Below are 115343 nucleotides of genomic sequence, written 5' to 3' on the forward strand. Positions count from 1 at the left end.
CCACCGCAAAACCTCTACCTGCCTCTCCTGCTCTGGCCGCCTCAATGGCAGCATTAAGAGCAAGTAAGTTGGTTTGAGCCGCGATATCTGTGATTACACCTAGTGATTTCGATATCTCCTGAGAACGCGTACTTAATACTTCAATCGTCTTAGCAGTAAGAGCAGCTGAACTGGAAATTTCTTCCATGTTCTTTACCACTTCTGCTACAGTTTTAAGACCAAGCTGGGAAGTTTCCTCACCTAGTAATGCCGATTTGTTCACTACTTCAGCACGATTAGCGGTTTCCTTCGTCGCCTTCATGATCTCTTCGATCAGTTTAAATGCCTGGTCAGTCTTGAGGGCCTGGTTCTGAGCACCTTCTGCCATCTGCTGCATTGCAAGCGCAACATCCAGCGTAACGCGGTTCATTTCTAAACCTTTACCAGCCATTTCTTCAGAAGAAGTACCTACTACAAGTGAAGAATCGTTGATTTCGCCAAGTAGTGAGTTCAGGTTGTCTACCGCAAGGTTAAGGGCCATTGCCATATCAAGTATATCACCTGCTGTTGGAGCCTCTACTTTTTGGGTAAGATCACCTTCAGAGATGGCACGTACCACACGTGATACATCCAGCATCGGAGCAACTATAGACTCAAGCAGATCATTCAAGGTATCTACCAGTTCTTTCCAGCTACCACCAACACCCTGCAAAGTCGCACGCTCGGTCAGTTTACCTTCCACACCGGCTACTCTTGCCACACGGCTAACCTCACCGGCAAGTCTGTTCAGGTCATCCACCATCGAGTTGATAGTTTCAGCCAGATCAGCAACCTCGCCACGAGCTTCAAGTCTCAGTTTCTGCGTTAAGTCTCCTTTAGATACTGCAGTTACTACTTTTACTATACCTCGTACCTGAGTTGTCAGGTTCGAAGCCATTGTATTTACATTATCAGTAAGGTCTTTCCAAACACCGGCAACATTCGGCACATTCGCCTGTCCGCCTAGTTTACCTTCTGTACCCACTTCAAGCGCCACACGGGTTACCTCACCTGCAAATATGTTTAGTGAATCCACCATTCGGTTGATGTTTTCCTTCAACTCGCCTAATTCACCTTTCACATCCACCGATACTTTCTGTGTTAAGTCACCTTTCGCAACAGCGGTAGCAACTTTAGCGATGTTACGCACCTGAGAGGTCAGGTTGCTCGCCATGGTGTTTACATTGTCGGTAAGCTCTTTCCAGGTACCACGTACTTTCGGTACGTTGGCTTGTCCACCCAACTTACCTTCCGTTCCCACTTCACGAGCTACACGGGTTACCTCGTCAGCGAAGATGTTAAGTGAGTCCACCATCTGGTTTAAGTTCTCCTTCAGGTCCAGGATCTCACCGCGGGCTTCCACTGTGATTTTCTGGCTCAGGTCACCTTTCGCAACAGCGGTAGCAACTTTAGCAATATCACGCACCTGAGAAGTCAGGTTAGAAGCCATATAGTTTACGTTGTCAGTCAGGTCTTTCCAGGTTCCACCAACGTTCGGCACGTTTGCCTGTCCGCCCAGTTTACCTTCAGTACCTACCTCGCGCGCCACTCTGGTTACTTCATCACCAAATATATTAAGTGAGTCCACCATCTGGTTTAAGTTCTCCTTCAGGTCCAGGATCTCACCACGGGCTTCCACTGTGATTTTCTGGCTCAGGTCACCTTTCGCAACAGCTGTGGCTACTTTAGCAATGTCTCTTACCTGTGAGGTAAGGTTAGATGCCATGTAGTTTACATTATCGGTCAGGTCTTTCCAAACGCCACCTACATTAGGAACTGCAGCTTGTCCGCCCAGTTTACCTTCCGTACCTACTTCAAGCGCCACACGAGTTACCTCATCAGCAAAAATGTTAAGCGAGTCCACCATCTGGTTAATGTTAACCTTCAGTTCGGCCATCTCTCCTTTTACATCCACCGATACTTTCTGGCGAAGGTCGCCCATTGCCACCGCAGTTGCTACGTTGGCGATGTCACGCACCTGTGAGGTTAAGTTTGCCGCCATCGTGTTCACGTTGTCGGTCAGGTCTTTCCAAACACCACCTACATTAGGTACAGATGCCTGGCCACCCAGCTTACCTTCAGTTCCCACTTCACGTGCCACACGGGTTACCTCGTCAGCGAAGATGTTCAGCGAGTCCACCATCTGGTTGATGTTCTCTTTCAGCTCGGCTAATTCGCCGCGTACATTTACTGTGATTTTTTGTGTTAAGTCGCCTTTCGCAACGGCAGTTGCTACGTTGGCAATGTCACGCACCTGAGAAGTCAGGTTCGAAGCCATGTAGTTTACGTTGTCAGTCAGGTCTTTCCATACACCGGCAACATTCGGCACGTTGGCCTGGCCACCTAATATACCCTCAGTACCTACCTCACGTGCCACGCGGCTTACTTCCGCGCCAAACACATTCAGTCGGTCCACCATTTCATTCAGAATGTCTTTCAGTTCACCCAGCTCGCCTTTCACATCAACAGATACTTTCTGTGCCAGGTCGCCTTTCGCCACCGCAGTTGCTACATTGGCAATATCTCGCACTTGAGAGGTCAGGTTACTGGTCATCAGGTTCACATTGTCTGTGAGTTCCTTCCAGGTACCTTCTACTCTTGGTACATTAGCTTGTCCGCCCAGTTTACCTTCTGTTCCTACCTCTCTGGCAACACGGGTTACCTCACCAGCAAATACATTAAGAGAATCCACCATCTGGTTGATGTTCTCTTTCAGCTCGGCTAATTCGCCGCGTACATTTACTGTGATTTTTTGTGTTAAGTCGCCTTTCGCAACGGCAGTTGCTACGTTGGCAATGTCACGCACCTGAGAAGTCAGGTTCGAAGCCATGTAGTTTACGTTGTCAGTCAGGTCTTTCCATACACCGGCAACATTCGGCACATTGGCCTGGCCACCCAGCTTACCCTCTGTACCTACTTCACGTGCCACGCGGGTTACCTCGTCAGCGAAGATGTTCAGCGAGTCCACCATTTGGTTGATGTTCTCTTTCAGCTCCGCTAATTCGCCGCGTACATTTACTGTGATCTTCTGAGTCAGATTACCTTTTGCTACCGCAGTTGCTACGTTGGCAATGTCACGCACCTGAGAGGTCAGGTTCGAGGCCATGTAGTTTACGTTGTCGGTCAGGTCTTTCCATACACCGGCAACGTTTGGCACTGATGCCTGGCCACCCAGTTTACCTTCCGTACCCACTTCAAGTGCCACACGGGTTACCTCACCTGCAAAAAGGTTAAGGTTATCAATCGTACGGTTGATAGTTTCCGCCATGATCTTAAAGTCACCGGAAACAGGGATCTGGAATGTTTCGTCCAGGTTACCACGCGATATATTCTTAAGTACTTTGCCTACCTCTAGTACCGGAACTGCGATAGAATCAACAAGACCATTGATATTGTTGATCATGTCTTTCCAGAAACCGGATGCATTCTCAGCCGAAGCACGGGCTTTCAGGTTACCCTCAACTCCCGCTACTTTCGAAATTCTCGATACCTCACCACCTACACCACCGATCATTTCCACCATCGAGTTATAGGCTTCCGCTATCTCCGCAAAAATATCGTTGTTCTGCTTTGTCAGTCGAACAGAAATATCACCCTTTTTAAAAGCATCGAGGGCATACAACACTTTGTTCAACTGTTCGCTGATGTATTCCGGCTCCTGTGGCAATACCTGGCTTTTAGTAGCCTTGCCATTTTTGCCGGGTGCAACTGTAGTTGTTACAGAGCTTTGAGCTACTGGTTTTTCCGAAGCAGCTTTTTTACGCGATGTAGCTGCCATAGCATCTGCAGATACTTCACCAATGGATGCAGTAGCAGCCGGGGTTTCTTGCTTAGCATTAGGGGCAGGTGTACTTTCGGATTTGGCTTCCACGTCACTGATGAGCTTGTCTTTGCTCAACTTCAAATTTTTACCTAAGGCCATATTGAGTTTAGTTGCGTTGGGTATCGTAAATGCACTAAAATAAACTAGAGGTTAAATATAAGTCTTTATATATATACTCAGCTACCTCAGCCATTAATTCTTATGCAAATTAGTTAAATTATTTATAGTACTTCTGAAAGGCACTTTTATGCTTTTAAAAATTCTTCCGCAAGTGCTTTGTAGTCTTTAGCACCGTTAGATGAACTATCATAATCAAGTATACTTCTTCCGAATGATGGTGCCTCGGCCAACTTTACATTAAGCCGTATCTGGCTGTCAAAAATTTTCTCCTTCACATTTTCACGTAGGTACTCCAAAACTTCCTGGCTTAATTTACGCCTGATATCAAACATCACGACTACGATGCCTTTTATTTTAAGTTTCGGATTGAAGGCTTTTTTTACCTTATTCACGGTATTCATGATCTGGTCCAGACCTTGTAAGGTCAGCACTTCCATTTGCAAAGGTATAAGTACTTCCTGAGCTGCCGTAAGTGCATTTAGTGTCAAAACAGATAAAGACGGAGGACAATCAATCAGCACATAATCAAAACCTTTCAGTTGAGACAGGAGCGATTTGAGAAATTTTTCACGCTCCGGCTGAGATACTAACGATATCTCTACATCAACAAGTTCATTAGAGCCGGGAGCAATGTATAACCCATCTTTCTCAACTATAATATCAGCTATTGACTTAGTGCCTAATAAGGCTTCTGCCAGGGTGGCATCAGGGCTGGCAACATCCAATGAATAAGATAAATTACTCTGAGGGTCAAGATCTACAAGGAGAACTTTTTTACCTAATTTACTGAGTGAGCTACCCAAGTTTATAGTTGTAGTGGTTTTGCCAGTGCCGCCTTTCTGGTTAATTACGGCCACAACAGTTGTCTTCATAAAGGTATAGCGGTTCTTACTTTTAACAGCCTAGTTTGCTGGTAAGTTGGCTAAAGCTATTAAAAATATAGTAAACCCGAAAGTATAAATTTTGCTTTTACAGGTTTGTTTAATGTATCTGCTTTGTATTCAGGCTATGAATTATACCTGTAGTATAGTTTATTTCCTCCCATTTTTCGAGATCGAGTTCAATGGCTAATACCTGTGCGGGCTCTAAATAAGCGATGTGTTTAGCTGTGAGGGAGCGGGCCAGTTGGGTAACACCAGGATTGTGACCAACAAGCAGCACAGTTTTGATATTATCAGCCAATTTACTTAATTGTTGAACCAGTTGGGTCTCCCGTGCATTATATAACTCCGGTTCAAAAGCAATTTCATCTTCGCTAAAGTATAACTTATTAGCCATAATGGTGGCAGTAGTACTGGTTCTGCGTGCCGGACTTGCAATAAGCGCATCTACTTTATGAAAATGGTCGCGTAGCCATTGAGCCGTGTTCCGGGCATTTTGTATTCCCTCTTTTGTAAGCTCTCGCTCAAAGTCTGGTTGCAGCGGAAATGGTTCAATAGCATCGGCGTGTCGGCAAATGAGTATAAGTCTTTGCATATAATTAGCAGATGTGTTCGTATAGAAGCATGAAGTTTTATTGTATAACTGAGTAGCAGGCGTTTACCCCTTATTAAACCGATGTTATACGTAAGAGATTATAATTGTTAAAAAAAATATTTGAACTTTGGGCAAATTTGAGCCTTGCTCGCCTGTAAATATAAAGGATGATAAAAAATTTAGTTATAGTTGAGTCGCCTGCCAAGGCCAAAACAATCGAAGGGTACCTAGGCAAAGATTTTATTGTAAAATCAAGCTTCGGGCACGTACGCGATCTTCCGAAAGATAATAATGCTATAGATATTGCACACGGTTTTAAGCCAACCTATGTTATCAGCAACGATAAAAAGGATGTGGTAGCCCAGTTGCGCAAACTTGCAAAAGAAGCAGAAGTAGTTTGGCTGGCATCAGACGACGACCGTGAAGGAGAAGCTATTTCGTGGCACCTGACTGAGGCACTTAACCTGAACGATAGCAAAACGCGCCGAATTGTTTTCCGTGAGATAACCAAGAACGCTATACTTAATGCCATTAACACGCCACGAAGTATAGACATGGACCTGGTGAATGCACAACAGGCACGCCGCGTACTCGACCGTCTAGTAGGCTTTGAGCTTTCTCCTGTTCTCTGGAAGAAGATTAAAGCAGGGCTTTCTGCCGGACGGGTACAATCTGTAGCAGTGCGCCTGGTAGTAGAGCGTGAGCGTGAAATAGAGCGTTTTAAATCAGAGGCATCTTTTAGAATTACAGCTGTTTTTGATGTGCAGGGTAAAACACTGGAAGCTGAATTACCTACCAAGTATAAAACCGAAGAAGAAGCACATGCTTTTTTACAGCGCTGCCTCGGAGCTAATTATACTATAGAGAACCTGGAGACAAAGCCATTAAAACGTAGCCCCGCCCCTCCATTTACAACTTCTACACTACAGCAGGAAGCCAGTCGCAAGTTATACTTCTCGGTTGCTCAAACTATGAGCATTGCCCAGAAGTTATATGAAGCCGGTAAGATTTCTTACATGCGTACCGACTCGCTTAATTTATCGGAAGAAGCGATCCAGGGTGCATCAACAGCTATAGAAAAGTCTTTTGGTGAACGTTTTGTAAAAACCCGCCGCTTTAAAACAAAATCGCAAGGTGCGCAGGAAGCTCACGAAGCCATTCGCCCAACTGATTTTGGCGCTTTAACAGCAAGCTCAGACCGTAACGAACAACGCCTTTACGAACTGATCTGGAAACGTGCCATTGCCTCACAGATGGCTGATGCTGAGATTGAGAAAACAACAGCTACTATCGGCATTTCATCTCAGCCAGAGAAATTAATAGCTACCGGCGAAGTAATTAAATTCGAGGGTTTCCTGAAAGTATACATCGAATCTAAAGATGACGAGGAAGGAAGCGACGAAGATGTAAAAGGAATGTTGCCGCCATTAAGTATAGGTCAGCAGCTTATCCTGCGCCAGATGTTGGCAACACAGCGTTACTCCCGCCCTGCCCCACGCTACACGGAAGCCAGCCTTGTTAAAAAACTGGAAGAAATGGGCATTGGCCGACCATCTACTTACGCTCCTACTATCTCTACCATACAGAAACGTGGTTATGTAGAGAAAGATAGCCGCGAAGGTAAGGAGCGCCCATACCAGGTGCTTACGCTGATGAACAATGAGATCACAAAACAGACCAAAACAGAACTGACCGGTGCCGAGAAGGCTAAGCTCTTCCCTACTGACATGGCTATGGTTGTGAACGATTTTCTGGTAGAGCACTTCCCTAATGTAATCGACTATTCTTTTACAGCACGTGTGGAGGCTGAATTTGATGAAATTGCACAAGGCCAGAAAGAGTGGGAAAATATGCTGGAGAATTTCTACAAGAAGTTTCACCAGAATATCGAATCAAGCGAAAGCATAAACCGCGCTGACGTATCAGGTGCGCGTGAAATTGGCACTGACCCCGCTACAGGTAAAAAAGTAATCGCAAAGCTTGGCCGCTTTGGCCCATATGTGCAGTTAGGCGAAGAAAACGAAGAAACAGGCGAAAAGCCAGTTTATGCAAGTCTGCGCAAAGGTCAGTTTCTGGAGAGCCTGGCAATAGAAGATGCGCTGGAGCTCTTTAAACTGCCTCGCATAGTTGGTATGTATGAAGACAAGGAAATGAAAGCTGCTATAGGCAGGTTCGGTCCTTATATCAGCCACAACAGCAAATTTTACTCGTTGCCAAAAACCATAGACCCGCACACAATAACTGCTGAAGAAGCTATAACACTTATCGAAGCGAAGCGTAAAGCCGATGCCGAAAAGTTAATCAAGTCTTTCCCTGAGAATCCTGATATACAGGTGCTGAATGGCCGTTTCGGACCTTACATTGTTGCAGGTAAAAAGAACGTTAAAATCCCGAAAGGAAAAGAGCCTGCAGAGCTTACCCTGCAAGAGTGCCTTGACCTGGCAGAAGCAACTCCAGAGAAAAAAGGACGGGGTGGCTTTAAGAAGAAAGCGGAGCCTACTGCAGAAAAGAAACCAACTGCTAAAAAAGCGGCAGCAACTAAAAAACCAGCTGCTAAAAAAACCGCAACAGGTACTGCGAAGAAGCCTGGCGCAGCAAAGAAGAAATAAAACAATAAAAAAAAACCGCTCTGATAAGGGCGGTTTTTTTATGGCATAAACTGCTGTTTATACTTTAAACTTTAAGCCCACGTACATTTACTTGCTATTTATACTTTCATTTTTACTTCAGTTTTTAACAGGAAAGCTGCTATGGTTCAAAAGAAAAAGCTGGTAGTATTAACAGGAGCCGGCATCAGCGCAGAAAGTGGAATTGCTACATTTCGAGATGCGGATGGGCTCTGGGAAGGACACGATGTGATGGAAGTGGCTTCGCCGCAGGGTTGGCGCAAAAATCCGGAACTGGTGCTCGACTTTTACAACCAGCGCCGCAAAAATGCGATGGAAGCAAAGCCAAATCAAGGGCATTTTATACTTGCAGAACTGGAGCAGGATTTTGATGTTCGGATTATTACGCAGAATGTAGATAATTTGCATGAGCGGGCCGGCTCAACCAATGTGCTGCATCTGCATGGTAAATTATTCGAAAGCCGCAGCACATTAGATCCTTCCTTAATTTATGAAATGAAGAGCTGGGAGCTTAACTTAGGTGATAAGTGTGCACGAGGCTCTCAGCTTAGGCCAAATATTGTCTGGTTTGGCGAACCAGTTCCAATGATGGAAAAAGCAGTAGAAGAAGCTATACGGGCTGATATTTTCCTGGTAGTAGGTACATCGCTTGTGGTTTACCCTGCTGCAAGTTTACTTGATTTCATTTCTGAAGAATCGGCGCTGCTGGTGGTTGATCCTAAATTACCTGCTATTCGCAAGCGGCCAAACCTGCACTTGTTTGAAGAGAAAGCCAGTACCGGCATGAAAAAAGTAGCAGAGTTGCTGCTTAGTAAGTATAAATAGCGCTTTTTATACTTATACTTCCCTTTCCTAAAACCTCTTTATATTTTTTGGTAATATCTTTTTTGCCAAAACAGGCCATTCTACTTCCCCAAAATTTAAAAGTTTACACTTCAGCAAATCTTAATCTATAAAATCTGGCCTTTTATAGACAATCTGCTATACTTGGTAGAGTAAATTTTAATTGCCATTAAACCTTCTGTTATAACTTTGTTCTAAGCATTCAGAAACGCAAAATCTATCTTTTACCTTTGCATTTCTCTTGGTCCAGTTATATACACCAAGCTATTTTAAATCCTAATCTACTATACTATTACCCATTCATGAAAAAACTATTACTATTGCTGACTTTTCTGGTTGGCTTTAATTATGCTTATGCGCAAAGTATAGCAGTATTTGGTACAGTGCAAAGCAGTACAGATAATAGTGGCCTGCCAGGTGCCAGCGTTATTTTAAAACGTACTCCCAGCGGAGCTATGCTTACAACTGTTACTGACGGCGAAGGCAAATTCCGTTTCGAGCGTGTGCAGGCAGGTGCCTATACATTAGAGGCCAGGTTTCTTGGTTTTAGCGTGCTTACCAAAACTGTTCAGGTAGGACAGGCTTCTTTAAATCTGGGTGTAATAGCGCTTCAGGAAGAGAACAACAAGTTAAGTGAAGTACAGGTAGTTGGCCGTGCGCCACTAGGCGAACAAAAAGGCGATACAACCCAACTTAATGCAAAAGCTTTTAAAACAGCTCCTGATGCCAGTGCCGAAGATCTGGTAACTAAAATGCCAGGTATAACTGTAAACAACGGCACAATTCAGGCGCAGGGCGAGGATGTGAAGCAGGTAATGATAGATGGAAAGCGTTATACAGGCGAAGATGTAAATTCAGCAATGCGTAATCTTTCTTCTGATATGATCGAGAACGTGCAGGTTTTTGACGGCCAGAGCGATCAGGCTGCTTTCAGCGGATTTGAAGATGGCAACCGCGTTAAAACGATCAATTTCATAACCAAGAAAGAGCGCCGCCAGGGATATGTAGGTAAAGCATCTGCCGGTTACGGCACTGACGATCGTTACATGGTTGGAGCAAGCCTTAACTATTTCAATAACAGCAGAAGAATAACAGTTACCGGCCTTACAAATAACATAAACATGTTTGATTTTTCAGTTGGCGAGACTCCGGGTGGCGGCATGCGTGGCCGCAGAATGTGGGGTGGTGGCTCTCCTAACGGCATCATTAACACAAACACTTTCGGCCTTAACTATAATGATATGTGGGGCAAGAAAATGGAAGTTAGCGCCAACTATAACTATACAAACCGTGATATTGTAAACAACCAGTTTCGTTACCGCGAGAATATTTCAGGTGTAAATGAAGGGCAGGAATACAACGAGAACAGCCTAAACGAAAACAACGAAGACAGCCACCGTTTCAATTTCCGGTTGCAGTACAACATCAATTCGAACAACCGCTTACTCATCACGCCTAATATCTCGTTCCAGCAAAACAACAATTTAATAAACCGTACGGCCAATACAATTGCAGGAAATGGCGATGCGTTAAGTCAGTCGTTGAGTAAAATTAACAGCGATAATATCAACCTGAATTTTAACAACACTATCCTGTATTCGCACCGTTTCGGAAGTTCAGGGCGTATTTTAACAGCTAACTTTAATACCAACTACAGTAATACCGATGGCGATAACTATCAGTTGGAAGACGTTGTTAACTATAGCGATGAAACCAGGAACTTCTACCGTAACCAATACAGCAGCATAGACCGTTCGTTTTTATCCTGGAATGGTAATGCCAATTACTCACAGAAGCTGGGACAGAATTCACGCCTTCAACTGGAGTATAGTATAGGCAACCAAAAGAACGACTCCGACAGACGCACTTTTGATTTTGTAGAAACGGATGGAGCATATTCGAGCTTTAACACTCCGCTGAGCAGCACGTTTAAAAGCGATTACCTGTCTCAGAGCTTCGGGCCAAGTTACCAATACCGTACTGAAAAAGTACGCTTCCAGGCAAATGCCCGCTACCAGTATGCAACTTTGGAAAGTAAAAGAGTATATCCAACGGTATATCCTCTTAACCGCGACTTCACCAACATATTGCCATCGGCAGAGTATGAGTATAAATTCTCTAACTCCCGTAACCTGAACATTAATTACCGCAGCAGCACCAATGTGCCATCTGTAGAGCAGCTTCAGGATGTTCTGGACATTTCGAACTCACTGCAGTTGAGAAGAGGAAATGCTGCACTTGAACAGGATTTCCAGAACAGAATAAATGTTCGTTACCGTGACTTTAACCCGGAAACTAACCGTGTTTTCTTCATTGGTATGTTCGCTACCAAAACAGATAATTATATAGCCAATAGCGTTTATACTCAGAATATCCCGGCAGAATTTACAGAAGGATATGAGGCACAGCCGGGCGCACGCTTTTCGCGCCCTGTAAACATGGATGGTTACTGGAACGTGCGCTCATTCTTTAACTATGGCCAGCCGGTAAACTTTATCAGTTCTAACTTTAACCTGAACGGTTGGTTGGGTTATACTAAAACACCGGGTATGATAGATGGAAATATCAACTTCTCTAAAACATCGAATTTTGGCCTAGGCATTAACCTAAGCAGCAATATCAGCGAGAAAATTGATTTCAACGTTTCTACCAACTCTACTTACAACATTGTAAAGAATACGTTCAACACACGCCAGAACAATAACTACTTTAACCAGAGCTCCAGCCTGCGTTATAACTGGATCTTATGGAAAGACCTAGTATACCGTACCGAATTGAACCACCAGTATAACTCAGGGCTTTCGGCAGGTGTAGATAAGAGCTACCTGCTTTGGAACATGAGCCTGGGCAAGAAAGTGTTTAAAAACAAGCAAGGGGAAGTAAGCCTTAGCGTAAATGACTTACTAAAGCAAAACGTAAGTATACAGCGTAATGTGCAGCCAGATTATGTAGAAGATGTACAGTCGACTGTATTGCAGCGCTTCTTTATGCTTACATTTAGTTATAACATCCGCAGTTTTGGTGCTCCAAATCCGGACAGCAACCAGAATATGCGCCAGGGCCCTCCGGGCATGCGCGGTGGCGGTTTCCAACATTAATAAAACAAAAAGGCCTGCAGTTTTGCAGGCCTTTTTGTTTATCAACTCATTTTATACTTAGCCTCAACAGAGAGGGAATCTCTTTAAGCGGAGCATTATACTTTCTGGGTTAATACGCTTGCCTAACAGGAATCGCTAATTTATACTTCCCCAATCCATTTGCTTACTGTACCAAAGTTTCCCCTTTTCAATCAGTAACGGCGATGGAATATTGTTGTGGTATAGCTGCCCGGTACCCAAGCCTTGCGGCATCGTGATAGTATAGTTTGAGGTAAATTGGCTGATGGCATTCAACCCGATGTTTGATTCGAGCGCTGAAGTCATCCACCAACCAATATTTCGTTCTTCTGCCAATTTTATCCATTCGGCGCTGGCAGCCATACCACCTACCAGCGTTGGCTTCAGTATGATATAATGAGGCATGATTTTTTCGAGTATGTCTGTTTTTGCAGTAGTTCCCAGAACTCCGATCAATTCTTCGTCTAAGGCAATTGGAATTGGCGAAAAATTGCAAAGTTGGGCCATTTCCTGAACCTGCCCTTGCCGGATGGGCTGCTCTATCGAATGGATGCCATAATGTGCCAGGCGCTCCAATTTACGAAAGGCCTCTTCGGATTTGAAGGCTCCGTTTGCATCAACGCGTATAGTTAACTCATCAGGCCCAGCTGCTTCGCGTACACTTTGTAATATCTCAAGTTCAGAGGCAAAATCCAGACCTCCAATCTTCAGCTTAAGGCAATTGTAGCCTTCAGCAAGTTTCTTACGGATCTGATCCTGCATAAAGTCGGGCTCTCCCATCCAGATAAGTCCGTTTATAGGTATACCTGCTTCGCCACGGCTAAAACCATTATCAAACAGCTGTTTGGCACCGCCACTTTTCAGATCAAGTATGGCAGTTTCAAGAGCAAAAAGTATAGCAGGCCAATCTGTAAGTGCCAGTTCCTCCTTCCATACTTCCAGCGGATTTTCTAACCAATCAATGTTATAGGAACTTACTTGCCGGCATACATCACGCAATTTAGCTTCCAGGTCTGGGCGGTAATCTACACTTAAGCCAGCCAGTGGCGCACATTCCCCCACCCCAGTAATTTCAGGCTCATTTTCTTTACAAAGCTGCAGGTAAAAGACTTTATGCTCAGAAATGGATCCCCGCGAGGTGCGGGCATCAAATTTAAAATGCAGCGTATGCGGTACATAGTTGAGTTTCAGTTTCATCTTGACAGTGTCTGATAACAGGGCAATTTACGGAGTAGAGGCCTAAATAAGATAAGAAGTTTGAGTAAAAACAATAAAGCCATTTCTATAGTACATACTCCACACGTATAAGTATAAACCGTTTCATCACCCAAAACCGAACTCTATTACACCGGATGGTCTACTTTAAGCTTTTGCCAACCCCAATTACCTCTTTATGAGTACCCTCACCGCCACTATAAATGCAACGTTTTTACAGCGTTTTGAAAAAATAAGGAATCAGACTGAATACATCTGTGCGCCTTTGGAGCCTGAAGATACCGTAGTGCAACCCATGATAGATGTGAGTCCGCCGAAGTGGCACATGGCGCATACTACGTGGTTTTTTGAAGAATTTGTGCTTAAACCATACTTAACCGGCTATAAGGTATTTCACCCGGACTACAGCTTTTTATTTAACTCCTACTATAACAGCGTTGGCAACCGGGTGCAGCGGGCACAACGCAGCACCCTTACAAGGCCACCTTTGCGCGATATTTATACTTACCGCCAACACGTGAACGAACATATTCAGAAGCTGCTGCAAAGTATAAATGAAGCTCAGGCAAGCGAAATACTACCTGTGCTGGAACTAGGCCTGCAGCACGAACAACAGCACCAGGAACTCCTGATAACCGACATAAAGTATATCCTGAGCACCAATCCATTACTCCCCAAGTATAAACAGGCTAAACTTTCTGAAACATCAGCTACTACTGTTCCAGCCGAATTTCTGGAAGTGCCAGGCGGAATTTATACTATTGGCTACAAGGGAGAAGACTTTTGCTTTGACAATGAACTGGGTGTGCACCAGGTTTTACTGCCTGATTTTACAGTAATGAACCGGCTTGTAACAAATGGCGAGTACCTTGATTTTATGCAGGCTGGAGGCTATAAAGATTTTCGCTTTTGGCTGGATGAAGGTTTAACATTCATAAAAACAAACGACCTGAAAGCCCCGCTTTACTGGTTAGAGCAGGATGGCGAGTGGCACCGATTTACGATGCATGGCTTGCAGAAATTGAACATGCAGGAGCCAGTTACGCACATTAGTTTTTACGAGGCCGATGCCTTTGCCAACTGGGCCGGTAAACGATTGCTCACCGAGTTTGAATGGGAAGCCGCTTCACAGGTATATCAGCCATCTATCGGAAACTTTGTAGAATCTGAAATACTGGAGCCAACTGCAGCCCAAGCAGGTATAAAAGGCATGCAACAGCTTTATGGCGATACCTGGGAATGGACCTATAGTGCCTACCACCCTTACCCGGGTTTCTCAAAAGCGCCTGGAGCATTAGGCGAGTATAACGGCAAATTCATGATCAACCAGATGGTGCTTCGTGGTGGCTCATGCGCTACGCCACAAAACCATATCCGTACCACATACCGTAATTTTTTCCATCCTGATAAGCGCTGGCAGTATACTGGCATCAGGTTAGCAAATTAAACTATGCAATTAAACCATACTTTACATCCATTAACTATAGTAAGCCAGCAATCAGATGCTGCTACTACTTATGCTGATTTTGCAAAAGATATAACAAACGGGCTGAACCAGACACCAAAAAAATTATCGTCGCGCTGGTTTTACGATGCCAAAGGCAGCAAGCTTTTTCAGCAGATAATGGATATGCCCGAATACTACCTGACACGCTGTGAATTTGACCTGCTAAACGAGCATAAACAGGCAATGGCGAGCCAGTTTGGTAAGGAAGGATTCTTCCATCTTATTGACCTGGGCGCAGGCGATGCCATGAAAACCAAAGTGCTGATTCGGGAACTTACTGCCACAGGGCAGAACTTCGAATATGTACCAGTAGATATTTCAGTAGATGCCATGCAGGAACTGACTGAAGACCTGCACGAAGAAATGCCAGCTGTACTTGCGCAAGCCGTGGTGGGCGAATATTTTGATGCGCTGAAATGGCTCCAGGAAAATAAATCCGCACGGAAAGTAGTCTTGTTTCTGGGTTCTAACGTCGGCAATTTTGAAACACAGGAAAGTATAAACTTCCTGAAAAGTATAAGAAGCTACCTGCAACCCGGCGATAAACTGCTCTTAGGGGCCGATTTGCGTAAAGATCCCGAAACTATAATTGATGCCTACAACGATGCTGCAGGTATAACAGCCGAATTTAACCTGAATCTGCTGGAGCGAATGAATCGAGAGCTTGGAGCCAATTTTAATTTGCAGGCCTTCCAGCATTATGCACTCTACGACCCGCAGGAAGGCGTTATGAAAAGCTACCTGGTAAGCCGCACCGACCAGCAGGTAGACATACACGCTACCGGGCAAAGCTATACTTTTAAGGCATGGGAAGCTATACATACTGAAAGCTCACATAAATATACTTTGCAGCAAATACAGGAACTTGGGAAAGTATGTGGTTTTAATACCGAAACTGTGTTTATGGAAAAGAATCAGTATTTTGCCGATGTCTTATTCACGGTAGATTGATACATGGATTATATAAAACTTGCTTCGGGTGCCAGCTATTTCCAAAGCCCTGAACCTGCAATTGAAGCTGCTATAAAGGCACTCCGTAATGGCGCTACCTCGTATGGCCCTACAGAAGGAATTCCGGAACTACGCCAGGCCATCGCTGAACGGTACCAGGAGGAAAATATAGCGCTAACGCCTGAGCAGGTACTGGTAACGCCAGGCAGCAAACAGGCGCTTTTTAATGTACTTTCTGTGCTGCTGAATGAGGGGGATGAAGTAATTGTGCCTGTACCTGCCTGGTTCGGATTTCATGAGTTGCTGAAGTATAGTAAAGGTGTTGGGGTTGCTTTAAATACCTCGCCTGAGGATAATTACACCATTACTCCTGAAGCTCTGAAACAAGTACTGAACGAGCGAAGCCGCTTGCTTATACTTACAAATCCCGGCAACCCGATGGGGCGTTTATACAGTAAAAAAGAACTGGAGGCTATACTTAAAGTTACAGCTGCCTACCCAGATTTATATGTGCTTAACGATGAAATTTACGACTGTATTACTTACGATAGGCCTTTTACTTCTATCCTTTCCTGCGAAGGGGCAAACGAAAAAACGATTGTCATAAACGGTTTTTCAAAATCGTTTGCCATGTCGGGCTGGCGCATTGGCTACATTGCCGGAGCTACTGACCTGATTAAAAAATGTATCGCATTTCAGGCAAGTACTATGTCAGGAATCAGTTTGTTTTCACAGCAGGCCGCAGTTGCTACGCTGCTGAACAGGCAGTCTGCCCTCGCTCCTATTCTCAAAATTCTGAAGGAAAACCGTGCGCTTATGCAGCAGGCACTCGAAGAGCTACCTCATGTAAATTATACTTTGCCAGAAGGTGCCTATTACTTTTTCCCTGACTTTACATATTATATCAACTCTAAAACCCCGGCAGGCCAAAGTATAAAAAACGGTATAGCGCTGTGTAACTACTTCCGCGATTACTACAGCCTCGAGTTAGCTCCCGGAGATAATTTCGGCGCTGTGGGTTTTGCCCGCATGTCTTTTGCCGTTGAAAAAGATAAATTGAAAGAAGCTTCGAAACGTTTAAAACTGGCCTTGAGTACACTTCAACACTAAACTTATACTTCATAGCTTCAGGTTTATTTAAAGGCGGGCTGTCTCTTACCATTAAAAATAGCTAATTTTGCAGCATTTTCTTTAAAGACAGCCTCCCGCATGAATACTTCAGAATATAAAGAACACTTTTCCAAGAACTTCTCGCTGGCTTACCCGGTTGTGCTGAGCCAGTTAGGGCATATCCTGGTTAGTGTTTTCGATAGTCTGATGGTAGGCCAGATTGGTACGCTGCCACTAGCAGCCGCATCATTAGGCAATAGTATCTTCATGATCGTGATGGTATTCGGACTGGGTGTGTCGTTCAGTATAACGCCGCTGATAGCTGCAGCCGAAGGCCGTCGCAACTATACCCGTATTTCATTGCTATTGCTGAACGGGTTGTTCTCTAATTTTATTTTAGGGATTTTGCTCTTTCTGGCCGGATACTTTTTCTCTCCTTTTATTACGCACCTCAATCAGCCAGCCGATGTGGTAAAACTGGCTATACCTTATGTAAATGTGCTTTTCCTTTCCATGGTGCCGCTTATGATATTCCAGGCTTTCAAGCAGTTTGCCGAAGGGCTTTCGTTCACCAAGCAATCCATGTACATCACCATTTTCGCAAACACACTAAATATAATACTTAACTATCTCCTGATCTGGGGTAAGCTGGGATTTCCGGCACTGGGTATGGTGGGTGCAGCCTGGGCTACCCTTATATCCCGCATTATAATGGCGCTAATGATGGGTGCATTTGTATTATACACCAAACGCTTCGAAATTTTCAGGCGTTTTATGACCTACAGGCATCTCTCCTTCATCCACATGTACCGCATCTTTAAACTGGGCTTGCCAATTTCCGGCCAAATGCTGTTTGAGATGGGCGCTTTTAGTTTTTCGGCTATCATGATTGGCTGGCTTGGCGCAAAAGAATTGGCAGCACACCAGATAGCCATAAACGTAGCATCGGTTACCTATATGATGGCAAGCGGTATTGCGGCGGCGGCAACTATACGGGTGGGTAACCAAAAGGGACTTGGCAACTATAGAGCAATGCGCATTGCGGGTTTAAGCAGCTTTGCCATGGGCGCTATCTTTATGACAGCCAGCGGCTTACTCATGGTTTTATTCAATAAAGTTATACCTGGTCTTTACATCGATGATCCGGAGGTAATGCAAATTGCATCGGTTCTACTTATAATAGCTGCCTTGTTCCAGATATCGGATGGCGTTCAGGTGGTTGGGCTTGGTGCCCTGCGCGGACTGGAAGATGTGCGCATTCCGGGCATTATCTCGCTAATAGCGTACTGGGTTATTGGTTTGCCGGTGGGCTACCTGCTTTGCTTTAAGTTGGGCTTTGGTGTAAATGGCATCTGGACAGGCCTTTTGGTTGGCTTATCTGTGGCTGCTGTGCTTTTATTTATGCGCTTCAAAATGTTGAGCTTACGCTTTAGCCAAAAGTAAAAAGTACAAATACGGCACTAAATTTATTTTACCTGCGTTCGGGGATTACGAATATATTTTACCTTTTAGCCAATGGTAATTTTTACCTTACTTTTCACGTTGTTAACAGGCATTTTTGCGCCTGCACCAACCACAGTTCTTTTACCTGCAAAAGCAGCGAAAGACAATAACAGCCATAAAGTTGGTCACAAGAATAACGGAACACTGGCCTGGTCGCCATCGCGCAGACTTAGCTGGGAAGATTTTAAAGGAAACCCCGACGATGGGAATCCGCACCATGCGTTAACGGCTGCTAACCTGGCTGTAGATGCTAAATGCAAAAACGACCGTTTCGAATATAATGTAACCTGCGTTTTCCTGCCAACTGAATCCTGGTCGAAGAACAAAAAATCAGATAAATTACTGTTCCACGAGCAGTTGCATTTTGATTTGACTGAAGTACACGCCCGCCTGCTGCGTAAGAAACTACAGAAAATAGGAAGCAGTTGCAGCAACGTAAAAACCACGATGACCCCGGCTGTAAACCAGGTTTTTAAAGAATGGAAAGCCGAGCAGGATCTGTTTGATAAAAAATCTAATCACGGCCTGAATAGCGATGTACAGCAGGAATGGGCTGCCAATATCGAAAAAAGACTGCAGGAGCTCGAAGCCTATAAATAAAGTAAAAAGCGCTGGCCATACTTTGCAAAGTATGGCCAGCGCTTTTTACATAACCTGAAGTATAAATTACTCAGCCGGGCCGAGGTTTTTTAATGCAGGGCCATTGATTACGTTGCCAAAAGGATCGAAGCGTGACCCATGGCATGGGCAATCCCAGGAGCTTTCTACGTTATTCCAGCTAACCACGCAGCCTAAGTGCGGGCAAATGGCAGAACATTCGTGGCGTTTTCCATCCTGGTCGCAATACACAGCTACTTTGGTCATTCCTTTTCGCATAATGGCGCCAGTGCCTGGCATTACCTGCATTGGGTCATCAACATCACCACCTGTAACGTAATCTTTAAACTGAGCTGCCACATTCAGGTTCTCTTTCATGAACTCGCCCGAAGACTTAAGGCTTACCCGCCCCGGATCGTAAAGTTTTTCGTATAAATTGGGCCTTCCCATTATAAGATCTGTAATCAGCATACCTGCAATGGTGCCGTGTGTCATGCCATGCCCCGAATCACCTGTGGCAATGTATACTTCAGCATCTCCCGGGTTTCGGCCTATAAATGCCAGCGCATCAACCGGCTCATATACCTGCCCCGACCAACGGTAAGTCACCTCCCCTGCCATCGGGAGTTTCAGGCGCATCCAACGCTCTAATTCTGCAAAATGTTTTTCCGGGTGATGGTCCTGGCCAGTTTTATGATCTCCACCACCAACTATAAGCAAATCCGATCCTGCATGTTCTGTGTTTACTCCTTCTGCTTTTCCTTTCAGTAAGCGGATGTAATGGTACGAGTCGTCCATATCCCAATACAGGGCATCGGGCACTTCGCCGGCATTCACTTTGGCTGCTATAGCATAGGTTCTGTAGGGAGCTTGTTTTGTATGGATTGTAACCCAATCGTTTACCGGTGTGTTAGTTGCCACTACCAAATGGTTTGCAGAAACTGCATGCCCATCTGTACAGATAACAGTATTTATAGCGCCGGTCTCAAATCGCTCGGCACGGGTTTCTGTATAAATTCTGCCGCCTTTATCTATAATGGCCCGGCTAACCGCCTCCAGGTATTTAAGCACATGGAAGTGTGCCTGGTTCGGAAACTGCAGACAGGATAAGCCAGTAAGGGTTGGCACCGGGCATTCTTTGCGTAACACCACATCGCGCCAGCCAATCTGTTGCACTGCCTCCAGTTCCTTCATTAAGTCTTCGCCTTGCTCGCGGTTATTGGCAAAAAGGTAACCATCTACACGAACAAAGTCGCAGTCTATTTTAAGGTCCTTGATGATCTCTTCTATTTTATCGATTGCATCGCCATGGCTTTGCGCTGCTTTTCGGGCACCTTCAATACCAAAAAGCTTGATGAGTTCTGTAAAACGATCATCGAGGGCATTGGCAAGATGTGCTGTTGTGCGGCCGGTTTCGCCTCCTCCTATATGCTTCGCCTCCAGCACAATTACCCGTTTTCCTTCTTTGGCAAGCAGGTAGGCTGTAGTAATGCCAGCAATACCGGCACCGACAACACATACATCGCAGGTCAGGTTTTCAGAAAGCTTTTGGGTGGCAGGCATCACCACATCGTCCATCCAGGCAGAGCGGCTTGCTCCGGATTCTCTTTTCATAGTTTCTAGTTTTATGGCAGGTATAAAGGCAAGTATGATCTTGTTAAAGTATACTAAACCAATTGCATAGGATTACGATGTGCGGTGCCTTATGTTGCTGTAAGGCTTTCAGGAAGGAAATTGAAGTATAATTTATACTTGCTATACTTTTAGTATAATGATTTAACTATATTTATACTTTAAGCTAAAACTTGAAAGAGAGTTGTAATTGCTGCTACTGCAGTTATAGTGCAGATAAGCGTATGTTGTCGTATATCCAATAGTTAGTGGGTATATTAATTTATAAAAGAAAAAATGGTAAAGCTTCTGACCTTACTACTTCTGATACCATTCCTCACAGTGGGGCAGAGCATTAATTCTACAGAAGTAAAAGGGCAGAGCAACATCTATAATAATGCTCTGATTCAGTATATCAAGCATCTTGAGAAGAGTACTATAAAGTATGATACACTGTACTTGAGCAATCAACCTGAAGTAATTACTGATAGTCTGATGACAAAAGTGGGGAATACGGTTATCAAAGTAGTCAAAGAAAGCGAAGGTGAGCTTAGCGAAATTCTCGATAGAAAAGAAGAAATTACTTACCATTACCTTTTCCCTCTAAGATTTAATAACGGTCAGTTTGATGTTTCAATCTTGCCTTTAGGTGCTAAAAAAGAGAAAGGAGAAATACGCTTGTTAAATTCTGGTGTTGGTCGAGCAGTCTATTCTTTTGACCAGCAGAAAAAACAGTTTAAGTTTATCAGGTATGAAAGTCGGGGTATTTAAGAATAACATCCACTAACCCGGCACATAAGCCAAGCTTGGCTGCGCCTCGCTCGCTTTATGTACCAACCGTTATAGGTAACCTTCAGTATAGACAGATGGGAAGATGATGAACTTATTTATAAAGGCGATATTAGCTCTGTTGACGCTTGGACTAGCTCTCGTAATTGGTGTTTTTATTCTTTTTGGTATTGCCTTTGGCTCTTTTGACAAAGATTATTCATTAGATGACCTGAAGCAAAACTTTGACTTGAAGAGAAATGAAATTTACCAAGCGAAAACCTACTTTAATTCCATTTTACCACCTGACACCAAAGTTGACATTGAATTTGAAAACGATAATGAGCTATTCTATTTTAACATAGTTAAGGGTAACGCTTATTATACCCTTACAGACAGAAATATTGAATCAAAACAGGTTGACAGCCTACTAAATATACTAGGTTGGACTAAAAACAATCTAGTTGAGTTAAAGAATAAGCTTGACAAAGCAAATTGTATTTCATTTGATAAAAGGGATGACTTCAAAATTGGTTTTCAGCGGAGTGGAATGGGGAAATACTACTTTCGCCTGTTAGATAAACCTAAGAATGACTCAGTACGGTTAGCGATTAATCAAGAGTGTGTTTACATTCACAATGACAGTGTAATATTTGAATATGGTGGCGGTGCGATAGGAGAAGATTGCTTATACAATCGTTAATTAAAAACAGTAATTAAAAGAAAGGCTACCTATGACACAATGTATACAAAACCCTTGCTTCGCTACAGGCTTTGCATACACGCGGCCCGTTAGGTGTCTATTAAAATGAAAATATCAAATTAGTAATTCTTGTTACAGCACTTCTTTTAATATCCAGCTTTGAGAGCGGGATGCTTTTTAGTTGCGTACAAAGCTAATTGTCATAAAAAGTATACATTCAAACCCAGTCTGTTCTCAACTAAAATCAGACGCTGTTTCAGGACCTCGTTATTCTATAAAATAAACCAAGCATGATAAGACCTTATTCTAAAGAAGACAAAAATGCGTTGGTGGCTTTACTGAGGCTTAACACTCCTCTCTATTTCGACGAATCGGAAGAGAATGACTTTTTAGCGTACCTAGACAATCATTTGGATAACTATTTTATAGTTGAGGAAAATGGGGAAATTATAGGTTCGGGGGGAATCAATTACTTTCCGGAAGAGAAGCTGGCGCGTATTTCCTGGGATATCATTCACCCGGATTACCAGGGAAAAGGCATTGGCACAAAACTGACAAAGTATAGAATTGATGAGATCAGGAAAAATCAAAGTATAAATTCTATACTTGTAAGAACAACGCAGCTAGTGTATAAATTTTACCAAAAGCTTGGGTTTAAATTAGAGAAAACTGAAAAGGATTTCTGGGCTAAAGGCTTTGACCTTTACCAGATGAGATTAGAATTAGAACTAGACCAAACAAGCTTTGATTAACATACTTTTGAAACACCAATTAACTCTTCATGATAACAGACACCATTACTTGGCAGCACTTTGAGCAAACCGATATCAGAGTTGGAACTATAATTGAAGCTTTTGATTTTCCGGAAGCACGTAAGCCGGCTTATAAACTTACCGTTGATCTTGGCCCGTTGGGTATAAAAAAGTCAAGCGCCCAGATCACAAAGCTATACTCTAAGGAAGAGTTAATAGGCAAGCAGGTGCTCTGTGTAACCAACTTAGGCAAAAAACAAATAGGCAAATATATTTCGGAGGTGCTGGTAACAGGCTTTGAAGATGAGGATAAAAATATTGTGCTGGCGCAACCAGCCGCTAAGGTACCTAACGGCAGCAAACTGATCTGACAAAAAAAGGCATCGCTTTTTCAGCCATGCCTTTAACTATAAATCTATACTATCGTCCTTATCAGCCAAACTAATAATTTACAATGCTCTATAAGGAGCTGGCTGCTGCGCATCACCTTCTGCCTCAGGCGCTTGCCCTTCTTTAATTTTGGCTTTAGACTCACGCACACTCAAAGTATCAATTATAATTTCATAAAGCTTATCCATTTCAACAAGGTGCTCCAGGTAGTAGTCATACGTATCCCGAAACTTCTTCTCTGACACGCCATGTTTCTTTAGTATCAGTTTCTGCGCATGGTTAAAAGTCATCATGGCAGTATCGGGGTAATTCATCTTACTTTCAATGCGCGCCTCAGCCTCATGTACATCAGCCAGTATTTGCACCATCTTTTCCTTAGTAACCAGGTTTTCAGGTGGCTTGGGGGTTTGTTTCTGGCAACCTAGCAGGCTGAAACAAAAAAGTATGCAGAAAAGTCTTTTCACGGATGTAAATTACGGGAATATGTCCTAATTTTAAAATCTGACGCTACAGCCCAAAGTATGAAAGAGCTTGTTCAAAAGCTACGAAAGTACGAGATCCGCATCAGAAAGGCAATAACCACCCAGATGCAAGGCGATTTCCACTCGGTATTTAAAGGTACCGGGCTGGAGTTTGACGACGTGCGCGCCTACCAGTACGGAGATGATGTGCGCTCGATTGACTGGAACGTGTCGGCAAAAGGACATGGCACTTTTGTAAAAACCTACCGCGAAGAGAAAGAGCAATCGGTGTTCCTGATGCTGGATGTGAGCGCTTCGCAAACCATTGGCACCGGAAAGCAGCATAAGCTTGATATTGGCAAAGAGATTTGCGGCGTACTGGCGCTTTCGGCAGCGCAGCAGCAAAGCCAGATCGGCATTGTGTGCATCAGCGATCAGAAAGAAAAGTATATTAAACCGGCCAAAGGCATTGAGCAGGCTTATACTATCATTAAGGCGCTATCGGAGCTAAAACCAAAATCAGCTAAAACTAACCTGGCAGCAGGTATAAAATTAACGCTGGATATCATAAAGCGCCGGAGCATTATCCTGCTCATCTCTGATTTTATAGATACCAATTACGAGCGCGAACTGGCTATGCTGGCAAAACGCCACGACCTGATCGTGCTGCAACTACAGGACCTTCGCGAGCAAAAAGTACCTGGTCTGGGCATTGTACCTGTTTTGGATAAGGAAAGCGGCAAAACGATCTGGCTTAATACATCAGGCGATGAATTTCAGCAACATTATTTATCTCAATATAAGCAGAACCGGGAGAAAGTAGCGCGCATCTGTCAGAAGTACCAGGCAAATTATTTAGCTATACAAACAAACGAGGACTATGTACCGCAACTCGTTAATCTGTTCAGGCTCAGAAATAAGTCTACCAAGAAAAGTGCGTAAATTACCTTTATTTATACTTTTATACTTACTGCAGGCAGTTGCATGGGGCCAGCAGGTTCCGCTGCCAGAAGGCCGCTTTAACCGCGACTTTGCACAGTTAGGCGAGCTGCTGCAATACACGCTGGTACACAGGCACCCGGCAACGCAGGAAGTTATACTTCCGGACTCCAGCCAAAGCTTTGCCCCTTTTGAATTTGTGAGCAAACGCTACTACCCTACTTATACTAGAGGCGGGATCAGCACGGACAGCGCTGTTTATACTTTGCGTACCTTCGAAATATACCCGGTACAGGAGCTGGCGCTTCCGGTGCTTGTTTTGCAGGGCCAGGACACGATACAGGTAAAAGCCCAGGCAGATACGTTACAGCTAAAGCAATTGGTAAGTAAAGTGATCGAGCCTTTGCAGTTTAAAACAGATACTGCTTTGGTACCGGTAGAAGAGCGTTTTAACTGGCCAATTGTAGTGGTATGGATGGCGGCTGCTTTCGTTTTTTTCAGTCTAGTGTGGCTTACGTTTGGTCAGACTATAAAAACAAAGTATAAACTTTACCGCCTCCGTAAAGACCATGTATACTTTGCTTCGCGCTATACTTCGCACGTAGACAGGTTTGTAAAATCAGGATCTTCTCAAAGTATGGAGAAGGCTGTTTCACTTTGGAAAAACTATCTCACCAAACTCGAAAAAAGCGCAATCAACTCTTTTACCACCAAAGAAATCGTGCGCTTTTACCACGACAACGAAGATGTAAACACCGCCTTGCGCCTTTGCGATAAAGCCATATATGGTAACCTGTTAACCGAAGCCGATAAAGAAACGCAGGACGCGTTGGTGCAGCTTCGCACTTTTGCCAGAAGCCGTTATAAAACACAACGAGAGGTAACTAACAATGCTAGGAATAAGCGATGAGCAACTGGACTGGCTGAACCTGGAATGGTTTAGTTACAGTACCCTCCGTTCTTTCGATTGGGTTTACCCAGTGGTGCTCTATGCATTACCGGCCGTGCCATTGCTGTTTATGTTTAAATGGTTACTTACACTTAAAACACGTAACAAGCTGGATATGGCCATGTTTAACAGCAAGACCAAATTCCAGTTCACAAGCTTATTACGTTTTCTGCCGGACCTTATATTTATACTTTTCATGATGCTGGTGCTGGTTGCCATAGCAAGGCCTCAGCGCGTTAACGAACAGATAGAGCAGAGCGCAGAAGGAATTGACATTGTGCTGGCACTGGATGTTTCAGGTTCGATGGAGCTGACAGACATTACACCAAACAGGTTGGATGCTGCCAAAGATGTAGCACTTGATTTTATAAATGGACGAGTGCAGGACCGCATCGGCCTGGTTGTTTTTGCAGGCGACGCCTACTCCCTTGCCCCTCTTACCACAGATTATCAGTTGCTACGGGAAAGTATAAATTCCATAGGCTTTAAAATGATACCGAACGATGGTACCGCTATTGGTAGTGCCCTGGCTATAGCTGTAAACAGAATGCGCGACTCTAATGCCAAAAGTAAAGTCGTTATACTTATAAGCGATGGCGAAAACACTGCCGGCAGCCTGGACCCCGAAATGGCGGCACGGCTGGCCTTTGCGCACAACATAAAACTTTATACGATTGGTATAGGTAAAGACGGGCAGGCAACTTATGCATCTGATAACTCGGGAAAAAAAGTACTGGTAGAAACGCAGCTCGATGAAAGCAGTTTGCGACAAATAGCACAACTTGGCGAAGGACTTTTCTTCAGAGCCGATTCCAAAGATGCGCTGCAGGAAATTTTCCGGAACATCAACAAATATGAAAAAACCGAAGTAACGGAAAAACGATTCCGCGATACCCGCGATTATTACCAGGTATACTTAAAATGGGCACTGCTCCTATTGCTGTTATGGATGCTTTTAAAGAATACATTCATAACAAACGTACTTGAAGACTAACAAAACCAGCTACTTACAAGCCAGATATAACATAAAACTATGCCGATAGCCGAAAATCTTCATTATTTTAACCAGCAATTACAGGGCACAGGCTGCCGTATAGTGGCCGTATCTAAAACCCATACAGCAGCTACTATAAAAGAGGCGTATGATGCCGGTCAGCGTATTTTCGGGGAGAACAAAGTACAGGAACTGGAAGAGAAATACCACCAGCTTCCCCACGATATTGAATGGCACCTGATCGGTCACCTTCAAACAAACAAAGTGAAGTATATCGCAAATTTTGTTGACACCATTCAGTCGGTAGATAGCCTGAAATTGTTGCAGGAAATTAACAAACGTGCCGAGCAGCGTAACCGTACAACTCCCATTAATTGCATGCTTCAGATTTCTATAGCAGATGAAGAAACAAAGTATGGCATGAACTACGAAGAGGCTGTAGCACTATTACAATCAGATGAGTATCGCCAGATGCACTACATCCGCATAACTGGTGTAATGGGAATAGCCACCAATACTGATGATGAGACTAAACTTCGACAGGAATTCCGTTACCTGAAAGAATGTTTCACTAAAATTAAGGACACCTTCTTCTTTGCTAATGAAGACTTTAAAGAGATATCTATGGGCATGACATCTGACTGGAAACTGGCTATTGAAGAAGGTAGCACTATGATTCGGGTAGGAAGTGGTATATTTGGTGCAAGAGATTATAGTAAGAAGTAAGTATAAAAGAAATATAAACCATAACATCACAAGAAACCATGCAACAGAACGGAGAGTCAAATGAAGCCACTTACAAAAAGTTTATAGAACGTGTTGTAGCATCTGATGCTGTTTGGGGACTTTCGGAAGGCGATATATGGGCCACTTCGAGCTCAAATGAATTTGATGATACAGAGGTTATCCTGTTCTGGTCGAGTGAAGCAGGCGCTATGGCATGTGCCGAAGATGAGTGGGATGGTTATAAGGCCGAGCAAGTTCCGTTAGTAGAGTTTTTAGAAAATTGGTGCGTGGGCATGTATGGCGACCATTTGCTGGCTGGTCTGGATTGGGATGCCGCATTATCTGGTAAAGAAACAGAGCCCCTGGAAGCTGCACTGGATGTTATAAACGAACTGAAAGCACAAAAGAAACTGGTTTTGTTCACGAACTACGACAGCCTGGAAGATTACGAAAGCCAGATTATTGAGGCCCTGAACAGCGACGAAGAAGAGGAAGAAGCTTAAGCATGACACAAAAAGCCATACTTTTAATAGCAAGTGCCCTTGGTGCTTTAACCGTTATGATAGGCGCTTTTGGTGCACATGCATTAGGCCCGATGCTGGAGGCAACCAACCGCACTGCTACTTTTGAAACAGCCGTTAAATACCAGATGTACCACACGCTGGCTCTGCTTGCTGTAGGTCTATTGTTATTCAGGGTACAGGAGCCAACACTTCAGATAGCAGCCTGGTGTTTTTTTATAGGTATCCTGATCTTCTCGGGGTCTTTGTATGTATTGTGCCTTACAGGTGTAACTTGGTTAGGTGCCATAACACCAATTGGCGGCACTACCCTTATTGCCGGGTGGGGTTTCCTTTTCTATGCTATCAGCAAGGCTTTGTAAAGTATAAATACTATTAATAAAAAAAGCCCGCACCTTTATGGATGCGGGCTTTTTTTATGCTTTATACTAGAGTAAGCTTAGTTAACTTTTGCGCTACCAGCTGCTTTCTCCTTAATATTTGTTACGATATACACATTTGTGCTCTGCTCTGTAGCATTAGAATGAATCGTGATGGCTTTCTTTTGCTGACCTAATTTGCCTGCGCTGTTAAATTTAGCTGTTACCGTGCCAACTTTACCCGGCATTACAGGCTCTTTAGTCCAGTCGGGAGTAGTGCAACCGCAGGTAACATCTACGCGGCTGATAACTAATGGCTGCGTACCCGTATTCTTAAACTTGAAAACGTGCTCCACTACATCACCCTGCGCTATATCACCGAAGTTATACTCCGATTCTTCGAAGGTAATAGCCGGGCCAGCTTTGGCTTGCACCTGAGGCGCAGTTGGAGTTGTTTTTGTTTGTTGTGCCATAGCACCACCAGCAGCAAGTGCTGCAATAGCTAAAGAAAGGATTACTTTTTTCATGATGTATAAGGGATTAGATTATGTAGCAATTGTAGTATACTATTTTTATATAAAAACGATTCAAGATTTATTTTCTTTTGTCAGCTAACCAATAAATGCTGGTTAAAGTTCAGTAGAAAAAGCTCTTCTGATGATCGTGTTAAAGCAGTATAAAGCCAGCGGGCAAACTCTTCATTTACCATGTCATCTTTCAGGAAACCCTGGTCTACGAAAACGGCTTTCCATTGCCCGCCCTGCGCTTTGTGGCAGGTTAGTGCATACGCAAATTTAACCTGAAGCGCATTTAAGTATGGGTTCTTTTTAAGCTCCTTGCTCCGCTCCCGCTTGGTAGTAATATCCATGTAATCCTTCAGCACTTCTTCGTATAGCTTCTTGTTCTGGTCGGCTGGCAAAGCGGGCGCATCAGTATACAGCGTATCGAGCATAATCTTTACTTCCAGTTCCTCAGCGTCGGGGTAATCTACAAAACGTACCCGCACATCTGCAAATCTGAAGCCATAAAGATCTTCATAGCGAATAATTTTTGTTATTTCTACAAAATCGCCGTTTGCCATAAAGCCTATATCAGAATCTTTGGGCAACCAGAAATAATTATTGCGCACGATCATCAGGTAATCGCCTACACCTATTTCATCTTCAGAAAAAAATATCTGACGGCGAATATGCTGATTGTAAAGGTTGGCAGTTTTGTTAGACCGGCAAATAACGATGCTATTCTCGATGCCAAATTTATCATAAGCATAGCGTAAGCCATCTTCAAGCTTTTCGCCGGTCATTTTATAGATATCCCGCCAGCCTTTGGTATTCAGTTTTATCTCTGGCTTTTCGTTTTTCAGCTGGTCGCGCAGGTTGGTGGCATTCATCAGAATGCCTGATTGCTCGGCCTGGCGCATTACCTGCTTTAGCTCTAACTCCTGCACATGGCAACGGAAATTATGTTTCAGGTAACTGGCATCCAACGAGGGACTAATGGTCTGGTTTACAGGAGGCAGCTGCGCAGTATCGCCAATCAGCAGTAATTTGTTGTTCTTTTTGTCGAAAATGTAATTCAGAAGATCCTGTAGTAATCCGTTCTCACCAAAGCCACTTTCATCCGAAATCATCGAGGCCTCATCCACGATGTAGAACATGTTATCAGATTTATTGGGCTGGCGCGTAAACGACAAACCTTCTGAGTATGGATTAGCTGTTTGGCGGTAGATCTTTTTATGGATAGTATAAGCTGGAATGCCGCTATAGGAAGCCATTACTTTTGCAGCACGACCGGTTGGTGCCAGCAGCATATACTTGTAGCCAAACTTATTCAGGATTTTAACCAGCGAGGTAACTACAGTGGTTTTACCCGTACCTGCATACCCTTTCAGCAGAAAAACCTGGCGATCTTCATCCTTCTTAAGTATAAACTCATCCAATTTACTAAAGAGCTTTGCCTGGTCGGCTGTAGGCTCAAATGGGAAATTGGTTTTTAATGCTTCTAATGGACGCACGCGTTTTATGTATAAATTTTAAATTCCGAACTATAAATTCGAATACGTATCTGGTATTATTCAGGAATCTGAACTAGTTACTCTTCTGGCAATATCTTCCGGCGTAATGGTTGCCATTGTTGTTGTAGCTTTGGCTATCAGCAGCGGTTGCTCCTCTCCTTTTACCACGTATACTTCGGCTTCGCAAAAGTTGAGCTTACGCCCCTGTTTCAGTACCCAACCTTTGGCAAGTAATTTATCTCCAACTCCCGGATGAAAGTATGAAACCTTCAGTTCTGCTGTTACCACATGATGGTCTTTCGGAACTAAGCTTACAGCTGCAAAACCGGCCACTATATCGGCTAAAGTAGCAATAACGCCACCATGCGTAAAGCCTTTATGTTGTTTATGCTTTTGTTCAAGTAATAGTTCGCCTTCAAACCTGCCTTCTTCTATCTTTGTAACTTCAAAACCCATGAGCTTCATGAATTCCTGCCGCTCAAGTTTTTCGCGTATATCTGACTCAAAATCCGGATTGTACGTTTTAATCATACTGTAAAGCTACCACCAATACACTTGGTTCGCAATAAATGACTACTATAAACCCAAACACATTACCATTTGCAGATAAGCTTCGTGCGCGTGTCTGCGGCATTTGCATACAGGATAATAAGTTACTGCTTGTCCGGCACCAGGCAACTATAAACAACCAGGCTTTCTGGGCTCCTCCAGGTGGCGGCGTACAATATGGCGAAACCCTGCACGATTGTTTAAAGCGCGAAATACTGGAAGAAACTGGGTTACAGGTTACAATTAAGCGCTTCCTTTGCGTAAATGAATTTCTGCAAAAACCCTTACATGCTGTTGAACTGTTTTTTGAAGTAAGTATAGATAGCGGAAATTTGAGAACCGGCTCAGACCCGGAATCAGCTCCTGATAAACAATTAATAGAACAGGTGCAGTTCCTGAGCGTGCAGGAGATTAAGAATATTCCGAATGCCGATAAGCATAGCCTGCTTCACCACCTGATTTCTCTGGACGATTTACTTGGAATGGAGCATCACTTTTTGCAATAGTAGCCTTTGGGCAACAGCATGTGCCATATTTTTTTTATACTTGCAGCATACTAAGCAGTAGCACCTGGCATCTGTTGCAAACATCAGCAAATTTATACTTTGAGCACAACCAGCACCCACTTCCGGCTTTCGCACAAAATACTTGATGAGGGCTTCGCGCTTTCGCAGGCGCCCCAGTGTAATTTATACTTGTCGGTTAGTTCGCGGCATATCCGTATTGCCGTTGCCGATGTGGAGCGAAATAAATTTGTAGTGCTGGAGGATTACGAGCTGATAACCATATTTACGCCGCTTCAGGTGGCAGAACAATTGCGCCTGATTGCTGATGAAAACGCATTGCTGCAGGAACAACGCTGGCTGGAAGTGCGTGTGGCAATCAGTAACCCGCATTTTACCTTAGTGCCGGAAACGCTTTTCGATCCTGATCACCAGGCGAACTACCTGCAACTGCACAGCGACCTTAACCCACAGGAGGATGTAATCATGCATTACAGGCACACCAACCTGGAGGCTGTAAACATTTTTGCCGTGCCGGGTGTGGTATACCGTATGGTGCAAAGCCTGTTTCCGGAACGCAGTGTGCAGTTTGTACATCAGACCAGTTCGCTTATAAAGAGTGTGATGCACCAGGCAGGCCGCAGAAACGGAGCAGGTTTATACTTGTTTATTGAGCGCAACTATGTAACTATACTTGTAGTAAACGAGGCTGGCCTGCAGTTCTGCAATGTGTTCCATTACCTCAGCCCCGAAGATTTTATTTACTACATCGTGTTTGTAATGCAGGAGCAAAAGCTGAACCCGGAGCAGGAAACCATTACGATCTGGGGCGACATTACGCACGACTCCTCGCTATTTAACATACTTCAGAAGTATATCCGCCATGTTCGGTTCGGTAAGAAGCCGGTAGATATCGCTTATAGCTATCGCTTCGATGATATTTTTGAGCACCGCTATTTTGAAATGTATAGCCTGCACCTTTGCGAGTAAGTATAATTTTTGAATAACTGAATACTTATAGGCTAATTGCCAACAATTGAAATCAAATTCAGGTATTCATACTTCATAGTTCGAAATTAATCCATGAAAAAAATCGCGTTATTTCCCGGTTCATTTGACCCTTTTACAAACGGGCATTTAGATGTAGTACTGCGTGGGGCGCGGTTATTTGATGAGGTAATTATTGCTATAGGTAACAACAGCAGCAAGCAACGCTACATACCTGTCGATACGATGGTAGATGTGATAAGCCGCCTTTTTGAAGGACAACCCAATATTAAAGTACAGTCTTATAAAGGGCTTACTGCAGAATTTGCAAGAGAAGTGGATGCAAAGTTTTTGCTACGTGGTCTGCGCAATACCACAGATTTTGAATATGAGAATACCATTGCACAGGCAAACCGGCATGTGAATACCGACCTGGAAACAGTATTCCTGATCACTTCACCCCCACTTGCCGCCATCAGTTCCTCTATCATAAGAGAGATTCACCGGTTTGGCGGCAACGTGGATGATTTTATACCTTTCCGGATTTCTGAGATTGCAGATAGTGCCGCACGATAAAAGCTATTGAAGCATAGGCCTTAGGCAGCACTTCCAGCACTTCTTCCGGCGTCATCCAGCGTACCTCTTCAATAAATTCCTCGGCCTGCGGTTTCATCAGACTATCATCAGTGCAGTTCATGACATACCAGGTAGTCTTTTTCAGGATCTTATTTCCTTTGTAGGCATAAGAATGCCAGGTTTTAGGTAGCTTATCAATTATTTCTACCTTGATATTGCACTCTTCCTCCACCTCGCGCAAAGCGCCGTCTTCTACTACTTCTTTTTTGTTAAGCTTACCTTTAGGCAGGTCCCAGGTTCCCAGACGATACATCATCAGAATCTTATCGTCTTTCACCACAAGTCCGCCTGCTGCCTTCACTATTTTAAACTGATCTTTCAGGTGATCGATCAATTTCTTTTTCTTTGAAGTAACGAGCGTCAGCGAATTCAGCTTTTTTAGTTTCTTCACCTCCATCAGGCGCACAATGCGGTCAATCAGATCGCTGTTTACGCCTTTTATCAGCACATCACCCACCAGGTCTTTAGAAGTAAAGTGATCATCAGACTCCAGTACCAGGTCATAATGATGCCTGTATACTTTTTCATTCGACTTCTTAAGTATCAGCGGTATATCGTTTATAAAAACGTTCATGTGGTTTGGTGCCTTATTAGGCTTGAAATTTACACAAATCAATACATAAATCTACGGAAAGTAAACACGGTGGCTTAAAAAGGAAGAATATTTATGTAATTTCGTACATGGATTCTACAACTACAGCACATAAAGTTGCCTCTTTCCTGCTGGAAACGGAGGCTGTTAAATTACGCCCTGAACAGCCATTTAAGTGGAGCTCGGGCTGGAATTCGCCTATTTACTGCGATAACCGCGTTACACTTTCTTACCCCTACATACGCAGTTATATAAAACAGGCTTTAGCTGAACTCATAAAAAACAATTTCCCGGATGCTGAAGCTATTGCAGGCGTTGCCACCGCAGGTATTGCCCAGGGTGCTTTAGTAGCAGATCTATTGGAAATGCCTTTCCTGTATGTTAGGCCTCAGCCTAAAAGCCACGGTATGGGTAACCAGATAGAAGGAAAACTACTGGCAGGCCAGAAAGTTGTATTGGTAGAAGACCTGATCTCTACTGGTGGTAGTTCCTTAAAAGCAGCTGAGGCTGTAATAGCTGCCGGCGGCAAAGTGGTAGGTATGGCTGCCATCTTTACCTATGGTTTTCCTTTAGCCGAAGAAAATTTCAAGAATGCCGGCATACCGCTATTCTGCCTTAGCAACTACAGCGCGCTTACAGAAGCAGCTTTAGAGCAAGGTGTAATTTCTGAAAACTCCATGGAAGCGCTCGCTCAGTGGCGAAAATCGCCGGAAACCTGGGGAGTTTGAGATAATGAAAAATTCTGAATGAATAATGAAGGAGACAAGGTTCAAGCTTTGTCTCCTTTTGCTTTCAAACTAATCAGGAGTTTGAGTATTAGACAAACAAAAACTGCGCACATTGCCAGAACTTGATTCTGGACCAGCTACTCAACTATTGCTTTAAAACCCAAAATAGAAGTATAAACTCAACTATACTTTCCTGAAATTGTCCGTAGAAACTTTATTTCACAAAAAATTAAAACAACTATGAAAATAGGCCTCCTTTCTGATACCCACTCCTACCTCGATGAACAGATCATCCGGCTGCTGACAGGTTGCGATGAGATATGGCATGCAGGCGACTTTGGAAGTATAGATGTATCGGACAGGCTAAGCCAAATTGCGCCATTACGGGGAGTTTATGGCAATATTGATGACGCTACAATCCGGCAGGTGCACCCGAAAGTAAACAGGTTTATGGTGGAAGGGCTGGATGTTATGATGACACATATTGGAGGCTACCCAGGCAAATACCACCCTGACGTACGAAATGAAATAAAAACCAACCCACCGCAATTATACATCACAGGGCATTCGCACATACTTAAAATTATGACCGATAAAAGCCTGAACAACTTGCTGCACATTAACCCGGGCGCTGCAGGTAAACATGGCTTTCATAAAGTCAGGACAATGGTGCGTTTCTCGATTGTGAACGGGCAGGTACGCGATCTGCAGGTAATTGAGCTAGGCAAAAGGGCATAAAAAAAGTGTGCAGTAACTGCACACTTCTTGAGTTCTTCCAGTAAGCCGCCGCCATTTGCTGAAATAGCAGCGGCAGGCAGATGGACTTACTTAACCGTAAAAGAATTACTCAGCAGAAGCTTCTTCTTTCTTGTTTTTAGGAGCCTCACCAAACTGAGCACGCAGCTCGTCCATATCAACATTCTTGATAACTGGTGTCAGCAACAGTTGCTTAATTTTAGCTACTTTGTTGTTTGCTCTTGCTTTATTCTTACGGTCTTTTCTTTTTAATCTAGTAACTCCCATCGTTGCAATATTTAATTTGAACGGCAAAACTAAGTTATTATTTTTACAAAGTAAAGTATTTCCAGAACAGAATTCAATATGAAGATAACAGATTTACGCAGCGACACCGTTACTAAACCTACTCCCGAGATGCTGGCCTGTATGTTTGGTGCCGAAGTAGGCGACGATGTATACAGGGAAGACCCAACTATAAATGCACTGGAAACCAAGGCGTCAGCTATGTTTGGAATGGAAGCAGGCCTCTTCTGCCCTTCCGGCACCATGACAAACCAGATCGCTATTAAAGCACATACAGGGCCGCTCACAGAAGTTATCTGCGACCAGACCGCGCACATTTATTTATATGAAGGTGGTGGAATTGCGGCAAATTCGGGGGCATCAGTAGCCCTGGTGCCGGGTTTACGAGGTAAAATGACACCTGCCCAGGTAGAAGCAAGTATACGCCCTCTGGATAATGTACATTACCCGGAGACAAAACTGGTAGCGCTGGAAAACACGTGCAATAAAGGCGGAGGATCTTTTTATACTCTGGATGAGATAGCTGCCATTTCGGAAGTATGCAAGCGCCACAACCTGCCCCTTCACCTCGATGGCGCCCGCGTATTTAATGCATTGGTAGCTGCTAATGAAAACCCCGCAAACTATGGCCACTATTTCGATAGTATTTCGGTATGCTTATCAAAAGGACTTGGTGCTCCGGTGGGTTCTGTATTGCTTGGCTCAAAGGAATTTATTAAAAAAGCCCGCAGAATCAGGAAAGCATTTGGCGGCGGTATGCGACAAGCCGGCTACCTGGCTGCTGCCTGCATTTACGCACTCGATAACCATATTGAGCGCCTTCAGGAAGATCACAGGAAAGCCAAAGCTATTGGTGAAACACTGCAGCAACTGGACTATATCGAAAGTATACTTCCTGTAGAAACGAACATTGTTATTTTTAAGCTAAATAACAAGTATACGGATACCGCTTTTATTAATGCCCTGGCTGATCAAAATATTCGCGCTTCTGCTTTTGGCCCACAAATGATCCGGTTTGTAACGCACCTTGATGTTACGGATGAAATGCTGAACCATACTTTGGAGGTTTTAAAATCATTGAGTAAAAAGCAAGTGGAAGTATAAACCTAGCAATTAAAGTATTCTATATCCGTCATTCCGGTAAGGGTGCAACAACTCCCTTTAGCCGGAATGGCAGATATAGAATATCTAACCCGATTTACTTCGTTTCTAAAACTATGAGTATTTCTTTTCCTGATTTTCCCTCTTCAGAAGTAATGGCTGTTCTGGCCAAAGACCCTATTATCGCAGGTATAATTGGCAAAGGTCGGCCACTTCAGTCATCCAAATCCGAAGATTTATACTTTAAACTGCTTGGATCTATAGTTTCCCAGCAGCTGAGTACTAAAGTAGCAGCAACCATTTTCAGGAGATTTACAGAATTATACCCTGAGAATTACCCGCTACCAGAATTGGTACTCTCAACACCAGACGAAACACTTCGTGGAGCCGGTTTATCCTTCCAAAAAATTGGCTATATCCGGAATGTAGCCAGCTTTGCAGCAGCAGGCAACCTGGATCATGCAACCATTGATGCCATGGAAGACGATGAGCTTATTAAACATCTGACGCAGATTAAAGGTGTTGGCCGCTGGACTGTAGAAATGCTGCTTATGTTTGCCCTCGAGCGCCCGGATGTACTGCCGCTGGATGACCTTGGAATACAAAACGCCATGAAGCGCCACTATAAATTAGAAGAAACAGGCAAAGCTCTGAAGGTACGAATGCAGGAAATAGCCGAAAACTGGCGCCCATACCGCACCATTGCCAGCAAATATCTTTGGCAATCGCTGGATAATATGCCGAAGTAATATAATTCGTTGTGTGAGCACTATATGATAAAATACTACGCTTATAATGCAGATAAGCGTAAGTTTACTGTTATCCGGTAGTTAGCAATAGTTTAAAATATGACAGAAGAACAATTTTATCAAACATTTTGGCATTGGTCGCCAGAAAAGAATTGGCCCCCTAATTCGACAACGCATATAAAAGATATTAAGCCATCAGATAAACTCAACCTTACAATTACCCAAACATCCTTTCCCGCAAGTCTACAGAAGGAACTTGTAAGTGTGTGGTGTGAAAAGCTTCCTCAATTACAAGAGGTGAAATATCTGTGGTTTACCTCAAGAGTAAACCAGGAGATGTTCGACGCGGCCTGTGAGATGCAAAGTCTTGAGGGACTTTATATAAAATGGAGCGTGATAAAAGATATTGGTAAAATCGCAAATTTAAAAAACATCAAAAGACTCCATATTGGAAGCTCAACAAAAATAGAAGACGTAAATCCTCTCGCCGACTTAGTAAACCTTCAAGTTTTAGAGCTTATCAATCTCCAAAGGATTCAGGATTACTCAGTAATAGGGAATTTAACGGAGTTAAGAGAACTGGCAATCACAGGAGATGTATGGGCCCCAAAACACTTAAAATTGAATCTCTACGACCGCTTGGAGCTTTGAGGAAACTGCGACATTTAGACTTAGATTGTACTAGAATAATGGATGACTCATATGAGTATCTCTTTGAATTAAGCGAACTAGAAAGTCTCAGGATTTCCAGAAAAATTAAAGGTGACTTCAAATCAGAATTGAACAAGAGGTTAACACGTCTAATAAAAGAAATCTAGAAAAACTTTTGCAAACATTGTGCATAAGTCATGCTACGGCCGACGGCCTTGCACGCCTCATGCACTAGACGTTACCCACAATAAAAACTATAAAAGGTAAAAAGCTTTAGCAAATCATTATAATCTAGCAAATGAATACTATCTATTTAAATCGAATAGCTGTTGCCGGTTTACTTTTCATTTTGTCACTTTTTGTGCTTTTCCATTTAGCTGTAATGCTAAGTATAATTCCTTTGAATATGGTTTGGGGCGGGGAATTGAAAACTAAGGCTCAGATGCTGCCTCTAGAAACTATAGCCATCGTTATAAATTTAATAATGCTGGCAGTGGTAAGTATAAAAGCTGGAATTTTGAAGTTGAGAGTTAATGAAACGATAATAAGAGCAGCGCTTTGGATAATGTTTGTGCTGTTCCTTTTTAATACTGCAGGCAATGCACTTTCAGTTAACAAAATGGAGAAGCTGCTATTCACTCCTTTAACATTCCTGCTATCAATATTTAGCTTAATTTTAGCTTTAAACAAAAGAGCGCTTCTTCAAATCAAATAGAACAGGTAATTACCGCACCTTCGCCCGCTTTACCAGGTAACTATACAGCACCTTATCAAAAGGTTCGCTGATATCTACAGGTACAAAATCAATTTTATACTGCCCGCATTTGAGCTCCAGTTCTCGTTTAAAATTCTCTACGGCTGCCCGGTACTGTTCTCTAACTTGCGATGGCTGTAATTTAAGCTGCTGCCCTGTTTCTACATCTACAAAAACATAAGGACGTTCTGCAAAATCAAACTCCTCTTCTGTCTTGCGGTCCATCACATGGAAAATAAGCACCTCATGTTTCTGGTGTTTCAGGTGCTGAAGTGCAGCAAAAATAGCTTCGCTGTCATCATAACGGCTTAGCATATCGCTAAAGATAATTACTAAAGAGCGTTTTGGTATTTGCTGCGCTATCAGGTGAATTACCTCCGAAACTTTGGTGTCTTTTGAATGCGGTTTTTCCTCCAGCTGCTTTTGAAGCAACAGCAGCAAAGTATGAAGATGAGATGCGGTGGATCTTACCTGTGTCTGAAGCTCAATTTTATCAGAAAAAGTTACCAGCCCCACGGCGTCGCGCTGTTTCCGAAGAAGCGTAGCAATAGCAGCAGCGCAAAGTGCCGAAAAGGTAATTTTGCCGTTGTTCTCGGTGGGGTAATACATCGAGGGCGACACATCCATCAGAATATGGCAACGCAGGTTGGTCTCTTCCTCAAATCGCTTTACAAAAAGCTTATCGGTGCGGGCGTATACTTTCCAGTCTATATGGCGGGTACTTTCGCCGCTATTATACAGGCGGTGCTCCGAAAACTCAACAGAAAAACCATGGTATGGCGACTGATGTAATCCCGTAATAAAGCCTTCTACCAGTTGCTTTGCCAGAAACTCCATGTTTTCGAACTTCTGAACATCGGCAAGGGTTAGCGGCTTTTTCATATCTGGGCTTGTTATTTTGGGGAAGTAGCTGCAGTTTCTGAAACGGCTAAAGGCTTGTCTTGTTGCTCCGCCTCTTCTTTTTTAACTTCTTTTAGCCTTACTCTTCCATAACCTGCCCTTATAATATCAAGCTCTTTAGCTGCGGCCTTGGAAAGATCTATCAAAGTATGGCTTCGGCGCGACATGCGGTCGTTGATTTTTACGATGACACTTTTACCATTGTTAAGATTGGTAACACGCACTTTGGTATTTAAAGGAAGTGTAGCGTGTGCCGCCGTGAGTTTTGTTTTGTCGTAACGCTCGCCACTGGAGGTGCGCTGGCCGTGCATCCGGTCTGAGTAATAAGAAGCCTTACCATCAGCGGTATACGTTGCCGGAGCGTTGTAAAACGAGAAAAGAAAAACTAGTATAAGTGAACAAATATTCATGCTATACTATTTTGGTCCGGGGCAAATATAAGTGTAAATCGTTAAAAATTTTAAATTCAAATACTTTTATATATGAAAACTATATGTTAGCTTTAAGTTCACAATTTGAATTTAACGTCTATTTAAACGGTGGAAGAGAACAACGAAAAAGCAGAAATTTATTCCCAAAGGGTAAGAGCCGGGAAAAGAACGTATTTCTTTGATGTGAAGTCAACTCGCTCGAACGATTTTTACGTGACCATTACGGAAAGTAAAAGAAAGTTCAAGGATGACGCCTTCTCTTATGAGAAACACAAGATCTTTCTTTACAAAGAAGATTTTGCAAAGTTCATGGAAGCACTGCAGGGAACGATCGATCACGTTAAGTCAGAACTTTTAACAGAAGAAGCGCTTGCCGCCCTGGAAAACCCGGTAGTTGCGGAAACAGAAGCAAACTTTGATGAAGAGCTTAAGTGGGAATAGTTTTCTCCCCTGTTTATAAAGTATAAAAAGAGCCTGTAGCAAACGTTACAGGCTCTTTTGTTTTTACTCCCTGCCGGCAACAAAAAGTGTTCTGTCTGAATCAGGATTTACAGAATTGATTTGAATTTGCAGGATTTTTACTCCGTGAAGCGTTCCCGAAAGCTTCCAAGACACATCTCCACTTCTGCGAGTCTAATAATATATACCGCTATATTATACCGCATTGTGGAGGGAAACTTTTATACATTCCCATGTCATCCCGTGTGTTAGCCGAGGGATCTTTTACAGCCAACGTATAAACCTGTCCCTTGCCTCTACCTCACCCCAACCCTCTCCTAAAAACAGGAGAGGGAGTTTTTCTACTGCAATAGTTGAAAGTATAGTTTCATAGTTGCCGTTTGTCCAACCACCCCCAACCCGTCCTTTTATAAGGCGGGGAGCTAGTACAGTCTTTACTTTCGTTGTAATTATAGTTTCATAGTTACAGCCTACAAGCGGACAGGTCGCGACCTGTCCCTACTGAATTACAGCCACGATAAATCTCGAAGCCTATCGCTTCAAAGTATAAATTAACAGTAGCTATGAGAAATGTATCAGTCCTTGGGTTGAGCGCCTTGTGAGATTCTGGTGCCGTAAGGCATTGCGACGTTAGGAGCAAAGGAAGGGAACACAGCGCGATACCAAAGGACGAGGCCGCCCGGCCTGGGAGGGCACCAAAGCAAAATATGTCTCGATATGCAAGTAGAGTTCCCAGGAAAACAGGTAATTATGATTTTAATGCTCGGTACCAGTTACAGAAGGCTTAAACTATAAAACTATAGCTAGAAGGTTTAAATCAGCAATACTAGCTTCTTTCACCTCCAGCGTACTCATAATAACACTTAAAAAACCAACTATAAACCTATCAACAAAAAACCTTATCTTTGCAGCCTGAAATTAACAACTAAAGATACATGGGACTAAGATGCGGCATTGTAGGCTTGCCAAACGTAGGTAAGTCAACTTTATTTAACGCTATTTCTAACGCCAAGGCAGAATCTGCCAACTATCCGTTTTGTACCATAGAGCCGAACGTAGGTGTGATTACCGTACCTGACGAGCGCCTGCAAATATTGGAAGAACTGGTGCACCCGGAGCGTGTGCTGCCAACTGTTATTGAGTTTGTAGACATTGCCGGCCTTGTAAAAGGCGCAAGCAAAGGCGAAGGTCTGGGCAATAAATTCCTGGCCAACATACGTGAGGTAGACGCCATTATACACGTTGTACGTTGCTTCGAAGACCCCAATATTGTACACGTAGCCGGCAAAGTAGACCCCATTTCTGATAAGGAGATCATCGATACAGAACTTCAGCTGAAAGACCTTGAGTCAATCGAGAAAATGATGCTGAAAGTACAGCGCTCAGCAAAGGCTGGCGATGCGAAAGCAAAGAAAGAACAGGCTACGCTGGAAAAGTATAAAGCACACCTGGAGCAAGGTTTAAATGCCAGAAGCCTGGAAGTAACTGAGGAAGACAAAGAGATTGTTCGTGACCTGAACCTGCTTACAGATAAGCCTGTAATTTATGCAGCAAACGTAGACGAAAACTCTATGAACTCAGGTAATGAGTTTTCTAAGGCACTGGAAGAGCATGTAAAAAGCGAGAACGCACAGGTTGTTCTAATTTCTGCCTCTATCGAAGCGCAGATTGCCGAACTAACTGACCCTGAAGAAAAAGAAATGTTCCTGGCTGAGTATGGCTTAACAGAATCTGGCCTGAACAAGCTGATCCGAGCCTCTTACAAACTACTTAACCTGATAACATACTTTACTGCCGGCGTAAAAGAAGTACGCGCCTGGACGATTGGTAAAGGCTGGAAAGCACCTCAGGCTGCAGGAGTTATACATACAGATTTCGAGAAAGGCTTTATCCGTGCAGAGGTTATTAAACTTCCGGATTACCAAGAATACAAGACCGAAGCCAAGATTAAGGAAGCCGGTAAAATGGCCGTTGAAGGTAAAGAATATGTTGTTCAGGATGGTGATATCATGCACTTCCGTTTCAACGTTTAATTTATACTTTTGAGAATTAGAAAAGGGCAGCTTAACGGCTGCCCTTTATGTTTTACATCTGCTTGATAAGCAAACTTATTTTTGATTTATACTTTACTCCCCAACTATTTCCTGTTAAACAAGATCTCCTCATACCCGATCAGCAGATCGGCGCGTGAGCCGGGTGGGCGGTAATAAATAAGTATATCATAGGTGTTGCCGGTGCCAAAATGGCTGCCTTCAAAATAACTGGCATCTGCAGCAGAGTTCCCGCTTCGTTTTAAAGCATAATAGTAATTATAGTACCCCTGCTTCAGTAACAATTTACCAGCATATGCCTGTCGTTCTGTATTGTAATTAAGTTTAAACTCCGGTGCAAGTTTCCAGTCGGTAAAAGCACCTTGCAAGTATACTTCGGCGTTAGCTTCTTCGGAGGCTTTCAATTCAAAATCTACCCAGGTATAATCTGCATTTACAATGCTGTTGCCATACTCTTTATTGCCGAAAAGCTGCTTGCCATCTATATCCGGGTCCTGGCTGTACACATTGCCCTGCTTTGATTTATCTGTTTGCAGGTATACTTCAGCAGGCGATTTCTGAAGATCGATCCGGTCTACGCCTATGCCATTAAAACGGATACTTCGGGTATCGAATGGCCTGAATTCGCTTAAGCCCAGGAAATGCTCCTTTGGCTCAAAAAATACATACTCCAGCTTACGGATATCTTCACGGATAAAGGCAGGGCGAGCGTAGGTTTTAGCATTATCCCAACGGTGGTTCTGGCGCATAACAGCTTTTACTTCCTGTGCAGGGTTAACCAGCGCATAATCTTTGTAAAACACGTTAAACTCTACCGGCTGCCTGGCTTCGCGACCTTCCGGGCCTGTAGGAGGCCCTAATTTAGCCACAACTGTTACCGTATTCTGATATACTAAAAGTCTGCGGGTAAGTAACAGGTTGCCGCCTTCTTCCTGAACCTGCAAAATATAATTACCACTTAATTTAACTCTTGGTACTCTGAACCTATAATGGACATAGGGCACGCGGGTGTTTACAGAATTCTGCACATCGGTTATAAAGAACTCGTTAAAATCATTCAGAAACTGAGAATCTGTAAGTGCGGAAGGTGTCCAGTTGGCATTACAATGCTGTAGTTTAGCTACTAAGCGTTGCGGACCGGCATTCAAGCGGTCAAATTCGAGTATAATGGGCTGCTCCTGGTCAAGGGCTAAAACAGCTGGCTGCAGCACTTCATCAGGCAAGCCTGTTGCCACATAAAACTGCACCGATTTTATACTCTGGTCGTAGATAAAATCATCGTAGCGAAGTGCAGTTTGGGCAGTGCCACTTGTGCTACTTTGCCCCTGCTCTTCCAGCGGAACACAGGCAACCATTCCTGTTGCTAAAAAAGCGGCAAAGCAGTAAGTATAAATTAATTTTTTCAGCATGGGTGTATTAACCGGTAAACCAGGTATAAACGATGGTTTTGCCGGACAGTGATGAACACGAAAATAAGGAAAAGTACAGAAGCTGCAAGTATAAATTATACCTGCTCAATTAAAACGGTTTTCACGATCAGGCCTGCCTGCAATGTTTTCTGAACCGGGCACTTGCCAGAAATTTCATGCAAGCGTAGTTTTTGCTCTGGTGTAAGGTCACCAATAAGGCGTAATTTTTTAGTTATCTGGCTAAGTTTAGCCTCATTTTCATCGCTATGGTCACAGTCAACGGTGTGCACGCGCTCATGGCTCAGGTCTACCTCTACTCTTTCCAGTGGCCACTCTTTGCGTTTGGCATACATGTGCAGCGTTATAGCAGTACAGGCGCCAAGCGCGCTTAATATATAATCATAAGCATCGGGGCCGCTATCCGCAACAGATTCATCTATTTTAGACTCCTGACCACCCATTTTAATATTTGCCACCAGGCTCGTGCTGCTATCGGCACTTACGGTAACTTCCCTGGCAGTTTTTACATCTTTTACAGTTTCCATAGTTAGCAGTTGGTATAAGTTTATAGTATACCAGAACTATACGGGCTGCAGGCAAAACCGACAAAGTATAAAATTGCCCAAAGTATGCGCTTTCATTTAAAACCGAAGTATAAAGGTAGTGCCTTTACCTAATTCAGATTGCACGGAAATGGTACCTTTATGCAAACGCATGATCTGGCGAGATAAGCTAAGGCCAATACCCGAACCTGTTTTCTTGGTTGTAAAAAATGGAATAAATATTTTGGCTGCGGCTTCCTGTGTCATGCCCTGGCCGTTATCAGAAATCTCAATGCTGATCCTGCTCCGGTCGTCAAGGTAAGCCCGAAGTATGATCTTCTTTTCGGCTTGTTCGTGCACTGCCTCTATAGCATTTTTTAGCAGGTTAATCAGTACTTGCTCAATCATACTTCTATCGGCAGCCAGCAGCAAATGAGGCGATTGCACGTCAAGTATAAACTGAACGTGTTGCACTGCCAACTGCTCACGCATCAATAGCTTAATATCCTGCAGGAGTTCACTTACATCAAACTTAGTTATGTTGGGTGGAGAAATAGTAGTCAGGTTTCTGAAATCGCTTACAAACTTGATCAGGCCATCGCTCCTACGGCTTATAGTCTGAAGGCATTGCCCGATATCTTCCAGTTCTTCTTTAAGCACGGTAACTTCCTCGGCAGGAGAATCTGTATAACTTTGGATTTCTTCGCGCGCGCTGGCAGAGAGCGAAGCAATGGGCGTTACCGAGTTCATGATCTCATGGGTAAGCACCTTAATTAAATTGTGCCAGGCCTCCATTTCTTTTTCTTCGAGTTCGCGCTGTATATTTTGCAGAGAAGCCACGCGCACCTGGTCGCCTAATAGTGCCAACTCTATTACATGTACCGATACGTTAACCAGCTCGCCGCCCTGCCTGAATTGCACGAGGGTTTTCTCGCCATGCTCCAATTGCTGCATATTTACAGCCAGTGCCGGGTTTACTGTTTCCAGCTCATGCATGTGGTTGGCATGCGCAATTTTCAGTAATTTCTTGGCGGCGTTGTTTAGTAACAGGATGGTGCCATCGGGTTTATAGGTTATGATGCCTATGCCGATATGCTGTACAATTACCTCAAAGTAATGCAGGTGCGCTTCTTTTTCGGCACGCACTTCCCTGAACTTGGCCATCACTTCGTTTAACTTAAGCCCCAGTTCATGCTGGATTCTGCCTTCGCCACTTACCCGGAAAAGTTCTGTAAAATCATCATATTTAATGGAGTTCAGGAAACGGAGAAACTGTTTGTTAGTATGTTCATGAAAGCGAATAAGCAGAAACACTTGCAGCAGTATAAAAAGTATAAGCCCAATGTAGGTGCCGCGATAGTCGGGGTTAAAGTTTATACTTGCAAGGGCATAGATAGAGATAACCAGCAATGCAACCCGCAGCAGCAACTGCAGCCTGTAGTTTCTAAAGCGCATACTTTTCTAGCCTTCTGTACAAAGCCCCTCTCGAAAGCCCCAATTCTTTTGCTGCTTTTGAGATGTTGCCATCATATTTCTGCAATACGCGCTGCACTGCATCGCGCTCCAGGTCGTCCAGTTTCTGAGAATCTACCTGTGCAGGCTTTGCCTCAGGTTGCGTTTCTGATATGAAAAAGAAGTCGTCGGCTTGTAGTTCGCTGTTGTCGCTCATAATGCTGGCCCGCTCCAGCACGTGTTGCAGTTCGCGCACGTTACCAGGCCAGTTGTAGCGTTTCAACTTTTGTAACGCATTATCAGATAAGACTTTCAGAGGCTGTTTATACTTTTGAGAATAGGATTCCAGGAAATGTTCTGCAAACAATGGAATATCGTCAAGGCGTTCGCGCAAAGGTGGCAGGTTCAGCTCAACGGTGTTAATGCGGTAAAGTAAATCCTGGCGAAACTCGTGGCGCTGCACCATCTCTTTTAAGAGCATGTTGGTTGCACTGATCAGGCGTATGTTTACAGGTATAGGTTTATTAGTGCCAACCCGAATCACTTCACGACGTTGTAGCACTGTCAGTAACTTTGCCTGCATAGCCAGCGATAAATTCCCGATTTCATCGAGGAACAAGGTGCCCCCGTTTGCCGCTTCTATTCTGCCTATTCTGTCTTCTTTAGCATCTGTGAAGGCACCTTTTTTATGCCCGAAAAGTTCGCTTTCAAACAACGATTCGGTAACAGCCCCCATATCAACGGTAACAAAAACTTTATCGGCGCGTGATGATCGCTGGTGTATGGTTCTGGCAATTACTTCTTTACCTGTTCCGTTCTCCCCCAGGAGTAAAATATCGGCATCGGTTTTAGCTACTTTATCTATAATTGAAAACAGGTTGCGCATGGCTGGGCTTTGGCCGGTAATTATACTTTGCGGGGCATTCAATTCCGCGCAAAGCGATTTGTTTACTTCTTTAAGCTGGTGCACTTCTTTATAGGAGTTGCGTAGCTTAGAAGCCGATGAAAGTGTGGCTAACAGCTTTTCATTTTGCCAGGGCTTGAGCACAAAATCGGTAGCACCTTCTTTAAGCGCCCGAACTGCCATTTCCACATCACCGAAAGCCGTTATCATCACTACTACTGCAGACGGATCATACTTCAAAATTTCCTTCAGCCAGTAAAAGCCTTCCTGCCCGCTTGTAATGTCTTGCGTGAAGTTCATGTCGAGCAGAATGATATCAAAATCGCCATTGGAAACCAGGAAAGGAATCTTCTTCGGATTCTTTTCCATGATAACTTCTGAGGCATGTTTTTTCAGCAACATTTTAGCCGAAAACAACACATCTTCGTTGTCATCAATCACCAATATTTTTCCGAGATTCTGATCCATAGTTAGGGAGCTTATAGTTACTTATACTAGTGCAAGTATAAAATATTGTGCCAGGCTAATTATACCCTAATTTACACTATTTTATACTTAAATCACATTACTTACTGTCCATGCCCGGACATTTACTGTCCAGGTATGGACACTGATGTGTGCCATGCCATTCGTTTTCAGGCTGTATTGCAGCATTTGTGAACTGGCACAGGTCTTGGGTTTATACTTTCAAAACATATTTTAACCTGAAGATTAATCTGCTTACACTAACCAGAATAAAACCATGAAAAACCTGATCATTGAAGCCAGGCAACTGGAAAAAAAATACCTGACTGATACCATAGAAACTACTGCACTAGCCGGTGTGGATGTAAGTATAGCCGCCGGTGAATTTGTGGCCGTAATGGGCCCATCCGGTTGCGGCAAAAGTACCTTGCTAAATATTATGGGCATGCTGGATGCTCCTTCAGGTGGCAACCTGCTGTTTATGGGTAATGAAATTGGTCGGGCAACTGAGCGGCAGCGTGCGCAATTACGCAAACAAAACCTGGGCTTTATCTTCCAGAGCTTTAACCTGATCGATGAACTTACAGTGGAGGAGAATGTAACACTCCCTTTGGTATACCAGGGAGTACCACAGGCAGAAATCAAAACGCGGGTATCAGAGGCTTTGGAACGTGTAGGCATTGCACATCGCCGCAATCATTTTCCGCAACAGCTTTCAGGTGGCCAGCAGCAACGGGTGGCCATTGCACGTGCCGTAATTGGCAAGCCCAAACTTATACTTGCCGATGAACCAACCGGTAACCTGGACTCGGTACATGGCCGGGAGGTAATGCAATTATTATCGGAGTTAAATGAAGCAGGCGCAACTATCGTTATGGTTACACACTCCCCTTCCGATGCTGAGTATGCACACCGCATTATTAACCTCTTTGATGGCCAGGTTATCACAGAACGTTCTGCTGTAGCTGTCGCTAATTTCTAAGTATAAATCTGAAGATCATGTTAAAAATATACTTCCTCACTGCCCTCAGATCACTGCTCCGCAACAAAAGTTATAGTGTGCTCAATATTATGGGCCTGGCATTAGGTATAACCTGCAGTATTTTGCTTTTCCTGGTAATTAAGTATGAGCTTAGCTATGATGCTTTCCATACGAAGGCAGACCGCATTTACCGCCTGAACGTGGATTCGAACTACGAAGATGGAGTATTTAAAACAACTTCCATTCACTTCCCAGCCGTTGGCATACTGCGCAGCAACAATCCGGGTTTTGAAAAAATTACCCAGTTATATGGCGAAGAAGGTGGCCAGATCACAGTACCCGGCAACGGCAAGGTAGCACCGCGATTTTTCCGTGAAGAAGCAGGTGTTGGCTTTGTAGAACCTGAGTATATGGATCTTTTTGATTTTGATACAGGCGGACAGGATATCAGGCCTTTGCTGCGTGAGCCAAATACGATCATACTAACGCAATCAAAAGCAGATTTATACTTCCCGGGAGAAGAAGCCGTAGGCAAAACGGTAAAATTCAACAATACGCTCACCCTGAAAGTAGCGGCCGTTATACCTGATTTCCCAACCAATACAGACTTTCCTTTTGCCTACCTGATTTCTTATGCTTCACTTAAGAACTATTCGCCCTATGACCTTACGTCCTGGAACTCATTGGTGAGCAATCACACCGCTTTTGCGCTGTTGCCTGAGCATTCGGATGTAAAAGCGATGGAGAAGAACATCAATACAACCCTTAGGAAACATATGCCGGAAAAACGTAAAGCTAACGAGGTAATTACCCTTCAACCGCTTGATGACATTCATTTTAATGCGGATTATGGTACTTATTCTCAGCGAACTATTTCAAAAGAAGTCATCTGGTCGATGGCATTGGTTGGTTTGTTTCTGGTGATTACAGCTTGCATAAACTTTATTAACCTTGCCACTGCCCAGGCTATTAAAAGGGCCAAAGAAGTAGGCATTCGCAAAGTAATGGGAAGCAACCAATGGCAACTCATGTTACAGTTCCTGGGCGAAACTTTTATTATAACGCTGATGGCTACCTTGATCTCTGTTATACTTACCGAGCTTGCCCTGCCATACCTGAACCAGTTACTGGAACTTAAGATTACATTCGGCATCTGGAATAACCCGGCACTGCAGCTCTTTCTGGCTTTGCAGATTATACTTGTAACCCTTTTTGCAGGGCTTTACCCGGCATTTGTGCTTTCCCGCTTTCAACCAATTACTGCACTGCGAAGCCGTATATCGGTGCAGCAGGTTGCGGGTATATCATTACGACGAGCCCTGGTTGTAGTACAGTTCACGATTTGCCAGGTGCTCATCATCTGCACTTTTATTGTAAATGAGCAAATGCTTTATTTCAGGAACAAAGATCTCGGCTTTAATAAAGATGCGGTGGTTACCTCCTTTCTGCCGCAGGGCCAGGCCATTAAACTCAAAGCCTTGCGCCACGAACTCCTTAGCAATCCAGCTGTAGAAAATGTAACTTTTGGTATAGCGCCCCCCGCAGGAAATATTACCAGCCTGACAAACTTCGGATTTAATAACTCCAGGGAAGATTTACCTTTTCAGGCCAACCTAAAATTTGTTGATGAAAATTACCTGGATGTCTTTGGCCTTAAACTTATAGCCGGTCGAAAATTCAAGGATAGCGAAAATGCTGATGCTAATGATTCTACGTTGCGGGTGCTTATTAACGAAACCATGCGACGTAAACTTCAGCTAAAATCACCTGAGGATGCCCTTGGTAAAAGTATAACTTTATCCGGAGGCAGAACTAAAGGAATCATACTTGGAGTGGTAGAAGATTTTCATCAGGCTTCCTTGCATGATCCGATCGACCCTATTTTTCTTGTTGCACAACCACAAAGCTATCTGTACATGATGGCAAAAATTAATGTTCGGCATAACAAAGAAGCTCTAAAGCACCTGGAGCAAGTATGGTATAAAGCCTACCCTGATGATGTTTTCAACTATGAATTTCTGGACGAGAGTATCGCCCGCTTTTACCAGGACGAGCAACGCCAAAGCACTTTATTTAAAGTATTTTCTTTTATCGCCATTTTTATTGGCTGCCTGGGCTTGTATGGGTTAATATCTTTTATGGCTGCACAACGCACCAAGGAAATAGGAATTCGCAAAGTAATGGGTGCTTCCATTCTGAATATTACCATTTTATTTTCAAAAGAATTTGTGAAGCTTGTTCTGATCGCATTCCTGGTTGCAGCACCTATAGCTTACTACCTGATGCAACTATGGCTACAGGATTTTACATACCGCATCAGCATAGGTTATTGGGCTTTTATACTTGCCGGCATCGCAACGCTGGTAATTGCTTTGGTTACGATAAGCTTCCAGGCAATAAAAGCAGCATTGAGAAACCCTATTTATTCTCTGAAAACAGAATAACTAAACTTTCTTAGCGAAATATTGCACTTAAAATGAGCCTGTTACATAGTCAGGCTCATTTTCTTTAAGAAAAGCTCAAAAAAGAGTTTGCAGAAATAAAATCACCCCTTATATTTGCATCGCAATACAGCAATTGCACGGTCCGTTCGTCTAGGGGTTAGGACTTCAGATTTTCATTCTGGCAACAGGGGTTCGATTCCCCTACGGACTACTAAAAAGCCTATTAGAGTAATCTAATAGGCTTTTTTAATTTACTTCGGACACTATTCGGACACCAGTAGCGTAAAATATCCTCTTCGATTCAGAAACCTGAACTAACCCATGGCAAAAGTCATTAGTGCACAAGCCTTCATTTCACTATTGAATGACCCTAAAAGAATAGGCAAAATAGTAGAAATAACCGATGTGTTTGTAGATGAAGAAGTTGAATTAAACAATTATAATTACACTTGTTCTTATGCAATTGTTAAGAATGTTGAGTTTAGTAAAAATGTTATTTTTAATTCAGTAAATCTAGAGTACGGTATAAGGTTTTTAAATTGTCGTTTTGACAAAGTTTTAGCTTTAAATAAAAGTGTTGCTAATGGCTATGATCCTGAATTAGATAAAGACCATAATTTCAACAGCCTAATAATCGATAATTGCGAAGTTAATAGGGTTCAAATCTATAATAAAAGTGAATTTGGCAGAGGGGTATCTATCCGAAATTCCAGTTCTATAAAAGATTTGATTGTAGAACAAGTTTTGGTGAGAGAAGGAGGGCTAGAAATTGATTCATCTCAACTTAATGGTAAGTTTTCAATAAGGTCCATGGTTCTTAATGGTCTTGGGCAAATCAGAATTAATAATTCAGAAATAGACTCACATGTTATTTGTGAAGCACTAGATGTGGGAAGCTTTTCACTAATTGGTAATACATTTAAGGATCACGTACAGCTTTGGAAAATTAACAGCAGGTCAGGTCTAACATTCAATAATGGAATTTTCAATGATGATGTATTAATTAGAGGTTGTACAATTAAAGATACATTAACTATAGTTGGGGACCAATTTAAGAAAAGTATAAAAATTGATATTGAAGATACAACAAATCAACTAGTAGGCCAGGTTAATGATATTTATATATCTGCTGGTAAATTTGGTACTAGCTTCATTTTTAATGGTAGTGACAAAGAAGTAAAAAAACTACATGTTGATGCTTCGCAAAATTTAGAGGGAACTATCCAGTTTAATCAAGTTAGCTTTCAAACAGTCTTATTTAAGTCAGATAATCATAAAGGTAATTTTGTGTTTAGTAGATGTTCATTTTCAAATCTTACTTTCGAGAGCTTCACTAATTATGGAAACTTAATAATATCTTCTTGTAAGTCTAATACAAATCACGAAACAATTTTTAAAATTGAAAACTCTAATTTAGGTAAAGCACAGTTTTTCAATTTTTCCTTAAACTCTTTTAAAGAGATCAATATCGTTGATTCATACCTTAGTGATATTGTTACTTCAGATGTAACCTGGTTTTCTGATACACAATTGGTAACAGGTTCAGATGACACACAGATCAATAAAAAGAAAAGAGAGATATATCGTCAATTCAAACAAGCCCTCGAAAAACAAGGAGATAAGTTGAATGCTCTTGAATTTCAAGCATTAGAATTAATTGCCTTTAAAAAACAGATAGCATCTGATAAGCAATCAAAAATTAGAGATAGGTTTATATTGTGGCTTAGCCAATCTAATGATTTCGGTTTGAATTGGACGAAGCCAGTATGTATAATTACAGCTATTACTTTCCTTTTTTATCTAATAATTGCAATTGATACAACAGAAGAATTAAGATGGCTGCCTTCCTTAAATAAGGAAGATATTCTTTTTACTGTCAACACTTTATATAATAAGCTATATTTATTTCCCCAACTCTTTAATCCAGCAAGAGGAATTAATAAAATTTTTCATGAGGGAATAAATTTGAGTACAACCATTTACTTCTTAGATGCCATACATAGGATTATCCTAGCTTTTTTCATTGTTCAGACAGTATCAGCCTTTAGAAAATTTATTAAGTAGAAATATTATAGTAATTAGTTAAGAAGCTTAATCTGAGAATGAATCAAAGATAAATCTAAAGCGAGGGGAAAAAGTGCTATTATCTTCTCCATTACTTACAGAATCTGTGAAGTCTTGCATAACAAGATTACTGCTATTCTGTACTTGACTAAATTGTGTTAAGTATTGCCAATCTTTATTGCTTAGCAGTTCATCCTTTGAATACGCCTTTATTATAATCTCACTTTCTTTAGTACGCATCTTATAACCAGGCACTAGTTTCTCTGGTTCATAAAACAACAAATGCCAAGGAAACGATGCTTGGTCTTCTAGTAGGCTAAAGAATGTAGGTATTTTCCAGATCTTCTTACGCTTCCTTTTAAGCTTGTTAGCGTATCTAGCCTCAATATGCTCAGCTGCAACTAATGTACAGCCATAATGATCAGCTACAAGTTCCTTACCACATAAATACTTAGGATATTCAAAGTCTTTAGCTACGTAGTTGTAAAGTAAGTATAAAGGAACACCACCTACTTCCTTAGCATAGTTCATTAACCCCTTCAGTTGACCTTTGTGGCTTATACGCGGGTAGCGTTGCTTTGCGTATAATCTTTTTGCCTGAATAGGGAAAATTAAAAATTCGTCTTTTCTTACAGCTATTGCAAACTCTAAGTCGTTACCATTACGCTTTTCATTTTTTGCATGTTCCAGCATAAACAATGAGCCATCTCCTGAGAAAAGTTTTGATATTTGGAAAACGAGATCATCAGTAATAGTAGTTTCCTGAAGTTTTGCTTGTTCATTATGATATACAAAGCCTAACCGGTCCCAGGTATATTTTGCAAAACTCTCAGACCACTCTTTTATGTCATTCATATAGATTAATATCAAGAAGGAGATTATTTTAATACTAAGTAAAACTATATTGTATATGGCTATTAGAGTTATTAATAGCATCTCTTCCTATTAATTTAATGCCTAATACTACAGTCTTTTCAAAAGTAATTGATTTGAGCTTTATCTGTGTAACAATACTCTATATAGCTGCTCTTATGTCTGTGTTACTTTGTTAGGGCAAGGCCTTCTCCCCTAGTCACATTAAATAATTGTCTTGATAAGCCTTCGATAATGTAGACTATTCTATTGCCTCTTTACCTGCAATAGCAAGTTCCAGCAATGTTTTGCCCGGTGCGATTTTATAAGTGGCAGCAATCAGGTCATACAGGATGATAGCTTCTGAAGAGTCTATGTCTTCAAATCTGTTGCTCATATATGCTATTTACAGTTAAACTTAGGAAATTAATGGTGTTGAAAAAATTATTATTTGTCCTCTTATAACCTACAAATACATATTATCAATGGAACAGATAACCATCACTCGTCAGGAGCTCTATGACATGATATGGAAAGAGCCCATGACTACAATAGCCAAGAAATACAATATCTCTGATAATGGATTAAGGAAAATCTGTATTAAGCTGCAGATCCCGCTTCCGAAGGCTGGCCATTGGATGAAGCTCAGAGCAGGAAAGAAAGTCAAGGTAATACCTTTGCCAACTTCTTATAAAGGAGAACAAGAAGTTAAGCTAACAGTTAGAAAAGACGGTGAAGTGTATGACCCTACAGGCCTTTCAGCATTGGCAAATTTAATACGAGAACTGGAAGATAATCATAAGGATCTAATCACTGTCCCTGATAAGCTTAAGAACCCTGATAAACTGATTGTAGCCGCTAAAGAAGTCTATGATCGTGAGCGTAAAGAAAAGTCCTACGATGGGCTGTATGACTGTGGTAGGAAGCTCAGTATTTATGTTTCTCCTGCATCTTCAGCAAGAGCATTCAGATTTATGGATACGCTTATTAAAACCTTAAAAGCTCTGGGGCATGAAGTAGTTGTAGAGAACCAAAATACATACGCTGTTATTCTTGGGGAGCAATTTGAAATATCCCTTCGGGAGAAGCTCACAGAAGACCTATCTAAGCAGAGCTCATGGGGCTATAAAAAGTACAAACCATCTGGCATGCTAGCCTTTTGGTACAAGAACTTTGGATCCAGGGAGTGGGCAGATGATAAAAAACCTTTGGAAGAAAGAATTCCAAGAATTATAGCCACCCTAATATTGAAAGGTCACAAGGAACATGCTGAGAGACTGGAGCGGGAAAGAATACAGGCTGAGCGTAAAGAAAGGGAAAGAATATACCGGGAGATGGAAGCCAGGCAAGAGCAAGAGTTGAATAACCTTAAAAATATACTAGTTGAAGCTGAACGCTGGCGGCAAGCACAAGTTATGCGAAACTACGCCAGTGATGTAGAAAAGAATGCTCGTGAAAACAACACCTATACTGATAAGCTGGGCGAATGGGCAGAGTGGGTACGGAAAAAGGCAGATTGGCATGATCCTCAAGTGAAAGCTTATGACGAACATCTGACAGAAATAGACTGGAAAACACTTACTCTAAATAAGAAATCATCCTATTTTTTTTGGTAAACATATTAAATATACTGTATCAAAACCTTAAGGTTTTTACCAGCTAGGCTATCTAAAGTAAGGAACCAATTTTATGTAGACAGTTTGCAGTTAGGACTCAAGTATTACACATTACAAAAATTTGACCCTGCTGGTGTACTGATTTTAATCAGTACACCAGCAGGGTCAGTAATGTAAAATATGGAAATGATACAGTTTAAATTACACTCCCTATTTAAAACAACGGCAATATAGATTCCTGATTTTGTTTCTTTGTTATTGTCTCTTTTATTCTATCATTACAAACTTTTATATAATCAGTTGCTTTAACTTTATGTAACATTACATCTTCATTCTTCTCAATACCAATAAATCTTCTATCCTCCAATATGGCTGATAGTAGAAAGCTTCCACTCCCACAAGCATTATCAAGTATAATATCACCTGGATTGCTAAATGTTTTTATTAGGTAACGACCTAACTCTATTGGCTTTTGCGTTGGATGTACAACTGGACCTTCTGATTCTGCTGTTTTTACATAAACGTAATCGTCATCGTGACTATCCTCATAGAACAATATGTCATTAGGATATCTATCACCATCGCTCTTTACATGTCTTGGTTTAAAATCTCCATAACTGCCTGTGTGTTGGTCCTTCCTTATACCTTTATCATAAGGTTCTCCTTTTGTCATTTGAGGATTGTAAACAGGTTGCTTTTTGTAAAACACACAAATATCTTCATGCTTTCTTAATGGCTGCTTTTTTGCATTTAAAAAGTTAGTCGGTTTAGATTTGATCCAGACAATCTTATATTTAAAAAGCTTTTCTTTACTCATAATAAGTTTTGCAGTAAAAACGCCTTGTGAAGTAAGTACTATTGCACCATTCTCCTTTATTACACGCTCATATTGTGCCCATAATTCATCAAGATTTATTACTGAATCCCACTTATTTTGTGTGGTACCATATGGCAAATCACATAAAATCATATCAATACTTTTGTCAGGAAAGCTATTCATAACTTCCAAGCAGTCTCCCTGTATCACTTTATTTAAAAAAGGTACTAATCCGTCTTCTTTCATCTATTTAAAATTAATATTGCCCTGTATTGATTTTCTCTCTTTTATATGCTTTATTTTATCTTCCACTAAATCTAATACCTCTCGGTGATTGTCACTTAAGTAAATCATTTCGGCTATTTTTTCACTGTAATATTCTTTTAAAAGTGACTGGATATTAAGATTAAAAATAGATGCTATTTTAGGTATTAAACATTCGGGTACACTTCTTCTATTATTTTCAATTTTAGATAAAGTAGACTGATCTATATCTAAAGCAGCCGCTAGCTTAGTTAAAGTTAGAGAATGTCTTATTCTTAATGCATGAATGAACTCACCAAATGTTTCTTTCATTATCTTGAAAATAAATTCTTGACAATATTGTCAAAAAAAAAGAATTCAACAATTAGTTATCTAACAATTGTTGAATTCTTTTTTCTAAATCATTTTAGTACTGTACTAAATTGATTTACCCTTCTCTGATTCTGTAAATTTCTTTCTAAAATAAGCTAAATCTCTATAAACACCATTTTCAAGTATTCTCCAAAATATCCACCCATTAACACTCGTATTAGTGACAGCCCTTGCTGCCCCACTAGGAAATGGATATCTTTTACGCTCATCATCTATGACTAGAGTTATAGAACCATTCTTATTTAGTGTCCCTCTAATTTCATCATCTATTGCAGCAACAACTTCAGATCCTGCTTCAATAATTCCTTTCTCAATAAGCATACTTAATGTGATGCTGGGTATTTCGTTATAGCTCATTTGTAAGAATTGTAGCTTATGTCAACAAAGAATTTAAGACAAAAACTTAGTTTTATTTTATAACCTTAAAAAGATTTCGGATTAATTTTTGTTAAAGTCTCTATAGAGTAAAGATCTTTATTTTCAACTTCATAATTATCTTGCCGAAAATTAAAGAAACTGCCATCTGTTCTTAGGCGCTTAGTACCAGCCGCATAAAAAATACCACGCTTTGATAATTCATTTTTAGGAATCCATCCGCAAACTTCTAAAACATTATCCGTAGAGTGGTAACTGCAAAAAACAATGATATCCGCATCATGCTCCTCCTGTAGAATATAAAAGTTATTAACGTAATTTGGTCTTACATAGCTTTTACGCTCCATTGTTTTTACATCAATTTTGTAACCCTTATATAAAATATCGTATCCGCCATCAAAACCATCTAACTTTTCATTCAAGTCTGTAATTCTTCCATGCAAAAGTTCCTGTGTTAGCAATTCACCTATTAATCCAACTAGTTGTTTTCTTTTGCTACCATCTTCTACTCCTCTATTACCTAAATTATGCGATTTCAGATAAGTTTCTATTGTACTAATTAAGTCAGCTTTTACGGGTATACGTTTAATCATTATTTCAATTTTTTAGATTATATAAAATAGCGTTCTGTAAATAGGCTATAATCTCACTTGTCTCTTCTTTCGTCCTATTTAATGGAAGTTTGAATACGCCTGAAGCTTTTGCAGATAAGTTTCCCACAGAGCCTTTTAATAATTCAAGCTTACCAGTAATGAATTTGGGGTTAGTTGGATAGTATATAACTATAATAGGAATGTCATGACCCTTTATATTTGATAAATATTCCTTTAAAATTGCTAATCTATTATACTTCCTAGCATCTGGATTAGGATAATATTTAGCAATGTTTTGATCACTTATTGGGGAATCTAATGTATGCTTTTTGTATTCTAATAATGCGACAGGCTCATTAGAGTCATCAAGTATAATAGAATCAACATCACCAGGATATAAACTATCAGTACTAGATAAGTAACACTCTAATTTAGATGTTCCATAAATTAATCCCTTAGCTCCAATTTGTACTGCTCCACCAGAATAAACTTTTATGCGATCCTTTAATTGCTTAATGTTTATTAAGGAATGATGCAGAACTATTTGCCCACCTTTATTTTTGGAAGGGTAAACAACTAAAATTTTACTTAATTCATCACTCCAGTCAGAATCATCCCTATAAATAAGAATCTGAGCATCAAGATGGTTCGATTGAGCGAATGAAATAACTCTTTCTAAATAATTCTGCCCAAATTCATTTATTAATTGTACCTCTAAATCTTCAATCAATTGACTATATGTATAATCTTGATTTAAAATTCTTTTAATCCAGATACTAGGAGTTATTCTATTAGGAGTTGTATTCCAATCAACAAAAAAATCAAATGTTATACCAAATAATTTGTTCTGTAAAAGCAGGTTATTATCGAACCAATCATCAGGGGATCCTCCTGTTGGATGTTCTTTAGGTAAAGATGTTCTATCTCCACACTTAGCTAAGAAAGGTTTAATAAGCATCTTTATACATTTATTTACTTACACACATTCTAATGTTATGGAGATCTAATAGGGATTCCTTAATCTTATCCCATTCTTTCTCAAGACCGTATGCTTTAGCTACAGTTTGTTCAAAATGTTTTCTATCATTTAACTCAACTTCAGCTGGTACTTTATTGATTTCCCTAGAGCACAGTGCCGCAAATGCAGTTTTAATGTCTATCTTTTCTTGCGAAGTTAAATTTTCAGCATTTAATAAGTACAAATTATCTCTAACTTTAGTGCTACTTAGATCTAATGCTCCCATACCTCTTCCAAAACCTAAGGCTTCAATGTAAAAGATACCAATATAACTATTCATCAAAGCATGTATTAGATCTATGTCTAAATCATTTTTAGTTGAAGTAAACCTTATTAGTCTCTGATTAACAAAGGACCGCTGCTCCATCTTTGCAATGAATAGTGTTTCACCATAATTGATAGTACCTACTAAGTCAGCAACTGTATTATCCTTCATTTCGTACCAATGATGGTTTGCCCGAGCTAACACATCAGGCAATAATTTATTTACGCCATTCCTCACTTTTTCAAATCTACTTATCCAAGAGAGCGCTCCATGATCACCATTTTTTTTGAGCTTCTCTAAAGTCTCTGAACAGCAAAACGCAATGCTTTGTGGACTTGCTATGAGTTTTTTAACTTGTCTAAAATTCATTAGAACAGGCTTCAAGTACTTAGCTTCTATCTTATTTCCATTTCCAGGGAAAAACATATCATCCCAACCTCGCCTCTCTCCTCTATTTATATCAAAAAGAGTGTTAGCTGTTATTAATTCTTTCCCTACTTTATCAAACCAACTTAAGTCAGCAAAGTAAGACGACCAATTGAGACCATGAGCATTTAAATCAGCCATGCGCTTTACAGATAACGTCTGTATCTTAACATTGCCATTCCTTTTTAACAGAGTTTGACTTGCTGTCAGATCTAATATATCTCTATCTGTAAGTTTATCAATTGGAATTTTCATTGTAACAAAAGAAGTTTCTTCTGTAGGCTCTGCTTTTAAGACCGGCTTATTTCTTTTGGTGAGAACTACAAGATTTGTAACGACATCAGCATTGCTAAACCATTTGCCATTACCAGAAGTCACAACCAAGTCTATTTTAAAGAACCTTTGCAAGGTACGTCTAAAATCTTCACCCCAATCAGTTCCTAGCCAGGAGTTAGAAATGATCAATCCTATACGCCCATTATCATTTAATAAGTCCCATAAGTAATAAGGAAGATAAGCTATCAAATCACTTTTACCAGGTATTTCAAAGTTAGAATCACCGAGTATTGATGAAATTCTATCTTTAATATTAAAGATATCAGGGTTTGCAACTTTGATTTTAGCGGCCTCGACAAAAGGTAGGTTACAGATAAAGTAATCAACTTTAGGCAATGATTTTCTTACAGCACGTCCTGTGTTAGGATCTGTGAATTCATATGTGTTCCCTATTTTTAAATCCTTAACATCAGACTTGAATACATTAATAACTTTCCCTATCACTTCAGGTCTTGCTAGTGATAAAGTTGTCATATGTAATGGGAAAGAAAATTTATCACTTCCCCACAATGATTCAATAGCATCTTGGGGAGTTACACCATAGCTAATCTTTGTATCATAACATGCTCTCAAGATAGTTCCTGTACCACAGAAAGCATCCATAGTCACAAGAGTTTTATCATTAATCACAATTCTGGCTAGATATGCTGCTAAGTTGTAAGGTGTAGCATATTGTCCTGCAGCTTTTCTTTTAGATGTAAGCAGTAGTTTCTCAAAAAACTGTTGTAATAAATTTTGATCAAAATTCTGAAGCTTTATATCTGCAAGAAATGAGTTTAATTGAAGGATCTGCTCCCAAGAATATTCATCAACAAAATCTTCCCCAATTACAGGGGCAAAGACATTTAAGAAATCATTTTCTTTTGTTAGTTCCTGGAAATAAACTTTAGCTTCTCCAATAGTAGTTGCTTCGTTAAAATTATCTATTTCAAAAGCTTTAACAGTAAAGGATTTCAAATAATGTGTAAACAGGAACCTGTTAACCCAAGTAATAAGCACTAACTTAGACACAGCAGAAAATTCATCGGGTTCTGATGAATACTCTATCTTAACTTCATCCCACCATAATTTGATTTCTGCAGCTAGCCGGCTATCTTTTTTATTTGCTTTAATTAAGTTTTGCTTTACTAATCCGATATTACCTGTTATTACATCAACAATATTATGCTCTGATAATGAATCTAGGATACTTTGACTTTTAATTTCTCCTTTCCTAAAGAATTCTTCAAGGTCATTTAATATTGTTTGTAGAAGAGCAATCCATTTAGCTTTATTAGGCTCTACATCCTCTCTATTCTTTATGTTTTTGAGATCTGACCACTGCTTTTTCAGACTAAATTTACCATCCTCTATGATGTAAAGAGCAGCCTCACTAACATTCCATACTAAGAAACTGTTTAGGCCAAGCATTTCTGCTTTCAAAGCTGCATTCTTGATGTTCTTTTCATCAGTTATAGGCGTATCAGGCATTTTTAATTCCCATCCCTGCAATACTCTTGAGCCGGTCTCATCTTGAAAGAGGAGAACATCTGGAAATAAAGCGTTGCCTTTTGTTGAATCCTTTAAAGTTCTTTCACCTCCGGCCCTTTTGATTGTCTTTTTCTGTGCTCCAGAAATTCTATTAATCTCACTTATGACATCAATTGCCCAACTTCTTTCATTATAATTATTCTTCACAATCATTATTTTTTAAATATTCAATATGCAATTTAAGTAATATAAAAGAAGTTTTTAACTTTAAGCTAAATCAATAGACTTAAAATAATAAATCTGAATTATGGAACTTGAAGCAACACTTAATACTATTAGTTATGAAGATTTTAAAACAGAATGGCTTAAAGATATAATTAGCGGCAATCCTTCTACAACCGAGTTAGGCCACAGATTTTCAAGAAAACTGTTAGGTGATTGGCTAGATTTTAATGCTGAAACCGAAGATATAATTTTTTGTGATGGTGCAGGTGATGGTGGAATAGATGTAGCGTTCCTAGTTTTAGGTGACATTTTAGAAGATGGAAATCAACAAGGTAATACTTGGTATATAGTTCAAAGCAAGCATGGTTCAGCTTTCTCCGGACCTTCAACTATTCTAATTGAAGGTCAAAAGGTTATTGATAATTTAAGGGGTCATAACACAAATTTATCTTCTGTAGGAGAGAGTTTATCTACCCGGTTAAGAAACTTTATACTCAATGCAGGCCCTAATGACCAATTGCGTTTAGTCTATGCAACACACGAACCTCTTAGTGAACAAGAAAAAAGAGCAGCTGAAGATATTCGGACATTAGGAAGAACCCATTTAGGGGATTTATTTGATGTCGAATCTATTTCTATACAAACCATATTTAACAGATTAACAGAGTTACAAAGTGACGTTAATAAAACGCAGGTCTCTCTAAATGCGAGATTAGTAGAATCAGGTGATGATTTATATGTAGGATCTGTTACTCTACTTGATCTGTTTAAATTTTTAAAGGCATATAAAAATGCTACAGGAGATTTAGATCAACTTTATGAAAAAAATGTTAGAAAATATCTTGGTGGTGGCAGAGTAGTAAATAAGGGTATTGCAAACACTTTAAAATCAAGCCCTGAAAAGTTTGGTTTATTTAATAATGGAATTACTATAGTAGCAGAGGATGTAGAAGCCAAAAATGATTTATATCTAATTAGAGAACCATACATTGTAAATGGTTGTCAAACTACAAAAACAATTTGGCAAGTTTTACTTGAAAGATTAGATGTTGGTTCAAGTACATTATCAGCTGAAACAGAACATTGGAGAGATCGCTTAACAAGAGGTATAGTGATTGTAAAACTTGTTAAAGTAGGAAAAGATGGAGAAGCACAACTAATTGATATTACTAGATTTACTAATAGTCAAAATTCTGTAAGTAGGCAAGACTTTATATCATTAGAAGGTAACTTTAGAGCTCTCGCTACTAGTATGTCTAGGGACTACAATATCTATTTAGAAATCCATCGGGGAGGCTGGGAAAGTCAGAAAATGCTTCAAAAGCAGAATTTGAATGGTATTAAGTACTCTGAATATGTTAATGCTTTTGACATGCTCAAAATTTATGGTGCAGCTTGGATGTCAGAGCCGGGTATTGCCTTCGGGAAAAACCCTCCTTTCGCTCCAGGTGGAACTATATTCAAAAGGATTATGGACTCAAATAGTTTTGGTTCTGAAGAAGTATATGCATGTTATTTACTTCAGAAACTAGCTAACAAGATAAAGTTCGGACGAGGTGCTGAAAAACCTTCAAGGGGACAGACTAGATATCTTTTCTATTATGTATTAGTTGATTTAATCAAAGATATACTTATTAATGCCAATAAACCTTATGGGTTAAAAGATATTACAGCAGCTGTTAATAAGATTTATAAATCAGAAAGTGAAGCATCAAATGGCTTAACGGCCATTGCACTTAATGTGATAGACAATTATTTAGCAGATGGTAGCAATGACTCTTTATTTACTGAACCAGAATACAATAGGACTAAAGACTTTAACAATTTTTTAAAATGGGATAAACTAGGGAAAGGCAGGGAATATACTCCAAAGTTTGAGCAGCTTCTTTTCTCAAATAAATTTCTTTTAGGACAGTCCCTAGCTGGACAAAAATCAGTTAGGAATCAAATAATTGAGATGCTATAGACTAAATTTTTACTAAAAATATCATTCTACTAAATATAGTTAAAAATTGTACTAAAAGAGCTACTCACAATCTGAGTAGCTCTTTTGTTTATTAGGATTACAAGTAACTATATTAATGGTACTTATTATTAACCCCATTTGAATTCAATTTCAAATTATATTATAGTGGTTGGGTTAGTTAGTACGATATTCTTCAATCGTTTATTCTAAATTTGTATTAAAAGAGGGCTAAAATTATTTATAAGTTCATACTATTGTTAACAATACTTTTTACGAAAAAGCAACATTATTACTTTTTCATTTCTAAATGTATTACAGGGTAAGATGGGTAAGCAAATATTATAGAAATAACAATTACAGTAAATTGATAAATTTACAATAGCATATCACATACCAAAACAGGGCTATAACTGCTCATATAGCCAATATCACTCCTGCATTCCGATCCTCAATCATTAGCAAATCATAGATTTTGTTTTTTTTAGTTTTTACCTTACCCATCTTACCCGACCCTAACCAACTATAAAAGCTAAGGGCACATCCTGTGTTAGAATGTGCCCTTAGCTTTTGGTCTCAATAATATCAGGTTACTTGTTTCCTGCTTTGCTGATCTACCTCATCCCAGGTCAGTTCGCGTACCAAGTAGCCATACACCCCGCTGCGTTTGATGCGCTCAAAGCCATGCTTTTTCAAGGCTTTGCCCAGCTTGTTAACGCTGGCATCGGTGACATTGATCTTGGCATTGATTGCAAGCTTGGCTACCATCTGAGTTGAAGTCAGAAACAGGATTGGTTCATTTTCAACAGGATGTTTAAACCAAGTCAACAGCAGTTCTTCTTCTACCGCACGTACCTGAAAGCGTTCGTTGCTCTGGCTGATCTGCTGAATCTCATCTTTATCAAACCAGTAGCGGAACCCGTTTTGGTACAAGTGATAGGCCTGCGCGTATACCTTATCCAGCTCAACCGTGTGTCTGTAGGCAATATCGGTCACTTCAAAACACAAAAAGCGCCTGCTGCCGGTGGTATCGTTTAAGAACTGCAGGTTGTTTACAGATCCTGCAAAGCTTGCCCTGCGCGGCATCTTTTCATGGTGGTGCCCATAGGCTTTGCGCACCTTGATCTCACTTTTGGTAATGATCTCCTTAAGCGCCCCTACTTCACTGCGGTTCAGGTTCTCCAGCTCATCCAGATTGATAAGCATGTTTTCCGATAACTGCTGCAGGGTATCCTTATTTTTAGGGTTGATCTCACCGGTATAAACGTAAAACTTGAGTTTGCGCGGTACCAGATTCAGCACCCACGTGGTTTTACCCAGTCCCTGCCCGCCACTTAGCACAATAAGCGTGTGATTAACCACTTTATCGTCCAGTACACCAGCGGCCATAGCGACAAACCAGCGTTTGAAGCAATACTGCCATTGCTCCTGATCGGTAGTAGTCACCGTTGTTGCCAGCTGCTGAATGTAATCTGTTTCGCCATCCCAGTCTGGCAGGCTCTTAAAGTAGCTGCGAAAGGGATTATAGAGCGGACAGAAGTCCGAGCTAAGCAAACTGCGCAAAGAAGCACTACTGACCTTTAACTGCGCTTTTAACAGTTCCCGTAGCATCGTGCTCTCTGCCCGGTCGGTCAATTGCCGCCACTTGCCCTTGTCGCTGGTGCAATACTCCTGCCGGTGGGTCACTTCGTTGTGGCGAAACCTGTAACGGGAGAGCAAAAAAGCTTCGATCTTGTCCAGGTACGTGGCAGGCGCTGCAGCTTCCTCATTTCCGGCTTCTTGTCGCTTTCGGTGCAGATCCACGGTGACCAGCTTGGCTATCTTCTGATAAGCTGCTGCGGCAGGGCTGATCTTATCCGGCTCAAACGCCGGGTTGCCATTTGCCAGGTTACTTCTACTGCCGTGTTCAACCTTATTGGTGTAGGCACTCAACACACTAGTGCGCACCTCCTGCTCGTTGTAATTGTAGTCTGCAAGCACCAAATCCAATGCAGTGTGTTGTGCTATGCCATAACGGTTCAGGTTACAGGCCAGTTGATAGACAAAGTTATTGCGATCTCCTGCTGTAAACTGGTGCCTACGCTGTGTTAACTCCACACATTGCTTGTAAATACTATCCATTTCGCCTGGTACTGCATCATTTTGATGCATACTAGCTGCTTTTTTGGGCAGTTGTGGTGCTTCAACCGTTGGTTTGACACATTGGTTTGCAGCTGACGGGGTAGGCGCAAACACCAGTCTTCCAGTCACGGCATAGGTGGCGGCATCCGGGTTTAGGTACAAGTCTGCATCCCAGGACAAAAAGCATAAGCGTGTTACATCACTTCCGGACGCATCGACCTGCACCTGTAGCTGCTCTTCATAATGTGCTTTTACCTGAGCAAAGGCCAGCTTATGCGCTGCTACAGGTGAGTCCACCTTAACAAGCAACTTAACGCCCCGGCCGGAGGGACTGATAAAAGCGGCAAAGGTATGGGGCAGCGTGCAAGCTGCCTGTTTTACCCGCAAGGCTTTTTCTTCGCCCAGTTTGTCGATGTCGAGCACTACCACACCAGCATAGACGTTCAAGTGCTTTTCTTTGCGCCCACCCGCAAACGTAGCGGATGGGGTAAAAGCGGACAGCTGTTTTTTCGCATCATCAAAGGCTTCCTGGTTACCTGCTGCCAAGTACTCGCGCAACTGCTGGATCTGCTTTTGATACTGCCCGCCTTTGATGTGGTGTAAGATTCCATCAATAGCAGTATCTCCGGTGATGTGATGAAAAGAACTAAATTGTGTTACCTGGAACATGTACACCCTTCATTTGCGGGTACTACATGCGGGTTCAGGTCTACGCGGTGAGAAAGCAGCAGGGCTTCCACGTCGGCTATGGCGTAGTAGATGCTGCGCTCGATGCGCGAGTACGGCAACAGGCCTTTTTTGCGCCAGCGCAGCAGGGTTATTTTTGAAATGCCCAGCATATGCTCCAACTGCCGGGAATTGATAAATGCCTGCCTAGTACCAAGGTGTACAAACTGCTCCAAACGATTCATTCTATAAATGTACCGGTAAAGCTCTTCAGCAAAGAATAGATTAGTCTGCATGGTTACGCTCTCCCCCTTTTAAAACGTGGTTGTTCGATTACGCGCAGGATCTCTGACTTGAACAAATAAACCCTACGGCCAATGCTATGCCCTTTGATGAGCCCCTGGTGGCGCCAGTTAGTCAGCGTCACTCTGGAGATGCGCAGCAACTTGCAGGCCTCGTCAATGGAGATGGGCGCTTCGGCTTCCGGAGCTGTGGAAGGTTGCACTTGGGTAGTAACAAACTTTAGATGTTCTGTTACACCTTGGACAATCTGCTTGATTGCCTGCTCTGATAAGAGCTGAATGGAAATTTGGTTTTGTTCCATGTTTTTAAATGGTTAATTATTAAACATGGACAAATAAAGTAAAGGCTTGTGTAAACCTTCCCACTAAGTCGACTACGTTAGATAGCCATTATTGAATAGCTACTTAAGCTTGCTGTATTTGCTAAAATTAGACTTATAGGATTCGTATGACTTGTAATGATCAAGATCAGCAAAGTTATTCCATGCCATGCGGCAATAGGCTTCAACTGGTGACAGGTATGTGTTTTCTTGCCAATAAAAATCATATACAGCACCGGAGATATCCTTGAAGTCTCCCTGCGTTCTGATTTTCTTGATTTCTTGTATAGGGTCAAACCCTTCTATGTTTGCTTGTAAAAAATAAAGTACCTCTTCTTTAGTCATTATCAACTTTCGAGTGTACTCACTTACTACATTAAGCCTTTCCATAAAGTGCTTTTCTACATCTGGCTTCTTAAGACGCTTAAGCTTTATTCTTTCCCGGGGAGCACCTAAACTGTTCTTATCTACATTCGGATCGGCAGGTTGATTGTGTATTATCAACCAGTCACTTACTAATTCAGTATTATTTTCTTCCTGAGCTAGCCTGAAGTATACGTCCAGGACATCATGCGGAATAAGTTTAGGACTCTTTTTGATTAAGCGTATAAAGTCTCGTTTATTTCCTGAATAAGCATTCAAATGATAATTAAGAAACCCATGTCTATCAGCTTCAAATTCTTTGCTAAAAAACATATCATAATAAAATTCCCACAGTTCTAGATCTAAGGCTTTAGGGTTACTTTCATAATACTGCTGACTATTATTGGCTTCATATTGAAAAACATTGTCAATGTTTTCACCATTATATTTAAAAGAAAAGTAATGCTTTATTGGTGTTACTATGATCATATTTCGCCTGTTAAATAATCTCCTTATGGGCATCCCAAACCCTTAACTATATTTCTTATCCTGATCGAAATTACACATTTAAATAGCCTTGCAATTTGTTGCAATCTATTGCAATCCATCATATCTAGAAGCAAAAGCTTGCTGCTGCTATAGTAGAATGTATTTAAAAAATATAATAGCGATTTAAATATCAATCTTTACATTTCAGTTTATATACATGTATAAAAGCACCTCATGCCTTAAAGCTACAGATTAGGTGTTGTTGCATTCGGTTGATTTAGGTTGCAACATATTGCAACATTCTCCAACATACTGCAACATACTACCAGTTATGAAAATACTTTATACTAGTTCACTACACTCTTAGATAACTTAAACAGTAGCTTCTTTCTTTGCTGCAGGTTGCATGATCTTGCTCCATATATCATGCATTTCCTGATCCTTGATTTTATCAGTTAACTTTATATACTTCTTGAATGTCTGGTAATTGGTGTGTCCTGAAATCTTCATGGCTGTTTCTGGTCTCATACCCATTTCTAAAGCAAGGGTGATAAAAGTTCTGCGTGCTGTATGCATGGTAATGAAGTCATACTTTGGTTTGGTTTCTACCAAGTGTTCCCCACCCCTGCGGCTTGTAATAGTAGTAGGCTCATTCAAGCCGACCTTCTCCCCTAACTCTTTTAAGTAATCATTCATCTTCTGATTCGACAGCACCGGCAATGGCATTACATCTTCCTTATAGCGCTCTAGGATTGCTAAGGCAGGAGGAACTAAAGTAATCTTGTTAATGCTATCAGTTTTCTTTTGCCGGAGCAGCCAATCAGTGCCTTTTATGTCTGACCGCTTTAACTTTTCCAGATCTGAATAGCGCTGACCTGTATAACAGGCAAAGCAAAATACATCGCGTACCCTGGCAAGCTTTGGATGCTTACTTAGATCCTTCTCATAAAGCATTTGCAACTCTTCTTTTGTAAGGGAGATCGTTTCAACTTCCCGCTGTGTAGCTTTAAACTTTTTAAAAGTCAGGTTCACATGCAGTTCCCGTTCTAATGCCCAACCCATAAAAGCCTTTAGGGTGGCAAAGGTTTTCCAGATCGTGTTATCCGTGTGTTTTAGATCCTTTACTGAGTAATCCATGAGTTCATCGAAAAAGCGCATGTTGATGCCTTCAAAAGAAAGGGGATAGTTTCGCTTCTCGGCAAAGGTTTCCAGGTGGTTTAGAATGCCCTGATATTTACGCAAAGTAGAAGCAGTGCGGGTAGATGCATTAGACGAGATGTACTCTTCAAAGTACTCTAGAAAGTTTTTGCCTATTACGGGTTCTGAAGGCTTGATCAGCGCCAGGATATCATCTTTGAAATCCAGGAACCGAAAAGCTGGGTTTGCTTCCATGCGCTTCTTGAACGCATTGCGCACGTTGTTGCGGAGGTTATCCAGGTTGTGGTTGAGCGTTATCCCATTTGAGAATGTGCCTTTTACATGGTTTCCCTGCAAGTTTGGTTTCAGATTCCAATACTTAGGATGGATGTAATCGCCAGTCTTTACTTTGATGGTTTGCTTGCCCAGGCGGGCAAAAAGGTAGATAGCTGTCGGCGCGTCCCCGTTAGGCTTATCGAGGTAAAATTTTACGGTCATAGAGGGCTTGTGGTAAGGGTCAGGCAAATGTACGGGAATATCCGAACTTCGGACACTATTCGTACACTAATATTTAATATTAGCTATTTTTGTTTATCTTACCCTTACAAACACCCTTTACAAAACCGCTTTAAAAGCTGTTTTAAGGCATTTTAGTGTAACGTAATGTTTCGTAGCAGCTATTAGGTTTGTGTCCCCTACGGACTACTGAAAGGGAAAAGTGATGATTTACATCGCTTTTCCCTTTTTCATTTTTAACCAAAAACTGCTGTACAAGGCTGGAAAGGGCGAAAAAGCCGTTCACCCTTGTGGTTCGATAACCCTCCATTTCACGGTCATAATATACGCCTTCCGGAAACAACATCGCTTGCAGTTGTTTTCTTGGCTGAACATTTGACTTACTCCATGATTGTGAGATAGTTACCGCTTTTTCCAGACCCATTTTAATGAACTCTTTTGGGTTCGATAAGGCTGGCACGCACTTTTCCAGATTCTGCTCGATTTCCAGTAGCTCAGTCTTTAGCTCTATGCTATACTTGGTAAAGATGTCTTTCTCAATTTCGCCAAAAGCATAGCGGCGTTCCAGGGTGTCTAATCTCTTTTTTAGCTCAGTATGCTGGGTATGTAAACGCTTTTCTTCTTTCCTGCTTTCTCCGTTTAATTTATAGTAAGTCTCTTCCATGATCTCGGCTAGCTTGGGTAGATACCTAGGATCAACTTCGAGTTCAGCTAAAAAGCCTTCGTATAGGTTATGTAGTTTATTAGCATTACGGTTGAGCTTGCAGCCAATGGTATTGCACTTGTAGTAATGTATGCCTTTCTTTTTCATCTCATAACCCGTCAGTGGCTTTCGGCAGCTACCGCATTTAATATGATGTCTTAACGGCAATTCTTCGTCTTCTTTGACCTGGGTATAGCTATGCGCGTTCTGCGCCTGCAGGCCATTTACCTTTAAAAACAGCTGGCGCGTGATTAGCGGCTCGTGCTGGCCTTCAACCACTTCCCCATCCTCGAGTAAGCCATGGCTTATTAAACCACAGTAGAAGGGGTTTCGAAACAGCTTCGTGATGGTCTGGTTGTAGAGCACCAAGCCTTGTGCTTTCAGGCGCTTGATGATGTCGGTATTCGATAGCCCCTGTTCTGCTTTGAGCTGAAACGCCAGGCGTATGAGCTTCCCTGTTTTATTTGGCTTTAAAATGACCTCCTTACCTACAATGACTTTATCATACCCCATGGGTACTTTCCCTACCCACAGCCCCCGTCTGACGCGGGCTTCCATGCCGGTCATGCATTTTTCGCGGCGTTGATCATTATCAAACTGCGAGAAGAGAAACTGGATGCCCTGCTGCAGCTTGCCGGCTGCTGTCTGAGTATCTACGGGCTGGGTCACAGCTACAACCGAAATGCCCATACGGCCTAATTCATCCACAATGCCAATAGCCGAAGAGCCGGTACGGGAAAAGCGATCGTGGGAGTAGACGATGATGTAGCCCACCCTAAGCTTACTTTTTTTCACAAACTCCAGCATTTTCTGGAACTCCTTCCGTTCATCACTCTTGGCGCTTTCATAGGTGCCACCAAATTTACCCACCACCTGGTAGCCGTGGCGTTCGGCATAAGCTGTACAGCGTTCTAACTGGGTTGATAAGCTTTGGTTGGTCTCGGCCTGCTCTTTGGTTGATACACGCGTGTAGATGATGGCTACTTTACCGCGTGGTGTGGCTTTTTTGCTACCCTTCTGCAGTGGCCGTGCAAAAATACTCAGCTCGTTCCCTTTCCCAGTAGTAGCCCGAAGCGTAGCAGGCTTGTTCGCAACAGCCTTGGCTTTAGCTTTTGCAGAAGACTTGGTAGCTGACTTCTTTGTTTTTAGTGCAGCCTTATCTACTCCTAGTACGACTGCTGTTGTTTGCTTTTTCATGTTCTATCAAGGTTAACGGGAAAGGGATTTTGTTACTTTTTTGTTACCCTTGCCTTTCGGCTTTTGCACTTTAGCTGATTTAGACAATAAATCATCATCGTCATCAATAGTTGCTATCAGTTGTTCTGCAAAGTGCTGGTTAAATACCCAGGCTGAAAAGCGCAGCATAAAATCTACCTGTGCCTGCGCTTCGTCTTCAGTTAAATGCTCCAGCCCCGGAGTTTGCCGTAGCTCGCGCACATGGCGCTCTACCGTTTCTACTTCTTGCGAAAGCTGCTTATAGTAACTATCATAAGTGCTCAGCTGTTCAGCGTTTTCAAGTTCTATAGCATTCTCAGCGCTTACTTTGCATTTCAGCTGTACTGGTTTGTTTTTACTGGTTTTTCTTTGGGTTTTCTTCTTTGGTTTTTGGGTTAAAGTTTTCACTTTTAGTTTTGCCAGTGCCACAAGTCCGGGGCGACCGGTACATAGGCGGGCTCTTACGTTGGGTGCGGGGTGACCGCTACCCTTAACTCCTACCCGATCAGCGTCCGGTAAGAGGAAGTTACTAAGTACTAAATCCTACGACGGTGTTCTTTGGTAAACTTTAACTTAGAGCCGCCACGGTTTTCGAGCTCCACCGACTGGTAATTTTTCAGGGCCAGTGTTTCGATCAGTTGCTTTGAGATTCGTTCATCCAACTGCCCGTCTGAGGTGGTGCGCAAGGTAATCTGCCGCCTTTCATCGAAGGTGATGGTGACCTGCCGGAAGCTTTTGTTGCGAATGGCTCTAACCACTTGCAACTCTTCTTCACTTAGTAAGGACAAACGCGGAATGTAATCAGCTTTATCTTCATCCAAGATAAAAGCTGCTAGGTGCTGGGTGATAGATAAGAACACATGGGTTCTACCCAGCAGCAAGTGCGCTTCCGGCCCCATGCCTTGCATCTCATCCAGCCACGGAGCAAGATCCCCTGTTGGAAAGATCAGGACACCGGCTTCCTGATTGCGGTACAGGGCTGAATAAATCAGTGTCTCAAGCAGTGAAAACTGGATGCCATAATTTGCCTGTGCTTGTTGGGTCTGTCCGCTTAGGTGTTCAGCGATAAGTGCTTCAACTTGTTTAGCGGGCATCGTTTTGCTGAGCTCGTCTCGAAGCTTTGCAATCAATTCAGGCGTAAGCGCATCAGCAGGTATTTCCTGTACGTTCATCAGGTACTCACGCAACGCTTTTACCCGTGCCAGCGGCAGTCCTAATTCACGCAGTTCCTTGGCCATCTTTAGCCACAGGAATTCCAGAAAAGAAAGCTTGGTCCAGGCCTGTTCTTCTGTTTTGGGGGCAAGTCCGGCTTTCTTCCAGTCCACGTAAAGTTTGGGCGTAATACCGGTTTGCTTTAAGGAAAAGATCGGATCGCGCAGCTTTTCATAGAGTTCAGGTAGCTGCTCCAATTCCTGCAGGTCAAGTTGCAGCGTGAAATCCTTAGTATCTGTCGAAGCGTCTGTTTCCGGTAGTTCTGTCTCTTCCATCTTGGGTAAATAAATCCTTTATTTTACCCAAAGGTAATGTTTAAAATATACTTTACAACAATTTAGTAATATTTGTTTATTTCAGGATAAAATATTTTCAAATCCCAGTTCAGAGCTCAAAAAAAGAAATGGTAGTATGCAAAAGAGATAGTAATTGAAATTGAGAACGCTGCTCGCGTGCGCGCATACATGCGTGCATCATGCGCATGTGCGCGCGATTATAGAAGTGTTGATGTTGTTTGCGGACACGACGGAAAAGCAGGTTTTGCGGTAAAAAATCGATTTTCCGTATTTAAGCTTCAACCACATGGTTTCCGGGCTTTTTAACGGACAGGTAAGTCACGCGAGCACAAGCAGTTACAATCAGTTTTAAGCTTGCGGGAAACAAGCAAAATAGCTTCAGGAGTATGGGGTTTTTACGTGTGGAATAGCGCCGGAAACTATAGTTTTTGATCCATAAGTACGGAAAGTACAAAATTCACTTCCGCAACACACTTCCGGAGCAACAGTTAAAATGAGCAGTAAAAAACCCATACAACTAACACTATTACAACAAGTTACAACTGTTTTTCTATCAACATAAACTGTGCAAAAACTGCAGTTTCAGTGTTTTCCCAAAAAATGGGTTCTAAAGTGGCCATCTACACTTCTTCCTGCAATCATATATCTTTGCAATTCAACTTCACAAAAAAGTACAACGGAAAACAGTCATTAAACCTTATGGAAGTTTGGGCGGGGCAAGTATGGTGATTTTGCGGCAAAAAACATGAAGGTAAAGAACGGAATTCTGGTAGAAATGACTACTCCGTACACGGAAAACGAAAGCGGAAAAAGACTCTTCGTCGGAAGTTTCCGCAACAGGCAGGATCACGTTAATTTACGCAGTGTTTTTCCGTAGCCGGAAATGCTGTTACAGAAAGTTACGCGCTTTTCCGCACACATTTTCAGTTCCGCATTTTAGTTAATTCTGCGGACTACTTTTAAGTGGTGAAATGGGGTGTTTCCGTATGCGGACTATAGCTGTTTTACCGCAAAATTTCCGGATACTGACATTAGGGCCTAAAATCACAGAATTCCGCAGTCCGGAGTATGCATTTTCTACGGTATCCGCCGCTAAATCATGCCTTTCTCTACTCCTGTTTTAATCCTACTATAGCCTACACATTTTTAGTCAGATATCGAATTTTTCACCAGTTTCTTAAAAATACTTCAAACGAAGGCTACTCACTTGCACTTTCTCAAGCCAGCACCAACCATAAACCGTACTACAACCTCGCTCCCATCCCACTGATAAACGTCTCAACAAATCCCAGCATCTTTGCTGTAATTCGTCAGCATCCATCTTGCCGCGAAGGGTATTGGCGATGTTCCAGAGTTGTTGTTCTAATTGGCTTTTGTGGTTTTCAGACATTGGGTAAGCTAAAAATTTACTTGTAAGGCAGAGTTGGCCTGCTAACCAAAAGTAGTAAAATTAACAGTTGCCCAATGGGTTTTATAGTTGTTTATCCTAAAAACCGCTCTGTATTGGTTTAGTTAATCCTTCACTTTAAGAGCATAGAATGCGTAGTTGATATTTTATAGTACTCTGATCGATTGCCTGTTTTCTGATCCTGCATGTTTGTCCAACTAAAACGTTCCTTTATCCTTTGCGCAATTTCTGCATAAACCAGATTTTTGCAGATACACAACCACCATTTCCATGCACATCATCATTTCCGACGATTACCAGAATGTAGTACGGACCTTGCCATGCTTTCATCTGCTTAAAGACCATCAGGTAACCATTTATAATAATAGCTTAAAAGATACTACTGCATTAGCCAAACTTTTTAAAACTGCCGATGCCTTGGTTCTTACACGCGAACGAACTGCTATTACAGAAGAGTTGGTCGCGCAACTGCCAAACCTGAAGCTAATAAGCCAGACCGGTAAAATCTCTAACCATCTGGACCTGGCAGCTTGCACAAATTATAACATTGCGGTTGCCGAAGGTGTTGGCTCTCCGGTAGCTCCTGCTGAGCTTGCCTGGCTCCTGATTATGAATGTCGTAAGACAAGTACCACAGGCCATAGAAGGGATGAAAGCCGGACTATGGCAAACAAACATCGGCAGCACTATAAACGGAAAGCTGATCGGCATCTGGGGCTATGGAAAGATTGGTAAGCGCATAGCAGGCTATGCCAAGGCTTTCGGGGCTGAAGTTATAGTTTGGGGTAGTGAAAGTTCCAGAACACAGGCCAAGCAGGATGGCTTTTTAGCTGCTGCCAGCAAAGCAGAGTTCTTCACTGAAGCCGATGTGGTAACGCTGCATTTACGCCTGACCGACAGCACCAAAAGTATAGTTAAGCCTGAAGACTTAGCCATGATGAAAAAGGACGCCGTAGTGGTAAATACCAGCCGGGCCGAACTGATAGAAGAAGGAGCTTTGCTGGATGCATTACAACATGGCAGACCTGGTTTTGCCGCTTTGGATGTATATGAATCTGAACCTATCTACGACAAAGATTATCCATTGCTGCAACTGCCTAATGTGATCTGCACGCCACACCTGGGCTACGTAGAGAAAAACGGTTACGAACTATACTTCCGCAAAGCATTTGAGAACATTATTGCCTTTGCCAACGGCACACCTGCCAACATTGCCAACCCGGAAGTGCTGGAAGTATAAGCACACTTGATTACCCAAAAATCTGTAAAGCTTATCCTGAATCCTGTAACGCCTACGGCAAGCTGGTTTATAATTTTGCTACAGATACTTGCTACAAAATAAAACTATGAACAACATTCAGCCACAAGCCAAACCGATCCGCCACTTCGACCTGACGGCACAGCAAAAAAACATCAGCATAGCCGGACAGGATGCAACAATTCTGACTTATAACGGCAGCTTTCCGGGACCTTTACTGGAAGTAAAGGAAGGAGAAGTGGTAACGGTAGATTTTATAAACCAATTAAGTGAGCCGAGTAACCTGCACCTGCACGGTATTTTTATGTCGCCGGAGGATGACAAGCCGCACCGAATAGTACAGCCAGGCGAGTCGCTGAGCTATACTTTTGAAGCGCAACCAGGCAGTGCCGGCATGTATTGGTACCATCCGCACGCCCACGGCAAAGTTACCCGCCAGTTGTTCGAAGGGCTATCAGGTCCGATCATAGTCCGCGGAGCTGTGGACGAGCTGGAGCCTATCGCTTCTGCTACCGAAAAGGTGCTGGTGCTGCACGACATCACACTGCAAAACGGTACAGTTGCACCACATGCAGGCATGGACTGGGGCAAAGGCAAAGAAGGAGAACTGGTACTGGTAAACGGAGTGCACCAGCCGGAAATATCCGCTCCATCAGGACTACTGAGACTGCGCGTAGTTAACGCCTCAACAGCACGCTACTATAACCTAAATATACCCGGAAAACGACTGCAGGTAATTGGCATGGATGGCAGTTTTCTGGAAGCGCCTGTGGCTATGGAAACGCTGCTGCTCACGCCCGGCGAAAGAGCCGATATTCTGTTAGAAACCACCCAGGCACAAGAACTTCAATTATTAAATCTACCTTATACCCGAACACCTGCCGGACCAAGTATAGATACACCAGCTGCAGGTATGGTACTGGCAAAATTCAACATTACAAGTGAGCCGAAAACTATAGCCTTGCCAACTAAACTCATAGAAATACCTGAGCTTGATCTAACATCTGCCACAGACCATAAAACTATAATTTTTGGCGCTACTATGCAGCCGCTGCAGTTCACCATCAACGGAAAAACGTTTGACCATCACCGCACTGATCTAACTGCCAAAGCCGGGACGCTGGAAATATGGGATATTGTAAACCCGATGGCGATGGACCACCCGTTTCACCTGCACACTTTTCCGTTCCAGGTACTAAGTATAAATGGAGAATCTACGCCCTACCGGGCCTGGAAAGACGTGGTGAATGTACCTGCTAACTGCACCGTACGTATTGCGATTCCATTCACTAAGTATACCGGCAGCGTCATGTACCATTGCCACATCCTGGAACACGAGGACCTGGGTATGATGGGTAACCTGGAAGTGGTTTAACAGAAGTATAAAATTAAAAGTATAGTCTGCCGAACATCAAATAGCAAGCTATACTTTTATCTACAGCTTATTTATATTTACCGGCTCCGCAACACACATAAAACTATGACCAAGGCAGGCGCACCTATTCCTGTTTACAACGAAGCAGATAGCTTTGCAAAACATACATTCCGCGATTTTTACATTGCTTCGTACCAGGATTCGCCAGATGCCGGCCTTAAACGCGTTGCCCCGCACCGGCATACCTATTACGAGATCATCTGGATTACAGAAGGCAGCGGCCTACACGTCATCGACTTTAAGCCTTACGCTTTTAAAGGTCCTTGCCTTTTTCTCTTGCAGCCCAGCCACATCCACCAGATCCGGAAAGACGGACCAACCAAAGGCTATGTGCTTAAGTTTAACGAATCTGTTTTTGCGGTAGAAGCCGGTGCTGAGAACCTGCTGTTAAAGTATGGCATTTTTGATAATATCAATGTGCAGCCGGTACTTCACCTGGATGCCGCCGCCGTTGTCCTGCTCAATGACCTGATGCAGAAAATGCTGCAGGAGTTTAAACAGCCAACCGACCTATCGGAAGTGATCATCGCTTCTTACCTCAAGATATTCCTGTTGCAGGTGTATAAACTAAAAGACGCAAACCAGCAGGAAACTCAGCCAACACCAGAACCACGATACCTACAGTACCGCACTTTTAAACAAATGCTGGAAGAGCGCTACCACCACCAACATGCCGTGCAGGACTATGCAGATGCCCTGGCTGTTACGCCGCGCACTCTCAACGAGATCACGCACAAGTATGCAGGTAAAAACGTGAGCCAGCTGATAAAGGAAAGACTTGTGCTGGAAGCTAAGCGCTTGCTTCATCATGGCCATTTATCTGTTAAAGAAATAGCCGCACAGCTGGGATTTGAAGATGCCGCTTACTTTACGCGCTTCTTCACAAAAAACACCGGCACTTCTCCTATTGCCTTCCGAAGCAAAGAACCGGTGCTGGTCAGCTAAGCCCTATTGTGCAGGACAAGCACCTGTTTGTCCATTGAAGTCGGAACACAAAACCCTGACCTTTATGCTGTTATAACAAATAATTAACTCGTAAAACAGCATAGTATGAACCGTAAATCATTTCTTAAAAACTCCCTGCTGGGCTCGTCACTTCTGCTCCTGCCTGGCCCTGCACAAAATTTCTTTTCTGGTACCAGCTCCAAAAGTATCAAACTTAGCATCCGCAACCCGCAACAAAAGAATATCTGCGCTACCTGCGGCACCCGTTACGCCACTGCAAAAACTACCACCGATACCTGCCCGATCTGCGGAGACGAACGCCAGTATGTAGGCGATGGTGGCCAGACCTGGCTGAGCTATAATGATGTGGCAAAAGGCAAAAGCATTCAGGTTACTAAACTGCAGGAAAACATATACGAACTAAAGATCACTCCTAGCTTCGCCATTGGCCAGAAAGCACATCTGGTAATTTCAAAAAGTGGCAACGTGTTGTGGGATTGTATTCCTTACCTGGATGAGCAAACAATTACCTATATCCAGTCACTGGGTGGGATAAAGGCCATCGCTATTTCGCACCCGCACTACTATAGTTTGATGGCAGAATGGGCTGCCGCATTCGATTGCCCGATTTACCTGCACGAGAATGATAAGCAGTGGATACAGGATAATAGTAAGCACATCAGTTTATGGCATGGGGCTGAACTGCCGCTTTGGGATGGTATGAAAGTAGTTCATGTAGGGGGACATTTTGATGGCAGCACCGTACTGCACCTACCAAACCACGGTCCCAAAGGTACCCTGCTTACCGGCGACAGCTTGTATGTTACACGAGACCGCAAACATGTATCGATGATGTATAGTTACCCAAACCTGGTGCCGCTTCCTAAAAAAGCCATTGAGCAGATTAACAGCCGTGTCGAGCCGCTTGAATTTGATACTATACACGGTGCATTTAACGGACAACTTATTGCTAGCGGGGCAAAAGACGCTTTCAGAAGATCCGTAAAACGCTACCTGAACATTTTTGAAGTATAGCCCAATATAAAAAGGCCGCTACCAAACAGTAGCGGCCTTCCCTTTTCTATAGTTCAACAAGCTATAGTTTCATTGTGCATACCTCCCCTGCCTGCTCTAACTCCAGGGTCGCATCTGTAATTGCAAAAGGCTTCAGGGTGTTACGTATCTCCTGTTTCAGGGCAGCTATGGCATCCGGTTCTTTTATACCTGCTACCATCACATGCGCTGAAAGTACGTGGTGCTCTCCGTCCAGGGACCATACTTTTAATTGATGTATATCCTGCACATTAGGTAATGTCAACATCTGCTCTTTTACTTTCTCGAGATCAGTAGCCAACGGGTTTTCCTGTAGCAGTATTTTGAAAGCTGACCATGCATTTTTGCCGGCACTGTAGAGCATAAACAATGAAATGCCCACCGAAAGCAGCGGATCGAGCCACGGGAGTTCGAAAAACAACAGGATAATGCTCCCCAACATCACAGCCAGCCAACCCAGCAGGTCTTCCAGCATGTGTAGCGATACAGCGCGCTGGTTCAGGTTATGCCCGCCGCGCAGCCTGAAAAAGGCAGCTCCGTTTACAGCCAATCCAACTATAGCAAAAAGCAACATGCCGTAAGGGTCAGGCATTTCGGGGTTCAGCAACCTCTCAAAAGCTTCGGTCAGCACGAACACGGAGCCAAGTATAAGTATAACCGATGTAAGCAAAGCCCCTGCTACCGAATAACGTTTATAGCCATAGGTATACTTAGCATTGCCAGCCTGCTCCGACTTACACTGCAGGAAATAGCTCATGCCCAGGGTAAAGGCATCGCCGAAATCGTGCAACGCGTCACTCATAATGGCTACACTATTTACAAAAAAGCCCCCTATCAGTTCAAGTATGGCAAAGCCAAGGTTCAGGAAAAAAGCAAAGCGGATGTTGCCTGTAGCGTGATGGTGGTGATGCCCGTGATGATGGAGATGTCCCATATTAAAAGTATAAAGCCGTGCCCCATAGGTTGAAGCACGGCTGCTGTGAATGTCTTATTTTACAGATACCTTCTGCTTTGCTGCCAGATGCGCTACTACAGCCAGTGCTATTAAACCACCCATAATGGCGATGTTCTGGATAAAGTCCATGATGGCAGTTTGCTGCATCATACCTTCCATGTTCCAGAAAGTATGCATCATTAGTGTCATGGGTAGCAACAGCAGGATAAGTACGATAGCGGTTTGTTTTACTTTGAAACCGGCAAATAGCAGCATAGCTCCCACCAGTTCAGTTACCATGGCCGCTCCCAGCAGCACCGGTACAAATGGCAATCCTTTCGATGCCATCCACATGGCAGGCCCGTCCCAGAATAGCACTTTATGCAAACCGGCAACCAGGAAGGTAATACCGATCAGGATTCGGGCGGCAAGTATAAATGTTGGAATAGATGAATTTTTCATAGATTTTAGAATTTAAGATTGGTTTAATAAATGGATTAAAATACAAACTGTGCGCCAAGTGCCAGTTGGTTCGCTGAAGTGGTTTTATAGACTTCCTGCCCGTTCTCCAGTAGTCGCCAGTCAGTGTTGGCGCGGTACCACTCCAGGGCAATGCCCAGCGGCCCAATATCGTAGCGGAGCATCGGCACAATGATCTCATTCTTTAAGCGGGCATTGCCGGTTACTTCGGCTAATACATCGGTATCATTAGGGTTATCCTGGCCATACATCACCCAGGCACTAAGGTGTTTACCGAACCTGTACCCTGCCTGGCCCCAGGCACCGTAGCCTTCAATGTCGCCGAACTGCAGCAACTGTCCCCAGCTCTGGCCAATGGCTCGTCCCCAGTAGGCATTACCTTGCAGAGTAGCTCCGCCCAACGTCAGCTTTGTCCCTGCCTGAATAGCCTTGCCTTCCAGGTTGTGGCGCTCATCTGCATGTACCAGGCGTTTGCGGTCGTAGTGGCCGGCCAGGTTCACTTCCCACTTAAGCGGCATGGTTTGGTTACTGATGTTCAGACCAATTTCCGTCTGTGGTACGCCAATCTCCCCTTCATCACGCCCATCGGCTTCAGCTTTCGGGCCGGTCCAGGAGCCACGGAACACGGCCAGGTCTAAGCGTACTTTGGTGGCTGCTGTCGGACTTGTTAAGCCCTGGTATAGGAAAAGGCCGGGGTTACGGAAGCCGATACCTCCTGCCGAGCCGTAGCCCATGGCAAAGTGAGTAACCGAATTCGGGAAATGTGCCACCATAGGGGTCCAGTTCTGCCCCAGGCGCACTCTGGTTTGCCCCTTCTGCACTTCTACATAAGCCAGGCGCACACGCGGCAGCAGGTTCTCATCAGCAAAGCCACCTCCGCCTGCAGTGCCACCTAAAAAATCTAATTCAGCCCGACCGGTGGCCGTAATGCCGTGCGGCAGGTTATAGGCTGTGCCTTTAAAGATGAGCCAGGTCTTGCGCAGGTCTCCGCCAAACTGGTACTCATCCTGGGTGGGTTGTTTGGGGTTGGCCCACATGGTAATAGCCCCGTCGCCCGGGCCAAATGTGCCATCCTGCACAAAGCCCGACGCTGTGATGATACCATTTATACTTGACTTGAAGTAGGGCTTGCCTGCCTGCGTGGTATCAGGCTTTGGAGTCGCCGGAAAGCTCAGGTCGATCTGGGCGTTTGCCTGGTGCAACAGCAGCGTACTAAAGGCGGCGGCTGCAAAGGTGGTTTGAAGTACTTTTTTCATGGTTTTATTTTATAAAATTTAGGCAATAAGGTAGCTGGCCGCCTTTTCAGGGGCAGCTATAGTTTAATTTCTGTTATGTTTTAGTTTAGGGTTATAGCCGGAGGCTATACTTCAGCTGCGCAAGTGATCGATCTTTGGAACAGCGGTGCAAAGGTCTGTAGTTGTTAAAGCCGGCTCAATGCACAAAGCAGCGCTTTTCTTGTACAATTAACCCTTGCATCTGGAAGTACTATAGTTGTCTTTGAGCTAAGGAAAGACATAATTTACTTAAAGCATCTCTGCTTTAAATCCAGCCTTCTCAACTACAGTTATGATTTCGGGTGCTGTTAGGGAATCAGTTTTCACGGTAAGCACTTTGCTCGAGTTGGTAGTATCTACGTTCCACTCGCAAACGCCTTCGGTGGCATTGAGCGCCGGTGTAACTTTAGATACACAGCCGCCGCAGTTGATGTTAGTTTTGAATTGTAGCTCTTTCATGTTCTTGTAGTTTTATTTTGTTGAACATGACAAAGGTAGCGTGCTAGTAAGGTGGAGCTGTTACAGAATTTTGGGTGAGTGTTGTATGATTACTGTATCCAACAAAGCTTAAATATTAAGCTATAATAATTACATATAAAATTGGAATTTTTTCTTGTAACATTTAAAATGTTTAACTATTTCCTGTTATGAGTATTCGTAAAGTAGCTTTGGAGCAATGTTAGAAAATAAGATCATTAGAGTTCCTCAACATTTATACTTTGAGGATACAATCAACTTTGTAAACAGTTTTTCATCAATCAGAGAAGAGAAAAATTATGTCTTTGATTTTAAAGAGACCTCTATATTTGATCCTTTTTCTCTACTATATGTAAGCCATGAACTTGAAGTTTTCAAAGCTGAAAATCCTACTTCAAATTTTTATGCTAGAAATTTCAGCCATTTAACTTATGCTGCCCACATGGGCTTCTTCAAGTCCTTTGGTTTAGATTTTGGTAAAGAACCAGGTGAGGCTGTAGGCTCAAATTCTTATTGGCCAATTGAGGTATTATATGTAAATGAAATTAAAGAAAGAGCTCAAGACTTTATGGTTAATCCTGGTGAAGTTCTAGAGCAATATGCAGAAAGTATAAGTTTAATATTAACTCAATCAAAAAGTAAAATTGTGACTGATGTTCTAAGATATTCAATGAGAGAAATATTTAGGAATATTGTAGAACATAGTGAATGTGAAAAGTTTAGTTTTTGCGCACAATATTTACCATCTCAAGATAAAGTTCACTTTGCTGTGTTAGATAGAGGTATAGGATTAAAAAAAAGTTTATCTAATAATCCAAAACTCGTTCTAGACGACCATTTAGATGCTATCGAATGGAGTTTACAACCTGGAGTTTCTGGGAAAGTATATCCAGGACAAAAAAAGAAGCCAAAAGGAGAGTGGGCAAATTCAGGATATGGTTTGTTTATGACAAGTAGCATCTGTAGAATGGGAGGTTCATTCTTTATATCTACTGGTGATAAGGGTTTATTCATAACTGAAAAACAAAAAAGAGTTATGAATTTAGAAACACATGGAACAGCTGTATATTTAAGTATTAACCTCAATCAAATCTATGAACTAAGCAAAATGCTTTATGATTTTGGTAGAAATGTTCCAAAGAATGTTTTCATGCAGCCGTCCAAGTCAACAATGGATAAAATTCCAAAATCACTTAATATTTAACATATTAACATAGTTTTTACCTAATTAATTTAATTCTGAAATTAATAAGTGCTTAATTGAGTGGAGTGCGTAGTTTCATAATGTATTTTTTAAACTACTATTTTAATGATAAAAACCGCCACGCACCCATAACCCTGCGTGGCGGTTTGCTTTTCTCCCCAACTATTACCCATACACCTTTATCACCTTCCCCGTCAATCCACTCTCTATACTTTTAACATAAGCATTCACCACACGCTGCATCGGCACCGGGTCGTGCCCGGGGAAGCTGGCGCCTAGAGTTGCTACGGAGTCTTCTACCAGGCCGGGGCTTACGGTGTTCAGGCGCACGCTGTTTTGAAGTTCGGTGGCGGCAGCCATGGTAAAGCCGTTCAGGGCGCTGTTGATCATGCTCAGCGAAGTGCCGCCGCGTATGGGTTCTTCGGCGAGTATACCAGAGGTTAAGGTAAAGGAGCCGCCGGCATTAATGTAGTGCTGGCCTATCAATACCAGGTTTATCTGCCCCATCAGCTTACTTTTTATCCCTTCATAAAAGTCGTCGTTTTTCAGGTCTGGCAAGCTCCCGAACACACCATGCCCTGTTACCGAAACCAGTGCATCAAAGCGGCCTATAGTTTCAAACATATCCCAGATGCTGTCGGGTTGGGTAATGTCTACTTTTAAATAGCTGTTGTGGCGGCTGGCTGTTACCAGGTCGTGCTTCGGGGATAGTGCCTGTTGCAGGTGGCGCCCGATGGTGCCGGTGGCACCTACTAAAATGATTTTCATAGTTTATGTTGCTTCTTATTTTACAGAAGCAAAGGAAGAAAACGGCCAGGCCAAACCTGTTACACAACTATAGTTTCGTGTTACAAAATTTCGGGTGACGCTGGTTTACCAACTATAAACAAAAATGCCGGAAGCATACAATGCCACCGGCTGCTACCCTACCAACTATAGTTTCTTAGTCGAGTATCTTATCTATAGTTTTGCGCTTGTGAGTCTTTATCTCCTTAAAATGGCTGGCGGTAAGGCCAGTTACTTTCTTAAACTGGTTTGATAAATGCGCCACGCTACTGTAGCCAAGCTCATAGGCAATTTCTTTCAAGCTTAACTCACCATATACAAGCAGTTCCTTTACTTTCTCGATGCGCTGCAGGATCACATACTTCTCTATAGTTACGCCTTCGGTTGAGGAGAATATAGTACTGAGCGTGTGGTAATCTACCCCTAATTTCTTCGCCAGGTAATTTGACATATTTAGGTGCATACCGGCTTCACCCTGCTGGTGTATCAGATCAATTACGGCCAGTTTTACTTGTTCAATCAACCGCACTTTCCGGTCGTCTAACAACTCAAAACCATTCCTGGCCAGCACCTGCCGTATCTCGTCCAGGTTTATAGTAACGGCTGCTATTTCGGCTTCGCCTAATTCTACCTGCTGCACGGTATAGCCTAGCTTTGTCAGGTCTTCTTCCACTACCCGTTTGCAGCGGTCGCATACCATGTTTTTGATGTAGATCTTTACAGTTTCCATAATTATAATTTGTGCAGCAAACTTAGCAAGTCAACGCTGCCAAAATATTACATCATCTTCTGTTTGATTTACAGATTTTCCCAGCACAAAAAACGGGCTGCACATTTGTCCAACATAAACGACGGTTTATCTATTGAGCCTGGAACTCACTTACATGTACTTTGCAACATGCAACTATAGTCAGAGAAATAAGCCTTTGAGATATTTATAGTTACAGAGTAATCGGTAACTAAAGGCAACCTGAAACTTCTGCGCTGCATCTACACGAAAATACGAACCAACCTTAATACTATGAAAAAGATACTATTTGCAATTGCCCTTCTAGCAGGAATTCACTTTGCTCCTGTGCAAGCACAAACCAAAGCTGACAAGCCAGAAAAACGGGCACAGGTTATGATTCTCGGCACTTTCCATTTCTCGCATCGCAACCTGGACATTATTAAAACTGAAAAGCCTGACCAGTTGGATGTAATGACGCCGCAGAGCCAGCTGGACCTGCAGAAAATTACCAGCAAGATGGCCAAGTTCAAGCCAACTAAAATTGCTATAGAAAGCTTCCCGGAAAACCAACCAAAGATTGACTCGCTGTACCAGGCTTACCTGGATGGCCGATACGAGTTAAAGGCAGACGAGATTGACCAACTTGCTTTCCGGCTTGCAAAGCAACTGGGCCACAAGCGTGTGTACTGCATCAACGCCTGGGGCGACCTGGATACTTTCCAGAAACCCGGAGCTACAAAGTTTGAAGTGCGTGAAGACAAAAAAGAACGCTTGGAGAAATTCTGGAAATACATGCAGGCTAAAACTATTGAACGCAGCAAAATAGACAAGGAACTATACAGCCAGAAAGGCACCCTCTATCAGGTGATAAAGAAGTATAACGACCCGGAATCAATACGCCGCAAACACGAAAATTACTTCCGCGACGCTTTTCAATACGAAGAGCAGGAGCACGATTACACGGGTGTGGACTGGTACAATGCCAGTTGGTTCAGCAGAAACCTGCGCATCTTCCGCAACATACAGCGCATCACTGAAAGCCCTGAAGACCGTATTTTAGTAATATATGGAGCTGCCCATGTAGCAACTATACAGCAGGCTGTAGAGAGTTCCCCTACCCATGAGTTGGTTTCGACCTATAAACTATTACAGTAATGAGTTGGGTATAAATTCAAATGCTTCAAATTCCATTTAAGGCGCTGCTAAAACTAACCTTAGGTAAACATCTATAAAACTCGCTTATTTAACTAATAAGCGAGTTTTATTTTTTCCAGAGTAACATAAAAGAAAATGGCATTTTATCTGGTTCTCTATTTACCCTTCTGTATAAAGGTATATTCTTATTTACTTTTAAATGTGATCTTTAAACTGCCTGCGAGTGCCAACGTATGCAGTACGGCCCGGTGCAGGACTTTGCTACTAACCTTAACCTTTGCCGCTCCCCTCTCCATTGGCCTCAACGCCTCCCCGTCGTCACTAAGGACTTCGTTACAGTAGCCGTGTTCGGCGGCATCCGCCAAGCCACCGAAGGCAAAGCCATAGTGACGATATACTACGGTTTGCGGCTGACCAAAATGCACCTGGCTATTGAGCTGATCGAAGATGAAGCCGAAGAGGTAACTAGCGGTCTGGAAGTGAACGAGAAGAACCGCAATTTGAGTTCAGCTATGGTGGCCGAAGCCAGAACCAAATAGCGCATACCAACCAAACACTCTAACGCCATGTAGGACTTCAACCTGATCAAAGAGCTCGTGCAGAAGATACTGACCCAGGTAAAGAAAAGTGCCTCCCAACCCGACTGGTACAAAAAAGATGATACCAAAGCTCAGCTACAACTAGCGGTAAGGTCTGTGCTACGCTTTAAAGTGAAGGCAGAGCTGCTGGAGATACTGGATGAGATCATGGAGCAGGCTGAGGCCAGGTACAAGGAGTATGATATGAGTGTGGCCTAGTAAACTATTCTTTTAAACTAAAAACTTGAGGAATACAATCTTGATGTATTTAAATATGTTTATTCGCTACAAACTATTCAATTAAGCTCACCATTGGCATATTAGTCCACACTATATCAACCCCTATTCTTTTTAACACTAATACAGCTCTAAATAGCCTTAATATTATCTATTTTATTTATTTAATATAAATTCTTAATATTACATATAAGGATTATCCAGTAAGCAAGTAAGATTTTATTACTTGTTACTCGTTTACATTAACTTAATTTAAAACTTGTATAAAATCGGCTAATTAACATGGCAGCTACCAAAGTCCTTTCTTTTGTTCCCTTACTGGCAGTAGGATTCATGCTTGCTGGATTTCACTCTCCTACACAAGATGCATTCATTTATTTATTTAACATCAGAAACGGCACTAACTGAAAGTATAGCTGCTGATACGTCTTTGAGCAAAGGCATCATGCTTTTCAAGGAAGAGCAATATGAAGAGGCATTAGCCCTGTTTCAGGCTGCTGCGAAAGACAATCCTAAAGATGCCCTGACTAATCTATGGTTAGGACTGGCACTGGAGGCGAACAAACAGCCTTATGCCGCCATGGAAGCCTGGCGAACTTGCTATGGCAATGCCAAGTGGGAACCGGTGGCCGACTACCTCAAGGCTATGTCCTGGTGGAGAATGGGATACACAAACGATGCTATTGCCTATTTTAAGGATGCTCTAATTAACGTAAGAGATGGGAAAGCCATCTCCTTCAAGCCTGCTCAGGAGGCAATCCAACAAATCAATGAAGGTGCCTCAACGCCGCACTTTAGCACCTGGCCGGATATATCTACCCTGGTAGCTCTTTCAAAGCAAAGTAACCAAACGCAAGCTGCAGCAACTACCACTCCGCAACCGGCTAAAGCACAGGCAAACACATCAACTAAGAATCCTAAAAAAGCAGTCCCAGAGACAGCTTCTACGACGACGACACCCAAACCTAATCCTGCTTCGGCCATACCTGTAAAGGCAGGCGCCACCCCTAAAGCAGGTAAATGGATCGCCACTGTTTCTAACGGCTATAAAGGAGATGTATTAACCTTCAGGGTAGCAGCAGATGGCAAAAGCATTGTAGATGTGGAGTTTAAAGGACATTGGCGTGACAGGGGCTATGGCATTGAAGTGCTCACCAACTTAGACCCGCCCAGCCCTTACAAAGTAGCGAAGGGCAATTTTTCTGCTGTGCAGCAAGATACCAAAGCAGGTATGTGGTGGGAATTTACAGGTACTTTTCTCACCGCTACCACAGCCCAAGGATCCTATCGGGCTACCTTTGCAGGTGGAGAAAACGATACCTATAAACTCAAATGGACTGCAAAGCGCGTTTCTCCTTGAGTATAAACAAAAAGCCCCTACCTGTAGGGGCTTTTTGTTTACATGCCAATTAAGTGATTAGCAATATTATTAGGTAAATGACATTGCTTATAATTGGTTTCCAGTCTTATTTTTCATTTAGATAGAAATTAATAACTGGCTCCCAGCCATATAAAAGTTCTGCCGGCACCCAAGCAGTGATTTGATAATTTAGCCTTTAAGGTTGTATCATTAAAAAGGTACGGAATCAGGTAATGGTAATGAGCATGCATATTGCCTCAGGTTATAGACTGGTTGCTTCAAAGGCCCTTGTGATTACCTCTGAATCATAGCTCAAACTTGTGAGCCACTATTTTGCCTGACAAAAGCAAGAATTCGTAGACAACGATTAATTGCAGATGTGAAGTCATTTATGGGGTAAAAGGATAAAAGAGGTGTTAATTTTTACCCAACGATCCGGGATGGGTTCATCGATTAAAACCAGTAAATTCAATTACAAATTACTATTTCTGATAAATACCTTAAATTCAGCACTTTTTCCTTCCTCACTGGAAACAGTAATGTAGCCTCCGGCTCCCTCTACCATTTTCTTTACCATATAAAGTCCTATACCTGTCCCTTCTACATGATCATGGAAACGCTTGAACATCGTGAACATGTGCGGCAGGTTATGGGCAGGTATACCTAAACCGTTGTCAGTTACAGTGAGCACATGGTAATCTTGCTGTTCTATGCAGCTTACCTTAACGAGCGGCAGGCGTTCATCAGAAGCGTACTTTAAGGCATTAGATATAAGATTCAACACCACACTTCGCAAGTTCTTTTCTGAAAAATATACATGCATGCACTCCTCAACCTCTACCTCAACATTTGCAGAGGTTGCCTTTATAGAGGGTTCCAGATCAAGTATTACATCCTTTATAGTTTTGCAAAGGTCTACTCTGGTAGCGGCTATTGTATTTTCTTGCTGAAGCTTTACAAGATCAGTCAGGCTGGTAATGGTTCGCTTAAAACGTTCCACAGAGCTTTCCATCAAACTAATTACATGGTTCACATTTTCATGCTGCAACTCTATTTCTTTAAGCTCCTCAGACAGAATTCTAAGCAAACCTTCGATGTTAGAAATAGGAGCTTTCAGATCGTGTGAAGCCGTATAAATGAAATTGTCCAGGTCATTATTGATCCGGATGAGTTCCAGATTCTTTGCCTCCAGCGAAGCCTCCGCCTTCTTTTGATTATTTATGTTCGTATTGGTGCCAATCCATCGCAAGACGTTGCCTTGTTTATCTTTTATGGCGTAGGCTCTCGTCAGGAACCATTGGTATTCACCATCTGCCCCACGGAGTGGGAAAGTTAACTCCCAGGTTTTCCCTTCTGTCCAGGCCTGTTGTGCAAATTCCACTACACGTTTTACATGATCCGGGTGGTGAACTTTGTCCCAGCCCCATCCGAGCATTTCATCAAGGGTAGTACCAGTATACTCATACCAACGCTCGTTATACCAAAAAATAGAACCTTCTGGGTCAGCCATCCAGGCCAGATTTTCAATATTATTGGCAAAAACACGAAATTTTTCCTCGCTTTCACGAAGTGCTAATTCAGCTTCTTTTCGCTTGGTTATATCGCGGGTTACAGCCAAATGAGATTTTCCTGCTGTGCCTGGAAGCGGAACAGCATGGGTTTCCATTCTTCGGCGCGTTCCTTTAAGACCAATTATATCAAATTCCCAACTTATGCTATTTCCCTCGCATACACTCAGGTGATTTTTTTTCCAAGCAATTCGGTGTTCTGGGGCAATTATATCCAATACACTGGCTTTGCCGAGCAAGCCCTCATCCCCTTCTATCATGGTAAGTCCGCAGCGATTCATGTACTGAAGCTTACCCTCGGGAGTTACAATTTTAATGCACTCAGGAGTTGCCTCAATAATTGCTTGTAACCGTGTTTCACTTTCTTCTGCCTGCTTTTTAGCTAAAACAAGTTCGGTCACGTCATGAGCCAAACAAAATATTCCAGATGGTTCTTTGTCTTCTGGAAGTTCGTAGTAAGGCTGGCAAACAATGTTAAAATAGTATATCAATTCTTCTCCACCAACTACCAGTTTAGTTGGGTATTCAGAAACAGAATACGTCTCACCAGTTTCATGCACTATATCCAACAGTTCAGCAAAGCCCTGGTATTTCGCTTCCGGTATTGCCTCAAAAACCGGTTGCCCTATAATCTCATTTGTTTTATTATAGAACCTGAGCATTTCATTGTTGCTCATCTCAATAATATTTTCGGGACCTGTTAAGATACAGACTGCCAGCGGAGCTTGTAAAAAAAGGCTGTATTTCTTCTCGATCATTCTGAGATCAGATTCCCTTCTCTCAGCTATAATCTTATCTGTGATGTCGTGGGTAGTATGCAGTATGTAGCTTAATTTTCCATCTTTGTCCGCAATCGGACTACTGTTTGCATGCCAATAGCGTTCTTCAAACCCCCCGGATGCATCCGGCACATCGTAGCGAACTATAGGCATATGATCCAGCACCATATTTTCTACTACATTTTTCAGCGAGGCTCTAAGGCTAGCCGGCCCAGTAGCTGCAATAGCATCCGGGTTCTCGGGATATACTTCAAACAAGCCTCTGCCCAGTACATCCTCCCTTTGTTTTCCAGTGTTCTGCAGCAGCTCGTCGCTGATGGCTAAAATTGTATATTGGGGTTCGTTTGGCTGCAAAACAAGGAAGCTGCCCGGTAATCTAGTAAAAAGCAGTTCAAAATCAAGAGAACGATCCTGGTGCATTATAAAAGGATAAGAAAGTAAAAAGAAGTAAATTAAACCAGAGGCTAGCTTTAAATACCTTATGTATATTAAATTTCAGTAGCCAATAAGAACAGTATTTAAAGCTTGATCCAAAGGTTTATAGTTGATGACTTAGACTATACTTTTTATTTATGATACAAGTTGTATTTGGATAAAAATACATTATAAGTTACTTGTAAACTAGAGAAAACAGAGAAAGTTTTGAAATGACACGATTTGAAGCACTCCTAATGCATCAATCTGTTATTTCGTATGAAAGTATATAATTCCGTCTATTAATCAACTTGTAACAGATGCCATTGATATACCAAAGTAAAAAGCCGCTTTCTATCAAATTTAACGACTTTTTTGTTCGCTAATTTTTCCATTCGGTTAGACTATCGAACTTTCTATGAATTAAAATTCAAAGTTCTGATAAAATTCTCATTTTTCATCAACTCCTATTCTTGTTTCAGTTAGGTATGTTAAATCACTGACCAATAAGGGCGTCGAAGTTAGCGCCATCGGCAAAGAAACGATAAAGTAGGACTTAAGGCGTAGAAGTTTACCTGCAGACAAAATTAACCGATACAGTATTTTCTGAACTGTCTTATACTTATGTCGTTAATGAGTTTGCCGGCCTGTAAGGTAAGACGTTTCCAGTGCCTGGGATTAACTTTACCTGGTGTCGGGTTTGCTGGGCAAGAAGCTTCAGCGCAACTGGGAGTTTGGAGCCAAGTATAGGTTTGTCGGCGGTGCGCCTACCACACCTTTCTGGAGGCTTCCCGCAGAAACTACGCTTCACTGGGTGTGGGTATATATGAGTTAAATACTAAAATCTTCAATTAATCCCTTCAACTACCAGCTATTTCATTAAAATATCAAGAACTTAACAATGTATATTATAGAATATGTTATAAAAGCCAAAGACACTACTCAAATAATTTCCATATTTTAATACCCCCATCCTGAGATTTATATAAACAAAATTTAAATAGACCAGAATTTTGCATAGATATAAAAGCTTTCATTCTCGAACCGCCACTCAAATCATCATTTTCCAAAATGAAGCTTTCTATTAAAATATGGTATCCAATGATCCTCGCTTTATTACTGATGATAGTTATACCGTCATAATTCAACATAGAAATTAAAACAGAAGTGTACGCTTTTAAATTAATAGCTGCTTCCTTACTCCTTTTGCTCGTTGATTCCGCTATTAACATTTGGAAATCGATTGGATGAATTAAATAAATTCCCCCATTACTTTTAATTTTTACTTTGAGATTTTGAATTACTTTATTAGAATCTTCAATTATTCCAATAAGGTTTCCATGACCTGTTTTTAAAGCTTCATCTATATATTTCTCGAAAAAAGTTGCAATAATAGGCTTCAGTTTCTTATCACATCGGGAAGCTATACATTGACTTAATTGCGAGGTTTCATTTAATTTGAGGGAATTTATATCATTAAATGGTAAAGAAATGATTAGACGTTCTTTCAACCCTGAGACTTCTACTTTCTTTTGCCCTATACTTCTTAGGTAGATTATAGCCGTCTTTATGTTTGCTACTTTCAGTTCATTAAATGTTTGGCTATACATTAAAGGACTAGCTTCAGATATTTCGGCACTTATGATTCCAAATTTTATCCTAGCATCTTTTATTTCAATAAATATAATCCAAGAATTAATTGCAAGGGGAGCACATAATTTAATTGCATTCCTAAATTCATTCAGAGCTAATTCTCTCTCAGAGATTATTAATTCTCTAATAGGTATCGTTTCGAAAGAGTTTAGATTGTTTGTTATTAATACTTCAGGAAATAATACGTTACCTTCTTCATGATAATCAGAAATAAGATTAATTATTTCGAGAACTCCTTGTTGGGTTATATTATCAGGTTTAAAGCCTGCTCCATTTAAAAAATCGTCAATGGATTTCATAACATTAATTTTGAATGCGAGGCTTTTTATTCACTTTGTATATCAATAGAGTCTATTCCTAATCAATCCTGAATGACATAAATGACACTTAATTTATGTTGCCTGATCAGGTCGTCGGGTAATGCTCTTAAATATCAGGTCACTAACAATGAATGTTAAATTTTAGTACTGGTTACATTTTCTTACACTGTTATAAATTCGAACTATTCCCAAATTATTTAATATAAACATTGTATTTGACTTATCCCTATTTAACTACTATATAACAACGAACTTAGAGACGATCTGTCGTATCAGTTTTGTCATCAGACTGGAAGTAACACCATCGCGTATAGACTGGCTTACGTGGTATGTTACAGACCGTTTTGGGTCACGCCCCTTGTTAACTTTACCCATTCGGAATCGCCCCCATTTGGACGGATTATTTGACTTAATGATAAATATGTTTACAAACTTGGAACCTGCCTTTAAAAGTAAGCCAGGATTGTTAGGATCATGCTTGTTAAGAAGTTCTACTTTCAGATTATTATAAGGAAAATGCACGTGGCCTTTAGCCTCTTTCCCGTTAGCTTCTATCTTAAACGATGCATTATGTATTTTGCCGCTCTTTACCCGGATAAATACCATGTTCTCTAACAAAGGATTTAAAGCCTTAAAATCCATGGACTCCAGCGTGCCTTCGTAGGTATAACGGTCTTCCGGGTGGTCCAACTGAAACTGGAAATGGGCCTGCAAAGTGCTGACACCCATAAAAAGTGCCGACGCATTTACAGTTAACATGTTATTCTGCCGGATTATGGCCGTATCGTTTGTGACGTTAAAAGCCTGCATCCGGATGTTATCCAACATAAAAACCGCAGGCTTGATACCATCCATGGCGATAATAGGGTGTTTCAAGTTGTTCTTTTCTACCAGAATTGTATCCAGTTTAATGTAAAACCCTGCCCCACGCAGCGCGCTTTGCAGGGTCGGTGGCCTTAGTTCCGGGTCAATTCCAAGCCTGTTGTCGCGGTAGATCTCTACATCCGGGTTACGGATCAACATTTTATGTGCCACTATCTCCTGATTGTTGAATAGCCTCCGCAGACTAATGTCCTGCACCTCAATACCAGGTACCGTCAGATCAATACGGTCACGGGCATAGCGGAATAGGCTTGCATATTGTTCTTTGCTATAAAGCGGCCGCAGGCGAAGACTGTCTACTGATAGCGATCGGTTTTGCATAGAAGCCCTCATCTCTTTTACCTCTAATGCATACAGGCTGTCGCGTGTGTAAAAGGTATATCCCTTCACCAGCATATTAATGTCTTCCACCTCAAAAATTTCCAGCAGGTCGTTTGCTTCCAGTGATACCAGCTCGAGTTGATCTATTCCCAGGGCAACGTGCTCCAGGGTCTGGCTTATGCGGATGGTATCTTCCAGTATATGGAAATCAAATGTGCCATCTGCAACCTCCAGGCGCTCCACCCTGAAAGTTGTTTCCATATCTGGCAGTTGTTGATTAGCAGCGTCGCTTGTGGCTGTTGTATCATGCCTGTCTGTTACTTTAACTACTACCGGAGTCACGTTATGGTCTTGTAAAATAGTTACTTTGGGACCTGTGAGCAGCAGCTTACGGATGTAGTACTGCCCCGTTGTGTAAGCATGAACCAGATTAAAACCGGTAATACGGGACCTATCTGCTGAAATATCGATCAGGTTACGGCTGGCCAGTTCCGGGCTTTCAGCTTTTAAGCGTTCGTTTACTCCCCTATCGGCACTAACCGAAAACGTATGGGCAATAACCTCCTGTAATCTGCTGCTATAGTATACGCTGTCCAGCCGGATGGTATAAAGGCTATCAGTCGACCAGTAAGTATAATCTTCGGCATGTAAGGTCATCTCCTCCATCGGGAGTGCATCGTCCAGGTTAGCCATACTAGCAGCCGTCAGATTTAAACCAGATACCGTGACAGTGGCGTGCTCAAGCAAATGGGTTCGCATAACTGGTTCCAGCTTCTCGCTGAATGCAAAGGAGCCATCTTCCAGCCTGATAGTTTTCACTGAAATAATATCCAAAAGATCAAAAAGCCCCTCCCTTAACTCTTGTTGCCCTGACTTTGATGCAGCCACCTTACGATCCAGCAGGATAGCCGCATCCGGTTGCCTGAGCAAAACCTGATCTGCATGCAGGTGCCCAGTATCAAAAGCCTTAACCAGATCCAAACCTGTTACCCGAAGTGTATTTGCAGTAAGGTCGAAGCGTTTTCGGCTATCTTTACTATATGGCATTTGCCTTTCATTTTCCCTGCTACTGGTGATAATTTTTACTGAGTTGGCCGAGAATTCTTTCTGACGGGCAGCGTAACGCAGTCTGGTCAGGGCAAAACTATAAGAGTTATCGGGCATCCGGTAGCGGTAATTACGCGCCGTTACCACCAGATCCTGCACCGGCAGTTTTCTATTCGGATGATAAATGAATGCAGAATCTATTACCAGGCCAGTGCCAGTCAGTGAGGCATGATCGAGCTGATGCAATAGATGAATACTCCTGGTCTTACTATGCTGCGTAAGAGCAGCATCCGTTATACTTATCTTTCCTACTTCCAGACTTGTTATCAAAACTGAAACTTGCTGGTATATCTCCTGTAAATCAGGCCATACTTCCTGCTTAGGCACCAACTGGTCAGTGCATATATCAATTTCAGGTTGTGCTGCGGTTATACTTCCTGCCTTCAGTTCGGATGTACGAAGGGCCTGCAACAGGTTCAGCTCACTAAACCGCAGGCATGGCAGTGAGATGTTATAAAAAGTCCGTTTTGCTTTCTTCAGGCTTTTCAGTCTGTCATTTTTGTGCCAGTCTCCGGTCAATCTGAGGGCATTTACCTGTAGGGTCTTGTCGCGGGTAGACAGGTTCATGTTCCCTATCTTGAGGGCATAAGGATTAGTGAGGGGGCTATAAGTATAGTTTTCTGTGGCTAGGGTTATCGCTGCGGCAAAGGCTTTTTCTTTCGGCGTGAAAAGGGTGGCAGAATCGAGCTGTAGCGCCTGCAAGTAAATGTTTGCCTTATCGATGCTATGTATAGTATGGATGCCATCATTTTTCTGGTGATAGCTGAAGCTGCTGTTGGTAAGTCGCATTTCATCTACGCCAATTTCTATCAGGTAAGGTGACAGGTCGGTGTAAAGTTCGGCCAGCGTTGGAAATGAAGCGGAATCGGGTACGGTAAGGTCTTCTAGAATATGTATGGAGGTGCGCTCCAGCAGTAATCTATCCAGGTGCATTTGTTTGGTTTTCCAGGCCGCTGCCACATCCAGGCCACGCATGTTCAGCATGGGTATTTTGAGTTGGTATACGAAATGATGCCCCAGTTCTTTAGGTAGTCCTGCATTAATCCGGATGTCTGGCTGCACCTCTACCTCCACGGCTTTCAACGCCTGTTGCCTGGAGGAGTATAAAAACCGCCCAACACGTATGGCATACACACTATCCGGGGAATGATAAGTATAGTTCTGGATCTTCAGATCAACTGCATCTGACTGCAGCATTTCGGGAATATCCTGTCCTGCCCGTAAGTTTAGCCGAAAGTCCTGCGCCTGTAGCGAAAGGTTTGCTATTTTATGTTGCGGCCTGCTTCGTTGCCCAAGTGCCAGCAACTTATAGCTTCCACCCTGTATGTCGAGCTGCCGGATGCGAACAACTTCCAAAGAGCCAGCCTTGCTATACTTTTCATTTTTCTTTACAGACTTATTTAGTAGCTGCGTGATCTCAGGGTGTGCTACAACAACAGTGTTTATACTTAACTGATTGTTAAAGATCAGGTCAGTAAGGTGGATGTGTTCAATTTTTATACTTGGGGTTTGGATGTCGAAGAGGCTCCGGTTGGCTTGTTCCTTTTCCTTTAGCTGCCGCACAACAGTAGTATCCGGGTAAAAGTGAACCCCATGCAACGTGATGCTCCTGGAACGCAGGTAAAGCTTCAATTCCTTGAAATCGATCTGGTAAAGTCCTTCCGTCTGCTGGGCAACCTGCTTTTTAATGTAACGCTCTACAAGTGGCTCTGCCAGGAAATAAAGTGCTACCAACGCAAACATCAATAACCCAATTATACTTACAAGCACAATACCTGCAGTTTTTAAGGCTTTCGGGCCTAAGCCTATTCTAATTGGCTTCGACATCTAATGTTTACATTAAGGGGTAACAGATAAAGGCATGTCTTGATGCCGATAATTTATTTTACGCCTTGTATAAATTTGAGATATTACTGAACTATCAGTATTGAATTTGTCGTATAGACTATAGAGTTAATTCAATTATCATGGACGAAAACAGGCTAAAAAAATTAGAACATAAGCTCAATATAGCTGCTCAACAATACTGGCAGGAATATATTACTGAGAATGGGGAACAGGAGAATGCTGTGGTATGGATGAAAAATGATATTACCGGAGAAATGCTGTGCCTCACCAAAGGGGACTATACAAAGCAGTTTGCGGGATTTATTGACAGGCTCCGGTGAGTACTAATATAGTGCCATTTATAGGGCCAAAGGGTATACATAGACTTCAACAACAAAGCCATTTATCGGGATTTCAGACCTCTACTTGTAACAAGAAAGTAATATAACTAAAACATCAATAACGCTGACATACTTACAGTGTAGCTTTCTCTATCGTTATGCTTTGAGCCTCAACCACTAAATATAAATCGGGCCGGTCCAGGTATGATGCCTTTATTCTGACACCGTAAATTGATACAGGCACAAAAGCTCTGATCTTTGCTTCCTGTGCTGCTAGCTCCTTTAGGAGTGCCTGAGCCTCTGCGGTATTTTTATCTGCACTTTCTTTGTTTTCAGCAAAGACTTTTAGTGAATTAAAATCTACCTGCTGCTGCACCTCCGCCTGAGCAGATTCTATAGCTTGTGCTCTTCTACGGACAATGTAGGTTTCCTTTATCTTTTCTCTGAGTTCTACAATCCGGTTAAGGCAATAGTAAAATTGATCTTGTGTCATAGCTTATTTCTTAATCTAAGTTGTATAAGATAGGATTATAATTAGTCAACAAATCTTCCATGGTTATAAGCTGAACCCCTTCTATTAGCGTTAGTATAGAATCATCCAAGCAAATAGTTTTCACAGCTGCATCTAACATAAGATATTGCTCCTCTTCAATATCATACCCTTCCAGAAATACAGTATAAAACCGGTGTTCCTCCTGCAGGCTATGCAGCTGGATGTCTCCTCCCTGAACAATTCCATCTGTGACCAGTTTAATACCTGTGCCGTTTGTAAAGGTGATATGGTAAATATCGTTTGCTACCTGCCGCTTTGTAATGTGCTGTAAGTTCTGGTTGCGTTCAAAAGCAAATAATTCAAATGCTGCCGGCTCTCTTCCTAGAAGTTCCATTAAATAATCCCGGTACTCGCCACTGGTTACAATTCTTATTTTCATAATTGAAACAATAAAAGCGGGATGGATAGAGAGCAGGTTAACGTTTTGAATAACGTAACTAGGCCATCGGGCCGTGATGAGAATGTATAATCTCACAACACCCTATTTACAGATAAAAGTTTAAAAATCAACAAGTTTCACTTATATCATTCTTAAATTAACATATAAGCCGTCCGGTTATCAGAAGTTAAGAGCTAGAACCGTATTAAGACAATTTAAAGATAATATTAAACCTAAGAACTTATTATCTGATGCAGGTGTCGTATAAGTATAGGGTATGAACCGCTGCACACCTAAACAGCTTCAATTATTAAACCTAAACGAGAAAAAGAGATGGAAGCAGCAGTGTTTAATAACTTGAATATTAGAATAGAAAAAAGAGAAGCATTAGCTTTCTATCATCAGCTTAGGTCCTACATCCAGTTAAAAGACAAAGAAAGCTTCAGTTCCCTTATGGACTTAAACTCTAGTTTGATGAAAGATGAGACATTGATGGCCTCTGTTATCAGCATCATGCAAGGCAAACATCCACTTGCGCTGACGCAGTTCATATGTACCTTGAAGCAGTAAATTGCTTTCGAAGCAAACAATCTAGAAGTTGGTAATTAAGTGCGGCATGCACTCCTGTTCTGCTGTAAATTATGCTTTTGCAGGTCAGCATTCGGATCATTCTCGATAGCTCCTTCCGGTAGCCACTACCACCAATACCCAAGAACTCTCTGGATGATGTTCCTTTAAAATGAGGGCAACTGCTGCGATTCTCCCTCAAATATTTCCTGAAACCTGCATCCTTAATCAAATTCCTGCGCACTTGTTTATAAAAGCGTAGGCGGCCATACCCTTCCAACGAGACAGCCCGCATAAAGTTCATCCATTTTGCTGAACGTCCTGACGAGGCTATGAAACGGCGGTAGATCGCTTTTTTAGAGAATGTATAAGCTGTCAGTTTAATGATTTGTTATCTGAAACAATTACAAGATTATATTTTATCCAAACAGACGTTTTTCCGGACAAAAGCCATATTTTAAATAGAGCATGTACAGGTAGTAGTTGATTAGTTATTAACCTATAGTCATTGTAGTAGTCTTTATAACACCCTAACGTAGTACCAAATCAGTACATCTTAATCGCAATTTTTGGGTCAGGAGTAACTTCAAATTTCATAAGAGAAGAAAATTAGCGCAGGCGGCTCCGGAAATTATGTACACTGAGAGTGCTCCGTGGCACTATTTAAAACATAAACCATTTATATTCAAATACTTATAGTTAATACTTTGCTAAGCACGTATATATAAACAGGATAATAGAATATACCTTTTCCTAAAAAATATGACTTACAAATTCATTTTACTTCCACTGATAACAGGATTCTTTCTGTTTGCAGCAACACCATCCTTTGCCCAAAATGCCCCTACAAAACAGGAACAGACACAAGCACAGGAAGTAGCTAAAGAAAAAGCAATACGAGACAAAATACGATTACATGCAGCCAAAGACTTAAAGGCCGAAACAAAAGCCGATGCAAAGCTTGCAGAAGCAAATGCCAATGAAGCTAAACGCATAGATAAGGAAGCTTCTTATGCGGCCAAGCAAGCCAAACGTTCAGCTAAAATGGAAGCTAAAGCCCAACGTAACCGTACCGATGCAGATGACCAGGCAAAGAAGGCTGCAAAGGCGGCTAAAAAATCAAATGAAAACTAATGCTACTACAATGGAAAATAAATTTCCCGAAGGGTCTACTGTAGTTACCAAAACAGATCCTTCACATAATTTGACTGTAAGACGTTATGCCAAACGTATCTATTATTGTACTGATCCGGCAAATCCTCAGGAATGGGACAGAGTATACTATGAGCGGGAACTAAACCAAGCTGATGCTTCGAAAAGTTAAGTTACTGGTCTTCTAAAAAGTTTGCTAAAATTGCTAAATCTATTTGGATAAGGATTGATAATTTCATCCTTTGGTCTACTACAGTAAAGCTTAAAAACCCGCTTATTTCAGCAAATAAGCGGGTTTTTTGTTTCTAGAGTAACAGAAATGTAACAAAAGAGATTTTTATCTCAATACTTATCACTTTCATCCTTTCTTATAAGCCTGTACTGTTTGCACCTACTGAATTTCCAAAAGCCTGAGTTCCGGCTCCCTCTACCTTTTTCTTTATCATATACAGACCTATACCTATCCCTTCTACATGTTCGTGGAAACGCTTGAACATCGTGAACATGCGGCAGAGGTTCATCAGAAGCGTACTTTATGGCATTAGTTATAAGATTCAACGCCACACTTCGTAAGTTCTTTTCTGAAAAATATACACGCGTGCACTCCTCAATCTCTCTCTCTCTCCCAACTTTTGCAGAGGTTGCCTTTATAGAGGGCTCCAGATCAAGTAGTACATCCTTTATAGTTTTGTACAAGGCTACCCTGGTATCTGGTTTGTATTTTCTTGCTGAAGCTTGACTAGATTGGTAGTAGAAGCTAGCCATCAATCTTACCACCACTAATACCGTCTAAATGGAAATATCATTTGTGTTGAACCCAACATTTATTTTAATTTCAAGGATGCTTAAGCTGGTTAAGTAAATCTCTACTTCATTTAAAATCAATCTGTAATAACCTCATTCTCTATGAAAGTAGTACTTACCCGCCTAAAAATACTTATAGCAATTCTGGCCCTCCCCGTAAGTCTCCTTACAGCATGTATCGGCACGAAGGAAGGGCTTACTCATAAAAGTATTATTAGTCTTACTCAATATGTGGATCCCTATATTGGTACCGGCTACCACGGGCATGTTTTTATAGGAGCTAATATACCGTTTGGGGCAGTGCAACTTGGTCCAAACAACTTAACAGAAGGATGGGACTGGTGCTCCGGTTATCATTACTCCGACTCTACCATTGTTGGTTTTTCCCACGCACACTTGAGTGGTACCGGTATAGGCGATTTGGGGGAAATAGCGGTTATGCCAACTACAGGTACTCTTAAGCTTTTGAAAGGCACACATAAAAATCCAGAGAAAGGCTTTTTGTCGCTGTACTCGCACCAGGAAGAAACCGCCAAACCAGGTTACTATGCCGTGAAGCTGAAGCGCTACGATATACAGGCCGAGCTGACAGCCACGGAACGGGTGGGCTTTCATCAGTATACTTTTCCGGAGTCAGAGCAGGCGCATATCATTTTTGACCTGGAAGAAGGTATTGGCTGGGACCAGCCTACCGAGACTTTTATAGAGCAAATCAACGACAGCACCATTTCCGGTTACCGCCACTCTAAGGGTTGGGCTGCCGACCAGCGCGTATACTTTACAGCCATTTTCTCCAAGCCTATCCATAGTTTTTCCAGCTTTCAGGTAACTGATTCGTTAGGTAATGCGGTACCTGCTTTTAAAGGAAAAGGCATAAAGGGAGTTGCCAATTTTGCAACAAAGGCTGGAGAACAGATAAAACTGAAAGTGGGCATCTCTCCTGTTAGCTCAGAAAATGCATTGGCCAATATAAATGCCGAGGTTCCGCATTGGAATTTTAACAAAGTAGCAACGGCTGCCGACGTGGCCTGGAATAATGAGCTACAGAAAGTAAGGATACAGGCAGATACTGAAGCGCAGCTGAAAACTTTCTATACTGCTCTTTACCATACCATGATCGCCCCCTCTGTTTTCAACGACCACAACGGCGATTACCGTGGCACCGACAAGAAAGTATACCCGGAGGCAAACTTCACCAACCTGACCACTTTCTCCCTTTGGGATACCTACCGGGCTTCGCACCCACTGTTTACTATACTTCAGTCGAACCGGGTGAATGACATGATCAATTCCATGTTGGCAATTTACCAACAGCAGGGCAAGCTGCCGGTGTGGCACCTGATGGGCAACGAGACCAATACCATGGTGGGCTATAGCAGTGTACCTGTTGTGGCCGATGCCATACTTAAGGGCTTCAACGGGTTTAATCATGAGCTTGCTTACGAGGCAATGAAAGCCACCGCTATGGGTAATGAGTTTGGGCTTACACATGTTAAGGAACGGGGTTTTATACCTGCAGACTCTGAAGTGGAAAGCGTAGCCAAAGGTTTAGAATATGCCATTGCCGACTGGAGCATTGCACAGGTAGCTAAAAAAATGGGCAAGCAGGCGGACTACGAATACTTCAGCAAGCGCGGCAGAAACTACGAAAACTACTTCGACAAACAGACCCGTTTTATGCGTGGGCGCATTTCTCAGAACGAGTGGCGCACACCATTCGATCCGTTCAAGTCGGCCCACCGCAAAGATGATTATGCCGAAGGGAATTCCTGGCAATACACCTGGCTGGTACCGCAGGATGTGGAAGGATTGATGAACTTATTGGGCGGCGAAGAAGCCTTTGCTCATAAACTCGATTCACTGTTTACGGCAGAAGGCGACATGGGCGAAGAAGCGTCTAACGACATAACCGGTTTGATCGGGCAATATGCACATGGCAACGAGCCCAGCCACCACATTACTTACCTGTATGCCTATGCCGGCCAGCCCTGGAAAACAGCAGAGAAAGTGCGGCTTATAGTTGACAACATGTATACTGCTAAACCTAATGGCCTGATCGGCAATGAGGATGTGGGGCAGATGTCAGCCTGGTATATTTTCTCTTCCCTTGGCTTCTATCCGGTAAACCCAGCCAATGGTGCTTATGTGTTTGGTAGTCCGGCGGTGAGGCAGGCTACTTTGACATTGCCTAACGGGAAAATACTTGAGATAGAAGCCCTGAATAATAGCCCGGAGAACAAGTACATTCAAAGTATAACTCTTAACGGCAGGCCATACACGAAAGCCTACATACTTCACAAGGATTTAATGCTGGGCGGCAAGCTGGTTTTTGAAATGGGAAGCATTCCAAGTTCAACTTGGGGAACAGCCAAAGAAGACAGGCCGAAATCAATAGTGGAGTAGAAACAGAAGTATACTATTTATACTTTAAAAGCCGCGCACATGGCCTTCACCTGCTCAACATCAGCCACCAGCTGCTCGAACTCTGACAGATTCCTGTTGCTGGATATAAGTGGATAGTCTCTTCGGAAGATCATCTCGCTTTGCACAGATTTACGAACGGAGGCATGTACTTCTCGCACACCGGTTATACTTAATAACTCCTGTACATTGGCAGGGTTTACTCCCCCGCCGGGCATGATGATTAGTTTTCCCTCAGCTCTATTATGAAGTTCCCGGATCAGTTCCGCTCCCTGCAGCGCTGTTTCCTGCTGGCCGGATGTGAGCAAGCGATCTACACCCAGGGCCAGTAAATCTTCCAGCGCTTTAATGGGGTCAGCGCAAAGGTCGAAGGCCCTGTGAAAGGTGATGCTCATGGAATTGGCCTGGGCCATTAATTCTGCTGTTCCAGCAGAATCTATACTTCCATACCTGGTCAGCGCACCAATCACTACACCATCCGCACCTAATTCACGGCACAGGGCATTATCTTTTTTCATCACCTCAAACTCCGCGTCCGTGTACAGAAAATCTCCCCGGCGTGGACGGATGAGTATGTGCAACCCTATACTTATACTTTGTCGAACCACTTCGATCATACCGGCACTGGGCGTAGTGCCACCACCCGCCAGATAATCGCATAGCTCGACGCGTTGTGCCCCGCCCTGCTATGCAGCAATAGCTGAAGCAACAGAATCTACACAAATCTCCAGTACTGGAGCCGGGTTAGAACTTGCTCTTTCCATCCAGTAGCTTAGTACCCGATTTATCCTGTATGGCGTAGTTAAAGCCTTTGTGGATGCAGTAGCCGCCATACTCACCGTTCTTGTTCAGGGCAATGAACCCAACCTGCAGGTCTTTCACATCTTTTTGCTTTGAGATGATACGCTCTACAGCCAAACGACAGGCATCTTCAGGAGAATTGCCTTGGCGCATTAATTCAACAACCAAATGGCTACCCACCATCCGGATTACCGCTTCGCCCAGGCCTGTTGCCGTAGCAGCTCCTACTTCATTATCCACAAACAAGCCCGCCCCGATAATGGGAGAATCACCCACGCGCCCGTGCATTTTGTAAGCTGCCCCGCTAGTAGTACAAGCTCCTGCCAGGTCGCCATTCGCATCCAGGGCCAGCATGCCAATGGTATCGTGGTTTTCGATATTGATGACCGGTTTATACTTGGATTCCTGAAGCCAGTTCCTCCAATCCTTTTCAGACTCAGGCGTGAGCAGGTTCTCTTTTTTGAATCCTTTGGATAAAGCAAATTGTAGGGCTCCCTCTCCTACCAGCATCACGTGCGGCGTATCTTCCATCACTCTGCGGGCCACTGAAATCGGATGTTTAATGTGCTGCAGAAAGGCCACAGATCCGCAGTTGCTATCCTTATCCATAATGCAGGCGTCAAGCGTAACCTTTCCCTCCCGGTCCGGGTAGCCGCCGTAACCAACAGTACGTACATTTGGGTCTGCTTCCGGCACACGTACACCTGCTTCTACTGCATCCAAGGCACTACCGTTTTTGGATAGAATCTTCCAGGCGGCTTCGTTTGCGGGTATGCCGTGATCCCAGGTAGAGATGACTATTGGCTTGCTGCCTTTTCCTTGTTTAACAGAACCGGCAAAGGCGCTGGCAAACTGAAAGCCGCCACTTAAAAAAGTAGCGCTTAAGGCTGATATTTTTATGAATTTACGTCTGGTGCTCATGGGCTATAGTTGGTGGTGTTCGAGTTGTATGACAACTGGTTCAGTTCAGGGAAATATAATTTTATACTTGTGCTTTTAGCAAATGCGGACGCTCAGTATGTAGCTTCAGAATTAGCTCACCAAAAAGGGTATTAACCCAGGCAAACCATTTCCTGGTAAACTTTTCAGGATTGTCCTTGTGAAAAGTTTCATGCATAAAGCCTGTACCCGCATGCGTCGTTTTCAAGGTATGCAGGCAGGTCTTTATTTCATCATCCGACTGGCTTGTCATGGCCCGCATAATGATGCTCATCGGCCAGATCATATCAGCGCCTACATGCGGCCCTCCTATGCCCTCACCAGCTTTGCCTTTAAAAAACCAGGGGTTGTCCTCGCTTAGCACAAACCGACGGGTATTCAAGTATACAGGATCATCCGCAGCACAACAGCCTAGGTATGGCAAAGAAAGCAGGCTCGGAATATTGGCATCATCCATAAACAGTTCATTGCCATAGCCATCTACCTCAAACGGATGGATTTTGCCATACTTAAGATGTTCAGATACAGCAAACTGTTGAAGCGCTTTCTCTACTTCATCTGCCAGCGCGGTACATTCGGTTGCCAAGGCTTTATCCTGTTTTAGTTTCTGGCTCATTTCGGCTAACTGGCGGAGCGATGTAACCGCAAAGTAGTTCGAAGGAATCAGGAACAAGTAGGCTGTGGCGTCATCGGATGGGCGGAAAGTAGAACAGATTAGCCCCACCGGTTTTATCGGATTTCCATAGCCCGCACCTGCCACCGTATCAGTCTGCCAACCGGTTACCCGCTGAAATTTATAAGGTCCCTTGTCGGCCTTTCGTTGCTGTTCCTTAAATGTTTGTACCACCAGTTTCATAGCCTTTGCCCAATTAGCATCGAAGGGGTCGGCATCACCGGAAGTCTTCCAGTAATGGTAACACAGCCTGATCGGGTAGCAAAGCGAGTCTATCTCCCACTTTCGTTCGTGCACACCGGGTTGCATTTTGGTCAGGTCTTTTGCCCATTCCCCTTCCTTGCTTGGGTCATTGTAAAAGGCGTTGGCATATGGGTCTTTCAGAATGTAACTGGTCTGACGGTTGATAACACCTGCTATCATACTCTGTAATGGCTTATCCTTATCCATCAACACCAGGTAGGGCCATACTTGTGCTGAGCTATCGCGCAACCACATCGCATCAATATCGCCGGTTATAACATAGGTATCCGGTCTTCCGTTTTTCTCCTCATATGTTACAGTGGTATCAAGCGTACTCGGCAGGCAGTTTTCAAAGATCCAGGCCAGCTCTTTATCGGCTATAGTTTTCTTTACTTCCTTAATCTTGTTTTCTACTGCTTTGCTGATGAAGTTTCGTGCTGATAAGGCAGGGCGCTGGCTCGTGTACTTATCTTTCTGCGCAAACGACATAAAAGAAAACCCGGTGGCAGCAAGACCTGTTGCAGCTATACTTCCTGTCTTAACAAATTCTCTTCTGGTAGGCATATGTTTCTTGTAGGTGCTGAGTACGCTTAAATCCTGAATATATAAGAAAAGTCATATAAAAGCAAACTATTAAAGGAGATTCCCTATATAACTCATTTAAGTAAACAAGTGAGAGTGTATATACCTATGATGCTGTTAAAACAGGCATCATAGGTATATGAAGTGGTGTTAAGATTAAGATTTAAATTTCTGAAAGTAGAGGTTATACTTGCACAGACGTTTGCCAAAGGCTGGCTGCTCCCAGCAGGGCTGCTTCTTCTCCTAACTGTGCTGTTTTTACAGGTATGGTTATCCTTCGCTCTCGTAGCTTTTCCTGCAATGTACCGCCAAATAGGTTATAGGTCTTAGCGATGTTGCCACCTAGTACAATCACCTCCGGCTGCTCCTGCTTGACAAATTCACTTAAAAAAGTAGCCAGGTTGTCCGCAAACTCAGAAAACAACTGCTGCACTTTGGGTTCTGGATGCAACAGCTCTACTATACTTTTCACATTTTCTGCTTTCCTGCCACTCAGCTCAAAAAAACGCTTCACAAACCAGCGTGAGCTAATATATTCTTCAGCAATTCCATCATAGAAAGGGGTATTCCATAAGTTAGCGTCCCAGGCTTTACCGCCAACAATTACTGCAGAGCCAAGTCCAGTACCTAAGGTTAATCCAATAGCTCTGTTATACCCTTGTGCTGCACCGGCAAAAGCCTCCCCTTGCAAAAAGCAAGGAGCATCGTTTTGAAACTTAATATTGCACATGTCCACATGTAGCGCCTGTGCCAGCATTTCCTTTACATTAATTCCATAAAGAGCATCATATTTGTCCTGGTTTTGCATCAGGGCAATGCCGTTCTCATAATCAAACGGACCTGGCATAGCAATGCCAACCTGTATCGGGTTGCCCTTTAGTGTACCTATAGCCGCTGATAAAGCCTTACTCCAGGAAGCAATAATGTCTTCTATACTTCCATTTGCATTTACGGGCAGGCGGCTGCTTTCGTGCAGAATCTTACGTGTATCAAGGTCTACTAAGGCAGCAGTGATGTGTGTACCGCCAATATCCACTCCAAGCACAAGATGATTCATATCAGCTACCCATTAATCGATAAGAGCAAAAAAACTGAACTTCTATAACACAGTTCTTTCAATTTATGCAATAATCAAATGATCCCAAAACTTTGGTGATGTGGAAGTATATTTTCAGTTTTTAATACAAGGCTATCTTCTGACTTCTGATTAATCTGGAAACAAAAACAAGCTATATTTATACTTAAAAATCAAGCCTTCAACTAATCTACAGATAACCCCATAAAGCTGCCAAGACTGAAAATTAATGGTTCAACTATTCCATTCGTTGGTCAACCATTATAAAAAGGCCGCTTTACGTCAAATGAAGGAGCTTTTTTGGTTCGATAAATTAAACTTCTACGAATTAAAATTTGATTACCAGAATAAAGTGTGGTAGACAAAATATGCTCAGAACATTTTTATCCCCATATCAACCTCTTATTCTAAATCGCCTTTTGGCATTTATGGAAAAGTATTGTAGCTATTTAATGCATCAAATAAAGTTCAGCTTTGCGGTTTGCTGTGCCTTTTTCGTTCCGCACCTCGTTTTCTATTTCAAAGGTAAAATGCTTTGTAGGAAAGTATCTTTCAATATACTGTTGGATTAGAAAGGCACGACGACGACTCACGTTCTCTTTTACTTCGGCTGTACCATATCCATCGGAATAACCTTTGATGACAAATGCACTTCCTTCAGGCTGCTGATTTAGGAACTTGGACAGGGCCGAAACTCCTTTGAGGTTCATGTATATACTGTTAAAAGCATAGGGTAAGGTAAGTGCTGGTGTTGCCATTTTCGTTTTAACAATCGATACCAGCACTTCCTCTACAACAGGAACTTCCACCTTAACTTCTTCCACAACCGGGTCAGGCTTCTCCAGTAAATAAGCCATATGCAAAGGCTTATTTTCGGTAGAGGCCCTGATCCACATCTGGCGGTCTGCTACTTTTTTATAGTAGGCATTGTAAGTGCCTGCCACATTCATTACAGGGTCTGCTTTTACCGGCGTGCCTGCTTTACCTGTCTTCAGATTCAGCGGCGTGCTATAGTTATAGGCAGTTGCTGCTTCCTTGCGCGAAAAGTATAGGGTATCGTTGGCTACATATGGGGCAAACTCCGGCTGGCGGGTATTCACAGTTTTACCTAGGTTTTTAGGTTTGGTCCAGCGGTTGTTTTCCCATTTGCTCAAGTAAAGGTCTTCATACCCTTGTGTATTGCCAAGCTCTGCCGATACCACCAATGTAGTTTTATCTTCAGACAGGAACATGCCCAGGTTATGGGCGTTATTGCGCATCTTTGGCAACACACGCTCACCGGTTTTCTCGAAGCTTCCGTCTTTCAAACTATAGAAAGAGATGATTTCTTCGTTGCGGCCATTTTTTTGGTAAACGTATAGTTCGCCGGCGGCTTTGTTACCCCCTACCACAGCATTTATTAAACCAGTATTCAGTACCAGTTCTTTTTTAGAGGTTTCGCTTTTACCACGCTGCTCCGAATAGATGTATTGTCCCTGGTCTTCTTTTAAAGTATAAACCAGCAGATCATTATCCAGCAAAATAAAGTCTGCCAGCTCTGATTTGGTTTGCTTTAACTCTACCTGCGCCTGGGCTACAGCCCCGGTTGCCAGTAAAAAAGCGATCGTGTAAATTATTTTCTTCATCTTACTACTGGTTACCACATGGTTACTTTTTTGCTGTACTTCGGATACTTTACCGGGATCAGGTTATAAGTGAGCATGATCTCGTTAGTAGCCTTGTTAATGTAGCGGGCATCGGCGGTAGGTGTTTCGTACACATACCCGATCTTCAGCTGGCTAAGGCGTAGGCCTGCGTTCACTGAAAAAGCCTGGTCTTTGCGGTAGCCCGCTCCCAGCCAAAGCATGTTCTGGTAAACCCCTTTCACCTGGCCCTCTACTGTTTCCTCCAGCTTGCTGTCGTAACGGTAAATAGAGTTAACTACTACCCCCAGCTGCTCGGTTACCGGTGTTCTGAAACCAGCCTGCACGATGTGGTGCTGCGGTACATTGTTTTGCAGGTAATCATCTCCCGAGGTCATTATCTTGCCTTTGGTGATATCCTGCATAGAGTAGCCCAGGTAATAGTTCTCTGCTGTCAGCATCAGGCCCATGTTCAGGTCGATGCGGTTTACGTTGCCTTTCTGGCCTGCCAGTCCTTCAAATTCCGGGTCGCCCTCCTGGTCTATAGTTAGCTTGCTGCCATCCAGTTGCTGTGCGCTGAAGGTTATAGCCGAACCCCAGCGCAGGCTTAATTTCTGAGATAACTGCACACGCGAGCCATAACTTAAATGCACCTGGTTTTCGGCAAAAGGACCGAAACGGTCGTTGAGTACGGCCAGGCCAAAAGCGTGTTTTGCGCCAAGCTGTCTATTGTAACTGTCTTCTTCACGCGACTTCAGCAGGTCATCCTTTTTCCAGGCACCAAGGTCGGCCAGGTCCAGCTCTGCAGAAGCAAAAATGGTTTGGGGAGCACCTTCAAAGCCGGTCCACTGGTTACGGTAATAGGTTTTAAGCATGGAGCCTTCGTAGCCGGTCAGTGCAGGGTTAAAATACTGCTGAAACAGCGAGAAGTTGGCCACATGTTTTCTGTTCTGGGCTTGCAGGCCCAGAACAGAAGCCACAAGTGCTATGGTTAATACTATCTTTCTCATCTTGATTACTTCTTAATAATTGTCACGACACCTTTTTTAACCAGGTTGATATCTTTCACCTGCACGATGTAGAAGAAGGCACCTTGCAGAACCTCGCCATTGAGGCCGCGTCCGTCCCATCCTTTTTCAGGGTCAGTTGTATGGAACAAGCGAACACCAGCTCTGTCGTATACCTCGATCTCTACACTGTTATAGAAGCGCAGTTCCGGTATCGTCCAGGTGTCGTTCATACCGTCGCCGTTCGGAGAGAACGCATTTACGATCTTCAGTTTATCAACCGGTTTGGCATAAGGCTCCTTGTTAAGGGTAAATACCTTTTCGATCGTGTTCTGGTAAGGGTCAGTGCTGCGAACACGGATGCTGAAGGTAGTTTTACCAGACAAGCCGTTGTTAGACTTCAGGTAAACCTTGTCACCTCTGATCTCGAACAGGCTGTTACCTGTATCGCCTTCACCTGTTACCAGTGAGTACACAAATTCGGTGTCGTCAGCATCAGTCGTAGTCAGCGTACCGATAACATCTTCTGCTTTGGCTTCCGGTTTAAAGGTAGTTGCGCTGAAAGCAAGGTTAGTAGGTGCTTTGTTTGGCTCTACTACTACCGAAATGGTAGCTACTTTGCTGTTACGGTTGGTGGTGTTTGGTGCAGGAATAAGTTGACCGGTTAGCACATAAGTACCGGCTACCAGGCCATTGTAAGTTCCCTGTGTCCAGGTTACTCCTATCGCTTCTTTCTGTCCGTTGGTGTAAGTTACCTCTACTGTAGTTGGTAGTGGTACATCAGCATATGCTGTTCTGATCGGAACATTTATAGTTGCCAATGTTGCTACTGATGCAATGTCCTGACGAACGGTTACAGTTTGTGTTGCTGTAGTTTTGTTGCCAGATGCATCTGTTGCTGTCCAGGTAACTATAGTTGTGCCTGCCGGATATTCTGTTGGTGCATCGTTGGTTATAACTATAGCCGCAGCATCGCAGTTATCAGCAGTTACCGGAGTTCCAAGGTTTACATTAGAAGCAGTAGTTTTGCCAGCATCCACATCCAGTACTAAATCTGCCGGGGCAGTTATAGTTGGTGCGATGTTATCCACTATAGTTACTATAGCTGCAACTATAGCAGTGTTGCCTGCTTTGTCGGTTACAGTTAAGTTAACAGTGTTCTCCCCCAGGTTGCTGCAACCAAATGTATCGGTATCAAGTGCCAGAGTCTCAACACCACAATTGTCAGTTGAGTTATCGTTCACCTGTGCTGCCGTAATGGTTACCGTACCGTTTGCATCAAGCGCGGCGGTAAAGTTTTTGGCAATTGCAGTTGGCGCTATCTCATCCACTATAGTTACAGTTGCTTCTTTGGTTGCTACGTTTCCGTTTACATCTGTTACGGCTAAAGTAACAGTGTTTACACCCACATTTTCGCAGGTAAATTGGGTTACGTTCAGCACTATAGTTGCAATACCGCAGTTGTCTGTTGAGCCGTTGTTTATCTGAGCTGTATTGATAGTTGCGTTACCTGCAGCATCCAGCTTAACTGTAATGTTTTGGGTAAGAACTACCGGAGCCAGATCATCCACTATAGTTACAATTGCTTTTTCAGAGGCTACATTACCATAAGCATCAGTTACAGTCAGCATCACTTCATTCTCGCCTATGTTCGAGCAATCAAAAGCTGCTTTGTCTATAGTTAATGTTACAGATCCGCAAACATCCGATGAACCGTTGTTTACATCTGCTGCAACAATAGTTGCCTTACCTGTTGCATCCAGTTTTATGGTGATGTTTTTGGCAAGGGCAATCGGAGCGATCTTGTCTTCTACAGTAACTATAGCTGTTTTGGTAGTCACGTTTCCGTTGTTATCAGTTACAGTTAATGTTACTGTGTTGGCACCGATAGAAGAACAATCAAAAGTAGTTTTGTCAAGGCTTATGGATTTGATACGACAGGCATCTGAGCTGCCATTGTTCACATCTTCTGCAGTTATAGTTGCATTACCTGTCGCGTCTAACTGAACCGTAATGTTCTGCGTGATCACAACCGGAGCAACTTTGTCTTCTACAGTAACTATAGCTGTAGTGGTGTGCGTGTTGTTGTTAACATCTGTAACCGTTAATGTAACTACGTTCTCTCCTACCTGGCTGCAGTCAAACGTCGTCTTATCCAGACTCATCGTTTTTATACCACAGTTGTCAGAAGATCCGTTGTTCACCTGGTCAGTAGTTATGGTGGCGTTGCCAGTTGCATCTAACTGAACGGTGATGTTTTTGGCAAGCGCTACAGGTACTACATTATCCACTACTGTTACTGTTGCCTCAACAGTTGCTATGTTGCCATTCTTGTCTGTAACTGTTAAGGTTACGGTGTTGGCTCCAACGTTTGCGCAACCAAATGTAGTTTTAGATAAAGCTAAGGTAACAGCGCCACATGCATCTGTGCTGCCATTGTCTACAGCTGCGGCTGTTATCGCTGCAACGCCATTCGCATCCAGTTCTATGGTTACATTCAGAGCTTTTGCTACCGGAATAACCTTATCCTCTACTTTAACAATAGCGGTAGCGGTTGATACATTTCCGTTGTTATCAGTTACAGTTAATGTTACCGTGTTGTCGCCAACATTAGCGCAATCAAACGTTGTTCTGCTCAGCGTCATCGATTTGATACCGCAGGCATCTGAACTTCCGTTGTTGATGTCGCTGGCAACTATAGTAACATTACCAGTTGCGTCTAACTGAACAGTGATATTCTTAGCAAGAGCAATTGGAAGCGTATTATCTACTACTGTAACTATAGCTGTTGCTTCGTGCGTGTTTCCGCTCTTGTCAGTAACAGTTAAGGTAACTGTGTTGTCGCCAACATTGCTGCAATCAAAAGCAGTTTTAGAAAGCGCAAATGTTTCGATACCGCAGTTATCAGTAGAACCATAGTTTACATCCGCTATAGCTATAGTAGCATTGCCCGTTGCATCCAGCTGAACGGTGATGTTTTTTGCAATTGCTTTCGGGGCGACGTTGTCTTCTACAGTTATAGTTGCTGTAGTTGTAGTCTCGTTACCTGCTGCATCTGTAACAGTTAAAGTAATTGTGTTCGCACCAAGATTCGTGCAGTCAAATGTAGTTTTAGAAAGCGCTAAAGTTACAGTGCCACAAATATCTGAAGAGCCGTTATCTACCATTGCAGGTGTGATAGTTGCTGCTCCTGTTGCATCCAGTTGAACGGTAATTGCTTTCACTTTTGCTATTGGAGCAGTTACATCTTTCACGGTAACTATAGCTTCTTTGGACGATGTATTTCCATTTACATCTGTTACCGTTAACGTTACCGTGTTCGGGCCAACATTGTCGCAAGTGAAAATTGACTTATCTACACTATAGCCAGTAGCTGGAATAGAGCAGTTGTCTGTAGAACCGTTGTTGATCTGCGCAGCAGTTATAGTTGCTGCACCCGTAGCATCCAGATTAACAGTGATGTTTTGGGTTACTACAGTAGGCTTTTGCGTATCTGTAACTGTTACATCAAAGCTGGTTGTAGATGTGTTACCCGCTGCATCCGTCGATACGAACGTGTTAGTAGTTGTACCTAAAGGGAACAATTCCCCTGAGGCAAGACCCGCAGTTTGGGTGATGGTAACAGGAGTAGCCTTACCCGAACCTATACCCCAGGTTCCGGAACCAGTCTCAGTTATTGTCCAGCCGGTATAGTCTCCTGTTTCAAAACTACCATTTACAAGTGTACTCCCTGCGATCTTTACGTTATCAAGTAATATGTCAAGCCAATATAGCTGGATATTAGTATTGGTTAAAACCAACTTAACATTTTGCCCTTCAAACTCAGAAATATCAAAACTATAGCTTGTCATCGGGATAGATGCTGCTGCGCCAGGTTCTGTTTTAAATATGGTGCGTAGTAATGCATCTGTATCAGGGTTTCTTACTTCAACAGCCATAAACTGGCTGTTGCTATCAAAGCTTCCATTATGATTATTGTATTGCAAATCAAAAGTTAGCGTTACAGGTCCTGTTGCAGGCAAAGTAACATTCTGAGAAAGTCTGGCTGTTGTAGGCCCTGTTACAAAAAAGGCTGCCATTTTACTTCCATTAGTAGGAGCGAATGTAATTGGAAGGCCTGGAGAATTCTGTGGTTCCATCCTCTTGTTTACATGGTCGTATAACTGACCACCATTAGTAAGTGTGTAAACTGCATTCGGGTCAGGCAGGGCGCTGCAATTATCCGTAGCGGTTGGCATAGTGTAAGTAACTATAGCACCACACTTGTCTGCATCATTATTCTTTGTGATCGGAGTAACTGCGGCAAATACTGGAGCAGTCTCATCCTTAACAATTACTTGCTGTGTTTGTGTTAAAGTGTTACCGTTCCCATCGTTATAGGTCCAGGTAATGGTATAGTTACCTTGTTCTAAATATTCTAACGGGTCTGTGGTTGTAGCTGTAACTGTACCTGCGGTATTGTCGGTTGCAGTTGGCGCTGTAACAGTTGCAGCACACTCGCCAGTTATAGTTGGCAGGTTAGCTAAAGTTGGCACCGGTGCTGTCTGGTCAGTTGCTGTTACTGTAAAGGTTTGATTAGCAATGTTTCCGGCTACATCTGTAGCAGTTAAAGTAACTGTTGTAGCTACATTTTTCACAAGAGCTGTACCCGCTATCGGCGATTGCATGATAGTAACTGTACCAGTATTATCAGTAGCTGTAGCAAGCGCTGCATAGTCTGCTACAGAAGCAGTACCTATATTAGCATCTAAAGCAAGAGTTACATTTTGTTGTGTAGAAGTAAATACCGGATTAGTGTTATCAATTACTGTAACATTAGCGGTAGTTGATGCAATATTTCCGTTAACATCAGTAGCTGTAAAAGTTACTGTATTAGCACCTAAATTAGCAGCCGTAAATGTAGTCGGAGATGCTTCAACTGAGGCGATACCACAATTATCAGAGACACCAGCGTTTACATCTGCTGCAGTAATAGAAGCATTACCGTTTGCATCCAGGTAAACAACAGCATCTTTTGCAAAAACCAAGTCTTCCGTCTGGATAAATATCTGCAGCTTTTTAGTAGTATAAGAATTTGCAGTATTGGCAAATGTCCAGTCCGGGTGCCCTGAAGGATTGGTACCTATTCCTAATTCTGAGATGGCACCGTTAGACCAGCTATTATAACCAAATATAGTTTGCTTCGCTCCATAGTTATGAATCTGGAATGAACCATGACAATTCGGGTTATCTTTCTGATCATCGAAATCATAAAGGCTATTGTTTGCACCTGCCAAGCCAGCAGAGTTGGTAGTGCCGTAACAGTTAGACCATAATTCGATATTACCGGTAGCAATTGCTTTGCCTGTAGTTAAACCAACTGTTTCATTAGAGAACACATTCATGTTACTCACTTTCTGCTGGAAGCCATCTGCTCCGGTTGGTATACCTAAATTAGAAACATCCTGGCTAAAGGCATCCATCGATACCCATACCCATTTGTTATCTAATTCTAAGGCATACGCAATACGAACGATCTTTTTGCCCTGTAGCGCTGCAGCATTATTTACAGCGTAAGGAATCTGGCTTGGTATATCCCAGT

Annotated in this window: 98 protein-coding genes, 1 tRNA gene and 1 pseudogene (2 of these 100 cut by a window edge); 48 read left to right on the forward strand and 52 right to left on the reverse strand. The window is 42.5% G+C overall.

The window, feature by feature from the left end; translation table 11 throughout:
• From LWP20_RS14915 to LWP20_RS14925, 3 genes are all read right to left on the reverse strand, one after another.
• Positions 1–3940, reverse strand: partial view of a HAMP domain-containing protein gene (locus tag LWP20_RS14915; RefSeq protein WP_242928970.1) — the 5' portion only. It extends 596 nt beyond the left edge of the window; the window shows 3940 of its 4536 coding nt (coding positions 1–3940); it begins with the start codon at positions 3938–3940; its stop codon lies beyond the left edge, outside the window.
• Between the two features lie 146 nt (positions 3941–4086).
• Positions 4087–4833 carry a ParA family protein gene (locus LWP20_RS14920; RefSeq protein ID WP_242928971.1) on the reverse strand — a complete coding sequence of 249 codons (747 nt, stop codon included), beginning with the start codon at positions 4831–4833 and terminating at the stop codon, positions 4087–4089.
• 109 nt (positions 4834–4942) lie between these two features.
• Positions 4943–5437, reverse strand: coding sequence for a SixA phosphatase family protein (locus LWP20_RS14925; protein WP_242928972.1), 495 nt, complete (start codon positions 5435–5437; stop codon positions 4943–4945).
• Between the two features lie 167 nt (positions 5438–5604).
• On the opposite strand from LWP20_RS14925, the gene topA reads away from it, so the two are divergent.
• From topA to LWP20_RS14940, 3 genes are all read left to right on the forward strand, one after another.
• Positions 5605–8046 carry a type I DNA topoisomerase gene (gene topA / locus LWP20_RS14930; protein ID WP_242928973.1) on the forward strand — a complete coding sequence of 814 codons (2442 nt, stop codon included), beginning with the start codon at positions 5605–5607 and terminating at the stop codon, positions 8044–8046.
• Between the two features lie 141 nt (positions 8047–8187).
• Positions 8188–8889, forward strand: a complete 702-nt coding sequence (locus LWP20_RS14935) for an SIR2 family NAD-dependent protein deacylase (protein WP_242928974.1) — start codon at positions 8188–8190, stop codon at positions 8887–8889.
• Positions 8890–9209: 320 nt separating this feature from the next.
• A complete protein-coding gene (locus tag LWP20_RS14940; protein WP_242928975.1) occupies positions 9210–12005 on the forward strand; it encodes a TonB-dependent receptor in 2796 nt (931 codons plus the stop codon).
• 135 nt (positions 12006–12140) lie between these two features.
• Here LWP20_RS14940 and LWP20_RS14945 read toward each other — a convergent pair whose 3' ends face one another.
• Positions 12141–13220 carry an o-succinylbenzoate synthase gene (locus LWP20_RS14945; protein ID WP_242928976.1) on the reverse strand — a complete coding sequence of 360 codons (1080 nt, stop codon included), beginning with the start codon at positions 13218–13220 and terminating at the stop codon, positions 12141–12143.
• Between the two features lie 196 nt (positions 13221–13416).
• On the opposite strand from LWP20_RS14945, the gene egtB reads away from it, so the two are divergent.
• The 5 genes from egtB (at position 13417) to LWP20_RS14970 (ending at position 18909) form a co-directional block, all read left to right on the forward strand.
• Positions 13417–14685: an ergothioneine biosynthesis protein EgtB gene (gene egtB / locus LWP20_RS14950; protein ID WP_242928977.1), complete on the forward strand. Its 1269-nt coding sequence runs from the start codon at positions 13417–13419 to the stop codon at positions 14683–14685.
• Positions 14686–14688: 3 nt separating this feature from the next.
• On the forward strand, positions 14689–15696 hold the full coding sequence (gene egtD / locus LWP20_RS14955) for an L-histidine N(alpha)-methyltransferase (RefSeq protein ID WP_242928978.1): 1008 nt from the start codon (positions 14689–14691) through the stop codon (positions 15694–15696).
• Positions 15697–15699: 3 nt separating this feature from the next.
• Complete coding sequence (locus LWP20_RS14960; protein ID WP_242928979.1) at positions 15700–16806, forward strand: aminotransferase class I/II-fold pyridoxal phosphate-dependent enzyme; 1107 nt, start codon at positions 15700–15702, stop codon at positions 16804–16806.
• 99 nt (positions 16807–16905) lie between these two features.
• Positions 16906–18249, forward strand: coding sequence for an MATE family efflux transporter (locus LWP20_RS14965; RefSeq protein ID WP_242928980.1), 1344 nt, complete (start codon positions 16906–16908; stop codon positions 18247–18249).
• A gap of 72 nt (positions 18250–18321) precedes the next feature.
• The gene (locus LWP20_RS14970) at positions 18322–18909 is read left to right on the forward strand and encodes a DUF922 domain-containing protein (protein WP_242928981.1); all 588 of its coding nucleotides are present in this window, start codon (positions 18322–18324) and stop codon (positions 18907–18909) included.
• A gap of 66 nt (positions 18910–18975) precedes the next feature.
• Here LWP20_RS14970 and LWP20_RS14975 read toward each other — a convergent pair whose 3' ends face one another.
• Entirely contained in the window at positions 18976–20520 is a 1545-nt protein-coding gene (locus LWP20_RS14975; RefSeq protein ID WP_242928982.1) for an FAD-dependent oxidoreductase, read from the reverse strand.
• A gap of 294 nt (positions 20521–20814) precedes the next feature.
• Here LWP20_RS14975 and LWP20_RS14980 point away from each other — a divergent pair, with 294 nt between their 5' ends.
• The 4 genes from LWP20_RS14980 to LWP20_RS14995 all read left to right on the forward strand — a co-directional run bounded on the left by LWP20_RS14980 (position 20815) and on the right by LWP20_RS14995 (position 23111).
• Positions 20815–21288 (forward strand): hypothetical protein, encoded by a 474-nt coding sequence (locus LWP20_RS14980; protein WP_242928983.1) that lies wholly within the window; start codon positions 20815–20817, stop codon positions 21286–21288.
• A 103-nt stretch (positions 21289–21391) separates the two neighbouring features.
• Positions 21392–21988, forward strand: coding sequence for a hypothetical protein (locus tag LWP20_RS14985; RefSeq protein WP_242928984.1), 597 nt, complete (start codon positions 21392–21394; stop codon positions 21986–21988).
• 290 nt (positions 21989–22278) lie between these two features.
• On the forward strand, positions 22279–22740 hold the full coding sequence (locus LWP20_RS14990) for a GNAT family N-acetyltransferase (RefSeq protein WP_242928985.1): 462 nt from the start codon (positions 22279–22281) through the stop codon (positions 22738–22740).
• 29 nt (positions 22741–22769) lie between these two features.
• Positions 22770–23111: a tRNA-binding protein gene (locus tag LWP20_RS14995; RefSeq protein ID WP_242928986.1), complete on the forward strand. Its 342-nt coding sequence runs from the start codon at positions 22770–22772 to the stop codon at positions 23109–23111.
• 78 nt (positions 23112–23189) lie between these two features.
• On the opposite strand, the gene LWP20_RS15000 is transcribed toward LWP20_RS14995, so the two are convergent.
• Positions 23190–23594, reverse strand: a complete 405-nt coding sequence (locus LWP20_RS15000) for a DUF4296 domain-containing protein (protein ID WP_242928987.1) — start codon at positions 23592–23594, stop codon at positions 23190–23192.
• Between the two features lie 57 nt (positions 23595–23651).
• Between LWP20_RS15000 and LWP20_RS15005 the strand changes: the two genes are divergently transcribed.
• From LWP20_RS15005 to LWP20_RS15030, 6 genes are read left to right on the forward strand one after another with little or no spacing between them, the layout of a single operon-like run.
• On the forward strand, positions 23652–24533 hold the full coding sequence (locus LWP20_RS15005) for a DUF58 domain-containing protein (RefSeq protein WP_242928988.1): 882 nt from the start codon (positions 23652–23654) through the stop codon (positions 24531–24533).
• Positions 24526–25440, forward strand: coding sequence for a hypothetical protein (locus LWP20_RS15010; protein WP_242928989.1), 915 nt, complete (start codon positions 24526–24528; stop codon positions 25438–25440). The genes LWP20_RS15005 and LWP20_RS15010 overlap by 8 nt, the downstream gene beginning before the upstream one ends.
• Complete coding sequence (locus LWP20_RS15015) at positions 25421–26473, forward strand: VWA domain-containing protein (protein WP_242928990.1); 1053 nt, start codon at positions 25421–25423, stop codon at positions 26471–26473. Before LWP20_RS15010 ends, LWP20_RS15015 begins: the two co-directional genes overlap by 20 nt.
• Positions 26474–26512: 39 nt before the next feature.
• Complete coding sequence (locus LWP20_RS15020; RefSeq protein ID WP_242928991.1) at positions 26513–27199, forward strand: YggS family pyridoxal phosphate-dependent enzyme; 687 nt, start codon at positions 26513–26515, stop codon at positions 27197–27199.
• Between the two features lie 38 nt (positions 27200–27237).
• Positions 27238–27702: a DUF2750 domain-containing protein gene (locus LWP20_RS15025; RefSeq protein ID WP_242928992.1), complete on the forward strand. Its 465-nt coding sequence runs from the start codon at positions 27238–27240 to the stop codon at positions 27700–27702.
• 2 nt (positions 27703–27704) lie between these two features.
• Positions 27705–28082, forward strand: a complete 378-nt coding sequence (locus tag LWP20_RS15030; RefSeq protein ID WP_242928993.1) for a DUF423 domain-containing protein — start codon at positions 27705–27707, stop codon at positions 28080–28082.
• Positions 28083–28159: 77 nt separating this feature from the next.
• Here the strand turns inward: LWP20_RS15030 and LWP20_RS15035 are convergent, their stop codons facing one another.
• From LWP20_RS15035 to LWP20_RS15045, 3 genes are all read right to left on the reverse strand, one after another.
• Positions 28160–28606, reverse strand: coding sequence for a DUF1573 domain-containing protein (locus LWP20_RS15035; protein WP_242928994.1), 447 nt, complete (start codon positions 28604–28606; stop codon positions 28160–28162).
• A gap of 80 nt (positions 28607–28686) precedes the next feature.
• Positions 28687–30093, reverse strand: a complete 1407-nt coding sequence (locus LWP20_RS15040; RefSeq protein WP_242928995.1) for an ATP-dependent DNA helicase — start codon at positions 30091–30093, stop codon at positions 28687–28689.
• A gap of 60 nt (positions 30094–30153) precedes the next feature.
• On the reverse strand, positions 30154–30624 hold the full coding sequence (locus tag LWP20_RS15045; RefSeq protein WP_242928996.1) for a PaaI family thioesterase: 471 nt from the start codon (positions 30622–30624) through the stop codon (positions 30154–30156).
• A 38-nt stretch (positions 30625–30662) separates the two neighbouring features.
• Between LWP20_RS15045 and LWP20_RS15050 the strand changes: the two genes are divergently transcribed.
• From LWP20_RS15050 to coaD, 3 genes are all read left to right on the forward strand, one after another.
• Positions 30663–31148 carry an NUDIX domain-containing protein gene (locus LWP20_RS15050; RefSeq protein WP_242928997.1) on the forward strand — a complete coding sequence of 162 codons (486 nt, stop codon included), beginning with the start codon at positions 30663–30665 and terminating at the stop codon, positions 31146–31148.
• Between the two features lie 99 nt (positions 31149–31247).
• A complete protein-coding gene (locus LWP20_RS15055; RefSeq protein WP_242928998.1) occupies positions 31248–32135 on the forward strand; it encodes a DUF3822 family protein in 888 nt (295 codons plus the stop codon).
• A 93-nt stretch (positions 32136–32228) separates the two neighbouring features.
• On the forward strand, positions 32229–32708 hold the full coding sequence (coaD, locus tag LWP20_RS15060; RefSeq protein ID WP_242928999.1) for a pantetheine-phosphate adenylyltransferase: 480 nt from the start codon (positions 32229–32231) through the stop codon (positions 32706–32708).
• Here the strand turns inward: coaD and LWP20_RS15065 are convergent.
• Positions 32662–33342 carry an NUDIX hydrolase gene (locus tag LWP20_RS15065; RefSeq protein ID WP_242929000.1) on the reverse strand — a complete coding sequence of 227 codons (681 nt, stop codon included), beginning with the start codon at positions 33340–33342 and terminating at the stop codon, positions 32662–32664. The two genes, coaD and LWP20_RS15065, sit on opposite strands and share 47 nt — an antisense overlap.
• Before the next feature lie 107 nt (positions 33343–33449).
• Between LWP20_RS15065 and pyrE the strand changes: the two genes are divergently transcribed.
• Together pyrE and LWP20_RS15075 are read left to right on the forward strand one after the other, a co-directional pair.
• The gene (gene pyrE / locus LWP20_RS15070; RefSeq protein ID WP_242929001.1) at positions 33450–34088 is read left to right on the forward strand and encodes an orotate phosphoribosyltransferase; all 639 of its coding nucleotides are present in this window, start codon (positions 33450–33452) and stop codon (positions 34086–34088) included.
• Between the two features lie 240 nt (positions 34089–34328).
• Positions 34329–34826 (forward strand): metallophosphoesterase family protein, encoded by a 498-nt coding sequence (locus tag LWP20_RS15075; protein WP_242929002.1) that lies wholly within the window; start codon positions 34329–34331, stop codon positions 34824–34826.
• 105 nt (positions 34827–34931) lie between these two features.
• On the opposite strand, the gene LWP20_RS15080 is transcribed toward LWP20_RS15075, so the two are convergent.
• Positions 34932–35111 (reverse strand): hypothetical protein, encoded by a 180-nt coding sequence (locus LWP20_RS15080; protein ID WP_242929003.1) that lies wholly within the window; start codon positions 35109–35111, stop codon positions 34932–34934.
• Positions 35112–35189: 78 nt separating this feature from the next.
• On the opposite strand from LWP20_RS15080, the gene LWP20_RS15085 reads away from it, so the two are divergent.
• From LWP20_RS15085 to LWP20_RS15100, 4 genes are all read left to right on the forward strand, one after another.
• Entirely contained in the window at positions 35190–36233 is a 1044-nt protein-coding gene (locus LWP20_RS15085; RefSeq protein WP_242929004.1) for a threonine aldolase family protein, read from the forward strand.
• Positions 36234–36346: 113 nt separating this feature from the next.
• Positions 36347–36979, forward strand: a complete 633-nt coding sequence (locus LWP20_RS15090) for a DNA-3-methyladenine glycosylase family protein (protein ID WP_242929005.1) — start codon at positions 36347–36349, stop codon at positions 36977–36979.
• Between the two features lie 99 nt (positions 36980–37078).
• Entirely contained in the window at positions 37079–37630 is a 552-nt protein-coding gene (locus LWP20_RS15095; protein ID WP_242929006.1) for a leucine-rich repeat domain-containing protein, read from the forward strand.
• Positions 37631–37928: 298 nt separating this feature from the next.
• The gene (locus LWP20_RS15100) at positions 37929–38345 is read left to right on the forward strand and encodes a hypothetical protein (protein ID WP_242929007.1); all 417 of its coding nucleotides are present in this window, start codon (positions 37929–37931) and stop codon (positions 38343–38345) included.
• A 9-nt stretch (positions 38346–38354) separates the two neighbouring features.
• Here the strand turns inward: LWP20_RS15100 and LWP20_RS15105 are convergent, their stop codons facing one another.
• Together LWP20_RS15105 and LWP20_RS15110 are read right to left on the reverse strand one after the other, a co-directional pair.
• Complete coding sequence (locus LWP20_RS15105) at positions 38355–39266, reverse strand: DUF58 domain-containing protein (RefSeq protein ID WP_242929008.1); 912 nt, start codon at positions 39264–39266, stop codon at positions 38355–38357.
• Between the two features lie 11 nt (positions 39267–39277).
• A complete protein-coding gene (locus tag LWP20_RS15110) occupies positions 39278–39694 on the reverse strand; it encodes a septal ring lytic transglycosylase RlpA family protein (protein WP_242929009.1) in 417 nt (138 codons plus the stop codon).
• Between the two features lie 129 nt (positions 39695–39823).
• Here LWP20_RS15110 and LWP20_RS15115 point away from each other — a divergent pair, with 129 nt between their 5' ends.
• Positions 39824–40156, forward strand: a complete 333-nt coding sequence (locus LWP20_RS15115) for a DUF3276 family protein (protein WP_242929010.1) — start codon at positions 39824–39826, stop codon at positions 40154–40156.
• Positions 40157–41109: 953 nt separating this feature from the next.
• A complete protein-coding gene (ychF, locus tag LWP20_RS15120; RefSeq protein WP_242929011.1) occupies positions 41110–42207 on the forward strand; it encodes a redox-regulated ATPase YchF in 1098 nt (365 codons plus the stop codon).
• 104 nt (positions 42208–42311) lie between these two features.
• On the opposite strand, the gene LWP20_RS15125 is transcribed toward ychF, so the two are convergent.
• The 4 genes from LWP20_RS15125 to LWP20_RS15140 all read right to left on the reverse strand — a co-directional run bounded on the left by LWP20_RS15125 (position 42312) and on the right by LWP20_RS15140 (position 47000).
• Entirely contained in the window at positions 42312–43634 is a 1323-nt protein-coding gene (locus tag LWP20_RS15125; RefSeq protein ID WP_242929012.1) for a type IX secretion system plug protein, read from the reverse strand.
• Between the two features lie 95 nt (positions 43635–43729).
• A complete protein-coding gene (locus LWP20_RS15130; RefSeq protein ID WP_242929013.1) occupies positions 43730–44179 on the reverse strand; it encodes an OsmC family protein in 450 nt (149 codons plus the stop codon).
• A gap of 96 nt (positions 44180–44275) precedes the next feature.
• The gene (locus tag LWP20_RS15135) at positions 44276–45631 is read right to left on the reverse strand and encodes a sensor histidine kinase (protein WP_242929014.1); all 1356 of its coding nucleotides are present in this window, start codon (positions 45629–45631) and stop codon (positions 44276–44278) included.
• Positions 45621–47000, reverse strand: a complete 1380-nt coding sequence (locus tag LWP20_RS15140; protein WP_242929015.1) for a sigma-54-dependent transcriptional regulator — start codon at positions 46998–47000, stop codon at positions 45621–45623. The genes LWP20_RS15135 and LWP20_RS15140 overlap by 11 nt, the downstream gene beginning before the upstream one ends.
• Positions 47001–47274: 274 nt before the next feature.
• Between LWP20_RS15140 and LWP20_RS15145 the strand changes: the two genes are divergently transcribed.
• The 4 genes from LWP20_RS15145 to LWP20_RS15160 all read left to right on the forward strand — a co-directional run bounded on the left by LWP20_RS15145 (position 47275) and on the right by LWP20_RS15160 (position 52487).
• Entirely contained in the window at positions 47275–47979 is a 705-nt protein-coding gene (locus LWP20_RS15145) for an ABC transporter ATP-binding protein (RefSeq protein WP_242929016.1), read from the forward strand.
• Between the two features lie 17 nt (positions 47980–47996).
• On the forward strand, positions 47997–50423 hold the full coding sequence (locus LWP20_RS15150) for an ABC transporter permease (RefSeq protein ID WP_242929017.1): 2427 nt from the start codon (positions 47997–47999) through the stop codon (positions 50421–50423).
• Positions 50424–50562: 139 nt separating this feature from the next.
• A tRNA-Glu gene (locus tag LWP20_RS15155) sits at positions 50563–50634 on the forward strand.
• Positions 50635–50744: 110 nt separating this feature from the next.
• Positions 50745–52487 carry a hypothetical protein gene (locus LWP20_RS15160; protein WP_242929018.1) on the forward strand — a complete coding sequence of 581 codons (1743 nt, stop codon included), beginning with the start codon at positions 50745–50747 and terminating at the stop codon, positions 52485–52487.
• Positions 52488–52514: 27 nt separating this feature from the next.
• Here LWP20_RS15160 and LWP20_RS15165 read toward each other — a convergent pair whose 3' ends face one another.
• Together LWP20_RS15165 and LWP20_RS18285 are read right to left on the reverse strand one after the other, a co-directional pair.
• On the reverse strand, positions 52515–53342 hold the full coding sequence (locus LWP20_RS15165) for a DUF6615 family protein (RefSeq protein WP_242929019.1): 828 nt from the start codon (positions 53340–53342) through the stop codon (positions 52515–52517).
• Between the two features lie 259 nt (positions 53343–53601).
• On the reverse strand, positions 53602–53736 hold the full coding sequence (locus tag LWP20_RS18285) for a hypothetical protein (protein WP_262914614.1): 135 nt from the start codon (positions 53734–53736) through the stop codon (positions 53602–53604).
• Positions 53737–53824: 88 nt separating this feature from the next.
• On the opposite strand from LWP20_RS18285, the gene LWP20_RS15170 reads away from it, so the two are divergent.
• Positions 53825–54955: a hypothetical protein gene (locus LWP20_RS15170; RefSeq protein ID WP_242929020.1), complete on the forward strand. Its 1131-nt coding sequence runs from the start codon at positions 53825–53827 to the stop codon at positions 54953–54955.
• 214 nt (positions 54956–55169) lie between these two features.
• Here LWP20_RS15170 and LWP20_RS15175 read toward each other — a convergent pair whose 3' ends face one another.
• The 6 genes from LWP20_RS15175 to LWP20_RS15200 all read right to left on the reverse strand — a co-directional run bounded on the left by LWP20_RS15175 (position 55170) and on the right by LWP20_RS15200 (position 61098).
• On the reverse strand, positions 55170–56018 hold the full coding sequence (locus tag LWP20_RS15175; RefSeq protein WP_242929021.1) for a DNA-methyltransferase: 849 nt from the start codon (positions 56016–56018) through the stop codon (positions 55170–55172).
• Positions 56019–56348, reverse strand: a complete 330-nt coding sequence (locus tag LWP20_RS15180) for a helix-turn-helix domain-containing protein (RefSeq protein WP_242929022.1) — start codon at positions 56346–56348, stop codon at positions 56019–56021.
• A 105-nt stretch (positions 56349–56453) separates the two neighbouring features.
• Positions 56454–56765, reverse strand: a complete 312-nt coding sequence (locus tag LWP20_RS15185; protein WP_262914615.1) for a restriction system modified-DNA reader domain-containing protein — start codon at positions 56763–56765, stop codon at positions 56454–56456.
• Positions 56766–56830: 65 nt separating this feature from the next.
• The gene (locus tag LWP20_RS15190; protein ID WP_242929024.1) at positions 56831–57376 is read right to left on the reverse strand and encodes a hypothetical protein; all 546 of its coding nucleotides are present in this window, start codon (positions 57374–57376) and stop codon (positions 56831–56833) included.
• 4 nt (positions 57377–57380) lie between these two features.
• Positions 57381–58334 carry a hypothetical protein gene (locus LWP20_RS15195; RefSeq protein WP_242929025.1) on the reverse strand — a complete coding sequence of 318 codons (954 nt, stop codon included), beginning with the start codon at positions 58332–58334 and terminating at the stop codon, positions 57381–57383.
• Positions 58335–58344: 10 nt separating this feature from the next.
• Complete coding sequence (locus tag LWP20_RS15200) at positions 58345–61098, reverse strand: N-6 DNA methylase (protein ID WP_242929026.1); 2754 nt, start codon at positions 61096–61098, stop codon at positions 58345–58347.
• A gap of 100 nt (positions 61099–61198) precedes the next feature.
• Between LWP20_RS15200 and LWP20_RS15205 the strand changes: the two genes are divergently transcribed.
• Entirely contained in the window at positions 61199–63082 is a 1884-nt protein-coding gene (locus tag LWP20_RS15205; protein ID WP_242929027.1) for an AIPR family protein, read from the forward strand.
• Positions 63083–63664: 582 nt separating this feature from the next.
• Here the strand turns inward: LWP20_RS15205 and LWP20_RS15210 are convergent.
• From LWP20_RS15210 to LWP20_RS15245, 8 genes are all read right to left on the reverse strand, one after another.
• Positions 63665–65758 carry a VapE domain-containing protein gene (locus LWP20_RS15210; protein WP_242929028.1) on the reverse strand — a complete coding sequence of 698 codons (2094 nt, stop codon included), beginning with the start codon at positions 65756–65758 and terminating at the stop codon, positions 63665–63667.
• Between the two features lie 98 nt (positions 65759–65856).
• Entirely contained in the window at positions 65857–66162 is a 306-nt protein-coding gene (locus tag LWP20_RS15215; protein WP_242929029.1) for a helix-turn-helix domain-containing protein, read from the reverse strand.
• A 2-nt stretch (positions 66163–66164) separates the two neighbouring features.
• On the reverse strand, positions 66165–66470 hold the full coding sequence (locus tag LWP20_RS15220; protein ID WP_242929030.1) for a helix-turn-helix domain-containing protein: 306 nt from the start codon (positions 66468–66470) through the stop codon (positions 66165–66167).
• A gap of 99 nt (positions 66471–66569) precedes the next feature.
• Entirely contained in the window at positions 66570–67340 is a 771-nt protein-coding gene (locus tag LWP20_RS15225; RefSeq protein WP_242929031.1) for a hypothetical protein, read from the reverse strand.
• 372 nt (positions 67341–67712) lie between these two features.
• The gene (locus tag LWP20_RS15230) at positions 67713–68975 is read right to left on the reverse strand and encodes a site-specific integrase (protein WP_242929032.1); all 1263 of its coding nucleotides are present in this window, start codon (positions 68973–68975) and stop codon (positions 67713–67715) included.
• 142 nt (positions 68976–69117) lie between these two features.
• Positions 69118–70893, reverse strand: a complete 1776-nt coding sequence (locus tag LWP20_RS15235; RefSeq protein WP_242929033.1) for a recombinase family protein — start codon at positions 70891–70893, stop codon at positions 69118–69120.
• A 12-nt stretch (positions 70894–70905) separates the two neighbouring features.
• Complete coding sequence (locus LWP20_RS15240; protein ID WP_242929034.1) at positions 70906–71319, reverse strand: hypothetical protein; 414 nt, start codon at positions 71317–71319, stop codon at positions 70906–70908.
• Positions 71320–71447: 128 nt separating this feature from the next.
• Positions 71448–72398 carry a hypothetical protein gene (locus LWP20_RS15245; protein ID WP_242929035.1) on the reverse strand — a complete coding sequence of 317 codons (951 nt, stop codon included), beginning with the start codon at positions 72396–72398 and terminating at the stop codon, positions 71448–71450.
• 1699 nt (positions 72399–74097) lie between these two features.
• On the opposite strand from LWP20_RS15245, the gene LWP20_RS15250 reads away from it, so the two are divergent.
• The 4 genes from LWP20_RS15250 to LWP20_RS15265 all read left to right on the forward strand — a co-directional run bounded on the left by LWP20_RS15250 (position 74098) and on the right by LWP20_RS15265 (position 78499).
• Positions 74098–75066: a D-2-hydroxyacid dehydrogenase family protein gene (locus tag LWP20_RS15250; RefSeq protein WP_242929036.1), complete on the forward strand. Its 969-nt coding sequence runs from the start codon at positions 74098–74100 to the stop codon at positions 75064–75066.
• 106 nt (positions 75067–75172) lie between these two features.
• Positions 75173–76459, forward strand: a complete 1287-nt coding sequence (locus LWP20_RS15255; RefSeq protein WP_242929037.1) for a multicopper oxidase family protein — start codon at positions 75173–75175, stop codon at positions 76457–76459.
• A gap of 105 nt (positions 76460–76564) precedes the next feature.
• A complete protein-coding gene (locus LWP20_RS15260) occupies positions 76565–77464 on the forward strand; it encodes a helix-turn-helix domain-containing protein (protein WP_242929038.1) in 900 nt (299 codons plus the stop codon).
• A 105-nt stretch (positions 77465–77569) separates the two neighbouring features.
• Positions 77570–78499 carry an MBL fold metallo-hydrolase gene (locus LWP20_RS15265; protein ID WP_242929039.1) on the forward strand — a complete coding sequence of 310 codons (930 nt, stop codon included), beginning with the start codon at positions 77570–77572 and terminating at the stop codon, positions 78497–78499.
• A gap of 61 nt (positions 78500–78560) precedes the next feature.
• On the opposite strand, the gene LWP20_RS15270 is transcribed toward LWP20_RS15265, so the two are convergent.
• The 4 genes from LWP20_RS15270 to LWP20_RS15285 all read right to left on the reverse strand — a co-directional run bounded on the left by LWP20_RS15270 (position 78561) and on the right by LWP20_RS15285 (position 81664).
• Complete coding sequence (locus tag LWP20_RS15270) at positions 78561–79451, reverse strand: cation diffusion facilitator family transporter (RefSeq protein WP_242929040.1); 891 nt, start codon at positions 79449–79451, stop codon at positions 78561–78563.
• A gap of 54 nt (positions 79452–79505) precedes the next feature.
• Positions 79506–79913 (reverse strand): DoxX family protein, encoded by a 408-nt coding sequence (locus LWP20_RS15275; RefSeq protein WP_242929041.1) that lies wholly within the window; start codon positions 79911–79913, stop codon positions 79506–79508.
• A 35-nt stretch (positions 79914–79948) separates the two neighbouring features.
• Positions 79949–81187: a hypothetical protein gene (locus LWP20_RS15280; protein ID WP_242929042.1), complete on the reverse strand. Its 1239-nt coding sequence runs from the start codon at positions 81185–81187 to the stop codon at positions 79949–79951.
• Between the two features lie 267 nt (positions 81188–81454).
• Positions 81455–81664 carry a heavy-metal-associated domain-containing protein gene (locus LWP20_RS15285; protein WP_242929043.1) on the reverse strand — a complete coding sequence of 70 codons (210 nt, stop codon included), beginning with the start codon at positions 81662–81664 and terminating at the stop codon, positions 81455–81457.
• Positions 81665–81881: 217 nt separating this feature from the next.
• On the opposite strand from LWP20_RS15285, the gene LWP20_RS15290 reads away from it, so the two are divergent.
• Complete coding sequence (locus LWP20_RS15290; RefSeq protein ID WP_242929044.1) at positions 81882–82886, forward strand: hypothetical protein; 1005 nt, start codon at positions 81882–81884, stop codon at positions 82884–82886.
• A gap of 165 nt (positions 82887–83051) precedes the next feature.
• Here the strand turns inward: LWP20_RS15290 and LWP20_RS15295 are convergent, their stop codons facing one another.
• Together LWP20_RS15295 and LWP20_RS15300 are read right to left on the reverse strand one after the other, a co-directional pair.
• Positions 83052–83654 (reverse strand): short chain dehydrogenase, encoded by a 603-nt coding sequence (locus LWP20_RS15295; RefSeq protein WP_242929045.1) that lies wholly within the window; start codon positions 83652–83654, stop codon positions 83052–83054.
• A 175-nt stretch (positions 83655–83829) separates the two neighbouring features.
• Positions 83830–84402 carry an AraC family transcriptional regulator gene (locus LWP20_RS15300; protein ID WP_242929046.1) on the reverse strand — a complete coding sequence of 191 codons (573 nt, stop codon included), beginning with the start codon at positions 84400–84402 and terminating at the stop codon, positions 83830–83832.
• Positions 84403–84693: 291 nt separating this feature from the next.
• Between LWP20_RS15300 and LWP20_RS15305 the strand changes: the two genes are divergently transcribed.
• The 4 genes from LWP20_RS15305 to LWP20_RS15320 all read left to right on the forward strand — a co-directional run bounded on the left by LWP20_RS15305 (position 84694) and on the right by LWP20_RS15320 (position 87732).
• Positions 84694–85557 carry a DUF5694 domain-containing protein gene (locus tag LWP20_RS15305; RefSeq protein WP_242929047.1) on the forward strand — a complete coding sequence of 288 codons (864 nt, stop codon included), beginning with the start codon at positions 84694–84696 and terminating at the stop codon, positions 85555–85557.
• Between the two features lie 344 nt (positions 85558–85901).
• Entirely contained in the window at positions 85902–86096 is a 195-nt protein-coding gene (locus LWP20_RS15310) for a hypothetical protein (protein ID WP_242929048.1), read from the forward strand.
• 57 nt (positions 86097–86153) lie between these two features.
• Positions 86154–86354 (forward strand): type I restriction enzyme endonuclease domain-containing protein, encoded by a 201-nt coding sequence (locus LWP20_RS15315; RefSeq protein WP_242929049.1) that lies wholly within the window; start codon positions 86154–86156, stop codon positions 86352–86354.
• Between the two features lie 382 nt (positions 86355–86736).
• Complete coding sequence (locus LWP20_RS15320) at positions 86737–87732, forward strand: tetratricopeptide repeat protein (protein WP_242929050.1); 996 nt, start codon at positions 86737–86739, stop codon at positions 87730–87732.
• 472 nt (positions 87733–88204) lie between these two features.
• On the opposite strand, the gene LWP20_RS15325 is transcribed toward LWP20_RS15320, so the two are convergent.
• From LWP20_RS15325 to LWP20_RS15335, 3 genes are all read right to left on the reverse strand, one after another.
• Positions 88205–90499, reverse strand: a complete 2295-nt coding sequence (locus LWP20_RS15325) for a PAS domain S-box protein (protein ID WP_242929051.1) — start codon at positions 90497–90499, stop codon at positions 88205–88207.
• Between the two features lie 932 nt (positions 90500–91431).
• Complete coding sequence (locus tag LWP20_RS15330; protein ID WP_242929052.1) at positions 91432–92445, reverse strand: hypothetical protein; 1014 nt, start codon at positions 92443–92445, stop codon at positions 91432–91434.
• Positions 92446–92703: 258 nt separating this feature from the next.
• Complete coding sequence (locus tag LWP20_RS15335; protein WP_242929053.1) at positions 92704–96603, reverse strand: hypothetical protein; 3900 nt, start codon at positions 96601–96603, stop codon at positions 92704–92706.
• 140 nt (positions 96604–96743) lie between these two features.
• On the opposite strand from LWP20_RS15335, the gene LWP20_RS15340 reads away from it, so the two are divergent.
• On the forward strand, positions 96744–96944 hold the full coding sequence (locus LWP20_RS15340) for a hypothetical protein (protein WP_242929054.1): 201 nt from the start codon (positions 96744–96746) through the stop codon (positions 96942–96944).
• Between the two features lie 133 nt (positions 96945–97077).
• Here LWP20_RS15340 and LWP20_RS15345 read toward each other — a convergent pair whose 3' ends face one another.
• The gene (locus tag LWP20_RS15345) at positions 97078–97437 is read right to left on the reverse strand and encodes a hypothetical protein (RefSeq protein WP_242929055.1); all 360 of its coding nucleotides are present in this window, start codon (positions 97435–97437) and stop codon (positions 97078–97080) included.
• 10 nt (positions 97438–97447) lie between these two features.
• Positions 97448–97876 (reverse strand): hypothetical protein, encoded by a 429-nt coding sequence (locus LWP20_RS15350; RefSeq protein WP_242929056.1) that lies wholly within the window; start codon positions 97874–97876, stop codon positions 97448–97450.
• A gap of 333 nt (positions 97877–98209) precedes the next feature.
• Between LWP20_RS15350 and LWP20_RS15355 the strand changes: the two genes are divergently transcribed.
• Both LWP20_RS15355 and LWP20_RS15360 read left to right on the forward strand, forming a co-directional pair.
• Entirely contained in the window at positions 98210–98446 is a 237-nt protein-coding gene (locus LWP20_RS15355) for a hypothetical protein (RefSeq protein ID WP_242929057.1), read from the forward strand.
• Between the two features lie 759 nt (positions 98447–99205).
• Complete coding sequence (locus tag LWP20_RS15360; protein WP_242929058.1) at positions 99206–99577, forward strand: hypothetical protein; 372 nt, start codon at positions 99206–99208, stop codon at positions 99575–99577.
• A gap of 386 nt (positions 99578–99963) precedes the next feature.
• Here the strand turns inward: LWP20_RS15360 and LWP20_RS15365 are convergent, their stop codons facing one another.
• Complete coding sequence (locus LWP20_RS15365; RefSeq protein WP_242929059.1) at positions 99964–100116, reverse strand: hypothetical protein; 153 nt, start codon at positions 100114–100116, stop codon at positions 99964–99966.
• A gap of 385 nt (positions 100117–100501) precedes the next feature.
• Here LWP20_RS15365 and LWP20_RS15370 point away from each other — a divergent pair, with 385 nt between their 5' ends.
• Entirely contained in the window at positions 100502–102802 is a 2301-nt protein-coding gene (locus LWP20_RS15370) for a GH92 family glycosyl hydrolase (RefSeq protein WP_242929060.1), read from the forward strand.
• 17 nt (positions 102803–102819) lie between these two features.
• Here LWP20_RS15370 and LWP20_RS15375 read toward each other — a convergent pair.
• The 7 genes and pseudogenes from LWP20_RS15375 to LWP20_RS15405 all read right to left on the reverse strand — a co-directional run.
• Positions 102820–103494, reverse strand: a pseudogene (locus LWP20_RS15375) (copper homeostasis protein CutC); the annotation flags it as partial.
• 70 nt (positions 103495–103564) lie between these two features.
• Positions 103565–104542, reverse strand: a complete 978-nt coding sequence (locus tag LWP20_RS15380; protein WP_242929061.1) for an isoaspartyl peptidase/L-asparaginase family protein — start codon at positions 104540–104542, stop codon at positions 103565–103567.
• Positions 104543–104603: 61 nt separating this feature from the next.
• Entirely contained in the window at positions 104604–106040 is a 1437-nt protein-coding gene (locus tag LWP20_RS15385) for a glycoside hydrolase family 125 protein (RefSeq protein ID WP_242929062.1), read from the reverse strand.
• 202 nt (positions 106041–106242) lie between these two features.
• Complete coding sequence (locus LWP20_RS15390; RefSeq protein ID WP_242929063.1) at positions 106243–107115, reverse strand: ROK family protein; 873 nt, start codon at positions 107113–107115, stop codon at positions 106243–106245.
• 467 nt (positions 107116–107582) lie between these two features.
• Complete coding sequence (locus LWP20_RS15395) at positions 107583–108758, reverse strand: hypothetical protein (protein WP_242929064.1); 1176 nt, start codon at positions 108756–108758, stop codon at positions 107583–107585.
• 11 nt (positions 108759–108769) lie between these two features.
• Positions 108770–109765: a PorP/SprF family type IX secretion system membrane protein gene (locus LWP20_RS15400; RefSeq protein WP_242929065.1), complete on the reverse strand. Its 996-nt coding sequence runs from the start codon at positions 109763–109765 to the stop codon at positions 108770–108772.
• Between the two features lie 5 nt (positions 109766–109770).
• A protein-coding gene (locus tag LWP20_RS15405; protein WP_242929066.1) for an NHL domain-containing protein crosses the window boundary here: on the reverse strand, positions 109771–115343 show its 3' portion. It continues 2401 nt past the right edge of the window; the window shows 5573 of its 7974 coding nt (coding positions 2402–7974); the start codon falls outside the window, past its right edge — the gene reads right to left on this strand; it ends in the stop codon at positions 109771–109773.

The organism is Pontibacter vulgaris (assembly GCF_022758145.1).
GTDB lineage: Bacteria > Bacteroidota > Bacteroidia > Cytophagales > Hymenobacteraceae > Pontibacter > Pontibacter vulgaris.

What these genes read in the sequence shown, in the direction of transcription:
- LWP20_RS14920 (WP_242928971.1), bottom strand. Translation starts at nt 4,833, where the DNA reads ATGAAGACAACTGTTGTGGCCGTAATTAACCAGAAAGGCGGCACTGGC.
- LWP20_RS14925 (WP_242928972.1), bottom strand. Translation starts at nt 5,437, where the DNA reads ATGCAAAGACTTATACTCATTTGCCGACACGCCGATGCTATTGAACCA.
- topA (WP_242928973.1), top strand. Translation starts at nt 5,605, where the DNA reads ATGATAAAAAATTTAGTTATAGTTGAGTCGCCTGCCAAGGCCAAAACA.
- LWP20_RS14935 (WP_242928974.1), top strand. Translation starts at nt 8,188, where the DNA reads ATGGTTCAAAAGAAAAAGCTGGTAGTATTAACAGGAGCCGGCATCAGC.
- LWP20_RS14940 (WP_242928975.1), top strand. Translation starts at nt 9,210, where the DNA reads ATGAAAAAACTATTACTATTGCTGACTTTTCTGGTTGGCTTTAATTAT.
- LWP20_RS14945 (WP_242928976.1), bottom strand. Translation starts at nt 13,220, where the DNA reads ATGAAACTGAAACTCAACTATGTACCGCATACGCTGCATTTTAAATTT.
- egtB (WP_242928977.1), top strand. Translation starts at nt 13,417, where the DNA reads ATGAGTACCCTCACCGCCACTATAAATGCAACGTTTTTACAGCGTTTT.
- egtD (WP_242928978.1), top strand. Translation starts at nt 14,689, where the DNA reads ATGCAATTAAACCATACTTTACATCCATTAACTATAGTAAGCCAGCAA.
- LWP20_RS14960 (WP_242928979.1), top strand. Translation starts at nt 15,700, where the DNA reads ATGGATTATATAAAACTTGCTTCGGGTGCCAGCTATTTCCAAAGCCCT.
- LWP20_RS14965 (WP_242928980.1), top strand. Translation starts at nt 16,906, where the DNA reads ATGAATACTTCAGAATATAAAGAACACTTTTCCAAGAACTTCTCGCTG.
- LWP20_RS14970 (WP_242928981.1), top strand. Translation starts at nt 18,322, where the DNA reads ATGGTAATTTTTACCTTACTTTTCACGTTGTTAACAGGCATTTTTGCG.
- LWP20_RS14975 (WP_242928982.1), bottom strand. Translation starts at nt 20,520, where the DNA reads ATGAAAAGAGAATCCGGAGCAAGCCGCTCTGCCTGGATGGACGATGTG.
- LWP20_RS14980 (WP_242928983.1), top strand. Translation starts at nt 20,815, where the DNA reads ATGGTAAAGCTTCTGACCTTACTACTTCTGATACCATTCCTCACAGTG.
- LWP20_RS14985 (WP_242928984.1), top strand. Translation starts at nt 21,392, where the DNA reads ATGATGAACTTATTTATAAAGGCGATATTAGCTCTGTTGACGCTTGGA.
- LWP20_RS14990 (WP_242928985.1), top strand. Translation starts at nt 22,279, where the DNA reads ATGATAAGACCTTATTCTAAAGAAGACAAAAATGCGTTGGTGGCTTTA.
- LWP20_RS14995 (WP_242928986.1), top strand. Translation starts at nt 22,770, where the DNA reads ATGATAACAGACACCATTACTTGGCAGCACTTTGAGCAAACCGATATC.
- LWP20_RS15005 (WP_242928988.1), top strand. Translation starts at nt 23,652, where the DNA reads ATGAAAGAGCTTGTTCAAAAGCTACGAAAGTACGAGATCCGCATCAGA.
- LWP20_RS15015 (WP_242928990.1), top strand. Translation starts at nt 25,421, where the DNA reads ATGCTAGGAATAAGCGATGAGCAACTGGACTGGCTGAACCTGGAATGG.
- LWP20_RS15020 (WP_242928991.1), top strand. Translation starts at nt 26,513, where the DNA reads ATGCCGATAGCCGAAAATCTTCATTATTTTAACCAGCAATTACAGGGC.
- LWP20_RS15025 (WP_242928992.1), top strand. Translation starts at nt 27,238, where the DNA reads ATGCAACAGAACGGAGAGTCAAATGAAGCCACTTACAAAAAGTTTATA.
- LWP20_RS15030 (WP_242928993.1), top strand. Translation starts at nt 27,705, where the DNA reads ATGACACAAAAAGCCATACTTTTAATAGCAAGTGCCCTTGGTGCTTTA.
- LWP20_RS15035 (WP_242928994.1), bottom strand. Translation starts at nt 28,606, where the DNA reads ATGAAAAAAGTAATCCTTTCTTTAGCTATTGCAGCACTTGCTGCTGGT.
- LWP20_RS15045 (WP_242928996.1), bottom strand. Translation starts at nt 30,624, where the DNA reads ATGATTAAAACGTACAATCCGGATTTTGAGTCAGATATACGCGAAAAA.
- LWP20_RS15050 (WP_242928997.1), top strand. Translation starts at nt 30,663, where the DNA reads ATGACTACTATAAACCCAAACACATTACCATTTGCAGATAAGCTTCGT.
- coaD (WP_242928999.1), top strand. Translation starts at nt 32,229, where the DNA reads ATGAAAAAAATCGCGTTATTTCCCGGTTCATTTGACCCTTTTACAAAC.
- LWP20_RS15065 (WP_242929000.1), bottom strand. Translation starts at nt 33,342, where the DNA reads ATGAACGTTTTTATAAACGATATACCGCTGATACTTAAGAAGTCGAAT.
- pyrE (WP_242929001.1), top strand. Translation starts at nt 33,450, where the DNA reads ATGGATTCTACAACTACAGCACATAAAGTTGCCTCTTTCCTGCTGGAA.
- LWP20_RS15075 (WP_242929002.1), top strand. Translation starts at nt 34,329, where the DNA reads ATGAAAATAGGCCTCCTTTCTGATACCCACTCCTACCTCGATGAACAG.
- LWP20_RS15080 (WP_242929003.1), bottom strand. Translation starts at nt 35,111, where the DNA reads ATGGGAGTTACTAGATTAAAAAGAAAAGACCGTAAGAATAAAGCAAGA.
- LWP20_RS15085 (WP_242929004.1), top strand. Translation starts at nt 35,190, where the DNA reads ATGAAGATAACAGATTTACGCAGCGACACCGTTACTAAACCTACTCCC.
- LWP20_RS15090 (WP_242929005.1), top strand. Translation starts at nt 36,347, where the DNA reads ATGAGTATTTCTTTTCCTGATTTTCCCTCTTCAGAAGTAATGGCTGTT.
- LWP20_RS15095 (WP_242929006.1), top strand. Translation starts at nt 37,079, where the DNA reads ATGACAGAAGAACAATTTTATCAAACATTTTGGCATTGGTCGCCAGAA.
- LWP20_RS15100 (WP_242929007.1), top strand. Translation starts at nt 37,929, where the DNA reads ATGAATACTATCTATTTAAATCGAATAGCTGTTGCCGGTTTACTTTTC.
- LWP20_RS15105 (WP_242929008.1), bottom strand. Translation starts at nt 39,266, where the DNA reads ATGAAAAAGCCGCTAACCCTTGCCGATGTTCAGAAGTTCGAAAACATG.
- LWP20_RS15110 (WP_242929009.1), bottom strand. Translation starts at nt 39,694, where the DNA reads ATGAATATTTGTTCACTTATACTAGTTTTTCTTTTCTCGTTTTACAAC.
- ychF (WP_242929011.1), top strand. Translation starts at nt 41,110, where the DNA reads ATGGGACTAAGATGCGGCATTGTAGGCTTGCCAAACGTAGGTAAGTCA.
- LWP20_RS15125 (WP_242929012.1), bottom strand. Translation starts at nt 43,634, where the DNA reads ATGCTGAAAAAATTAATTTATACTTACTGCTTTGCCGCTTTTTTAGCA.
- LWP20_RS15130 (WP_242929013.1), bottom strand. Translation starts at nt 44,179, where the DNA reads ATGGAAACTGTAAAAGATGTAAAAACTGCCAGGGAAGTTACCGTAAGT.
- LWP20_RS15135 (WP_242929014.1), bottom strand. Translation starts at nt 45,631, where the DNA reads ATGCGCTTTAGAAACTACAGGCTGCAGTTGCTGCTGCGGGTTGCATTG.
- LWP20_RS15140 (WP_242929015.1), bottom strand. Translation starts at nt 47,000, where the DNA reads ATGGATCAGAATCTCGGAAAAATATTGGTGATTGATGACAACGAAGAT.
- LWP20_RS15145 (WP_242929016.1), top strand. Translation starts at nt 47,275, where the DNA reads ATGAAAAACCTGATCATTGAAGCCAGGCAACTGGAAAAAAAATACCTG.
- LWP20_RS15150 (WP_242929017.1), top strand. Translation starts at nt 47,997, where the DNA reads ATGTTAAAAATATACTTCCTCACTGCCCTCAGATCACTGCTCCGCAAC.
- LWP20_RS15160 (WP_242929018.1), top strand. Translation starts at nt 50,745, where the DNA reads ATGGCAAAAGTCATTAGTGCACAAGCCTTCATTTCACTATTGAATGAC.
- LWP20_RS15165 (WP_242929019.1), bottom strand. Translation starts at nt 53,342, where the DNA reads ATGAATGACATAAAAGAGTGGTCTGAGAGTTTTGCAAAATATACCTGG.
- LWP20_RS18285 (WP_262914614.1), bottom strand. Translation starts at nt 53,736, where the DNA reads ATGAGCAACAGATTTGAAGACATAGACTCTTCAGAAGCTATCATCCTG.
- LWP20_RS15170 (WP_242929020.1), top strand. Translation starts at nt 53,825, where the DNA reads ATGGAACAGATAACCATCACTCGTCAGGAGCTCTATGACATGATATGG.
- LWP20_RS15175 (WP_242929021.1), bottom strand. Translation starts at nt 56,018, where the DNA reads ATGAAAGAAGACGGATTAGTACCTTTTTTAAATAAAGTGATACAGGGA.
- LWP20_RS15180 (WP_242929022.1), bottom strand. Translation starts at nt 56,348, where the DNA reads ATGAAAGAAACATTTGGTGAGTTCATTCATGCATTAAGAATAAGACAT.
- LWP20_RS15185 (WP_262914615.1), bottom strand. Translation starts at nt 56,765, where the DNA reads ATGAGCTATAACGAAATACCCAGCATCACATTAAGTATGCTTATTGAG.
- LWP20_RS15190 (WP_242929024.1), bottom strand. Translation starts at nt 57,376, where the DNA reads ATGATTAAACGTATACCCGTAAAAGCTGACTTAATTAGTACAATAGAA.
- LWP20_RS15195 (WP_242929025.1), bottom strand. Translation starts at nt 58,334, where the DNA reads ATGCTTATTAAACCTTTCTTAGCTAAGTGTGGAGATAGAACATCTTTA.
- LWP20_RS15205 (WP_242929027.1), top strand. Translation starts at nt 61,199, where the DNA reads ATGGAACTTGAAGCAACACTTAATACTATTAGTTATGAAGATTTTAAA.
- LWP20_RS15215 (WP_242929029.1), bottom strand. Translation starts at nt 66,162, where the DNA reads ATGCAGACTAATCTATTCTTTGCTGAAGAGCTTTACCGGTACATTTAT.
- LWP20_RS15220 (WP_242929030.1), bottom strand. Translation starts at nt 66,470, where the DNA reads ATGGAACAAAACCAAATTTCCATTCAGCTCTTATCAGAGCAGGCAATC.
- LWP20_RS15225 (WP_242929031.1), bottom strand. Translation starts at nt 67,340, where the DNA reads ATGATCATAGTAACACCAATAAAGCATTACTTTTCTTTTAAATATAAT.
- LWP20_RS15230 (WP_242929032.1), bottom strand. Translation starts at nt 68,975, where the DNA reads ATGACCGTAAAATTTTACCTCGATAAGCCTAACGGGGACGCGCCGACA.
- LWP20_RS15235 (WP_242929033.1), bottom strand. Translation starts at nt 70,893, where the DNA reads ATGAAAAAGCAAACAACAGCAGTCGTACTAGGAGTAGATAAGGCTGCA.
- LWP20_RS15245 (WP_242929035.1), bottom strand. Translation starts at nt 72,398, where the DNA reads ATGGAAGAGACAGAACTACCGGAAACAGACGCTTCGACAGATACTAAG.
- LWP20_RS15250 (WP_242929036.1), top strand. Translation starts at nt 74,098, where the DNA reads ATGCACATCATCATTTCCGACGATTACCAGAATGTAGTACGGACCTTG.
- LWP20_RS15255 (WP_242929037.1), top strand. Translation starts at nt 75,173, where the DNA reads ATGAACAACATTCAGCCACAAGCCAAACCGATCCGCCACTTCGACCTG.
- LWP20_RS15260 (WP_242929038.1), top strand. Translation starts at nt 76,565, where the DNA reads ATGACCAAGGCAGGCGCACCTATTCCTGTTTACAACGAAGCAGATAGC.
- LWP20_RS15265 (WP_242929039.1), top strand. Translation starts at nt 77,570, where the DNA reads ATGAACCGTAAATCATTTCTTAAAAACTCCCTGCTGGGCTCGTCACTT.
- LWP20_RS15270 (WP_242929040.1), bottom strand. Translation starts at nt 79,451, where the DNA reads ATGGGACATCTCCATCATCACGGGCATCACCACCATCACGCTACAGGC.
- LWP20_RS15275 (WP_242929041.1), bottom strand. Translation starts at nt 79,913, where the DNA reads ATGAAAAATTCATCTATTCCAACATTTATACTTGCCGCCCGAATCCTG.
- LWP20_RS15280 (WP_242929042.1), bottom strand. Translation starts at nt 81,187, where the DNA reads ATGAAAAAAGTACTTCAAACCACCTTTGCAGCCGCCGCCTTTAGTACG.
- LWP20_RS15285 (WP_242929043.1), bottom strand. Translation starts at nt 81,664, where the DNA reads ATGAAAGAGCTACAATTCAAAACTAACATCAACTGCGGCGGCTGTGTA.
- LWP20_RS15290 (WP_242929044.1), top strand. Translation starts at nt 81,882, where the DNA reads ATGTTAGAAAATAAGATCATTAGAGTTCCTCAACATTTATACTTTGAG.
- LWP20_RS15295 (WP_242929045.1), bottom strand. Translation starts at nt 83,654, where the DNA reads ATGAAAATCATTTTAGTAGGTGCCACCGGCACCATCGGGCGCCACCTG.
- LWP20_RS15300 (WP_242929046.1), bottom strand. Translation starts at nt 84,402, where the DNA reads ATGGAAACTGTAAAGATCTACATCAAAAACATGGTATGCGACCGCTGC.
- LWP20_RS15305 (WP_242929047.1), top strand. Translation starts at nt 84,694, where the DNA reads ATGAAAAAGATACTATTTGCAATTGCCCTTCTAGCAGGAATTCACTTT.
- LWP20_RS15320 (WP_242929050.1), top strand. Translation starts at nt 86,737, where the DNA reads ATGCATTCATTTATTTATTTAACATCAGAAACGGCACTAACTGAAAGT.
- LWP20_RS15325 (WP_242929051.1), bottom strand. Translation starts at nt 90,499, where the DNA reads ATGCACCAGGATCGTTCTCTTGATTTTGAACTGCTTTTTACTAGATTA.
- LWP20_RS15330 (WP_242929052.1), bottom strand. Translation starts at nt 92,445, where the DNA reads ATGAAATCCATTGACGATTTTTTAAATGGAGCAGGCTTTAAACCTGAT.
- LWP20_RS15335 (WP_242929053.1), bottom strand. Translation starts at nt 96,603, where the DNA reads ATGTCGAAGCCAATTAGAATAGGCTTAGGCCCGAAAGCCTTAAAAACT.
- LWP20_RS15340 (WP_242929054.1), top strand. Translation starts at nt 96,744, where the DNA reads ATGGACGAAAACAGGCTAAAAAAATTAGAACATAAGCTCAATATAGCT.
- LWP20_RS15345 (WP_242929055.1), bottom strand. Translation starts at nt 97,437, where the DNA reads ATGACACAAGATCAATTTTACTATTGCCTTAACCGGATTGTAGAACTC.
- LWP20_RS15350 (WP_242929056.1), bottom strand. Translation starts at nt 97,876, where the DNA reads ATGAAAATAAGAATTGTAACCAGTGGCGAGTACCGGGATTATTTAATG.
- LWP20_RS15355 (WP_242929057.1), top strand. Translation starts at nt 98,210, where the DNA reads ATGGAAGCAGCAGTGTTTAATAACTTGAATATTAGAATAGAAAAAAGA.
- LWP20_RS15360 (WP_242929058.1), top strand. Translation starts at nt 99,206, where the DNA reads ATGACTTACAAATTCATTTTACTTCCACTGATAACAGGATTCTTTCTG.
- LWP20_RS15365 (WP_242929059.1), bottom strand. Translation starts at nt 100,116, where the DNA reads ATGAACCTCTGCCGCATGTTCACGATGTTCAAGCGTTTCCACGAACAT.
- LWP20_RS15370 (WP_242929060.1), top strand. Translation starts at nt 100,502, where the DNA reads ATGAAAGTAGTACTTACCCGCCTAAAAATACTTATAGCAATTCTGGCC.
- LWP20_RS15380 (WP_242929061.1), bottom strand. Translation starts at nt 104,542, where the DNA reads ATGAGCACCAGACGTAAATTCATAAAAATATCAGCCTTAAGCGCTACT.
- LWP20_RS15385 (WP_242929062.1), bottom strand. Translation starts at nt 106,040, where the DNA reads ATGCCTACCAGAAGAGAATTTGTTAAGACAGGAAGTATAGCTGCAACA.
- LWP20_RS15390 (WP_242929063.1), bottom strand. Translation starts at nt 107,115, where the DNA reads ATGAATCATCTTGTGCTTGGAGTGGATATTGGCGGTACACACATCACT.
- LWP20_RS15395 (WP_242929064.1), bottom strand. Translation starts at nt 108,758, where the DNA reads ATGAAGAAAATAATTTACACGATCGCTTTTTTACTGGCAACCGGGGCT.
- LWP20_RS15400 (WP_242929065.1), bottom strand. Translation starts at nt 109,765, where the DNA reads ATGAGAAAGATAGTATTAACCATAGCACTTGTGGCTTCTGTTCTGGGC.